The organism is Marinobacter salicampi (assembly GCF_011074795.1).
GTDB lineage: Bacteria > Pseudomonadota > Gammaproteobacteria > Pseudomonadales > Oleiphilaceae > Marinobacter > Marinobacter salicampi.
This window is the reverse complement of sequence record NZ_JAAMPF010000031.1, coordinates 1-112,631: the sequence shown is the minus strand read 5'-3', so window position 1 is coordinate 112,631 and position 112,631 is coordinate 1. Positions and strand designations below refer to the sequence as shown.

The following is a 112,631-nucleotide window of genomic DNA, read 5'->3' as shown; positions in this document are numbered from 1 at the left end:
GTAGCATGTCAGCCTTGGGCTCGCCAACAGACAGCCCGCCGATGGCATAGCCGTCAAAACCGATATTGGTGAGTTCTGCCAGGGACTCATCCCGAAGATGCGTATACATACCGCCCTGCACAATACCGAACAGCGCACTGGGGCTATCACCGTGGGCCAGCTTGCTTCTTGCGGCCCACCTCAGAGAGAGCTTCATCGACTCCCTGGCCTGGGTTTCTGTTGCCGGGTACGGGGTACACTCATCGAATATCATTACGATATCCGAGCCCAGATCCCGCTGCACTTGCATGGCGATTTCCGGTGACAGCTCAACCGGCGAACCATCAATCGGTGAACGGAAAGTCACCCCGGCTTCCGTTATTTTTCGCATCTCGCCCAGGCTGAACACCTGGAAGCCGCCCGAGTCCGTCAGGATCGGGCCCTGCCATTGGGTAAAATCATGGAGGTCGCCGTGAGCGCGGATTACTTGGGTGCCCGGGCGCAGCATGAGATGGAAGGTATTGCCCAAAATGATCTGAGCGCCGATGGCCTCGATGTCTCTGGGCAGCATGCCTTTGACCGTGCCGTAGGTTCCTACCGGCATGAATGCCGGGGTTTCCACCTGGCCCCGGGGAAAGGTCAGCCGCCCCCGCCGCGCAAGGCCATCCTCACCCAGTTTTTCAAACGTCATGAAAGAGCGGTTGCTCACTGTGAATCTCCCGGTTGGGTTCTGGCGTTCATCGCGCCCATGCTCTGCTCCCGGGCGCTGATGAACATGGCGTCGCCATAGCTGAAAAAGCGGTAGCGTTCGCTGATCGCAGCAGCGTAGGCAACCCGGACATTCTCGATACCGGCAAAGGCGCTGATTAACATCATTAGAGTCGAGCCAGGCAAATGGAAATTGGTGATCATCGCGTCAACGCAGCCGAACCTGTAACCGGGGTAGATGAAAATATCGGTCTCACCCTGAAACGGCCCTAGCTCCCCTTCCCTGCAGGCACTCTCCAGGGACCGGACTGACGTCGTGCCTACGGCAATTAACCGGCGGCCTGCTGAACGGGCCTTGCGTACAGCGTCAACCGTTGCCTGCGGCACATGGGCCACTTCACTGTGCATGACGTGGTCTTCGATTTTTTCGACGCGAACCGGCTGGAAGGTGCCCGCACCTACATGCAGGGTCACAAAGGCTGTTTCTATACCTTTGTCAGCCAACCTTGCTAGTAGGGCATCGTCGAAATGCAAACCGGCGGTTGGCGCGGCTACAGCTCCCGCCTCACGGGCATAAACGGTCTGGTAGCGTTCGCGGTCGGTGGACTCGTCCGGGCGATCAACATAGGGAGGTAGCGGCATGTGGCCGATCCGGTCCAGCAACTCAAGCACTGTTTCGCTGCCGCCCCGATGAAGCTCGAACAGAGCACCCTGGCGCGAGGCCATGAGCAGTTCGGAGTCGTCCTCAAGAATGATGGTCTGACCTGGTTTGGGCGACTTTGACGAGCGCACATGGGCCAGCAGGGTATGACTTCCGGTTACCCGCTCAACCAGTATCTCCACCTGCCCGCCGGAGGCCTTGCGCCCAAAAAGCCGGGCGGGAATAACACGGGTATCATTGAAGACCAGAAGGTCACCGGGTTCCAGTAGGTCAGGCAGATCAATGATTTTCCTGTGATGAACGTGCCCCGTCGGGCCATCAAGTGTAAGCATCCTGGAGGCGCTACGTTGAGGCAAAGGATAACGGGCGATCAGTTCATCGGGCAGATCAAAATGGAAGTCCGAGAGATTCATGGAGGAGGCTGTTCAGGGTGGCGCTGACACTGGCAGGCCATTGATTAATAGGCTTCTGTGGTAGCGGTGGGCGGACTTGAACCGCCACGCCCGTGAGGGCAACGGATTTTGAATCCGTCGTGTCTACCAATTTCACCACACCGCCATCGAAGAGAGACAGGATTATACTGAGGTTGCCCATGAAAGCAACCGCATCACCGCCCGCTCCGGGGCGACTCACGGCGGCTACAGCCGATCGAACAGCGAAATCTGGGAAACCCGGGCAAACGACTGCTGGGCCGCTTCCAGAACAAAGCTCTGGAAACTCAGGCGGCTGATGGCCTCAGCGTAATCCACGTCCTGCAACTGGGACCGGATATCTTTGGTATAGACCGCCGTGTCACCGAGAAACTCCCGGGTAGACTCAACGGCGTTCATCCGGCCGCCAATCTCTGTCTGTGTCTCCAGGATGGTTTCCTGGGCGTTGTCCAGGTTGCTCAGGGAGCTGGCAATCAGCTCGTCAAAGGCCTGCTGTCCGCCACTGACGGTTGCTGTTAAGGGTCCAGTGGGCAGCGTCAGATCCTCAAATTTTGCCCCACCAACCACAATAGTCCCCGTGCCACTTGCCTCGAAATTCAGGTCACCACCCTGGGACTGGATCTTCAGATCGCCATTGGCATCTATCTTGGCCGACACCTTCTCCAGGCCTGCCGCATCACTGCTATTGATTGCGTCACGAAGCGCAGTCAGAGGTGCCAAATCGGTGAAGTCTGAGAATGCTACGCCGTTAATAGTTAGCTCATCACCAATCATCGGTGAGTAACTGGTACCCCCCGGTATAGTCGCTACTGCGGGCATCTTGTCCTGGTTTTCCAGCCCGTAGATAAGCTTTTCAACACTGGCAAACAATGACTGTTTCTCCGAGGTTTTCACAACAAAACGGTCACCGTCACTTGCGCCGCTTATCTCGAACTGGATGCCGGCAACCCGGATGGGCTCCCCGCTGGTATAAGTATTATCGGGGGGCGTCACGTCCACCGGTGGACTGGTGCGGGTAGATGCGGTGAACGTGCCCGCGGTAGTGTCTACCTCGATTACCAGATCATCCGGGTAGAGCTCGGCAAACACGGCTTGGTCCAGCATCATCCCGGTGGTTATCTGTGCCGGAGGCTGAGCATTATTGGGGCTTGCCTCAGTGATGAAAGCTGGCTTATCGCTGGCCACGTCGGTGAAAATCTTCTTGCCGTTGTCACTGATCTTGACGCTCACACCCTTGTCAATCTCCAGGCTGCGCTGACCTTCATCGCCCTGATAGACCCAGCTCCCGGAAACATTCTGCTCAAAGGCCGGGGTGCCGCCCTTATGACCGCTGAAGATATACTCTCCTGACGCATCCCGTGTGTTTGCCAGGGAAGCCATCTGCTCAAGCCGCTGGCGAAGTTCAGCGGCCAGAGACTGGCGATCAAGGCTCGACAAGGAGCCATTACCGGCCTGCACAGTAAGCTCACGGACACGCTGGATAAGATCATTGGTAGCCGTCAGTGCGCTCTCTTCCTGCTCCAGGCGATTTTCTGCCAGATTCACGTTGCGCTGGAACTGATCAATCTGGGCGACCTCCTGGTCCAGCTTCAGAATACGGGCCGCCGCAACCGGGTCGTCTGAGGGCGTATTGACCCGCTTGCCAGTAGATATCTGCTCCTGGGTTTTCTGCAGGCCGCCGTTCAGATCCTGCAGGCGGTTAACGCCGCCCTGGAAAATCTGCTGTGATGAAATCCGGATCATGGTCGTTTCCTCAGCTTCTTATCGGAATGTGCTCAGCAGCGTGTTGAACAGATCCTGGGCCACACTCATCACCTTGGCGGAGGCGTTGTAAGCGGCCTGGTACTGGATCAGGCGTCCGGCTTCTTCGTCCAGATTGACACCGGAGATAGACTCCCGCTGGTTACTTGTCTGCTCAAGCAGAGCCTGACCTGCATCGAGATCAAGTTGGCTCTGACGGGTGGAAACACCGACGGTTTCAACAAGCCCGCCATAAGCCTCAGTGAAACTCTGGTTGCCGCCGTTCATGGTGTTGGCGGTCGCCAGGCCACCCAGCAGTCCCACATTGCGGTTATCAGAAATCCCGTCTGTGTTGTAGTCGATCAGGAAGCTGTCGTTGGCCTGGGGGTTACCATTCAGGGTGAACTGAAAGCCGCGATAGTTCTCATCCCGGGGGTCCTCTGAAAACAACTTGTTGGAAATGCCCGGCTGAAACGTCTGACCAGAAACGGCCGGATCTAGATCTTTTGGCTTGGTTGGATCGCTGGCATCCAGAATCTCGTACTCTGTTTCGTTTATAAACCGCACCATCAATGGCGGCGACAGGGCTCCGCGCTGGTTGAATTCTGACAGAGGCACGTTGGTCAACGGATTGCGCACGTCCAGCATGGTGCCTTGCGAAATGGCGCCATTTCCGGTGTTACCTTCGTCAGCCCCAGCACGAATCGGACTTGCGAAGGCCAGGTCTTCCTCCCGCTCTACCTGTAAGGCCATGTCCGTGGCCGCAGATCGGGTCGGTCGAACGAGAAAACTGTCACCGGGAGAAAAACTGCCCGACTCGATGCGGACATTGAATCCGGGCATGGACAGTTCAGCCGGTAGTGTCGCCGGCAGTGAACCCTGCCGAACAGTTTTGCCATTGGCCCGGTCAACCAGCTCGAAGTTCTGGTTGTCGCCGATTTTCAGGGTATAACTGCCCGCCGCCAGAACACTGCTGTCGGTGATTTCAACGGCGACCACGCCATCTTTCGGGCTGGCGTTGTTGGCATTGGGCGTCACCCGGTTGATCTGTGCGCTGCGAGTATTGACATCGGTGAAGAACAATCCGCCCAGATCGTTTTCCAGGTCCATGCCGATCTGGTGCTGATGATTGACCTGGTCTGACAGTGCCACGGCAATGCGGCCCAACTCATCGAATGCGGCATTCAAAGGCCCTGCTGCAAACTGGCGCAAGCCCCCGAGTTTGCCGCCCACCACCTGCTCGGTGATGACCCTGACCCTGCCACCGGTGTTGAGGGTGAACTCCATGGCATTGGGGTCTTCAGCGCTGCGGCGAGTGGCAAGAGTGGACGCCTCTCCGCCAACCACCAGCGACTGGCCATTGCCCATCTGGACGTTGACCTGGGCGCCATCAGCGGGCACCACCCGAATACTGATCAGTTCGGACAGTTCTCGGAGTTTTTCGTCTCGTTTGTCCAGCAACTCGTTCGGCATCTTGCCCTGGGCAATGCCCGGCGTTTCAGAGATGGCCATGTTCAGTTCGGCGATGCTCGACAGCAGCGCATTGACATCCGATGTGTTGGCGCCCATCTGGGAGTTGACGGATTCACGCTGTTGCACGAAGGCGGAGTTCAACGACTGGAAACGGTTCACAACCGCCTGGGCTTCACTGAGGACAAGCTGGCGCTGAGGCAGTGCAGCGGGGTCTTCCGCCGCGCTCTGCAGGCTTGCGAAGAAGTTGTTTAGCGCGTTGTTTAACCCCGTACTCTCGCCGCCCAGCAGGTTGTCAAGGCGACCCAATTCGCCATTCAGCACATCCTGCTCGTTGAACAGGGAGGTGTCGCTGCGCAATTGCTCTGTAACGAAGTCATTGGCAATGCGGCGAATATCGTTGATGTTAACGCCGCTGCCAATGGTTCCGGCGCCACTCTGGCGGCCCGGCTGGGTCTCGAACACCACTTCCTGTCGGCTGTAGCCCGGGGTGTTGGCATTGGTTATGTTATTGCCGGTGGTGTTGAGTGCAGATTGGTGTCCCAGCACGCCCGTAAGACCAATTCCGATCAATCCAGCCATGACCGATTACTCCTCAGACGCGCGGTAAGGTGAAACGGATGCGGATGCACTCGTTGGCTGCAGGAAATCGCGGTCCATTATCTGCCTGATCTTCTGGCCATAGGCCGGGTCAGTGGCATAACCTGCGGCCTGCAACTTGTCAGCAAACACATCCGGATCGTCCGCCGAAGCAAGCACATCCCGGTAACGGGGATTGGTTTTCAGGAAATCCACGTAATCCCTGAAACTGGCCTCGAAATCATCGTAGGAGCGGAAAGCAGCTCGCTCTTTCATGGGCACGCCCTCACGGTATTCCGTCGTGGCTATGCCCACTGACTCGCCCTGCCAGCGACTGTCCGCCTTGATCCCAAACAGGTTAAAGCTTGGCTCACCCTGCTTTCCTTCGATCATATGCTTGCCCCACCCGGTCTCCAGTGCCGCCTGCGCGACCATCAGCTGGGCGCTGATGCCACTCTCTTCAGCCACGGCCTCGGCCATGGGCATCATGTGGCTGACGAAAGCCTGTGGAGAATCAAAACGTACCGGCGCTTTTCCTGCCACTTCGTCAGTCTGCACGGCATCGGACGTTGACCGGATGACCTCTTTCACCCTGTCGAGTTCTTTCGGTAACGCCGGAGACAGGGACGGCAAACTGCGATCGTAATCGGAAATACTGCGGCGGTGGCCGGACAGCGGCTCCCCCTTCTCGCTCATACCCGGAATCTGCTGACTGAGCTGGCGTACCAGCGTGTCAGCCAGCCCCAGCCCCTGGTCTTTTGACATACTAAGGCTGAGCTGGCTGTCGAACATGTCCTGGTAGAACTCAGAATCGCTGCTGTTCAGGTAGCTGCCCTCGGACAAAACCTTGTTGGCGGCCCGCATCGACTTCAGCATTTCCGCCAGAAACAGGCTCTCGAACTGCTTGGCCACTTGCTCAAGTGCGCCTTTGCCGTCAGAGCGGGCCTGGGTTTTCAAGGCATTCAAGCCGTTGAATTCGGTGTAGATCTGGGCCTGGTCGAGTCGCGAGTTCTGCATCACATCACCTAGATGACAATTAGCTCGGCGCGCAAGGCACCGGCTTGCTTGAGGGCTTCCAGCACGGCCATAACATCACCTGGCGCTGCACCCACCTGATTCACTGCCTGGACGATGTCGTTGAGGGTGACGGCCGGCCCGAAGTTGAACATGCGGGCAGGCTCTTCGGTAATCGCAATCTGGCTGTTCGGCGTCACCACGGTCTCACCGTCAGTAAAAGGATTGGGCTGGTTGACCTGGGGGTTTTCAGCGATGGTGACCGTCAGGTTGCCGTGGGTGACCGCGGCAGGACTGACTTTCACATTCTGACCTACCACAATGGTGCCGGTGCGGCTGTTGATAACCACCTTGGCGGCCTCCTCGGCCGGGTCGACTTCCAGGTTTTCAAGGATGGACAGGAAGCTCACCCGCTGGGAAGGGTCACGGGGCGCCTTTACTGAAACTGACGTGGCGTCATGGGCATAGGCCATGTCACTGCCAAGGGTATCGTTGATGACTTCAACCATACGTCGGGCAGTGGTGAAATCCGCACGCAGCAGATTGAAGGTGATGGTGTCGCCCTTAGCGAACGGCGAAGTCACTTCCCGCTCTATGGAGGCGCCGTTCGGAATACGTCCCACGCTGGGTACGTTTACCGATATACGGGAGCCGTCTGCGCCAGAAGCGCCAAAACCTCCCACCACCAGACTGCCCTGGGCCATGGCGTATACCTGGCCATCCGCGCCTTTTAGCGGTGACATAAGAAGACTGCCCCCACGCAGGCTATCGGCGTTGCCAATGGATGAGACCGTAATGTCGATTTCCTGGCCGGGCTTGGCAAAGGCGGGCAACTCGGCATGGATAGTTACCGCTGCCACATTGGACAGGTTCGGGTTCACTCCTTCGGGAATGGTGACCCCGAACTGGGTCATCATGTTCCGGAAAGTCTGGTTGGTGAATGGTGCCTTATCGCCGGTGCCGTCCAGCCCCACCACCAGGCCGTAACCCAGCAACTGGTTGGAACGTACGCCCTTGACCCGGGCCATGTCCTTGATGCGGTCCGCCATCACCGGTGCGGAAACCACCATGAACATCAGGGCAACCAGGGAAAATTTGCGGATCATAACGGCCACCACTCACTGTTGAAGAAGCGACCGAGCCAGCCCATCTGATTGGCCTGGTCGAAGTCACCGGTGCCGCCATAGGCAATGCGGGCATCCGCAATACGATTGGAAGCGATCACGTTGTTCGGGTTGATATCCTGGGGGCGCACCAGACCAGTAAGGCGGATATATTCATCGCCATTGGTCAGGGACAGCCACTTCTCGCCCCGAATACGCAGGACGCCATTCGGCAAGACTTCGATAACCGTCACTGTAATGCTACCGGCCAGTCGATTACTTTGGTCAGCTTCGGCCTGGCCCTGGAAGTCCCGCTCCATATTCAGGTCGGTGGCCATCTTCAACCCCGAGCGGCCCAGGATGCTGCCTTCATTGAGACTGATGTCGTTTTCTTTGCTGATGCTGCTTTCAGCCGACTTGCTGGCCTGGGTGGATTCCTGCAGATTGACCAGCAGTACATCGCCAACGTTGATCGCTACAGTGTCGCCGTAAAGGTTGTAGTTGCGGCTGGTCTGGTAGATAGAGCCTGAGTGAGCGTCCCGCTGCATCATGGCTTCTGCCCGAACCGGCGCGAAGGCGGGATCATCGGGCATGGCCCTGGGCCGGCTCATGGCCGTGCAGCCCTGCAGCGCGGCAACGAAGAGCACCGTAAGCAAGATCCAGCTACGTGTCTTGTTGAAATGGCTCATTTTGATCCCCTTGTTCCCGGCCATGGTGACCCTTTTAACGCTCACCTGTGTGCTCACTCATCAACCGATGTTATTGGTGATGAACTGCAGCATCTGATCCGTCGCTGACACGACCTTGGAGTTCATTTCATAGGCCCGCTGGGTGGTAATCATGTTCACCAGCTCTTCGACCACTTCCACATTTGAAGCTTCGGTCATGCCTTGCTCTACGGTACCCAGGCCGCCTATGCCAGCCTCACCCTCGGCCGGATCACCGCTGGCGTTGGTTTCCCTGAACAGGTTATTACCGATGGCCTGAAGCCCCTGGGGATTGACGAAGTTCACCAGGGGTATCTGGCCCAGGTTTACCGGATCGGCCTGGTTGTTTACCACCGCCGAAACCGTGCCATCCTTGCCTATCGTGACGGTGGTGGCATCTTCCGGAACGTTGATATTGGGTTCCAGCAGGTAACCGTCCGGGTTCACGATGTCACCGTTGGCATTAAGCTGGAACTGGCCATCGCGGGTATAGGCGATCTCGCCATCCGGCAGTTGGATCTGGAAGAAGCCCCGGCCATTGACGGCCAAATCCAGCGGCTGTTCGGTTACCTGCAGGTTGCCCTGGGAAAACTGCTTCGCGGTGCCTACCACCCTGACACCGGTACCGAGCTGAAGGCCTGAGGGCAATTCGCTGTTTTCGGTGTTCATACCGCCGGGCTGACGATTGATCTGGTACAGCAGGTCCTGAAACACCGCCCGGTCACGTTTGAAACCCGTGGTGTTCACGTTCGCCAGGTTGTTGGAAATGGTGGACATGTTGGTGTCCTGAGCGCTCAAACCGGTTTTACTGACCCATAACGCTGGATGCATGACTCTACTCCTGTGTGGAACCGGCCGGTGTCGGCAAACATTTGCCGCTTTACGCCTGGTGCCGGGTTCTCAGAATGCTTTTGATGCGTCTATCAAAGGTTTTGCAACAGCCGTGCCGTAACTTCAGAATTCTCGTCCGCTGTCTGCATGATCTTCACCTGCATTTCGAACTGACGGGACAGTTGCAGGTTCGAAATCATTTCTTCCACGGCGTTTACATTCGACGACTCCAGGAACCCGGAGGTAAGCCTCAGGTTGCCATCTGGGGGCTCCGGTCCATCCAGGGCCGCATCCGGCTTGCGACGCATGAAGCCGTCTTCGCCTTTTTGCAACGCATCGGCCGGAGGATTAACCAGCTTGATCCGATCCACTTCTACCAACTGGCTGGGAGGTCCGCCCACCGGCACTATGGAAATGGTGCCGTCAGCGCCGATCTGGACATTATCGAAGGGAGGCAGTGCCACGGGACCGCCATTGCCCATCACCATTTCGCCATTGGAAGTACGCAGCAGCCCATTGACGTCCAACTGCAGGCTTCCCGCCCGGGTGAACACCTCTTCGCCATTCTGGTTCTGGATGGCAAGCCAACCGTCACCATTAACCGCAACATCCAGGTCCCGACCCGTTTCAATAAGTGCTCCGGCGCCGGTCTCGGTGCCCGGGCGTTCGGTCATGGCATAGGCACGGGTAGGAAAATGCTCGCCAAATACCGGCATACTCCTGGCCTGGGCATAGTCGCGCTTGAAGCCGGTGGTACTGACGTTCGCCAGGTTGTTGGCATGGGCCTGCTGGGCAAGCATGGTCTGCTTGGCCCCTGACATACCGATGAAAATGGACTTGTCCATGGAAAACTCCTGCCGGAATTTTGACTGTTATAGCCTGTAATGCAGGAGTTGTGCCAAATGCTCTGATTGAGCTGGAATGAAAGCAGGAAGCCCTGAGCCGGGATTGGAGGCCCGGCTCAGCGTGTTACTGGAAAAGAGGACTAGCGCAGGTTAATGATGGTCTGGGTTACCGAGTTTGAGGTCTCGATGGTCTTGGCGTTGGCCTGATAATTACGCTGGGCAATGATCAGGTTCACAAGCTCGGCGGACAGGTCCACGTTGGACTCCTCCAGTGAGCTGGCCTTGATGGAGCCCAGAGTGCCCGTATCCGGCTTGCCTACCACTGGCTGCCCGGACTCGAACGTTTCAACCCAGGTGGTTTCGCCCACCGGCGCCAGGCCGTCGCTGTTGTTGAAGGTTGCCAGGGCCACCTGCCCCAGAGTTTGGGACTGACCGTTGGTATAGCGGGCAAACACTATCCCGGTATCCGACACGTCCAGTCCGGACAGACGGCCGGTGGTGAACCCGTTCTGACGCTGGTCATTGACGCCAAACGCACTGCCAAACTGGGTAGTCTCGCCCAGGTTGATGACAAAGTTGGAGCTGTTGGGCGGATCCGGGATGGGCGTGGTAGCACCCTCGGAAAGCAGACGGGGACCCGCTGCTCCGTTGGGATCACCATTCTGATCCAGCGGTGCCCAGTTGGAAATCAGAACCGATCCTCTGGGATCACCATCGATGCTTTCCAGTACGCCGTCCGGAGTAAACTGGAGTTCATACCGCGCCTGAGAGGGCTCACCACCGGGCCCCGGGGGGTCACCAACGTCCTGGCCGTCTATCTGAACATACATTGCCCAGGCGCTCTCGCCTCCTGACACCGGCTCCTTGACGAAGTATTGAGTGATTTCGTGCGAGTTACCCAGACTGTCATAGATGGTGGATGAGGTCGCATGGTTATAGGTGCGCTGGTCGTTGGGATCAAAAACATTGCTGCGGAACGGCGTTTCCGACGCCCCAGCCAGAAGCCCGTAATCGGGATCGGAGGCCGTTACAGGATCAGCCGGGTCCCGGGAGCCCAGGGTGAGGTCCCGGTCAAGGGTCACATTGATGCTGCCGGTCTGAACGATTGTTCCGACCGAGCCATTGTAGGCAAGCGCAAGGTTACTGCCCCGGCTTTCCGTCAGAACCAGACCGCCGGCACCGTTGGAGGTGGCGCTCACGCTGTTCAGGGGCGAATCATTAACCGCCCTCTGTAGCCATTCGGCAGGACTCTCACCGGCAGGTATGGGGTCGGGAATGTCAAAATTGGTGCCCTGGACAGTGACCGTGCCGCCCGCGACAATGCCAGCTTGGGGGATCTCGGATACGGTCCTCGCCGAAGCACTGACGCCTTCTTCCTGGTTCAGCAGTTCCGCGACCTGACTGGCTTCGGTGCCGGCAGCAATACTGACGTCGCGGTTAGAGCCGTCGGGATAGGCGATAGCCAGGATCTGCGCATCAATCGGATCATCTGCGGCTGGCTGGACTCCCTGAACTTTGGTACCACTGACTTCCAGCACCCCTTGCCTGGAATCAAGGTTCAGCTCAGATTCCAGGTTCGTGGTACGCCTGGGCGCGAGATTGTCAGTGTCGATCTGCAGGTCACCACGGACACCTGAAAGATTGCCGTCGCCATCGGCCTGGAATCCCTGCACGCGCATGCTCTGGTTGTTGGTGATAAACCCGTCCTGGTCGACACCAAACTGCCCGGCCCGGGAGTAGCGCGTTTCGCCGCCGTTATTCAGCACGAAGAAACCGTCACCGTTGATCGCCATATCAAGGCCGTTGTCAGTAAAACTGATATTACCCTGGCCGAAATTCTGCTTGACGTCCTGAACCCGTACGCCATCGCCGATCGGGTTGGTGCCCGAGCTGAGGAAACCGTTGGCGTAAAGATCCCCGAACTGAACCTTGCTGCCCTTGAAGCCCACTGTGCTGGCGTTGGCGATGTTATTGCCGGTAACGTCCAGGTCCACCGATGATGCGCGTAAGCCGCTAAGCCCTGTATTAAAAGCCATACTACACCCCGTCTATTGTTCTTTGCCTGGTTAGTTGATTTGCTGGACGTCAGACAGGGCGATTGAGCCCATGCCGGCAAGATTAAGAGTCACGTTGCCCTTTCCCCCCAGAGAGACGCTGTCCACGTTGGCGCTCATTAACGTTCCCAGTTGTTCCGTGCCCTGCGGGTAAGACCCCTCCGCTACGATGGCGTAGGTACCAGGCGCCATAGCCTCCCCTGCAGAATTTTTACCGTCCCAGTTGAAGGCCACCTGACCGGCCTGGGCCGCGCCCACGTCCAGTTGTCGAATTCGTTCACCCGCCTGGTTCACAACCGATATGCGCAGATTCGACGTGGACGCCGGCACGCCGACGACGCCCTTAAGCTCACCGGATGCGCCCAGCACACCTACCTGTGAAGGCACCAGCACAGAGCGCCCTACCATGGCCGAGGCCTGAAGCGCCTGGGTCGAGCGGAACTCGCCCACCACATCGTTAACGCTGCCAGAAAGATTCTGCATTTCTTCCAGAGAGCTGAACTGGGCAAGCTGGGCGATAAAGTCGCCGTTATCCTGCGGCTCAAGGGGATTCTGGTTTTTGAGCTGGGCGATCATCAGCTCCATGAATTCATTCTTGCCAAGTTCCTGGGACGGGTTGGCGGCATCGTTCTTGAAACGGTACTGACTCAGGACATCCGAAGCGGCAGTATTGTTAACCGTGGTCATGGTTCATTCCTTATTGAGGCTTACTGCTGCCCAAGGGTAAGGATGCGCTGCATCATGGATTTAGCGGTGTTCATTACGTCGACGTTGAGCTGGAAGCTTCTTGAAGAGGACATCATATCTGCCATTTCCTCTACCACGTTCACGTTGGGGTAGAACACATAACCGTCTTCATTCGCCGCCGGATGACCAGGCTGATAACGCATCTGTAGCTCCGCATCGCTCTCAACAATGCCCTCAACGCGGACACCGGCTCCGGAACCATTGTCATCGCCGAAAGCTAAACCCTGACTGTCGGGATTGATCATGCTTTGCTGGATGGCAGCAAATACCGGCTTTCTGGCCCGGTAGGCCATCTCTGTGCTGGAACTGGCCGTCTCAGCGTTGGCAATATTGGAGGCGGTTGTATTCATCCGCAGTGACTGTGCGGTCATTCCAGAGCCGGCGATATCAAAAATGCTTCCGAGGGACATGGTGAATCTCCTGTTTATTCAATCGCGGCGGAGTTACTCGCCCTTGATAGCTTTGGTCAGCCCACTGAACTTGCTGCTCAGGAACTGGAAACTGGCCTGGTAGTCCATGGCGTTGCGCATGAAGCGACTTTGCTCTTGCTGGGCATCTACCGTGTTTCCGTCAAGTGAAGGCTGGTGGGGAGTGCGATACATGAGCTGGCCATCGCCGTCACCCTGGCCAATGCCGATATGTCCGGCGTGGGACCGGGCCATCTCAACCCCTTGGCTGGCTTGGGCCTGGCTAAGCATGCTCTGAAAATCCACGTCACGGGCCTTAAAGCCCGGGGTATCAGCGTTGACCAGGTTATTGGCCAGGACTTCAGCACGCTTTACCCGGGCATTCAGGGCATGCTCATGGATACCCAGGGCCTTATCGAATGTAATTGCCATACCGCCTCCCAAACATGTCTAGCGCTGACATCCGGTTGAATTGCCACGGACGTCCTCTTAAACAGGTAGAAGCAACAGCAATGCCAGTTTTTCGGAATGCGCGTTATTAAAGGCCTGGAAAGGTCGTTTAAAAAAATTGAAGAGGCAGGCATAGCAGAAAAGACGGCAAGGGGAAGAAAAGCGGCAAGCCCTTTCCCCCTTAGGGCAAGTCATTGATTGTTACGGCCACCGGCTGACAAAAGTGCTGGTGTCCGGCCTGGGTACCGCAGATTTTTCAGACACTACCGAGCCGACATAAAGGAAGCCGCTGATCTGCTCGCCTTCTCCAAGCCCCAGCCCTCTGTGAACCACGGGGTGATAGGCCAGCGCGCCAGTGCGCCAGACAGCGCCGAAGCCGGCAGACTCCAGAGCCAGCAGTACATAGCCGAGCCCAACCGCGGAAGACATGACCTGTTCTACAAAAGGCACTTTCGAATGTTGTTTCGGACTGCATATACCGACAATGATCATGGGTGCCCGTGAAGCGGTTTTGAGCAGCTTTTCCCGGCTTCCCTCCAGGGGATCGTCTGGATCGTCAGCCGCCTCTACGAACAGCTCGCCAAGCGCCTCCAGACCCGCACCCTCTATGACCAGATAACGCCAGGGCCGGAGTAACGCATGATCTGGAGCCCGGGCGGCGCAGGCCAGGATGTCCTCGAGTTGCGACGAATCCGGCGCAGGACTGGACAGGCGGGGTTCGGACGAACGGTTCAGAATGGCTTCTAACACGGGGTTCATATGGGCTACCAGTTGGTTCTATGGGAAGAGCGTACTACTGCGCATCTCTGCTATAAAATTGTGACTAGCGGTTAATACTGTTAACCTTTAGTCGTAGTCGAATTCACTTTAAAACAACAAATGGGCCGGTAGAAATACCATGAGTGAAGATCCCAAGTTTATGAGTTTTTCAGAGTTCTACCCCTACTACCTTGATGAGCACCGGGATCCGACCTGTCGGCGGCTGCACTACGCAGGCAGTCTCCTGGTCGTAGCAGTGGCTCTGTACGCACTGATTACAGCGAAATTCGCGTTTCTGCTACTGCTCCCCGTTATCGGTTACGGCTTCGCCTGGCTTGGCCACTTTCTGTTTGAAAAGAACCGCCCCGCTACGTTTCAGCACCCACTGTACAGCCTGGCGGGCGACTGGGTCATGTTGAAAGACATGCTGACAGGACGTATCCGGTTCTGAACTCATGAACGCACCACTCTCAGTGAGCAAATCACTGGTCCTGGATGCCCAGAATAATCCCATCGCGATTCCGCCGATGCCAGATTATAACGGACGCATTCTCGCCTATACCGCCACCGGGGCAGTAATAGTTGCAGGCCTGGTGGAAAACGCCTTTCCGTCGTGGATGGTTTGGCTCTTGGTTGGCGCGATTATCTGGCCCCATGTGGTCTACTACCTCACCAGGCGAACCTTCCTTCGCCATTCCATCCGTATCCGCCAGAAGATGCTTCTGTTTGACTGTGTGGTTGGTGGCGCGTTCGTCGGCTTGATCGGACTGATCGCGACGCCGTCAATTGCTGTCGTCCTGATGCTGATGTTCAGCTGTCTGATCGTGGGCGGCATCCGTCAGTGGTTCTATGGTTTCGTACTCATGGCCACTGCGGCGGCTTTAGGCGTGAGCATCAGCGGTGTCGCTGATAGCCTTGAATCATCACTGCTGCTGGGCAGCGCCGCCATGCTCGCGACCGGCCTTTATATATGCGTAACGGCCTTTTATGCGCATCAGCAGGCCCGCGCCCTGATGATGGCCAAGACGCAGATACAGAACCAGCGTGAACAGTCGATCGCTCTGTCCCATAAGTTGTCCAAGTACCTCTCACCCCAAGTCTGGCAGTCCATATTTACCGGTGAACGGGATGTGAGGCTTGAAACCCAGCGCAAGAAACTGGTCATCTTCTTTTCCGACATCAAGGGCTTTACCGAGCTTTCCGAAGAAATGGAGCCGGAAGCACTGACCGAGCTTCTGAATCACTATTTCAACGAGATGTCGGAAGTCGCACTGAAGTACGGTGGCACGATCGACAAGTTTGTCGGCGACTCAATCATGATTTTCTTCGGCGACCCGACCAGCCGGGGCCAGAGGGAAGATGCGTCTGCGTGCGTGTCGATGGCGATCGATATGCGCAAGCACATGAAAATCATGCGCCAAAAATGGCGCAGCCAGGGCATCAAGACCCCTCTCGAAATACGCATGGGTATCAGCACCGGCTACACCACCGTTGGCAATTTTGGCGCAGAGAATCGCATGGACTACACCATAATCGGCAAGGAAGTTAACCTCGCCAGCCGGCTGGAATCCCTTGCGGAGCCGGGAGAAATACTGGTTTCCTATGAGACATTCTCGTTGATCAAGGACAGGATCATGTGTCGGGACAAAGGCGAAATTACAGTAAAGGGGTTCGGTCGCCCTGTGCCTATCTACGAAGTGGTGGACTTCCGACGGGACCTCGGGCCGAACCGAAGCTTTCTCGAACACGAGCACAACGGCTTTGCGATGTACATGGACTCCGACAAAATCAACGAAGCCGAACGCAAAAGCATTCTTTCAGCTCTTGAGGATGCAGCGGATAGGTTGCGACAGGAAGACCAGTAGCTCTGCCGTTTTAGCCAAGTTGCACTTATCCGCTATTGTCTCACCAGGCGTGAGGTTGGAGCCTCTCCGGCCGCTGTACTGCGCCACGGATTGATGTCGAGACCACCACGTCGTGTATATCGGGCGCTGACCGCAAGTTCCATCGGACGGCACCTTCGTAGAATGTCTGAAAATATTGTCTCAACACAATGCTCGTGAAAATCCTGCTGTTGCCGGAAACCCACCACGTACTTCAGGAGCCCCTGGCGGGAAATGGCCGGGCCTATGTACTCAATCAGCAATGAACCCCAATCAGGCTGCCCCGTCACCGGACAGTTGGTTTTAAGCAGGTGCGAGCAAAGCTTTTCCGAGACCACCTCAACCGAGGTTTTGAGCTCTTCGGGGCAGTAGTCATACCCCACTTCACTAACAGATTCATCATCCACCAGCACGAATCCCGGAGGCCGACCCACGGCACTGACGGTCACATCCACATCATGGAATCTGACTCGAACGGCGGCACCACAGGCACTGGACAGATCCTGCTCTATGGTCTGGCGAACCTGGCCCGGGGAAGAGAAAACCGTCTGGTTAAGTGAGTTCAGGTACAGCTTGAGGGATTTCGATTCGATGATCGCGGTAGACGCAGCCGGAATCCTGATATCCGCCCAGACAACCGCCGGCACCCCATTACCTCGCAACCAGGAGACTTCCCAGGCTTGCCAGATGTCTTCACCAAACCAGGGCCAGCGCCCGTCATCAAAGCCTATGCGGCGACGATTATCATCCCGCGGAACAGGAAACAGAAGCTCCGGACTGTATTGGTCCGGATAGGCGCTGGCTTTGCCAAGCGGGGCATCAATCAGTGACATGCAAGTTGCTCTCCCAGCTCAGTGCCTGATGCCCTTGCCGCGCTGCAGCATTCGCAAGCAGACCACGACAAGAACGGTTATAAAGAACAGGACCATTCCCAGGGCGATCCAGACGTTGACGTCCGAAACCCCGAGAATGCCATAACGGAATGCATTGACCATGTACAGAATGGGGTTAATCATCGAAACCCCCTGCCAGAATTCCGGCAGTAGCTGAATCGAATAGAACACGCCACCGAGATAGGTCAGAGGCGTGAGTATAAAGGTCGGCACGATGGAGATGTCGTCAAACTTGGTCGCCAGCATGGCGTTAATGAAACCACCAAGCGAAAACAGCGCCGACGTAAGGCACACCGTCAGGATCACTACGGGCAGATTGTGGATCTGCAGTTGAGTAAAAGCCAGGGATAGCAGAGTCACGATAAAACCCACACCCAGACCGCGGGCCATGCCGCCAGCGACATAGCCGGCAAGAATGACCCAGTTGGGCACCGGCGAAACCAGCAGCTCCTCAATACTGCGCTGGAATTTCATACTGAAGAAAGACGACACCACATTGGCATAGGAGCTGGTGATCACTGACATCATGATCAGGCCAGGCACAATGAATGACATATAATCAAAGCCATCCATCTGCCCGATACGGGACCCGATCAGGTTGCCAAAAATGATGAAGTAGAGCGTCATGGTAACCGCGGGGGGCAGCAGCGTCTGCGGCCATATACGGGTAAAACGCCGGATCTCGCGGACTACGATGGTCTGGAATGCAGTAAAGATAGCGTAAGGGGTCATTGCAGCACCGCTCCGCTGTCCGCGTTTTCCTCGACCAGACGAAGGAACAGCTCCTCAAGGCGGTTGGCTTTGGTTCGCATGCTCATCACCTTGATACCGTGACGATTCAGCTCGGCAAAGACTTCATTGAGCCCCTGGCCTTTCTCAACCTCAACCTCCAGTGCGCCTTCGTCAGTCAGGTGTGTGGTGAAACCATTAAGTACCGGAGGCGCTGTCAGAGCCTGGTCAGTATCGAGCACAAAAGTTTCTACATGCAGCTGCTGCAGAAGCTCCTTTTTGCTGGTGTGCTTGAGAATAAGTCCCTGGTCGATAATGGCAATGTTGCGGCAGAGTGCCTCTGCCTCTTCCAGATAATGGGTGGTCAGGATGATGGTTGTGCCCTGCCTGTTCATTTCTTCCAGGAAGGACCACATGGAACGTCGGAGTTCAATATCGACCCCTGCGGTTGGCTCATCCAGTATCAGTAGCCTGGGTTCGTGGACCAGGGCACGGGCGATCATCAGACGGCGTTTCATACCACCGGATAGCATTCGTGCCGGACTGTCCCTTTTGGCCCACAGGCCCAGTTTGCGTAGGTAGTGCTCTGCTGAAGCCCTGGCACGCTTAATCGGTATGCCATAGTACCCCGCCTGGGTAGTTACGATATCGAACACTTTCTCGAACTGATTGAAATTGAATTCCTGGGGCACAACGCCCAGATTCAGCTTGGCCGCCGACAGGTCGGTATCGATATCATGCCCAAACACCCGGACGATGCCAGAAGTCTTGTTCACCAGTGAGCAAACAATTCCAAGAGTGGTGGATTTTCCTGCCCCGTTCGGCCCAAGCAGGGCAAAGAAATCCCCCTGGGCCACGGTAAGGTCAATGCCCTTGAGGGCATGCATGCCATCGCCGTAGGTTTTAACCAGCCCTTCAATATGCAATGCGTTGGTCATAAGCTCCTTTTCGACCTCGATAAACGGTCTCTCGTCATTGCGCGGGAGTTTGACCCGATTTCAGTCATAAGCCCTTCAATATGTGGGAAGAGATATAGAATTCAAGGTTCGGGGCAGTAAAACCGAAACGGGCAAAACTGCCAAACTGCGACAGGCTTCCCGATAAGGGGTCTGGCCCATCCCTATAATGCCGTTACAACAATTTACAATACGAGCCAAGCAGGCTGTTAACCAGGGAACCCTACGAATCACCATGAAATCGGTTCACACGACTCTGCACGCCTTCACCCTGACCAGTGTTTTCGCCCTGAGCGGCTGTTTCGACGGCGATGGTTCTTCCGGCAATGGTGCCTCTACCGGTCAGCTCACGCCGACTGGGATTAAAGGGGTGGACTACCAGACCAACAGTCAGAGTGGTACTACCGATACGGAGGGCCGGTTTCGATACTACCCGGGTGAATCCCTGACCCTGAGCGTGGGCGATCTCGTACTTTTTTCTGAAGTACCCGCCCAGGACTTCGTGACACCCCTTGAGTTCGTTCCCGAGGTACGCGATCAGCTGGACCAGGCCTCATTGACCGAGGAAGGCCTGTTGAGCCACAAGCCGACTGAAGACCGGTTGATGGAAAACGATGCCGTCATGAATGCCACCCGGTTCCTGCTCTCCCTGACCTGGCAGGGCTCGACGAACGACGGCAGCGAGGTGGAGATCCGTGAACGCGTCGTTGACCAGCTTAATGCAGCACTTCCGACGCTTACTGCACCCGTTGATTTCTCCGTAAGCCAGACCCGATTTAGTGAAGAGGGAGATGCGCTCTCCCCTGCCAATCAGCTTCTGGAAAATATCTGTTTCTATCCGGCGGACGACGAACTTTGCGAGAAGCCGCCTACGCTCGAAGAAATTGCCAATGCTCCGGAAGCGCCAGACGACCCCCAGGATCGTGAGCCGGGCGTCGAGTACAGGCAGGACCTGGAAAACAAGCGCGAGCGGATATTGAACGCTGTGCGGACGATAAACGAAGTCACCCGGGACGATGCACGCCAGTACCTGCGGCGTGAGCTTGACATCATATCCAACAATCGGGCGAACCATTACTACCTGGACTCATCCACTGCGCGCCACCCAGCCTCCGATGACGGCATCAAGTCAATCCAGGTTCGCAAGGTCGGAGGCCAACCCTCCCTTGCCCAGATTGAGGCAAAAAGCACCAATCCAATGAATGTAGTAATACATTCATTCAGCCGGGAAACTGCTGAAGTGGAGTATTTTATAGATGGCGAAGCAGGGAGAGAGGGCGAGGTACTGGTGAACTTCCGCCCCGCGGGGGACTATCGGTGGGTCAAGAAACAGATCCGTGTTATTATCGAGTAGCCCAGACAGGGGCTAAGCTGTTTACCAGCTCGCCCTGATGTGGATGCCTAGGCACCCACCAGCTTTTTCAGACTCCAGCGGGACTCTGCCCCGGTTACGTCAAAGTGATTCGGATTCAGATTATCCGTGCCGAACGGTAGGCAGCCTTCGACCTGTAGCATTTCCTCCGGCACCTTGCCTTCGTTGTAGGTGGACAGGTTCATGATCTTCGCGGTCTTGACCGGCTTGTGCTGTTCGTCCGTCATGACCATGACCTTTGGCCACAACCGCCTTGCAGGCGTATGGGAAACCACCACCCCACGCTGGCCATTGTTCAGCTCGACCAGAGTACCCGTCGGGTAAATACCAACGGACTGAATGAACTGCTCGACCAGATCTTCCTGAAACTCTATATTGCGCAGCTCAAATAGCTGGTTTACCGCCTGGGCCGGAGAGAGGGGCGTATACCCGACTCTCGGTGCAATCAGCGTTTCGTAGAAATCCACCAGACCTGCGATTTTCGCCAGCAGCGGGATACGATCGCCTTTGACTCCAGCGGGGAAACCCGAGCCGTTGTGCCGCTCCCGATGACCTCTAACCGTGCTTACCACAGCCCGGGAGAGGCCGGCTTCTTCAAGTTTGCTGGCACCTCGTTCTACATAGGTCTGGAACAGGGCAAAAGATTCAGCGTCCAGTCGGCTCTCGTTTTCTATAAGCTCCACAGGCAGCTCTGCCTTGCCCACGTGAGCAAGCAGGCACCCCAGGGCGAGATGGTTCAGTAAACCGGCCTGCAACCCCAGATGGCGTCCGCAAACCAGCGCCCAGATCGCAGTATTCAAGGAGTGCTGGTAGGTATAGTCATCGTGCTCCCGAACTCGGGCCAGCCAGAGAAGCGCGTCGGGATTGCGAACGATGCTGGCAGTCATTTCGCGCGTAACGTGGACCAGCGGCTGGATATCGGGAAACTGCTGGCTCCGCACCGACCGGATAACGCTTGCCAATGCATCTTCAGCATCACTCAAAAGGCTAATACTGTTTTTAAGCTCTTTCTTCAGGGTCGTTGTCTGCTCGTAGCGAACCGGCTCCTTGATGTTCAGCGGTGGCAACTGCAGCACATCTTTGCGCTTCTGCTTTACTGCCCGCCGGGCGAAGACCGGTGCCCGGGCATCTTCATAGTCGCCACTGTCACGACTTTCCGCCACATCGACCATTACCCACTGACAATGGGTGGCAAGAGCCCGGATCTCTTCGTCGGAGCGAATATAAAAGCCCTGAATCGGGAAAGGAGTCCTATGCCACGGCCTGTCCAGATCGGAAACGAACATCCCGACCTGAAGATCTCTTACCGCTACTTTGTTCTGACTGACGCCCACAGGACACCTCGGTTCACAATGACTCAACGATTCCTATTGTGACTCAGCGAGAACAAGAGTCCATTACAGTTTGGTATGCAGTAGTAACCACTAAACCACAAAGTGTTACGTTTTATGGCCCTGGGAAACAAAAAGTAATACCGAGACACTCATCACAAACATCGCGGGACTGGACCACATTAATCGGCGTCACAAACCGATTCGTCAAGCCTGGGCGCTCGTGCAGCCAGGCTGCCCCGGGGGGCCTTTCGCACCTGTACGTCATAGGGAACAGCCGAGGCCCGAAGATAGTCCTGATTCGTGGTTTCACCATCCATATGCTGTTCAGGCTCAGCAGGCCTGCACTGGACCTGAATCTGCACCTGATTGCCGAGCTCCGTTATCTGTCGGGCACCTGTTTTATCTGTAATGTAGACACAAAGGTCATTCCGCCCCGCCGGTGTACCGGTCGCAACCAAAATGTCCATCTCTGGCTCTCCACAGGCGTGTATTCCATCCGCACAGCTTGAACCTGACCCCTTCCGTAGGGAGTCATCAAAGAAACGCCAGACCCGGGAGCTGCATTGGGTTTCAAGGGTTACCGCGGTCGCTTTGTCCTCGGACGGCCACCAGTCGGGGTACTCTGCTGTTTGCCAGCTCACTTTTACCTTACGGGGCTCACCGGCAGAATTGGTGGCAGGGAAAACAGAATAGTGGCTGTAATAGGAAGCACATCCAGGCGCACCAAGGAGCGCCAGCAGCGCCAGGATACCAGTGAAGATTTTCGAAACAGCGTAAGGCATAGCACGAGATCCAGAATGGCGGCTTTCAGGGTTCATGAACGTGTTATTATCACGGCCGCCGCTTTAATTACTGCCTATCAGTCCGCAATTGAGGCCTCGGCGAACTGCAGACCATAGCCATCAACCGTTTTTCTTACCACGACCATTTCCAGGACCGGTGCGGGAATAGGCAATCCCTGAACCTGAACTTGAACACGGTCTCCTATCTCGGAAGAGAACTCATTTTCCACAACGATAAAGATGCCGCCATCTGAGATATCACGAGTTGCGAAGACCTGAGGCTCATGGGCCGGATGGGTAACGCTGACCCTGGCATTCAGCGCTGTTCTTATATGTTCTCGTCGTTCCGCATCTGACATGGAAGTACCGCCTGCCCCGCCGTTTCTTACTGTTTTAGTTGAATATGCCAGGCTGAGCATAACATTCTTTAATGAAAATTGACTTGCAGATCAGGCAGGAATTGACACCAACCGAAATATTAATGAGAATGGTTTTTGTTTCATCTTAACAGCCAAGGACGGGCTCAGCCCGCAGGCTTTTACACCACATTACTCAAGGAGTTCTGTATGTCCCTCAAGCGAGCCACTGGCGCACTGGTTGCCCTTTCCCTCCTGCCCATGAGCGTTAGCGCCGACGAAGCGGTCAACATCTATTCCTACCGTCAGGCCTTCCTCCTGGATCCGCTGCTGAACGCCTTCACTGAAGAAACTGGCATCGAGACAAATGTTGTCTTTGCCAAGAAAGGTCTTTCGGAGCGCCTCGAGCGTGAGGGACGCAATAGCCCGGCAGACCTCGTGATGACGGTGGATATCTCACGCCTTAACGAGCTGGTCGAGAAGGATCTGACCGCAGCGGTGGACAACGAGACGCTCGATTCCAATATTCCTGAGAACCTGCGCCACCCTGAGGGAAAATGGTTTGGCCTCACCACCCGTGGCCGGATGATCTTCACATCCAAGGAACGGGTAGAAGAAGGTGAAATAACCACGTATGAAGAACTTGCCGACGACAAATGGAATGACCGGATCTGCACCCGTAGCGGCAAACACCCCTATAACATTGCCCTGTTCTCTTCGATGATCGCCCACCACGGCGAAGAAGAGGCCCAGGAATGGCTGGAAGGGGTGAAAGACAACCTCGCCCGGAAACCCCAGGGCGGGGACCGTGACCAGATAAAGGCCATTTCCGAGGGGGTCTGTGACGTTGCGATTGGAAACAGTTATTACTACGGCAACATGCTTGAAGACGACAACCAGCGTGAAGCAGCCGAGGATGTGCGCATGGTATTTCCCAACGCCAATGGCCGGGGGACCCATATCAACATCAGCGGTGTTGCTCTGACTAAAAACGCGCCCAATCGCGAAAATGCCGTGAAACTGATGGAGTTTCTTTCCCAGCCAAAGGCTCAGCAGATCTACGCTGAAGCCAATAAAGAATATCCTGCAAACCCGGACGTTGAAGTGAAGGGTATGGTTGCTGAGTGGGGTGAGCTGAACCCTGACTCATTGTCACTACAGACCATCGCTGAAAACAGGGATGCGGCGGTCAAGATGGTTGACCGGGTCGACTACGATAACTAAGCCTGCCAGGCCGGTGGGGACTTCATGCCCTCACCGGCCCTGCTTCTTTTCAGGATTTTCCCGCAACGCTGCATGACAGCCCGTTGCAGTTGCCGACAGCGCTGTTTAAACTCCTTCGGCTTTCTTACCCGACAGGAAATTCATGAACCAGGCTGCCACCAGCGTCGACTATCAGGTTCACCAGCCCTTATTGGCCCGGCGCACCTCAGCGCGGTGGATGATATCGGCGTTTGTAACAACCTGCATTGTGGCCTTGCCTGTATTCGCAGTAATCGTGCTTGCGTTTTCGCCAGACGAAAACATCTGGCCCCATCTGATCGATACCACTCTGCCCCGTTATCTGGAAAATACCCTAGCGCTCATGCTCGGAGTGAGCGCCATTACCCTTATCCTGGGTTTATCCACTGCTTGGGCGGTAACCATGTGCGAATTTCCCGGTCGACGTCTGTTCGAGTGGGCGATGCTATTGCCGTTTGCCGTTCCGGCTTATGTGATCGCGTATGTCTATACCGATCTTCTCGACTACGCCGGACCCGTCCAGATCGCCCTTCGCGACTGGTTTGGCTGGACCAGTGCAAAACAGTACTGGTTCCCGGAGATCAGGACGCTCGGCGGCGCAATCCTGATGATCGGTCTGGTTCTTTACCCATACGTCTATTTATTGTCGCGTGCCGCGTTCCTCGAGCAGTCGCCCTCCCTGTTTTCGGTCAGCCGGAGCCTGGGGCATTCAGCGATCAGTACGTTTTTTAAAGTTGTACTTCCCATCGCCCGCCCCGCCATTGCTGTCGGGCTTTCGCTGGTGTTGATGGAAACACTCAATGACTTCGGGACCGTCGACTTTTTTGCGGTGCAGACACTGACAGCAGGGCTGTTCGACACCTGGATGAACCTGGGCAATCTGGGCGGCGCTGCCCAGATTGCCACCGTAATGCTGTCCTTCGTGCTGATACTGGTCACCCTGGAGCGCTATTCCCGTCGCCGGCAACAGCAATTTTCGGCCAGAGACAACCGCCAGCCGCTTCACCGCTTTCAATTGTCCCGGCCAAGGCAGTGGATATGCATAATTACCTGTGCGCTACCTGTGATCTTCGGTTTTGTGATCCCAGCCCTGGTGTTGAGTGCTTACGCAGTGGAGTATTTTGAGCAGAGCTGGAATACCACGTTCATAAGAAACACCCTGAACAGCCTGTTGCTCTCAGCCGCAGCAGCCTTCACCACGCTGATCCTGGGGCTGACTCTGGCCTACAGCCGCCGACTGCATGACACACCCGGCATGCGCGTTCTCATGCGACTCTCGAGTCTCGGGTATGCCATGCCCGGGGCCGTGCTCGCCGTCGGGGTAATCATACCGCTTGCAAGTTTCGATAATTGGGTCGATTACTGGATGGTGGAGTGGTTTGGCTGGAATTCCGGATTACTGCTCAGCGGGTCCATTTTTGCGCTTGTGTTTGCCTATACCGTGCGGTTTTTGGCCGTTTCAGCAGGCAGCGTTGAAAGCGCCTTGCAAAAAGTTACCCCGAGTATGGACATGGCGTCGCGCTCCCTGGGTCAGAGTCCCGGCGGAACCCTTGTCCACGTTCACCTGCCTATTTTGCGGGGAACTCTCCTGACAGCGGCGCTAGTCGTTTTCGTGGACTGTATGAAAGAACTTCCGGCCACACTGATACTCAGGCCGTTCAATTTCGATACCCTTGCAACCTATGTCTACCAGTTCGCTTCTGATGAGATGCTCAGCCGAACTGCGCTACCTGCGCTGGTTATCGTGCTTGCCGGTATACTGCCGATTATTCTAATGAGTCGTTCTATCGGTACGAGCAGGGACACGCCTCCCGCTTGACGGGCAACTTGGAGCCCTAGAACGGTGAGCGCACCTTGGTGCGCGCATCCTGGACCACGAAACGTCCGCTAAAAACCGCGAGCGCCGAACCGGTCGGCGTCAGTGAAACCGGCCCCGTGAAAATGCTGGCATGAAGGTTGAGTCGCGCTTTTCCGTACCGTGCAAGGCTCTTGTGGAAACGCACCATGGTGCCATCGTCCGGCAGGTCGCACACAGCGTAGAAATCGTCATTTACCGGCTCTAAGTATTCCATTTCGCCATGCTGAACCACCACGTTTCCGATCAGCCCAGCGTCCCGAAGAACCAGCTCCACCAGGCCCCAGGCTGAAACCACCGACGCAGCGTAGAGGCTGCCGCCAAAGGCGGTATTCTGATGGTTATGGTTGGGCTCCAGGGGAGCACTGATCGCCAGTCGTCGCCCGTTATAATCCTCCAGTCTCAGAGCCATGCTCTGAGTCAGCGGGATAACGTCGTTAATGTACCTTTGAAACCGGTTAAGCTGTGCCATTGGTCGCATGCCCTCCACTGGCTTCAGTCTAGTGCCTTGCCGGAGGCGTCCCAATTCGACCAAGGTAGCGCGGGAGCATGACCGTGGAGCAACAAAAACACCTCCAGGGCGCGCCGTGGAGGTGTTTACAGGCAAGGCTTGACCTGCGCTATTGCCAGATAACGGGTTCTTTCTTGGCGTACCAGCTCTCAAGGGCAGGTTTATAGGTGTCTTCCACCCTGTTTCGCTTGAGCTTCATGGTGGGCGTCAGGAAGTCATTCTCGATACTCCACTCGTCCTTGACCACCGCCATGAATTTGAGCTGCTCATGTGGGTCGACGGTTTTATTGACGTCATTGAGGAGGGAAGAGAAGCTTTTTTCCAGCTCGGCGCGATAAGAGGCATCCGCGAGCTTCGCCTGAGCATCTTCCGACAGCATAACCAGGCAATGAGGCTGAGGGTAGTTCTCTCCGGACACACAGACCATTTCAATGTCGGGATGACTCATAAGCTTGTTCTCTATTGGCGCGGGCGCCACATATTTGCCTTTGCTGGTTTTGAAGATCTCCTTGAGCCTGCCGGTCAGCTTCAGCCTGCCCTGCTCGTCCACTTCCCCCTTGTCGCCGGTTTTGAGATAGCCATCAGCAGTCATGGTTTCCCCGGTTTTTTCCTCGTCCTTGTAGTACCCCATCATGGTAGCCGGACTCTTGACCAGCACTTCACCATGCTCACCTATCCTGACGTCCACACCGGGCAGGGGCTCGCCTACATAGCCTGTCCGTGCCCGGCCGGGTTTGGTCATGTGGGAGTAGGCCACATTTTCGGACATGCCGTAGCCTTCGAGTAATTCCAGACCCAGGCCCCGATACCATTCCAGAATGTCATGGGCCAGCGGAGCCGAGCCGCTGCCCGCAAATTTGACGTGTTGCAGGCCAAGGTTGATGAGCACCTTTTTCTTGATCACACGATTCAGTAGCGGCACTTTGAGAAGCTTCTCAAGCTTCTTCTTTGGCAGTTTCTGGAAGACGCCGTGCTGAAACTTGATCCATATCCTGGGCACCGCCAGGAAGAGCGTAGGCTGTGCCCGCTTGAGATCGTCCACGAACGTGTCCAGCGACTCGGCGAAATACAGATGAAAGCCCTTGTTCATGGACCCAAGCTCTACCACGAAACGCTCAAACACATGGGACAGCGGTAGATAGGAAAGCATGCGTTCGTTGCTGGTTACATCCAGCTCTTCGGTACCACCGGCAGCGGCATACGCCAGATTATTGAAACTTAACATGACGCCCTTCGGGCGTCCGGTGCTACCGGAGGTGTATACGATGGTCGCCAGCTCATCACCACTGCGCTGCACGTTTTCTTCCAGTGGCGGAAACTTGGCGACAATATCGTCCCAGGACTTGAAATCGTTGGGAGGACTCAAGGGATATGAAATACAGTGAACCGAATCCGGCACCCCGGATTTCATTGAATCCCAGTCATCCAGCTTGCCGACAAAAAGTACTTCACAGCCGCTATGATCGAGAATGTAGCTGACAGTGCCGGCATTAAGCGTTGGATAAAGCGGCACGGAGATATGACCTGCCATCCAGATGGCCCAGTCCGACATGATCCAGTGAGCGCAATTTTTTGAAATAATCCCGATGCGGCTCTTTTCCGGCAGGTTCAGCGACTTCAGATACGCCGCCATGCGACGCGCCTCGCCAACGGCCCGACGCCAGGTGAATTCCACCACCTGGCCGCCACCCATGGGCTGGGTCATATAGACGGATTCCGCCTTGGCCGTTTCCCAGTGGTAGACCATATCGAGGGGAAGTTTGTTTTTGGTGTCCATGAACTTTCCTTGAGGCTGATTATTAGAGTTATGGGTTCCGGCGATATTTCATCATAACGGGCGCCTGTAGAATGTGACGCAACTACAACTGTTTCCACGCCAAGCCGGCGTAAGGCATTTTTTCAGGCAGCACAGCCTTGAACGCTATGATAAACTCGCGCGTTCAAAATTCCTCGCTTACTGGGAGACTGGCTCATGCTCCGCAATTCAGTCATTGCCCTGGCCCTGGCCCTGGCCCTGCTTGGCGCCGCAGGTGTACAGGCAGAAGAACAGAAGACCGTCGCAATCACACAAATTGTAGAACACCCTGCCCTCGATGCGGTACATCAGGGAGTCAGGGACGAGCTTGCGGATCAGGATTACCGCGAAGGCGACAACCTTGCCCTGCTTTTCGAAAGCGCCCAGGGCAACTCAGCCATAGCGTCCCAAATCGCCCGAAAATTTGTCGGCGAAGGTCCGGATGTGATTGTCGCCATTGCAACGCCATCGGCTCAAACCGTCGCGGCCGCAGCCCGCCAGATCCCGATAGTGTTTTCTGCAGTCACAGATCCAGTAGGTGCACGACTGATTAAGGATCTTGCCGCTCCAGGCGCCAATATTACCGGCGTTACCGATATGCTTCCCCTCGAGCAGCATATGGATATGCTTCTGAAAATCATGCCCGGCGCGAATCGCATTGGTACAGTCTATAACCCCGGTGAGGCCAATGCCGTAGCACTGGTTGAACAGTTGGAGAATGTGCTCGCGGGCCGTGACATCACCCTGGTCAAGGCGGCCGCCACTAAAACTTCCGAAGTACTGGGCGCTGCCCGCTCCCTTGTGGACAAGGTTGACGCCATTTACCTGACCACCGACAACACCGTCATCAGCGCTGCTGAAGCGGTCATTTCTGTCGGTGAGCGTGCCGACATACCGGTCTTTGCAGCGGATACCGCCACCGTAACCCGCGGCGCAATCGCGGCCCTGGGTTTCGATTACTATGACGTTGGACGGCAGACCGGCAAGATGGTCGTGCGGATTCTTGAAGGTTCCAAACCGGCCTCAATGCCCGTCGAGACAGTGGAAAAACTGTCGCTGTTCGTTAATCCCCAGGCTGGCGAACGTATGGGGCTCACCATACCCCAGGATGTAATCGACGACGCCGACACTGTAGTAGGCAGTCAACAATAAACCGATGCCCGCTTCGGCGGGATCAGCACCAAAAGCGAATACCATGCTCAGCGAAATTGCCCTGTATGGCGCCGTCGAAACCGGCTTGATCTATGGCCTGGTTGCTTTTGGCATCTACCTTTCATTCCGCGTTCTAGACTTTCCCGACCTGACCGTCGATGGCAGCTTTCCTCTTGGTGCCGCGGTTGCGGCCGTGCTCATTATCGAGGGATTCAACCCCTGGCTGGCCACCGGCGCTGCAATACTGGCCGGTATGGCTGCAGGGTCTGTGACAGCTTTGCTGAATGTGAAGCTCAAGATTCTGAACCTGCTCGCCTCGATCCTCACCATGATCGCTCTGTACTCGGTGAACCTGCGCATCATGGGGAAGCCCAACCTCGCCCTGCTTTCCGAGGAAACCGTGCTGACCCCCTGGTATGACCTTGACCTCGCCTATCACCAGGTGCCGGTTTTATTGTTCTGTATTGTCCTGCTGGTTAGCTTTGTGCTGCTCTGGCGGTTTATGAAATCTGAAACCGGCCTGGCTATGCGCGCAACCGGTGCCAATCCGCGAATGGCGAGGGCCCAGGGCATCGCGACCGGCGCCATGATTGTGCTTGGGGTGGCACTTTCAAACGGTCTGGTGGGCCTCGCTGGTGCGCTGTTTGCCCAAAGCCAGGGTGCAGCAGATGTCACCATGGGCGTAGGGGTCATTGTTATAGGACTGGCATCGTTAATCGGTGGCGAAGCAGTTATTACACCTTTAAACGTCGTGCGTGCCCTGCTTGCCTGTGTGGTCGGTGCCATCCTTTACCGGCTGGCTATAGCACTTGCACTCAACGCCGATTTCATTGGGCTGAAAACCCAGGACCTGAACCTGGTGACGGCCGTACTCGTGACGCTCGCTATCGTTCTGCCTGGCGCCCGGAACAGTCTCCGGGCGCGCTTCCTACGCAACAGCTCCAAGGTGTGAAATGATCAGTGCAAACGATCTGAAACTGACCTTTGGCCAGGGCACGCCCCTGGAAAATCCTGCTCTGCAGGGTATGAGCCTGACGGTGGCTGAAGGTGAATTTGTGACGGTTATAGGCAGCAACGGTGCCGGTAAGTCCACGTTTCTGAATGCCCTTGCCGGTGAAGTGCTTGTCGATAGCGGAACCATTGTGGTGGATGGAGAGGATGTCAGTCGGTTGCCAACCCATAAACGGGCAGGACGGGTGGCGCGGGTCTTCCAGGACCCACTGGCGGGCACCTGTGAAGGCTTGAGCATCGAGGAGAACCTTTCACTTGCCATAAAAAGGGGCCAGCGGCGAGGGCTTTCAAGTGCAGTCAAGAGCCGCTATAAAGACCGGTTTCGTGCCAGCCTGGCGTCGCTAAACCTCGGGCTTGAGAATCGCCTTGGGGACAAGATGGGCCTCCTTTCCGGTGGCCAGCGCCAGGCCGTCAGCCTGTTGATGGCAAGCCTCACCCCCTCGAGCATTCTGCTTCTGGATGAACATACCGCAGCTCTGGATCCGAAAACCGCACGTTTTGTCCTGGAACTGACTGAGTCAATTGTTAGGGAATCGGGCCTTACCACGCTCATGGTAACCCATAGTATGAAGCAGGCTCTGGAAGTGGGTAGCCGGACAGTGATGCTTCACCAGGGCAAGGTGGTGTTCGATATCGCCGGGAGTGAACGGGAAGGATTGGAAGTAAAAGATTTGCTGGAGCTGTTTGAAAAACAGCGCGGGCTTGAGATTACAGACGATAGCCTCCTGCTAGACTAGAAGAAGGCGGGAATACCCCGCCTTGCAGCTGTCCACGCGCCCTCTCAGTGACCGTATATACTCATCGCCGTATTGGTAATCGAAAGATCATCGACGAAAATCTGCCCGATGGACTGCTGGCCTACGATCACCTGTTCAATGCCAATGTCTGCTTCGAATACGGGCATATCAATAGCCAGTGATGACTCGGTACTGCCTAGTCGTTGCCCCGCATAGATGAAAAGCTCTACCTCAGCAAATACATCCATTGGGTTACGGAAGACAGGGTCATAGTTAGCCCCGGTGATGCTCATGCCCCGCACTCCTATCGCGAGGAAGGGCACGTCGAATTCCATGGTTTCTATCCCAAATGCCGTTGCAAACCGCATTACATCTGTGTTCGTGTCGATATGAATCTCGCCACGTCCCAGCACACCCTCTGCCATAAAATTATTAAGCACCTGCGTAGAGCTATTACTACCATCAGAACTTAGTAAATCCCAGGCTCCGGTCGTTACACGAAAATCGATAGCATTGAAGTAGGTGGGAACAATATTTATCGCCGCATCACCATCGGCCAAAATATCAATGTCGATTCGGATGTTGTCCAACCTTTCAGTCGCCTCGGGCCCCCCCATTCCATTGAATCCGAACATGTTTGTTCGGTTTGCACCGCCGATGCTGATATCGTTAATCGCCAACGTACCCTCATCGGTATAGGAAAACTGACCTATATCTACCTTTGTCTCCAACTCGATAGAGACACCAGCCTGACCGGTGATGTCTCCCAGTGCGCTATCATCTAGCATCGTTAGGTCTGCTGTCGCCACAACAGGCAACCCTACGATGCCCAGCGCAAGCAATGTTCGTTTCAGGCCTTTCATTGTTGTCGTCCTTATTTTGATTTTTTCTTTTTACTCCCTATGAGAAGTCCACAAACTCCCCACGCATCTACTTTAGCGACAGGTATAGTCAAGAGTCGTGCGGGCCATCACAGTTTCGTTGACATTTCTAACTAAACGGACAAGTTTTAAGCCAGAAAGTGGAAAACTCTTCAAGCTTTTAACCACTACATCTTGTGCCAGCCCTACCGATACTGATTTGCTTCTAAAAATTCTGCGGGATTCAATAATCCAGGATTTTGCAAGACAGAAGCCATAACTTTTTCTTAAAAGAAGTAGCAATTCGATAGTTCCTCCCACCTTCACAGACCACAATATCCTGTTATACTTCTTCGATCAGCAACAACATGTAGGGGTTAGGTCGCTTATCAGAGCCTTCTAAACGCAAGCCCCAGAACACCTGTTTGTGCAGGACACAGCGGAACCGGGTAAACGTTAAATCATGGTTCACCCCGTTTTTTCTAACGGTCGGCAGAGAATCAACAAGCACCAAATGTAGTAAATTACTGATAGTTAAGAGCTGGTAATAAAGGCAAGCACTGTCAGCCGCACCATCAGGTAGGCTGAGCCAGTCATAGCCCGGTTTAGCAACACGTAATTTCGGAATGGGGTATGGCGCAGTCGGTATAGCTCGCTTGACAGACCACGTTATTTTTCAGGCATTAACAGGATACTGAGGATGGCAATGAACGCTAAAGCACAGGCAGTCTCAACAACAACAATTCCTATGCAGGATGCGTCGCTTGATATCTGGAACAGCAAATATCAGCTCAAGACGAAAACCGGCGAACCTGTGGATTTCACGATTGTTGAGACGTATAAGCGTGTTGCAACTGCGCTGGCACAGGTGGAAGCCGAGGCCGATCGCGCCAAATACATGAAGGAATTCGTCTGGGCTCTGAAGCATGGAGCCATTCCTGCCGGGCGTATTATTTCAAACGCCGGGGCCGAGAACCACAAGCCTGCCACCTCGACCATCAACTGCACGGTTTCAGGCAGTGTTCACGATTCCATGAACGACATCCTCGAGAAAAACCACGAAGCCGGGCTCACGCTTAAGGCCGGCTGTGGCATCGGTTATGAATTCTCCACCCTCCGCCCCCGCGGTGCCTACGTTGCCGGCGCTGGTGCGACCACCTCCGGTCCATTGTCGTTCATGGATATTTTTGACCGCATGTGTTTCACCGTGTCTTCTGCAGGTGGCAGGCGCGGGGCTCAAATGGCGACCTTCGACATCCATCATCCGGACGTCATCGACTTTATCCAGGCCAAGCGCGAAGACGGTCGTCTGCGCCAGTTCAACCTGTCACTTCTTATCACTGAAGATTTTATTGAAGCGGTAAAGAATGATGGCGACTGGAAGCTCTCCTTCCCTGTTACCCGCAAAGAGGTGGAAGACGAAGGGCTTCAAATCGATGATCCCAACCAGTTTATCTACCGGGACTTTCCTATTCTGGATGGTTACGTGGTCAATGATGAGGGCAAGGTGGCGTGCCGCATTTACCGCACCTTGAAAGCCCAGTTCATCTGGGACAGCATCATGACGTCAACTTACGACTACGCTGAGCCCGGCTTCATTCTGATTGACAAGGTCAACCAGATGAACAACAACTGGTTCTGCGAGGACATACGAGCCACCAACCCATGCGGTGAACAGCCTCTTCCCCCTTACGGCAGCTGCCTGCTGGGCTCTGTCAACCTGACCATGTTCGTGGACTACCCTTTCACTGACAAGGCCAGCTTCAACTACGAAAAATACCGCAAGGTAGTGGCGATATTCACTCGCATGCTCGACAACGTGGTTGAAATCAATGGCCTGCCGTTGGCGGAGCAGCGTCACGAAATTACCTACAAGCGCCGTCACGGCATGGGTATCCTGGGCCTTGGCTCCACACTTGCCATGCTCCGTATGCCTTATGGCTCTCCTGAATCGGTTGAGTTTACCGAGGACGTGGTGCGGGAAATGGCCGTGGAAGGCTGGCGCCAGTCCCTGGCCTTGGCCGATGAAAAGGGCCCGGCCCCGATCATGAACGATGATTTCGTGATCACGCCAAAAATGCTTGCGAAGTGTCCCCAGCTGAAGGAAGACGGTCTTAAGGAAGGCGATACAGTTAAAGGCCGGATACTGCACGCAAAGTACAGCCGTTACATGCAACGCATCGCAGCAGTTGAGCCTGAACTGGTGGCTGCTCTGGCAGAAAAAGGTGGACGCTTTACCCACCACACATCCATTGCGCCTACGGGAACCATCAGTCTGTCGCTCGCCAATAATGCGAGCAACGGTATTGAGCCCAGTTTCTCCCACCACTACGCGCGGAACATTATTCGCGAAGGTCGCAAGACGAAAGAGAAAGTCGATGTTTTCTCCTTCGAGTTGCTGGCCTACCGCCATATGGTAAACAGCGGTGCCATGCCTTTTTCCCAGGACGAGGACAAGCGGCTTCCGCCCTACTTCACAACGTCCGATGACGTGTCTCCGGCTCAGCATGTTGATATCCAGGCGGCCGCTCAGTTGTGGGTAGACTCCTCCATTTCCAAGACTGCCAATGTGCCCACGGACTTTGCTTATCCGGAATTCAAGAACATTTATATGTATGCCTATGAAATGGGCCTGAAGGGTTGCACCACCTTCCGTTTCAATCCGGAAGCGTTCCAGGGCGTTTTGGTCAAGGAGACAGACCTTGAAAACACCCTATATGAGTTCACCCTGGATGACGGCAGCAAAGTCACTCTGAAAGGAAACGAACAGGTGGAATATGATGGTGAGATCCACAACGCTGCCAACCTGTTTGATGCGTTGAAAGAAGGCACCTACGGAAAGTATTAATCCGGCATACCGACACAGGACAAAAGACCATGACAGTTAAAATCAGCAACAAAATCGTCGGTTACCGGGTTACCAAGGCCGACAGTGCAGCCCAGCCGGCAGCAGAGCCGGAAACTAAGGTATTGCAGCCCGTACAGATGAACGAATACATCGAACGGCCGGATTTTCTGCTAGGCACCACCTATAAGATCAAGCCGCCCATTGCAGAGCATGCGATGTACATCACCATCAATGACATTCTGCTGAATGAAGATACCGATCATGAGAGCCGCCAGCCCTACGAGGTCTTCATCAACTCGAAGTCCATGGAGCATTTCCAGTGGGTGATTGCTCTCACTCGCGTTATCTCGGCTGTGTTCCGTAAAGGGGGCGATGTGACGTTTCTGGTGGAAGAATTACGCTCGGTCTATGACCCCAACGGCGGTTATTTCAAGAAAGGCGGGGTCTTTATGCCGTCTCTGGTTGCAGAAATCGGGGCAGTTATCGAAAAGCATCTCAAGGCCATCGGTCTGATTGAAACCGAGGAGATGAGCGAGGTTACCAAGCGCATTCTGGCGGAGAAAAGGGCCGAATTCGAGTCGAACCAGGCGGCACGAAATGACGAGTCGGTCGGCGACTACCCGGCCAATGCCACCATGTGCGGCAAATGCAGCACCAAGGCCGTTATTGTGATGGACGGCTGCGCAACCTGTCTTTCCTGTGGTGACAGCAAGTGCGGCTGAGGTAGTCACCACCCTCTAGCGCCAAGTAAAAGGCCCGGAAGTACAACTTCCGGGCCTTTTTGGTTAGCCTCCGACTGCTACTTCATCTTCATGCGTGCTCCGCTGAGGTTTTCTCGTGCGCTTCGACAGGACTGCCTTGACCCCACCCTTCATCCGGGCTGAAACGTTCACCGTAGCGCTTCGCCAGAGTCTCAAGGGATTGCCGGACCTCGTCAAAACCACGCTTGTGTGCGTAGGTCATCGGCCCGCCTCTGAAGGGCGCAAACCCGGTTCCGAAGATCATTGCGCCGTCTGCAAGTTCCTCATTCTCGATGACTTTCTCACGCACACAGGCCATGCAGGCGTTCAACATGGGCAGGAGCAGCCGGTCCAGCGCATCGTCCGGAGCCTTGGCCGTTTTATCTTTCTTGTCTGCCTTACCTTTCTTCCATTCATACAGGCCTTTACCGGTCTTTTTACCCAGATCGCCTTCTTCCACCTTGCGCTCCAGCCAGTCGGGAACAGGCGGCATGGGTGAGTCCAGCCGTTCCTTGAGCATGTTGGCCACACTCAGACAGATATCAAGACCAACCTGGTCCGCCAGCTCAATTGGGCCCATGGGCATGCCGAAGTCCTCTGCCACCCGGTCGATCGTCTCAGCCGGAATGCCTTCATCCAGCATAACCATCGCCTCCACAAGATAGGGGGTCAGGGCACGGTTCACCAGGAAGCCAGGGGCGGTATTGACCGGCGCAGGCAAACGGTCGATTTGACCGACAAAACGTCGTGCCCGCTCCTCCACTTCATCGGCGATCTTGTCGTGTTTGACGACCTCCACCAGTGGCATGCTCGCCACGGGGTTGAAGAAGTGCAGACCGACCAGGCGGGCCGGGTCTTCCAAAGCGTCCTGAAGAGATTCCAGGGGAATACTCGAGGTATTGGTGGCCAGAATGGCGCCTTTCTTGAGCTGGGGCTCCACTTCCTTGTAGACCTTGTGCTTGATCTCCACCTTTTCAGGCACCGCTTCAACCACCAGGTCTGCCCGAACCACTGCCCTATTGCCCATATCTGGCGTGAGCCGGTCCAGGATGTCGCGCCGTTCGGCTTCCGTGCGGTGTTTCTTTTCACACAGTTTTGAAAGTTTACCAACGGCCTCCGCGACTTTTTCGGGCTCCATGTCGAACAGGGTGACGCTCAGGCCCTGGTATGCACACCAGCCAGCAATATCGCCCCCCATCTCGCCAGCGCCAATAACATGGACGTGCTTGATGGGCTCCGCCTTGGTTTTGGTAAGGCCTTTCATTTTTTCACGCAGGAAGAAGACCTTCACCAGATTTCGGGAAGTCTCGGTCATCATCAGACGGGCAAAGGACTCAATTTCAGCCTTTCGCATGGCCTCTGAGTCCCCACCGTGGTGTTCCCAAAGCTCGATCAGCGCTTGCGGGGCCGGATAATGCTTGGGCGGGGCCTTGCTCGCGGTCTGGGAGCGCATCTGCCGAATCTCCAGCTGGCGGGCCGGCTTGGTGCTGAGGACCCGGCCTCTCATGCCGCTGTTGCTCTGCTCGATTTCTCCCCGTAAAGCTGCTTCTATGGCAGCTTTAACGTGACGCTCTTCCAGGACATGGTCGACGGCTCCGAGCTTTTTTGCCTTGCCGTGAGGTACGGTTTTACCAGTCAGCATCAGCGTCATCGCTTCAATGGGATCTACCAGGTGGGTGAACCGGGCAGTTCCTCCGAGTCCCGGGTGCAGCCCCAGCTGGACTTCCGGAAACCCCAGCTTGGCACCGGGTATCGCAAGGCGGTAATCACAACACAAAGCCAGCTCAAGGCCGCCGCCAAGGCAGGCGCCATGGATAATGGCAACGGTTTTGAAGGGCAAGGCTTCAAACCGGTCCACCACCTCGTGGGCCCGGCTCAGCTTCTCAATCACATCAGCTTCAGACTCTAACTGGGAGAACTCGGAAATGTCCGCTCCCATGCCAAAACCGGAGGGCTTGAGGGAACGAAGTGCCAGTCCGCGGGGTGGCTTTTTTTCAAGCTCGTCGACAATTTCCCCCAGCTCCTGTAACACTTCTGCTGAAAGCACATTGGCGCTCGCTTCCTGTTTGTCTAACACCAGCCAGGCAAGATCGCTCTGGTCCCGGGCAAGCTTCCAGTGCTTCCAGTTACCAACGGACGCCTGGGTATCTGAACTTTCAAAAGGGCCCCGCTCCATTTCGCGGGTGCTTAACGCTTTAAGAATATGACCAGTCATCACTCTCTCCTTGACGATCTAATCTCGCTTCCCTAGACAGTTTCAATCAACATGGCACCGGACTGCCCACCGCCAATGCATTCACTGGCAATGCCCCGCTTCAGGCCTTTGCGGTCAAGAGCATTCATCAGGTGCAGAACGATTCTGTTGCCGCTGGTGCCGACCGGGTGCCCGATCGCCACAGCACCACCGTCGATATTCAGCCGCTCGGGGTCCAGTTTCCCCATGGGTTGGTCCAGACCCAGAGCGACTTTGCAGAATTCCGGGTCCTGCCAGGCTTCAAGACAGGCCAGAACCTGGGCTGCAAATGCTTCGTTGATCTCCCAGAGATCAATATCGTTAAGGCCCGCTTTATGCCTCTGAAGAATGGCCGAAGAGCTCAGTACCGGCCCGAGGCCCATGATTTTGGGGTCGAGGGCTGACCATTCGCTGTCCAGGATGACGGCCTTGGGCGTGAGGCCGTGTTTCTTGACGGCCTCTTCCGAGGCCAGAATCATCCAGGAAGCACCGTCGGTTACCTGCGAGCTGTTACCCGGCGTTACCTGACCAAAAGGTGGTTCAAAGGCAGGCTTGAGCTTACTGAGCGAATCGGTGGAGGTATCGGGGCGGACCCCGTCGTCGCTTTTGAACAGCTTGCCCTCGGGTGAGACCGCAGGCTCTATCTCATCATCCAGCCAGCCCTCCTCCTGGGCCCTGGCGAGACGGTGATGGCTGGACACCGCATACTCGTCAGCGGCCTGGCGGCTGATCTTGAATTGTTGCGCCAGTACCTCGGCGGTCTGCCCCATACTCAGCCCTACAATCGGATCGGTAAGCCCCTTGACCAGGCTGATCTCAGGCTTGAAATCCGAGGGACTGAGCTGGGCCAAGTGGCGGGCATAGTCCTGGGGAGAAGAGGCAGCGCTCAGACCTGCCAGCCATTCAACCGCATCTCTTTGCATGACCATGGGCGCATGACTAAGCGCTTCGGTTCCGCCCGCCAGGATAAGGTCGCTGTCGCCATCGCGGATGTATTTATAGGCGGTATCAATGGACTGCATACCTGAGCCACAATTGATCTGGACAGTGAAAGCCGGCATGGCCTCCCCCATCCCCAGGCGAAGCGCCGCAATCCGTGCCGGGTTCATCTCTGTGGGTATTACATTGACGCAGCCGAGGATGACCTGATCGAACGCGTCCGGCTCCATCGGCTGGCGCATGAGAAGCGGGCGGCCGCACTGGACAGCCAGATCAACGGGTGAAAAAGGTCCGGGGCGGCCCTGAGCTTTCAGAAACGGGGTTCTTGAACCGTCTACGAGGTAAACGCGGCGCGACTTGGTACCGGCACCATTGCCATTGCTTCTGGCGGTTGACTTGGTCGGTTTATTTGCTGGTTTCTGCTCTTGACTCCGTGTCATCGACATCCCTCCGCAACCTGATCGTTTAGTTCTGCAAACAAGAGTGTTTACCGACTTGATCTGGAAAGAACTGCTCGGGAAGCTTTCCTGAAGACGCCTCAGGGGATCCGGCGCCTTTAAAATAGATGGCTACGGCCCGTTTAGTTTCAAGGCCGTTGCCAGACAATCAACCTATCATGGTCTAACAGCCACGGCTACAGCTACCGGCTTGATCGAATTCCATGGTCATGCCGCTAAGGGGAACATGGACCGGCATGTTGGCGGCACTAATAAACTTTTCGGTCCGGGTCCCGGGCAGCACCTCACCGTCGCGGGTAGCTTCCTCATTAGCATGGGAGGCAATCACGGATTTCGGCCTGATCAGTTCGTTCACTACATGGGCAGCTTCTTCCGGCCCGGTTGTGAAGGTATCGCCGATATTCATCACTGCCATTGAGGCGCCATAATAGTCGCGCACGACTACCTGTTGCTCGGCCGTGATCCCGGTATCCCCTGACAGGTAAGCCACCAGCCCATTGCTGAACTTCAGAACATAGCCCGTGGGCGGACCCACGTAGGCGGTAATACCGGAATTCGTCATGTAGTCCGCAAGAGGTCCTGTCAGAAAGCCGGGCGCCAGGCCATTACTGTGAGTCGCAGGTACAGTCGTGATACCCACGCCTCCGACTTCCGTCATCGCACCGAACCGGACCAGTACAGAGTCTTCGGATTTGCCGCCGGCTTTTTCCAGCTTGGCGGCAAAGAAACTCGGCATTTCGCTTCCCGTCACGATCTTGGCGCCCTTTTCCACCGCGATGGCAACACTACTGGAGTGCGGCATGGCGTCGACAGAAAAGTCCGGATTGGCGCAGGTACCGGCATTAGGTGACTTGGTGTGCCGATCGCCAATGTGGTCACCATGGACGTGGGAGACCAGCACGATGTCGATGTCAGCCAGTCGCGGGTCGTCTGGGCCTGCCACAGTACGACCGGCGTCATACAGTATCCGGGTGCCGTTGGGATCCTCGAAGACCAGCGCCCGGTCGAGGCGACAGAACTCGCCTTTCTGGCCGCCAAGGGGCGTCACTTTGACGGTTCCGGCCGTGTTGGCGGAGGCCGACCCGACTGCCAGACAGACCATGGCAATAACTGATGTTATAGGGCCTGCGCTGGCCAAGCCGGTTCCAGACCAGCAGCTACGTTCATTAGAGCTGATTCGTTTCGACCTCATGCTGTATCTCCAGTTCTTATTATGCTGATGGTTTTATTCTGCTCTCAAGGAATACGGGAAAGGAAGCAAAATGGGCCTCTTATGTATCTGCTTAAGTAGCTGTGCTCTTTCATTACGATGCGCTCATAAATCATGCTAAATCCCGTTTGATCCTTTATTGCTGTTGAAAACTCGATATTTAGCCTGCAACTTAAGCCTGTTGCACCAGAAAAAGGAGGAACTGGCATGACACGCGCGCAAGATCTTTTTCCCACCAGGCTGGAACGAAAACTGGGCATGTTCGAGCGGCTTGATCCCGTTGTACATACCCCGGAAGAGCAGCGGTCGGAGGGACCGCTTTCAGCGGAAAAGCTCAAGGAATTTGAAGACAAGGGGTTCCTGTCATTCGAATCCTTCTTCACCAAGGAAGAAATGGAGAAGTTCATACAGGAGCTTCGGGATTATGAATATGATGAAGACCTCAAGCTGTCAGAAGGTACTATTCTGGAACCGGGAAAAGAGGAAATCCGCTCTATTTTTGGGATACATGAGATTTCCGAACGCTTCGACCGATTGACCCGGGATCCCCGTTTGGTGGAGATGGTTCAGCAGATACTAGGGAGCGAGGCCTATATCCACCAGTCCCGGATCAACTACAAACCGGGTTTCAAGGGCAAGGGTTTCGACTGGCATTCAGACTTTGAAACATGGCACAGCGAGGATGGAATGCCTCGGATGCGCAGTGTCAGTTGCTCAATCGTCATGACGGACAATAACGAATTCAACGGGCCGCTCATGCTGATCCCGGGCTCCCAGAACTATTTTGTGCCCTGCACCGGGCGCACCCCAACGGATAACTACAAGGAATCACTCAAGAGTCAGACCGTGGGCGTACCCGACGCCGGCAGCCTGCGCGCACTGATGGACGAAAACGGCATTGAGGCACCGAAAGGGCCCGCAGGCTCGCTGATCATGTTCGAATGCAATACATTGCATGGCTCCAACATCAACATGTCCTGCTGGCCCCGAAGCAACCTCTTTTTCGTTTACAACAGCGTGCATAACACGCTTGAAGAGCCCTATTGCGGCAACAAACCGCGCCCTGAGTTCCTAGCCAACCGCAAAAATTGGGATCCGCTCAAGCCTCTGTAGCATCAGCAAAAGTCAGCGATCGGCACCAATGTAACTGGTGCCCGATCGTGTTCGTGGGGCATGTTTCATGTGACCTAAGGCAAAACGCTGCCACCACCGGCTGGGCCTTTCACGGCAGCCCGCTCCGCCGACTCCTGTTTCTGCTCCGGTGTGGGAATTTCCATCCCCTGCTCCACCGCCGGGCGCTCCCCCACTCTGCTTAGCCAGTCCAGCAAGGGCTTAAGGTTGGCAATGGCCTGCGCATCCTCCTTCGCCAATTCGTCACTGCCGGTCCGGGCCCAGGCGTAACTGGCGATGTCCGCAATGCTGTAGTCTTTTCCGCCCAGGTAGGGAGCCTCTGCCAGCCGTCCATTCATGACTTCAAGTAAACGAAGAGTTTCTTCCCGGTAGCGTTTGATACCGAGCTCACTTTTCTCCGGAGCGGCATTTTTAAACCAGTGCCACTGGCCAACCATGGGCCCAAGATGGGCCATCTGGAAGAACAGCCAACCCATGACCTCCGTACGCCCCTGGCCACCCGCTGGCAAAAACTTACCGGTCTTTTCCGCCAGATACATCAGAATGTTACCAGACTCGAAAATACGCCTGGGCTGGCCAGATCCATCGTCGGGCTCATGGTCGACAATAGCTGGGATCTTGCCGTTGGGACTCAGTTGGCGAAATTCTGAGTGGTGCTGCTCACCCTTGCCAATATCCACCGCCGTTACCCGGTAGGGCACCGCAAGTTCCTCCAGCATTATCGAAGCTTTGCGACCGTTGGGGGTACTCCAGGTATATAGGTCTATCATGGCTGATTCTCCTTGGGTTGCTTCAATGGGGTCCTTCTCACATTCAGCCTACACCCAGCTTAACGGGTCGTTAAACCCTCGAGGCGTGAAAGCAGCTTAATCACTCCGGCTTGAAGACCAGCCACCACGGCCTCACACTAGTCTAATGAGTGCTAGTATTCTGCCAGGTGCAGAAAAGCACGCGGGAGTTGTGACAGTCACGTCCACAAGGAGGGATTTCATGAGCAATCCACATTTCACCATGCCCAAGGTCCGGATTATGGTTGCGGATGCCAGTAAAGCTCGTTTCTTTAGTGTCGATAGCCCCACTGGCGAGCTTATCGAGTTGGAAACCGAGGCCAACCCCGAAGGTCGAATGCATACGGGGGACCTCGAGGCTGACGGCCCGGGTGAGAAGTATGCACCAGGAAGTGTTTCCAAAGGCATGGTTGATGAGCCAACCGACGCAAAAGACGTGGAGATTCAGCGTTTTGCTCGCGAGTTAGTGGAGAAGCTGGAAAAGGAACGCGCCCGTGGTGAAATAGAGAAACTGTATGTGGTAGCGCCGCCCTCCTTTCTGGGCGAACTTCGCCACGCCATGAAACCAAGTCTGAAGGCCATAGTGGCAGAGGAGATAAACAAGGACCTGTCACGGGTGGGAACCCGCGAGCTTCGCAAGCACTTGCCTGAGCGCCTCAAATAACGTTCAGTAACGAGCCCGGCGCGATTGGTTCGCTGTCACCGCGAACCAATCGCCTGGCATTGTCATTTCTGTGTCTGTGCTTGCGGTCACCCGGCCTTGTTCAGAGTCCACGATACCGCGTCGTCAGCCAGGCTCAGAGTGTTCGAATCGCCTTGATGTGCTTCTTGTTAAGCTCCGCTTTGGCTTCTTTTAGCTGAGCAGCTGTCGCTGCATGCACCGTCAGGACGTATTGACCCTTTTGCAGGGCTGAGTTGGCTTTGGCCATGTAGGGCATGTGATCTGGGCGACTGGTGACAAGTCCCCCAAACATCATACCGATGACTGCCAGGAACGCCACTGCCAGGGCCAGGGCGACCACGAAGTTCTGGGTGATGAAGGGTATGCCGAGAGCGCTCAGTACAAGTATCAGTACCACGCCAGCGCCAGCGCCAGCCAATCCCAGCCAGATATGGGACCGGATCATGGTTTTCCACATACCCGTCGGCTCCGGCTCAAGTTTGAGTTCCCTGTTCTCGTCATGGTCCTCTGGCCTGATTACGAAAACCTGATTGTCTTCAAGACTGGTGGCATCGAGAACTGCCCAAGCCGCTTTTTCGGCATCCGCTTCATTATCGAAGATGGCCGTTGCCTTATGGTCTATTTTTTCGCCGGATAAACTTTTCGCGGGTTTCATAGGCGTACCTCCCTTGCCTGATCGTGAACGTAGACTTCCGCTACTCCTTTCTACCCTACAAAAAAGCCCGTGGGTTGCCAAACAAAGTTGCTCAGGCTCACTTTCAGCCTCTGTGCCGTCTGATAGAGTGAAGGGAGTCAGTTTCAGGATTTTCAGGTAAGATGGCACTATACTCTGGCGTAAAGCCAAACATTCGCAAGGCATTGGCCGCCACCCGAAAAGGTTCTATGAAAATACCGAAGAGATTACAGCCCCTCGTTGATGATGGCATGGTGGACGAAGTTCTGTTCCAACTGATGAGTGGCAAGGAAGCACAGGTTTATGTCGTGCGGTGCGGTTCCTCAGTACGGTGCGCGAAAGTCTACAAGGAAGCCCAGAAGCGCAGCTTCAAACAGGCTGTTCAATATCAGGAAGGCCGGAAGGTTCGTAACAGCCGCCAGGCGAGAGCCATGGGCAAAAAAACCCGTTACGGCCAGAAAGAACAGGAAGACGCCTGGTTGAGCGCTGAAGTGGACGCCCTGTACCGGCTTGCTGGCGCAGGTGTCAGGGTGCCGGAGCCGCTCGGTTTTGTGGACGGCGTGCTGTTGATGGAAATGATTGCCGACGAAGATGGCAAGGCAGCTCCCCGGCTTGATGATGTAACGCTCACCCCGGAACAGGCCAGGGAATACTACGCAAAGGTTCTCTCCGATGTTGTGCGCATGCTCTGCGCCGGCCTCATTCACGGTGACCTTTCAGAATTCAATGTGCTGGTAGACCCGAGCGGGCCCGTTATTATTGACCTGCCCCAGGCTGTTAACGCATCAGGCAACAACAGTGCCGAGCAGATGCTCGAGCGGGACGTTGACAACATGCGGCGTTACTTTGGACGTTTCGCCCCGGAGCTGATGGCCACGGATTACGGTAAGGAAATCTGGGCGCTCTACGAGACCGGCGACCTGCATCCGGACAGCAAGCTGACAGGCCGCTTCGAGCACGACACCACCAGCGCCAATGTTGATGAGCTTATGGCGGTCATTGACGCTGCAAAAGAAGAAGAGCTCGAGCGTCTTGACCGAATGCGTGATGCCGAAGAGGATGACGACTAGGCGGCAGCCATTCAGTTCCTGTCCGACTTAGGCAAGAACCGGCTGAAGTAAAAGTTGGACAGGAAAAGAAACGCAAATACCGGATACGGCAAATAGTGCAGCATCAGCAGAAGCAGATCCGACTCATTAAAGCCTTCGCTCAGGAATACAAACCCCGCCCAGGCAAAAAACAGAGCCCCAAGTCCGCCCCCGTATATCCAGAGCAGCCTCGCTCGCTCTGCGCCCGAGGGGTAGCGTCTGAGTATGCGAGCTGTCGAGAAGCCCATAACCAGGCCTATCCCCAGGGCTATCACCAGTGTCAGCATTAAACCCGACAGCCCCAGGACGTACCGTGCCAGGTAGTTCCCGAGAAAGAACAGCGCAAGCGCACTAAAGGCCACCAAAGTGACCTGGGGCATCTTTGACTCGTCCGGTTTTGGCTTGACCATTCTGTAACTCCATGTTGGTCACGAACAGGGGCAGATGCCCACTACCATTGATAAGTTTTTGTAAGGTATGAGTTTAAGGATTCCCTGTCCATGAAAACATCATCTGGTGGGCGGTCCGCTCGGCCAGTGCCTGACTGTGTATCCGGCTCACCAAATGTAGGCTCATATCGATCCCGGCCGAAATACCAGCCGATGTCACTCTGTTGCCCTGATCCACCCATCGCACGCCGGCAATAACATCCAGACCGGGGTAGCGGGCTTTCAGGTTCGGAATGTCCTCCCAGTGGGTGGTCACCGGTTGGTCCCGGACCAGTCCCGCCTGGGCCAGCAGAAATACTCCTGTGCACACAGAGGCAACCAGTCCAGCGCTCCGGCCCTGGCTGGCGATCCAGTCGATAACCCTGGACTTTTCCATCTCAGCGGTATGAACACCACCTGGAACGATGAGAAGATCGAGTTCCGGATGATCATCAAAGCAATAATCTGGTAGCACTCGGAAGCCGGCCCGCGCAGAAACGGCGGCAGCCGTTTCTGCAATGAGAAATACGTCAAAAGGCGTCTCATCTTCTTCACAAAGGCGGGCTGCGGTGGAAAAAACTTCGAACGGGCCCGAGAAATCCAGCACCTCTGCCTGATCAAAGATAAAGATACCGATTTTCATAAGCCCACTCCGGCCAAACCAGGCACTTTGTGCTGACCTAAAGCACACCCTGGGCACGCATGGCATCCGCTACCTTCATGAATCCCGCAACGTTAGCACCCTTCACGTAATCCACAGAGTCACCTTTTTCCCCATGACGCTGACAGCAATGGTGAATCGAAATCATGATTTCATGGAGCTTGTTATCAACCTCACCCTCTGTCCAATGATGACGCATGGAATTTTGGGCCATCTCCAGACCACTGACAGCAACACCACCAGCGTTGGATGCTTTACCCGGGGCATAGAGAATTCCGGCATGCTGAAACACATCTACGGCATCGAGAGTGCTCGGCATGTTGGCGCCTTCAGCAACGCAGAAACAACCATTCTCTATAAGGGTCCTGGCGGCGAATGCATCCAGCTCATTCTGGGTTGCGCATGGCAAAGCCACATCGCAGGGATAGTTCCAGGGCACGCCGCCCTTCTCATACTCCAGACCATACTTTTCGGCGAGTTCTGATAGCCGGCCCCGTTTTTCGTTCTTAAGCACCATGAGGTACTGCCACTGCTCTAAGGTAAAGCCGTTGGGGTTGTAGACTGTTCCCCCCGAATCAGAGAAAGTGACTACCAGTGCGTCAAGCTCAATTGCCTTACCTGCCGCATGCTGGGCCACATTTCCTGAGCCGGAAATAGCGACTTTGAGACCGCTGAGTTTTTTGTGCCGGGTTTTGAGCATCTCCTCAACGAAATAGATTAGACCGTAGCCGGTCGCTTCAGGTCGGATAAGACTACCGCCAAAGCTGACACCCTTGCCGGTCAGAGCCCCGGTCACCTGGTTACTCAGTTTGCGATACATCCCGTAAAGGTAGCCCACCTCCCGACCACCCACGCCAATGTCACCCGCCGGAACATCGACATCCGCACCGATATGACGGTAAAGCTCGGTCATAAAAGCCTGACAGAACCGCATGACTTCGCCGTCGCTTTTCCCTTTCGGGTCAAAATCAGAGCCACCTTTCCCACCACCTAGCGGCAGCGTGGTCAAGGCATTTTTGAACACCTGCTCAAATGCGAGGAACTTGAGAATGCTCAAATTGACCGACGGATGAAACCGTAGCCCTCCTTTATAGGGCCCTATAGCGCTGGACATCTGCACGCGGTAGCCCCTGTTGACCTGTACCTTGCCATTGTCGTCTACCCATGAAACCCGGAACTGGATGACACGCTCAGGCTCCAGCATACGCTCAAGGAGATTCTGGTCCTGACACTCGGGGTGTTCCTTAAGAAAAGGCGCGAGGCTGTCCAGGACTTCCTCAACAGCCTGGTGGAATTCCGGTTGATCTGGATCCCGTGCTTTTACTTTATTCAAAATTTCCGTCAATGATGCGTCCATTGGAGCTCCTGGTTATAGAGACGTTTGAAATATAGGGTTTTTACAGTATAAAGAAACAGTCTCAACGCTGCATGCAAGTGATGTGCCGCTCTAAACGACCTGAAACATCAGTTCCGGTAGGTCTCGAGTCGCTTGAGCCAGCCGGGCAGCCAAATCTCTTTTTCGATGGCTTTATCTGCATTATTGGCCCGCCGGGTGAGCATTTGTCCGGCAGCATCGCGGAACGCCAGCAAGGCAGTTGCCGGATCTGTTCCGCCTTCACCCATGGCCTGCAAGACCTGAAGTAATCCCCAGCCCTGGTTATTGTAGCGCTCCTGATTCGAGAGTCCCTCGCCCTTGAAGTTCACGTAGTCGATCAATGCATATACCCCTCCCGGCGTCGATGTCAGGGCCTCCAGCCTACGGCGGATCAGTTCGCGGTCTTGGGGGATCACCGCTGCAATGACGCGCTCAATGGACCGCTGGGCACGACCAAACATAAACTCCGCCTGTAGGCCGCTGGTCTGGACAAGAAACTGGCGCAGGCTATCAACTTCGGCACTGTCGCTTACTTGCAGAAACTCATCGCGGTCTGGCCAGGGTGCGTCAAAGGGTTCAAGGCCCTGCAGCACCTGGGGCAATGCGACCGACCGATGCTGCATGAAAGCAATCAGGTCCGGAAAGCTTTCGACGAACCGCCCGCTGACATCGGTCGGGTACCAGATAAAATGCCCTATACCGAGAGACGGAAAAGCCTCGCCCTTGTTCCAGTGCACCAGACACGAGGTCTTGCCCGCACACTCGTTCTGGAAGACTTTCTGTCCGACAACCGTCAGCTCCGCATCACTCAAACGCAACTCAATGGCAGCAACGCTCATGGAGCTTGTGATCAGAACAACAGCATGCGTCAGCTTAAGCGTGTACGCCTTGAGAAAACGGTATAAAAACACGATAGGTTTCTGCCACGAACGGGAAGGGTTCAGACATTCACACCTGAAACGACAGGTGAGGCGTGCTGTTTGTGCCTGAGTTTAGCTCGGCGGCATGGCGCTCCGAAAGCCTCGCTCAAAATTTTTTACCAACAGACCGGTACATACAGGCTGGAACCCTGGAACCTTTGCACGTTACTCTTTTTACGGCTCCCTCCCGTAACGTAACGGATCAGGCTGGCCACTGCGTTTTTACACGTGAAACAGGTGAATGTGAAAAGGAGATCCATATGCCTTATGACAAGAAATCCGAGCTACCCGATAACGTCAAAGACAACCTTCCCAGCCACGCCCAGGAAATCTATATGAAGGCCTTCAACTCCGCATGGGACGAATACGATGACCCGGAGGATCGCCGGGGCAATTCCGGTCGGGAAGAAACCGCCCATAAGGTTGCCTGGTCAGCGGTGAAGAACGAGTATAAAAAAGAAGGCGACCGTTGGGTAAAGAAAGATTCCTGACCCACCTTTCTTTTGAGAGCCTCCATATATCAGTTGCCCCGGATCTACCCCTGAACAGTTGTGCCTTTTAAGAAGGGCACCCCTGTTCAGGGGTTTTCTATCGTCATTTTTAGTTATAAAATACTGAGATGATATTCTCAAAATGAATATATAGATATTCTGGATTGATATATGAAGTTGCAATTCGAGCAGGTCACCAAGACCTTTGGCAGCCTTGAGGTAATCAGGCACTTTGACACCCGGGTCGAGACTGGTGAAATTGTTGCCCTGGTTGGCCCCTCTGGCTGTGGAAAATCGACTCTGCTGCATATGGTTGCAGGGCTCGAATCACCTTTCTCCGGCAGATTGCTGGTTGAGGGCAAACCTATTACCGAGCCCTCACCGCAGCGTACGCTTGTTTTTCAGGAGCATGCACTCTACCCCTGGATGACATTGCTTGAGAATGTTGCCCTGGCCCTTGAGTTTCAGGGCAGGCCCCGGAAAGAAGCTCTGGCCGAGGCTGGAAATTGGCTGGCCAAGGTAGAGCTGCCAGGGTTTGAGGACTATTACCCCCACCAGGTTTCAGGGGGTATGCGCCAGCGCACGGCCCTGGCCCGGGCCTTTATCGCGCGGCCGCAGGTTCTGCTTCTTGACGAACCTTTCGGGGCCCTGGATGCCCTGACCCGGATGACCCTGCAAAGTGTATTGAAAGATCTGATCGAGGAAGAGCGCCCTACGGTGCTGCTCGTTACCCACGACGTTGACGAGGCTCTTTATCTGGCAGACCGGGTGATGGTGTTCAGCCATCGCCCAGCCACCATTCTGAAAGAGATAACCCTCGGCCACATTCCCAAGACTCACGACCTTTCTGCCTTCGCGGCTGAGCGTCGGGAAGTGCTTGAGCTCCTTGGAATTGACGCAGGCTCCAATAAACAGGCTTCAAACCCAGAAGGAACACACCCATGAAACGTTGGTTACTTATACCCCTGCTCGCCATTTTGGCCAGTACAGCTTTTGCCGCTGACAACCTGAGAGTGGGCTACGTCCGCGTAATGGATGATGCCCAGGCCATGCTGGCTTATGAGGCTGGTCTTTACGAGAAGCACGGGCTTGACGCTGAACTTATCGAGTTCACTTCCGGTACCGACCTGATCAAGGCCATTGTCGGTGGCCAGTTGGATATTGGTGTCCTTGGTTTTTCCAACGCCTTCACCTGGGTTTCAAAAGGTGCGGATCTGAAAATCGTTGGCGGCGCCCAGCGGGGCTATCACTCGTTGCTGGTCCGCAAGGATTCAGGCATTGAGTCGGTTGAAGACCTCAAGGGCAAAAACCTCGCCTCGCAGAAACAGGGAAGCACTGCCGATATCGTGCTTAAAGGCGTGATGCTGTCAGAAGCAGGCCTTGAGCCTTCCGACCTGAACATCATGGGTGTGGCCCCGGCGGTTGCGGTCCAGTCTCTGGTCGGTGGGCGCGTTGATGCAGCCTTCCTGTTCGAGCCCTACGACCGGATCGCACAGCTGGTGGCCCCGGTTGAGCAGATCTATGAGATTGGTGAAGTCTGGCCTTTCCCGTGCATGGTGGTCATCACATCCGGCGAGACACTTGAGAAGCGCAAAGACGTCATCTGGGCAGCACTCGATGCCCAGCGCGAGGCCATCGAGATGCTGGAAAATGAGCCAGCCAAGGCAGCGCCCCTGATCACCGACTACTTCATTAAGGAGCCGACCCTTAAAACTCTGGAGCACGGTGAAATGGCCAGCGTTGATGTTATCGAGGCGGCCATCGAAACCCAGGACTTCAGTGCCAGGTTGACTGAAGATGACATCGCACGGATGAAAGAGCTGGCCGGCATCATGCAGGAGCAGAATATTCTGCAGGTCGCTGGCGAATTTGATGTAGACGCCCTGCTCGACCTGTCCTGGCAGCAGGACCGCAATCCCTGAATCTGTAGCCGGTGTACGTAAACCCGTGCACCGGCCCGACCATCCACCCAAAGGCCGTTCCACCCATGAGTTCTACCCAGTCGACGGGCGTTCAGAGTAAAACCGCCTACCTCATAGCAATCGCCATCATCCTGTTTTTCTGGCAGGTGGCAGCCTGGTTCCTGCCCGATTTTCTGATGCCCGATGTCTGGACCGCCATGCTCCGTTTGTGGCAGGAGCTGAACAGTGGTGAATTCTACGAGGGGCTTGCCAACAGTATGAGTCGGCTGGGGGCGGGGTATGGTACAGCGCTCTTTTTTGGAATTATTCTTGGTCTTCTGGGCGGCACACTCAATGCGGTTCGCAGCCCGCTAAAGGCCGCCATAATCATTCTTCAGTCGATCCCATCCATTGCCTGGGTGCCCTTGTTCCTCATCCTTATGGGGTTCGGCAACCTGCCCATTATTGTTGTGGTCGCCATTGGCGCCTTCTTCCCCACCGCGCTGAGTGTCATGAATGCCACTGAAAGTGTTGAGAAAGTGCATATTTCGGCAGCTCGGGTCATGGGTGCTTCGCGATTTCAGATGCTGCATCGGGTGTACTTTCCGGCCGTTACGCCAGAGCTGATCACCGGCGCCCAGCTGGCTTTTGGCAACGCCTGGCGCGCGTTGATTTCCGCGGAGATGATTGTCGGCTTCAGTTCCGGCCTGGGACGGTCCCTCGCCTATTCCGGTGAAGTGGCGGACATGACCGGCGTCATGACGAACATACTCGTTATTGCGATACTGGCGGCGATTATTGACCAGGTCCTGCTCGAGAACATCAAGCACCGGCTGCTGCGCTACCAGTATCTCTGAGGTCCGGATTCACCAGGCACCCTTCAGTAGCACTCAGGCATTCTCCGAATCACTTGGCCAACAGCTCCCCAACCGGACGCAGATTGGTCACGTGGTCGCACAGTGTCTTGATGATCATGAGTACCGGTGTGGCGATAATCAGGCCGATCGGACCCCATAGCCAGCCCCAGAAAATCAGGCCGACAAAAATCACCACTGCATTAAGGCTGGAAAGGTGACTGGTCAAAAAGGGTGTGATCAGATAGCCCTGGATACTGGTAATAACCAGTGAGGTGCCGGCAACGATCACCACCATATCGAATGAACCGAACTGAATAAAAGCTGCGGCACCGGTGCCGATGAGCACAAGGAAGGGTCCGAGATAGGGTATGGCACTGGCAACCCCCGCTACCGCTCCCCACAACCCGGCCTGCTCTACTCCCATAAGCCAGAAGGCAAGCCATGTAAAGATACCCACGAACAGCGCCCCCAGGAGCATGACGAACAGGAAACGCCGAACCTGCTGGTGAAACTCGTTCATGATCCGAGCGGCCTTGCGCATACGCCCGAAAGACGGACCGGAGATTCTCACCACTTTTCGCTTGTAGAGGCTCCCCACCGTCAGCAGGAAGAATACCAGCAACAGGGTAGACAGGGCTTGAGAAAGCATGACCAGGGCGGCAGAAGAGCCCTCCAGCAAGTACTCCTGCACATCAAAAGGTTTTTCCACGATCCGGACAGCAGTGGCATCGTCCATCGCCGCTTCAGCCGACTCGTCATCACCGGTCGATTCTTCAATTTTTTTGGCCGCGATCTGGGCCTTTTCCATGACGCCCTGTTCTTCCGGACCCTTGCGCGACTCGTTGCGCTGGAACTGATTGATCGCAACGGGGACCTTATCGAGCATCGCAATGGCTTCCCGCTGAAGGGGAACGCTGGCGCCGGCAATGGCCGCAATCACCGCCACCGTGACCAGGGCCGCAGCCAGGGCCCGTGGCACCCATAACTTTTCCAGGGCTGACACCAGGGGATCAAGGGCATAGCTGATCAGGACAGCGACCACCAGCGGTAACAGAACTGCCTGTGCCCAGTCGATAAAATAAAGGGTCGCCACGGTGGTGAGAATGACCAACGACATACTGCGGACATTCACGGCTTCTATGAGCGGGCCCTTGGTACGGTCGCTCCCCTGCTCGGAGGTAGCAAGCTCTTCACTCAGGGTTGATGACTGGGCAGATCCTTCGCGCTTGTCCTCTGGCATTGCTCCTACCTCTTCCTGAAGCTGGTTATTCCTGAAGCTGACTGTTTTGTACGTCGTGCAACGAACCTTAACTGAATATTCCTTCCATATACATTCGAGCATAAACCAAACGGGCGACGTCATGGAAAGATGTCCATTCTTTCATGCTCGGCCGCTAAGCGCCGCTATCAGTTATGGTTAGGGGGTATTTACACAATGACCTGTACAGGAGGTACGCGTTATGAACGAAGCACCACTCAACGGTAAAAAAGTCGCCTTTCTAGCCACCCACGGTGTCGAGCAGATCGAGCTCACTCGTCCCTGGGATGACCTGCAGGGTGCCGGTGCGGATCCTGAACTTATCTCCCTGGAAGAAGGTGAGATCGACGGTTATCACCACCTCGACAAGGGCAAGAGCTTTCCGGTTGGCAAGACGGTATCCCAGGCCTCAGTGGATGACTATGAAGCGCTGGTATTACCGGGCGGGGTGGCAAACCCCGATGCCTTGCGCCTGAACGAAGATGCAGTGAACCTGATCAAACAGTTCTTCAATAAGGGCAAGCCCGTGGCCGCTATCTGCCATGCGCCCTGGACACTGATTGAAGCAGATCAGGTCCGCGGTCGCACTCTGACATCCTTCCCCAGCCTCAAAACCGACATCATAAATGCCGGCGGAAAGTGGGTGGATGAAGAGATGCACTATGAAGATGGGTTGATCACAAGTCGTAAACCCGACGATCTGGATGCGTTCTGCGCCAAGCTGATTGAGGTTCTGGCAGCCGCCTGACGTTCAAAGGGGCCCTGACTCACCCAGGCCCCGACCTTTTACTGACCTCTTTCTCGCACCAGGCCGCAGCTCTCAGGCCAATCCCAAGCGAGCCGGCTTGGTGAGTATGGCTTACCGACCAGGGGTAAGTTTTTCCGGTCTGTTTCAAAGTGGTACCGTTTGACAGGGGCTGCCGATAGGGCACGAACTTTGCAGTACAATTTCTGGGACACAAGTGTGTCAGCGTGACTAACCCGGAAAACGCTCCGTGAGATCCCTGTATTCGATCCGTGCGAGTAGGAATCACGAATAATTGACAAGTTTCAGGAGGAATAATGTCAGTTAACCTACTAGATGCCCGTGGCACCCCCCTTGATCAACAGCGCTTCACCTGGAGGGACCTCGTTCAGGACCCTATCAGCAAGCTTGATGATGACGCCTTTACCCGCGTGAGAATCATTCTCGCAAACGGACTGGAGCAGCAGGCGAACCGCTTCCAACATATGTGCTCACAGATGAACAAGGAATTGCGCGAGCCCCTGGCCATGATCCGCCGTGTTGAACACCATCAGCAGACCATGATCAACTGGCTGCTGTCATCGGATCACTCACCCATCGAGACCACCATCGGTTATGAACAGGTTGCCATTGAGGTCACAGCAGCCATAGCACAGCAGGAACCAGACCCCTACCTTGCACAGGTGTACCGGTTCGGTCTGCTGGAGGACTTCGACCATATGTATCGCTACTCTGCCCTGCTGGACCGGGTCGAAGGCAAGGACGCCAACAACATACTGCAGAGCTACACCGACATAGTGCCCGGCCGCCCAACCGTGGATGAGCATCGTCATCCCACTGACGACCTGAGGGATCACTACGATCGCAAGACCGCAGCCCCCGTATCAAAAATGAATGCTCTGACCATCATGTCCGGGGAATACCAGACCCGTGACTACTACATGAACATAGGGCCGACTTTTTCAGATCCGGTAGCGCGGCAACTCTATGCCGAAATCGCATCGATCGAAGAGCAGCACGTAACCCAGTATGGCTCCATCATCGATCCCGACGAAACCATGCTTGAGAAATGGCTGCTTTACGAAGCGAACGAAGCCTACAACTACTACAGCCTTCTTGAGAGTGAAACCAACCCCCGCATCAAAGCCATCTGGGAACGATTCCTTGAGTACGAACTGGGGCATCTGGACGTGGTCAAAAACCTGTTCAAGAAATACGAGCGCAGGGACCCGGCGGAGATTCTTCCCGAGGCCCTTCCGACACCAATTCCGTTCGAGAGCCAGCGGGATTTCGTAAGGAAGACCCTGGAAGAGGAGATCAACCTGCGGGCAAACGGTACCCAGTTTGTAGACAAGAGTGAGGAAAGCAAAGCCTCTCTGGACTATCGCAACCACATCAACTCGGAAGGTTCGCCAAGCGAAGCCGTGTCAGCGGGCTATCAGTGGGCGCCAGGCACCGAACTGGCAAGGAAGTCGTCCTGATACCACGACCAATCAGTGATGACCGTTTTCAAGGAGCAAGATGATGGAAAAATCCACACAGTTAGGCATGAACAGGACCGGCGCCGATATGTCGCCCATTCACAGCAAGGCCATGCTCAAAGGCCAGAGTCTTTTCAAGGTTGGCCCGATCGACTCAACAGGCATGGCAGCCATTCGCAGTAGCTATGTCCAGTTAAAGGAGCCCGTCGGTTCCGTTCCCCTACCCGGAACATTCAAAGGGGTACTGACCTCCGGCAAGGAAAAAATGACCGGCCACAATCCTGAAGTGCTGATCAACAAACTGGGAGAACGTCTGGCGTTCGAGCGGTCCGGGGTGCGTCTGTACGATGCCCTGATCATGAAGATCGAGGCGGATAAGGCAGACGAGGGCAAGGATATTGTTTCGATCAACCTGCTCAAGCAGTTCCGGGAAGAGGAATACGAGCATTTCCTGATGGTCAAAGAGGTCATGGAATCGGTCGGGGCAGATCCCACCGCACAGACGCCGGACGCAGATGTGGCCGGTCTCGCCGCTCTTGGGATTCAAAAGGTGATGACCGAACCCCGAACCTCGCTCAGTCAGTGCCTGGAGGCACTCCTGACCGCGGAAATGACGGATAACGGCGCCTGGGAGCTGCTGGTAGAGCTCTGTGAGGAAATGGGTCTGGACGATACCTCAGCAGAGTTCCGCCGGGCCCTCGCTCAGGAAGAGAAGCACCTCGAGCAGATCAAGAGCTGGGTTCGCCAACTCACAATGGGTCAGGCCGAAAAGGCATTGTAACCGGAGGGCAAAGGTCCGACATGGGTTTACCAGGGCCTTTGCCCTTACCGTGCCAGGCATTGGCTCTGAGCAGGAAGGGATACCTCAACGATGCGGCTCTTATCTCTGAAAAGAGTGTCCTGGTCGCTGTTTGGACTTCTGGTTTTTCTTGTACTTCTGGCTCTGGTGGTAGAGCTGGTGTCATGGAATTTCCTCAAGCCCTACATAACTGAGCGGGTCGAAGCAGCAACCGGTCGCGAGATGAACATCGACGGCGACATTTCACTCAGCCTTTTGCCCCGGCCTGAAGCGACGGTTAACGGCATAACCCTGGCCAACCCCGAGCGGGCAACATCTGAAACCATGGTTGAGGTGGGCCAGGTCAGTATCACTCCATCCTTGACAGCCCTGCTTACCGGCGACCTGGTCTTGGCCGACATAGACATTCGCCAACCAACGGTTTCTCTTGAGCAGATTGCGGAGGCTGAACCGAACTGGGTATTTACAGAAGCAGGCCCTGACAAGCCGGCAAAAGAGGAAGGCATCGAGACCAGCCAGACGGCTGACGGCGAAGCAGGCCCACCGATTAACTTTCGCGACCTCTCGATCACCGATGGTGAGGTCAGCTATCGACCCGCGAATGCTGACGAACCCCTTGTAGTCGCCATTCCTGACCTGCAGGTCGAGAATCAGCCGTCCGCTCTAAATGTCGACGGAGAGCTGTCTTTTAATGACCGCACGTTCAACCTGGACGCCCGGACCTCTTCCCTTGACGTGATGCTCGCCAACCTCGACCGGCCGCCCGGGGAGCGTCAGGAGTTTGAGGGCGAAGCCCAACTGAGCTTTGAGGACAGTAAGGCGCAGTTTGCCTTCGCGCTTCCGGAAGCACCCGCTACAGAGGTCCTGGGTGCTCAGTGGCACCTTGAATTGGACAACATTGAAGCCTGGAGCCAATGGCTTGGCCTGCCTCCCATTAAGCTTGAGCAGATTCAGTTCGAGGGTGATCTCGCCAAAGAGGGCTCACTCTGGCGCGCCAGGAACATTCTGCTCACCGGCGCTCAAAGCGAACTCGGGGGCGAGCTGACTCTGGATCTGGGCAGCGAACCGCTTGAGCTCAGCGGTTCTCTTGTGGCTCCCGTGTTGGATATCGTCGCACTTCAGAACGCGCTGCCTGAGTCACCCGATACTGATGAACCGCCAGGCATCTCGATACCTGTGCTTCCTGCCTGGAAGAGTTCCGTCGACGTTGCTGTGGAGCAGCTGATACTGCCCACGCTTGAGCTGAGTAATGTGCAAACCACAGTGACCCTCAGCGACCATAAGCTCGGCCTGTCTCCCTTGCAGGCAGAGCTCGCGGGGGGAATGATCGAAGGAGACGCCCAATTGCTGAGCAGTCCCGAGCTGGTACAGGCAGACGCCAGCCTGAACATTGAGTCGCTCGCCACTGAGGATCTCAATCTGCCCTGGTCAGGGGGAAAGCTCGGAGCGGAATTTGATCTTGCTATGGCTGAACTTGAGCAAAGGCCAAATCATCAGCTCGGGACACTACTGGCTCACGTCAGGGTGAGCCAGGGCGACATTTCCTATGCTAATGAAAAGCACAAAAGCCAGCTTGACGGATCACTCAGAGTCTCCGGAGAGACTGTGCCCAGGTTTGAGATGGACGGGCAGTTCCAGTCCAAGCCCATCAGCCTTTCGCTCGAAGGCGAGCCCCTGCCGGAGCTTGCGGCAGACCTCGAAGAATATGCTCTGGAAGCCGACGCCCGTTCTGATGAATTTGACATGGCTGCCCAGACCACACTGGGCTCGCTGATAGAGCCGAACACCATGGACATCGAGCTGGCCCTCAGTGACGAAGGCAGCCAGGGCCTTGAAGACTGGCTGGGCGTGGCCATGCCGCCCTTGCCGGCTTATCGGCTCGCGGGCAACCTTGAACGCGAAGGCAATCGATGGAGTGCCACTGAACTGGACGGCGAACTGGGCGGCGGGGATATCGGCGGCCAGGTTCACTACACCCATGGCCAGCAGCCGCTGCTTGAAGCAGATGTTGAGGCAGGGCGTATCGACGTTGCGCGCTTTACCGAGGCCGCAGGAGAGTCCGCGGAAACTGATGGAACCGGCGTGTCGGGCCAGACGGAGCCAGATGATTCCGCCGGGTCTCAGGGTAATCCTCTATCGGCTCTGCATAAACTTGACGCCGAACTTGAGCTGGACGCTGAGACACTGGTTCTTCCCGGCGGGCAGCAGTTCAATGACCTCAAGGTATCAGGCAATCTGAAAGACGGCGTGGCCGAAGTGCAGTCCGTGAGCTTCGGCATCGCCGACGGGTCGGTATCGGCCCAGGCGACTCTGGATGCCAACGAGCAGCCCGCGGTCGGGTCACTTAAGAGCGAATTCCAGAACATCGAGCTGGGGCAACTGGGGGAGACCTTCTCGCTCGTTGAGCAGCGTCTGGGCACACTATCAGGTGACCTGGCACTCAACATGACACAGGCCCGGGCCGACGCCCTGGACGACGACGTCCTATTGCCCTTCATTGGCCGCCTCCAGGTCGAGCCTTCTCGACTGAGGTTTACCGATGCCCGGTTTGATACGGACCTGACCCTGGAGTTTCAGACCACAGACCTGAGCCAGGGCCAGCAGAAGTTCCAGATTAACGGTGATGGCCGTTATGACGGCGACCCCTTTTCCCTTGATCTGGTGAGCGATCCTCTGCTCGACGCACGAGACCCGGACTCGCCTTATGCCCTTGATATGCAGGCCCAGGTGGTAGAAACCGACATTGACCTTGGCGGCACCATTCTCCAGCCTCTGGCACTGAAAGGTCTGGACCTGACGCTCTCCATGGAGGGACCTAACCCTGATCAACTCAGCCGGCTGTTCGGTTTCCCGTTGCCTACGCTGCCCCCCTATTCCGTCTATGGGGAGCTTTCGCTCCAGGATGATCGCTGGCTGTTCAAGGATCTGGCCGGCGAGGTCGGAGACAGCGACCTCAGAGGCCACCTGGCCTTTGAAGTGATTGATGAGCTCCCTCATCTGAGTGGAGAGCTGGCGTCCCGTTCCCTCGACATCGCCGACCTTGGTGGATTGGTAGGTGGCAAACCGACGCAGGACGACAGTGCCAGTGAGGACGCAAAGCCAGCGGAGCCAGACGAATCATCCGACGTGTTGCCGGACCAGCCCATTATAGGCGAGCGCTGGCAGACCCTCGTTGCCGATGTCAGCTATCGCGGGGAGTCAGTAAGGGCCGGTGGGGTGCCGCTGTCCAATGTGGTGATCGATTTTCGTCTCGAGGATGGCGGCGCCTATTTTGAGCCGCTGGCTTTCGGCGTGGGTGATGGAAGTGTTGATTTTAACCTCAATATTGCCGCCGATGCTGCGATACCGAACGGCACCATGGAACTTGAGGTGAACAACGTGGACCTGCGTGAAGTTGTCGGACACTGGGGCATAGCCGGCGACAGCGTTGGCCGCATTGGCGCCCAGGGTAAATTCTGGATCAAAGGCCGTTCGGTTGCTGAATTGCTCTCCTCGGCAGACGGCGGCCTGGTCATGTTGATGGCAGATGGTCAGCTGGACACACTGCTGATTGAACTGGCTGGTCTTGATGCCACAGAGTCAGTGTTCACCTGGCTCGGCGGCAGTGGCACAGTACCTATTGATTGCGCCTACCTCGACCTGACCGCAAGAGATGGCCTTGCTAAACTGGATACCTTTGTTCTCGATACCGCCGATACGAGTTTTACGGCAGGCGGGGAAATTAATTTCAATACTGAAAGCCTCGACATTACCTTGCAGGCGCATCCGAAAGACCCAAGCGTATTGGTCGGGAGAACACCGTTCCACCTGGGAGGCACCTTTGGCAATGTTGAGCCCGGCATCCATGGCGGAACCTTCATGACACGGGCGGCCGCAAGCGTAGCGCTTACCGCTGCTGCTGGTCCGATTGCCTCTCTGTTACCCCTGCTTGACCTTGGTACCGGTGCGGACCTCAATTACTGTGATGGACTTGTCAGTCGCTCCCGGGAAGCTATTAATGAAAACAGTGGCGATGGAGACAGCGGATGAATAGAAGACGCAGGTTAGTACCGGTATTGCTGGCTGGTTCGGCCTCACTTTTGATTCTGGGGTGTGCCAGTCCGAGGGGCAACGAGTCCGCCCAGCTTGACTACCAGGACAGCCCGGTAGCCATTGAAATAAAAGCCATGCTTCTGGAAAGCCAGAGTCTGAGTGGATCGGCTATAGACGTAAGCGCTGACGATGGCGACGTGGTACTGACCGGTTTTGTTGAAACCCGGGAGCAGAAACGTGAAGCAGAAGCGGTCGCAAATCGGCACGACCAGGTGGGCCGTGTCAGCAACCAGATAGAGGTGAAGAAGTAGTCCGCTGAAATTCCCGCCGAGCGGTCTTGAAACTGACCGCCCTGGGTTATTTTTGATCAGGCTCTGCTTTTGCTTCGTTTGAGTGCCATGGCAGCCAGACCGAGCCCCATCAGTATCAGGGGCGCAGGCTCTGGAACCTCTACCGGATCCGTAGGGTCTGTCGGGTCAGAAGGATCTGTCGGAGGCGTCAGGCTTGCCGAGTCGACCCCTGTCAGCCACAGACTCCACTCTCCACCAATACCGGGTTCATCGGTCTGACTCGCTGGCTGATCCCAGTTCTCCAGCGCAATTGCCGGGCGCTCATCAAAGAAGAACCCTTCACTCAGGCTGAGGTTGTTGGTGCCGCCAAACCGGAAATTGGCTGGCAGGTTATCCCAGGCGGTAAGCGTCACCAGATAGCTTCCGGCACTCAACCCCAGAGTCATCCCGGAATCCGACAGCCTGCCCTCCTGGCCTGGCCTGCGGAATTCGGAATCGTCGTTCAGACGAACCAGCATGTCGTTTGAGTCCCACAGCGATAGCACCGGGTCAAAATTGGCTCCGTCCTGGTATGAGTCAGTCCACAGACTGACGGTGTTCGAATTCTCGAGCGAAAAATAGCTGAAGACAATGTCTTTCTGGAAGTCGATCTCACCGGAAAGGTTAAAAGTGGCAGAATAGACAGAGCTGCTAAACAGAATGCAGCTTGATGCAGCAAGGAGAGCTTTCCCCAACGTTTTCATCTTGGTAATCCTTTACAAGTGAATGGGTAGGTCTTATTAAGCAAAGCTCGTTCCATCTCGCTCAAACCCTTGTATTGGAGCGCATTATTTGACCTTGTTTAACAGTTCATTGACAACAGTGTAATTAATGTCGACGTATCTCCCCATAAGGGCCATCTTTCAGACCTGGAGTTAACATGGACCTGTTTCTCAATTCCACTTCCCCCTACGCCCGTGTCGTGCGCATCGTGGCCGTTGAAAAGGGCCTGATCGAGGGTATATCCGTCCGCTGGTGTGATCCCTGGGCCGATGATCAAAGCCTGCTCGAGGCGAATCCAGCTGGCCGGGTGCCTGCCCTGGTTACGAATGATGGTGTATCCCTGTCTGAATCCTTGCTTATTGCCCACTACCTTGACGCCCAGGGCCATGGTCCAAGCCTGCGTCCTGATGACCTGGCTGTGGAGGTTCTGCATCTCTGCGGCCTGGGCCAGGGACTGATCGACGCTTCGTTCAATACCATCATCGCCCGCAAGCACCAGGGGTCTGAGGCAGACATCAGCATTCTGGGACGACGACGCCTGGCGGCTATTGAACGGACGCTGCAGGCTCTTGAAACTGAGGCAGCCTCAGGCGCTGCGTTTAAAAACATGACACTGGGTAGCATTGTCATCGCCGTGGCACTGGACTACCTGGCCTTTCGTATGCCTGAATTAAGGTGGCAGATGCGTTTTCCCCGGTTGCAGACTTGGCACGCCAGGACTACTGACAGGGAGAGCTTTTTCTGCACGGGCTTTGAATAACCAAAAACGTCCAGGGATAGGGAGAGACAATGTCTGAAGACTCAAGGACCGAGTTCGTACGCCGGGTTTTTATCGTATTCGCCGTTGCCGCCGGAATAGCTCTGGTCTGGTTTCTCGGGCCTCTGCTCATGCTTATCTTCGGCGGCCTGGTGTTCGCCCTGGTGATCAGAGTTGCGGCCGCACCTTTTTCCAGAGGCCTAAAAATACCTGAGCGCTGGGCAGCATTGATGGTCGTAGGCTTCATAGGTGCCGGCCTGGGGCTGACGGGTTATTTCTTCGGGACAGATCTGGCAGACAACCTGCAGGACCTTCGAAGCGAAATGGACAAGGCCCTTACGGATGTCGACCAGTGGTTAGCCAATATAGGGCTGGCAGAGTCGCTGTCCGCCATGGGCGGCGCCGCCGGTGACAGCTTCTCCCTGGCCCGTGTGATCAGCGTGGCAAACGCTACCGTTGGCTTTGCCCTGGACCTGATACTGGTGATTCTTATAGCTATTTACGTGGCCTTTAACCCTTCGATTTACCTGAAGGGCATCCTGGCGCTTTTCCCCCCAGCAAGCCGTTCACGCCTCCACACCGGATTAAAGGCCACCGACTACGCACTTCAGGGCTGGCTTAAAGGTCAACTGATCGCAATGTGCGCCGTGGCCGTGCTGACCGGCTTTGGCCTGTGGCTTCTTGGGGTTCCCATGCCATTCACTCTCGGGCTGATCGCTGGCCTGCTTGAGTTCGTTCCTATACTCGGCCCCATATTGGCTGCGCTGCCGGGGGTTTTGCTTGCATTCACCCTGAGCCCGACCACCGCAGCCTACGCTGCGCTTGTTTACCTGGTGGTCCAGCAAATCGAAAGTAATGTCATCATGCCCATCGCCCAGCAGTGGGCGGTTGATTTACCCCCAGCCCTCTGTCTGGTCGCAATCGTCATCTTCAGTGTCCTGTTCGGCTTACCCGGACTCCTGTTTGCCGCGCCCCTTACGGTAGTGATCATGGCCCTGGTGAAAAGCCTCTACCTGCAACAGGATCCCAAAACGGCAACCGAATAATAATGCAGCATCTCAGGCGCCATTCACACGGGATGACCGCAGCGCCCTGACCGCGCCAATCTATGGTCCCAGAGAGCCGGCCCAGGGCTACCCGGCTAAACCAGATCCCGAGGAATGGTATAGGCCCAGTTCTGACTGTAGAAGCGTACGTCATCCTCATACCCGTCAAGGTACGCATGTACCCTGAAGTTATGTTGGTCAGACGTCAGCACGGTTCTGGTGATCACTTCAATGTTCCAGTCCTCCCGATTGAAACATCGCCGTGTAAAGGTTTCGCCCCGGGCCGAGGTGACATCGTCCTCTTCCAGTGTGTACCGTTCTTCCGTCAGTCGGGTTACTTCCGTGCCGGTCTCATTAATACGGAACTTACCCTGGTCATTAAGCACCTCGAGCGTGCAGGTATTTTCAGCCAGATCCTTTATCAGGCGCCAGTTGTGGTGGCTGGGCTCCAGAAGTTTAACTTCCAGTTCCGGCGCCTGCTCTGGCTCCTCAAAGGTTATTTCCCGCTCCTCGACATCAGTTTTGCGTACTGGAAGGTGCAATGCACTGACCCCGGTTTTTATGCTAATCATGGTTTCCTGGGGCGGAGTCCAGGCCAGTGGCCAATAGGATGACGAAATCGATACCCGTATACGATGACCTGCCGCAAAACGCTGAGCGATGCCATTGAGATAAACCCGTGCCCGGTAGGGTTTGCCCGGCTCCAGAGGCTCGGGGTCAGCATCACTGTCCCGATGGGTCAGGTTAAGCAGGCCATAGGTGACGCGGGTCGCCTTTCCGTCCGGCGCAACGTCCGAGACCCTGACAGCCACCATCCCCCGGTCCCTGTTAGCGGACACTTCCAGATCGAGCCAGCTGACGCCCAACACCTCGATGGGGTTTGCGAGGGGCTCGGTATCAAATGTGAGGGCGCCACCATCCTCCTCACGCTGGTCTCCCGGCAGGTCCGGCGTTGCCCCATAAGAGCACCATTTACCCGCCGCCATGCCGAGGGTTAAGGGTGATTGGACGTCAAGCCAGGTCTCGTTTTTCGCATTGGTGCCCGGGTCCCCGATGCGGTCAAGGGTATCAAGAGGAAACCGCTCCTCCGTCACCCTGCCTGATGGCCACTCGTACTCGGCCACCCAGCGTCCGGGTCTGGTCTGATGTTTGGTGTTGGGGGGTGCACTGTCCTGCATCCAGGCACGTAACATGGGCTCATCCATGATGCCATTGTCCTGGTCCTTCAGCCAGTAATCCCACCAGCGCAGGACCTCCTGCAGGAAACCGATGGCGGGACCCGGGCTACCATGGTGTGGGTACTTGTGGCCCCAGGGGCCGATCAGTCCCTGCCGCGGCACATCAAGATTTTTTAACAAACGGAACACGGTATTGGTAAAGCCGTCGGCCCAGCCGCCGACGGCCATGACGGGGCAACGGACAGCGCTGTAGTCTTCGCATACCGAGCTGCCCCGCCAGTAGTCACTGCGGCGTTGATGCTTAAGCCAGGGCTCAAGCCAGAGGCCACTGCCCTCCAGACGCTCCATCCACATGTCGCGCCAGCGGTCACCAACGATTTTGGGGTCCGGCGGCAGGGAATTGAACGCGAACATGACAGTCGCCTCGGAGAGATTGTCACCCAGCAGGCAACCGCCCATGTAGTGCATGTTGTCAGCATACAGATCGTCACTTGAGCAGGCGCTGATGATGGCCTTTAGGGCTGGGGGGTTAAGGGCAGCCAATTGCAGGCTGTTGAATCCGCCCCAGGAAATACCCATCATGCCGACCTTGCCATCGCACCAGTCCTGTTCAGCCATCCAGGCGATAACGTCCAGGGCGTCTTCATGCTCCTGGCGGGTATACTCGTCGGTGATAATGCCGTCAGAATCACCACTTCCCCGCATGTCGACCCGAACACAGACGTAACCGTGACCGGCCATATAGGCGTGGTTAGTGGCGTCGCGCCCACGGGTAAGGTCCCGCTTTCTATAAGGTATGTATTCAAGTATGCCCGGCAGGGGCCGGGTTTCAGTCCCTTCCGGCATCCAGATCCGGGCCGCAAGCCTGGCCCCGTCCCGCATGGGGATGAACAGGTTCTCGATTATCGTTACTTGGTAGGGAAACGAGTCGACCGTTCTCACGCAACCTCCTTCTTCCCGTTGACTAATCTCGTGCCTTCTGCCCCTAACCTACAGGCCGTATCTCCACCTGCAAGACATCCAGACACTCATCGTAGCGTTTCAGCAACTCTTCCTGCGAATCTGCCCCCAGGTAGACTTCACCTAAAACATATTGATAGGCATCCTGGTTTACTTTCTCACTGAGCCGCATGCCAGGCTTAACGTCAAGTTTCAAATGCATGCCGGGGAACATCTGCTCAAGCTCCTCAAGCTCTTTGTCCGATGGGGTCCGCTCAACGATGCCGTCGTCCGGATGCATGATGGTGAACTTGGCAGCGACGTTATAGGGGCCTTCACCCTTTGGCAGGCGCGTCTCCTCTCCCAATGCTACTTCGATTGCCGTTGCATGGTTGGACATGCCGTCAACAAGAATAAACATTTCAGAGTGGGACTGGGAGATCCGCGTATTGATCTCGATCAGCCACAGTTGCTGCTTTTTCTCATCCCACATGAACTCAACGTTGAAACAGCCATTATCAAAACCAATGTGCTTAATGATCTTCTCGCTGGTATCAATGACCTTCTGCTGAAGCTCTTCCGATGCCGAGCTGGGGTACTCGAAACGGTCGATCTTGGTTCCGGTTTCATCTTTATTCACATCGATGACACCATTGATATCGATTTTGCCGCGACGGACCGAACCCTCCGGCGCGATCTGGGTACCATCGATGATTTCCTCTGCCAGACAGGTCATGCCGCCGGCATTCCTCAACTCTTCGGGTAACTCAATGTGGGCCAATGCTTCATCAAAGGCACTGCCTATCCGCCCTATTCCCTCCCTTGTTTTTTCGATGGCGTGATCAAAGTCGGCCTCACTTTTGATCAGGAATCCCAGTTGAGAAGAAAACGATTTGACTGGTTTCACCCAAAACGGAAACTCCAGATCGATCTCGGCCCGGGGATCCTCCGCGAAGGGGTCAAAGTTGCAGAATTTCGGCACTACGTCCGGCACGGCCTTGGCCTGCTCCAGCCGACTCCAGTATTTATGTTCACATTTCAGCACACTCTCCAACGAAGGCGCTGGAACACCGAACTCCTTGCCTAGAATGGGTGCGAGTACGCTGCTGGGAAAGTCCCAATGAGCAATAATGGCGTCAACCGACACCCCTGCATCCTTGATCTCCGACCGTGACTGCTCGAGCAGTCTGTCGAATTCAATCTCTTCTGCCTCAACCAGGGTCGGTATATCCAGCACGTTGTGGAACTCGTAGTTTTCGGCGTTCCGAACAGTTTCGAGTTCTTTCCTTTGAAGGTCGTCCATGGCTAATACAAAGATGTGCTTCATGGGTCATGGTCTCCGGTCAGTGCACTGGAACCCGGTTGGGTGGGCCCATGCCAGTGTTTGAATTCAGGGCGTGCAGTTCTAGCCGCAGGCTCAGCCATAATCAAAGCAACCTGCGAGCCAACTTCTATAGCCCTTCAATAGCGGCATGTCGATTACCTCTAACTCTTCCGGATCGGTAAAATCTGGAAAACCAGTGCAAAAACGTCGGGTATACTCCGCCAAGCGAAACGCTTCACTACAATGAGGGCACACCCAAAAATGCTGAGGCATTGCGGGGTTCTACCAACCTATTCACGCATAGGTTGGCAAACTTCCTGGTGGATCAAGCAAATGCTTTTGCGAGGATGGTCGGCACACACTGTGGCAAATAATCTGTGGCAGGTTATGGAAGGGAGGCCACGGGGCAGGCTTTGACAGCTGCCCCGCTCACTTCAGGTCAACCCGGGCGTCAGGCAGCTCTGCTCTCTGCGGTCACGCCTTTGAGAATTCTACCGGCAACGTCGGCACTCAGATGCTGCGCCATGTCGCCAATACTGACCACGCCTACCAGGCGCTTGTTGTCGTCAACGACGGGCATGCGCCTTACCTGCTGCTCGGACATATTGCGGGCTACATCGTCGACGTCCTGGCTTTCCTGGCAATAAAGCACCTGGCCGGTCATGATATCGCCGACGCTCGTGCTGTTCACATCCTTGCCCTTGCAGACGCCACGCACAACGATGTCCCGATCTGTAACCGTGCCCTTCAGCTCATCATTTTCGCCTACCGGCAGGAAGCCCACGCCGTCGCGCTCCATCTTCTCGGCGGCTTCCTTGAGGGTGGTTGAGGGGCTGATCACATCAGCCTTTGGATTCATCACGTCCTTAATATTCATTCTGATCTCCTTTTCTTTAACGAATCGGTGAGCACTGTAGAGCTTTCATCTTGATGGACCGTAAGAGAGAAAGCTTTCCGAATGCATGCAAATGCTTTACCACTTCAGGAAAGTGAGGAGTCGGGCGCCTGCCTTGCCTGAGCCAGCTTGCAAATGCCCGGGATCGAGCTTTTTTGCGGGAAAAAATGCAATGCTCATGCAAGTTTTTCCGCATCCCACAGGTTAGAATGTTTTATCAGGGGCATCAGATGTACTTGTTGCAGCGGTGGTCATGCTGGAGAAATAGGATCGCTTGCCGGGAATGTCTCATCCAGTGCTTCGTCCACTTCATTCTCCAGCCCGCGTTCCAGATTGCTGCTTGCTGACGTCATCCGTGGGTTTATCTGACCCTGATGAAGGACACCGACGGGCCGGCCAGACTCGTCAACCACTACAAGCAACTCATGGCCTCTCTGGAGCAAAGACTCTGCGTATTCTATCGAGTCCGATGCCCTGACCATTTCAATGCCGCGCTCCATCACTTCCCTGACCTGCATCTGGCACCTCACTGGTGATCGTTTGAATCATGCTAGGAAACATCACACATAATCTTTCTAGCAGAATTCATGCCACGATATATTTTCGTAAAGCTGCAAACCTGGGCTTCAGATCGGCATTGTGCTTGCTTGGTTGGTACCCAAACGGATGAAAACCGAGTGTCAACAGAGGATGTGTTTCATGGTGGACTTTACAAAGTCGGTAAACAACCAACAGATGGTGGACGGGTTGAATAAGGTGCTGCGGCTCAACCGGGAACTGGCCTCCCAGTGCGAGAGCGCGAAAGGCGAGATATCAGACCCGGACACCAGCGACCGTATTGAGCGGCTCCGGCAGATGCACGAAGATCACATCGAAAAAATAGGGCAAAGCGTTCGGTTTCTTGGCGGTGCACCCCGGGATTCGGGCTTCCGATTGCCTAAAGTTGGCCTCCAGCTGGCCCATAAGGACGATCAGGCAGTACTCTCGTCTCTGGAGGCCGGTGAAGAAAAACTCCACCAGACCTATAAAGACACCATCCTTCGTCTGAGTGCCAGTGGAGAGGTTGTCCAGGTGCTTAACGAAGTTCTTGACGAAGCCCGGGAGCGAAAACTCTGACGGTGCTTTAAGTTCCAGACCGGGTTACTTGCGCTTCCACTGGCCATCAATTTCCACAAACTGGCCGGCAGGCGTTTTCTCTATGGCCTTCTGACCTGCAACTGTCTCCACCTGAGTAACCGGGATATCATGTTTTTGGGCGATGCGGGCATATTCCTTTCGCCGTGCTTCATTAATTACCTCCACAACGTCCTCGGCCTGGCCATTGGAGCCGACAACTTTTAGGTAACCGCTTTGGGTCTCACCCACCTGGCCCTCCGTTTTTACTGTTTCAAGCTGATTTTTTGCCTCTTCGAGGCTCATGGCCAGGACATTACCGCTGAGGCACAGTGCCAGAACAAGCCCTGACAAAAGCGTCGCTAATCGCATATTCAAGTTCATTTCATGCTTCCTTATCCACGCCCACAAGATCCGCACACAACGGTCCTGGGTAACTGATCAAAACAAGCCTTTTTTACTGAAAAGTTCATCCACGTCTTTGTCCACCTTGACGTAAATTTCATGCTGGATCTTCACGTTCAGGTTCACGGTTATGGGTTCCTTGGGCGCGGCCATCTGCACCGTTGGCGTACAGCCGGCGGTGAGAAAGGCCGAGACCAGTAGCCCGGTAAAGCATGCCCGGAAGTCCATCTCGGTTTCGGGCCTGGATAACATCATCTCAATCTCCTCGTCGACCGGTTGTGGCCCTGGTGAAGCATGACATTGTCAGTCGGCATCTGATTCCCGTTTCCGGATCAGTTCCCTGACCTTCTCGGTCACGGCTTCGTTAACCCGGCCACTGAGCTGCAGGCTGGTCAGCAGTGCTGGGATGTCTTCTTCTACATTTATGTTGAACACAAGCGGATGACCATCACGTACGTCCGGATTCTGGCCTTTCAGGTGGAGCCCCAGGGTGAGCTTGCCATCCTTTTTGTAGTCTATCGTGGTATTAAGCACTGAATAGTGGAAGTTTGCCAACGCATCCGCCACCAGGCCCATCGCCTGATTACCCCTGGCCATGGCCTGAAGCCGCTCGGCGGGTAGCTTCAGGACTCCGCCGGGAGCCGTTGCCATAACCTTACCGCCCTGCACCCGGATACCGTCCGGTCCCACCAGCAATGGCAAAAGACCGGTTAGCCTGCCGGTTCCTGACAGCCCTTCCGCAGGATAGACCGACAGCAGTTCGCCCAGATCTATGCGGTCCAGTTCAATATCGACCGCCAGAGGCCAGGATGCCAGATCAAACTTGCCGGGAATAGCGCTGGCCCTACCCCCCAGCAGGGCTGCGGTGGCCTGCTGCACCCGGAGCTGACCCGCTTCCCACTGGTCAGTCTCAGCCTGGTAGCTGGCAGATAACGTAACCGGGCCCAATGCTACCCCCGGGTTTACCTGTGCCAGGGTGAGGCCCTCCGTGCCTAAGGTAAGCCGGTCATCACCAAATTCAAGATCCAGTGTTCCGTCCAGTCCACTCCAGGCGGTGCGATCATAGAGTCCGGCCAGCCGGTGGAGCCCGAGCTGGCCATCAGCTTCTGGTTTGCCCTCTTCGACCAGCCGGAGCTGCAGGACGGCTTCCAGCCTGCCCTGGCTGAACACCAGTTCCTCTGGCCAGTTTGCCAGTGTCCTGCCCAGAGCTTCACTGCCGGCCTCCCCGCTAACCTCGACCCGCGAGCGCATGATCAGTTCTGAATCAGGGCCATAATTCAACTCGAGGCTGGCCGGTAGTCCGGCGTCTGAAGCCAGTGTGCCCTCGAGCAAGGCAGACTGACCGTTTCCTGCCATATTGCCGGAGAAAGACCAGGACTGGGTCGCGAAAGCCGGATGCCTGAACCGGCGGGCATCCAGAGTTAAAGGCCCTTTGAAAGACAGCCCAGAATCGGATTCAGCTGCGCCATAGACCAGCTGCAGCTCGAGTGAATCCAGCATGGCCTCAACACCATCCACCCACAGGGCATTGGCAGCATCCGGCCCGTCTATATGGGGAACCTTCAGCCTGGAACCCTGACCGAACCTCAGTTTCAACTTTTCGGAATCCGCTTCACCCTGGCCATTAAACCGGGCTTCCGGGTTCCGCAAAGTCCAACTGCCCACCTTGAGATCCGGCATCGACGCTTTCGCGGACAGGTTCCGGAACATCGCACGCCATGGTCGGCCGGTTTCAACGCCGAGGCCGGTAGTCAATTCCATCTGTGATCTGCCTCGACCGGTCAACTTCAGTTGTAAGGGCAAAAGTGAGGCTTTTGGGGGAAACAGAGCCGGGTCGCCGGGATTCAGTTCTATATTCAGGGCCTCGGGCCTCAGAGGCAGAGGTATCTCCGTGATCCACCCGGCCAGGTTGGTCAGCTTCAAGTTGGCCTCTGCAGTCTGAGGTGACCATCGTCCCTGATCTGCCAGTGCCTCCAGTTGAATACGCCCCTGAACATGTCCGATACCTGGTAAGGGCCAGGGTTGAGGCAGGGATGCATTCAATGACAGGCTGCCTGAAAGCTCAGCCAGCATAGGCTCATCCAGTGGCGCCACCAGGCTCCAATCAAGGTTGATACTGGCGTATTCCGGGGCCGGCGGCGGGTTCAACGGCGGCATTGGCAGCCATTGCCCAAGCCAGGTCAGCATCCAGTCCGTCTGCGGCAGCCTGGAAACTGTCAACTCTCCCTGCCAGTGCCCTTCTCCCGGAACCTCATGACCGGTGCTCGTGCGCCAGCTGGTCACAAGCCGGGCATGTTCGGAATCATTGATGGCAAGAGTTGCCTGCGCTGTATAACCCGTGTCGGAGCCGCGACCAGCCTCGGTCTCAAGACTGAGCATCTGACCTTCGTGGCGAAGCCTGATCTGGGCAGTTGCAGGCAACACGAGCGGACCAAAGAGCGCCGACGCCGAACCATGCAGACGGCAGCGGCCAGCCACACAGGGGAGCTCGGCGTCGAATTGGCGGATGGTTATCCGTCGTGGCAGCCAGCCTGGCTTGTCACCGGCGAGGTCGAGATCAGGCAGAGCTGATTCATGGGCGGGCTCTCCCTCAGTCGACTGATCCGTTTCGTCATCAGAGCCTTGGGATCGCTGGACTCCGTCGACCTCCAGCCGGCTGATGTCCAGCGTTTCAACCCCGGGGCCTGTCCACTGCCAGCCTATTGTCAGAGACAGTGTTTCGGCTGCAACCTTGGTCTGTGAGCGGGGCGCCCTGTGCACAAGACTAAAACGTTCAAACGCCAGGCTGGTCAAAGTCAGGTCCATACCAGACCATTCGAGCTGCTCGATCCCGTTTGCCTCAAGGCTCTCGGATACCGCAAGCCATACCCAGGCTGCCATCACGATCACCAGGAAAGGCACTAGAAGCACCAACACCATCAGGCCAACCCTGTGACGGCGACGCATTATATTACCTCGGATAAAACAGACAGAGTCTAGCGCAGCTGGCTGTCTTTACTGCCGCGCCGATTATAACCACTGAAACGGGTCTGGTTGCGGTCCTGTTCGTTCTGGCAGGCAACACAGAGCCGCACACCTTTCAGCGCTTCGCGTCTTGCCTGTGGGATGGCAGCGTCGCATTCTTCACAGTGGCTGAGGCTTTCTCCCCGGGGTAACTGATCCCTGGCGCGACGAAGGGCATCGTCCACAGTGCTGTCTATCTGCTCCTGCACCGCACCCTCTTTCGCCCATCCGTTGGCCATGGCTCCTCTCCTTCTGATTGCGCCCGACTGTTTGGCTTTATCCTAACGCCCAACGCCTGGTATGGCTATCCAGCGGCCCTTGATACGAATGTGCCGGTCGACGACACAGACAAGTTCAAAGCCAGGGGTTTTGCCCAGTCCACTTATGGCTTCTCACCAAGATGGTCAGCTACGTGAGCGCCTCGCTCTCCCATGGGGCGCTCTTCACCTACGGTGGTGTCCTGGGCGGTCTGATGCTCCATCTCGGCATCGAGCTGGGCCCCGAGCAGAAAAATGAAGGCCGTCAGGTAAAACCAGAACAACAGGATTACCACAGCCCCAACCGAACCGTACATTTCATTGAAGTTGCCGAAATTGGACACGTACCAGGAAAACAGGCCCGACATGGCAAGCCATGCTACCACCGCAAAAATGGCGCCAGGGGTCAGCCAGCGCCATTGTGCTGAATGACGGTCGGGACCAAACCGATAGATTCCGGTCAGCGCAACCATCGCAATAATGGCCAGAATCGGCCAGCGCAGGATATCCACCAGCAGGGCGGTAACCGTACCCAGGCCCAGGATACCCAGCAGAGCCGGGGCCGCAGCAATGACTGCCAGTGAAACAATAAAGAAGAGAATCAGGGACACGGTAAGGAGCAAACTCATCAGTACCTGTTTGATTAACGAGCGATCATCATGCTCGTTATAGACCACGCCCAGCGCGATTGTCATGGCAGCGGTGCCTCTCCGGGCGCTCCAAAGCGCAAGCGCCAGACTGAAAACAACCCCGAACCCCAATGCCGAACTTGAACTGCCGGTAAGCGTATTGGTCTGCTCCACCAGCAGCGCCCTGGACTCCTCTGGCAGAATATCCGTGTAGGCGTTTACCTGAGCCTGGGCCTGCTCAGGATCAAGAACAAGGCCATAAATAGACAGAAACGCGGTAATTGATGGGAAAACGGCCAGAAGAAAATAGAAGGCAACCCCGGCTGCAATAAGGCTCAGGTTATTGTCCCCTACCGCGTCCTTTATTCTCAGAAAAATATCCCGCCAGCCTTTGCGCGGAATTTCCCCGGGAACCGTCGCCGAACGGCCACGACTCTTATGTTCCGAATTCGACCTTGGAATCTTGCTCACCAGCTCCTCCTTAAGTCTGTGGGCAATACGATGCCAAGTTAACACTCCGGTGGCACGGGTTCCAGGCTCCCTTTCCTGCTTGACCAGCCACTGTTGAGGCAGTGCTCCGGAGGCCTTTTCCGGTGGTGTTGCGCCTTCTGCGTATAGTGTGCTAGCGATCTGGTCGCTAATATATAGGCAGCTAACTTAATTAAGCTCCACTGCCTGCCGAGGATTAGGGCCATGATCAAAGAGATAAGAGCGACCCAGCGCATCTGGCGGAACCGCATAACCACTCGTAATCAACTGAAACTTATGGATAAGCGGCTTCTCAGGGACATTGGCCTGAACTCCATCGAAGCGGTCAACGAGATAAGGAAGCCTTTCTGGAAAGGCTGAAAAACGGCGAAAATATCAGGACCTGTATACTGCGTTTTCGCACGAATATATGAGTTTTAACGTATTTATACTGCAAATATAAAGCTATACAGTGCAAGCCATCACATCAGCCACTACCACATGGAGGCGAAGAGCCATGACAGTAAAGCTTCACAGCAACACCCCCAACGTTCCCTCCAGCCTCCTGCACAGCAGTCAGGATGTCCGGGCAGAGTACACCCGGGTAGCGGCTCGCAAGGTCACTGCCAACGTCAGGAAAAACCTGAGCCAGATGATGCGGGGCATGCGCTCGAAACCCCTCGGCTCACATCAAAGCGCTGTCTGAGCACGCGGACAGGAATCGACTTTAAAGGGCCCCAAGAGGGCCCTTTTTTGTGGCTGCCGCACCGCTTTTTCCTGATCTGGCATTCAATGCCGGAGGCCCGCCCTATCTGTGAATTGACGCAGCTTTCCTCTAATCTTTGTAGGTACCACTTTTAACGGCTGGAGATAGCCAAGACCATGTCCGACAAAGAGCTGCGCAAAACCGCTGATAAGCAGGCTATTGATCGTTTCCTCCACCAGGTGCGTTCAACGCCCAAACCCTCAACCGAACAGGGGCGCCTTATATTTGCCCTGGACGCAACCGCAAGCCGGGAAGCAACCTGGGACCAGGCATGCCACCTTCAGAGTGAGCTGTTCCTGGCCACCAGGGACCTGGGGGGGCTGGCAATCCAGCTCTGCTACTACCGTGGTTTCGGTGAGTTCAAGGCGACCCGTTTCGTAACGCAAACACAGCAGCTACTGGAGCTGATGAACGACGTTTCGTGCCGGGGCGGCAGAACCCAGATCGGTCGCGTACTTGGCCATGCGCTGAAGGAAACCCGGAGCCAGCCGGTGAAAGCTGTTGTGTTTATCGGTGACTGCTGCGAAGAGCCGGTGGACGAGCTCTGCCACACAGCAGGTGAGCTGGGCATGCTCAAGACCCCGGTGTTCATGTTTCATGAGGGCCAGGAGCCGCACGCAAAGGCGGTTTTCCAACAGATCAGCAAGCTTTCAGGAGGTGCCTATGCACCCTTTGACCGGAGCAGCCCACAGTTGTTGAAGGATCTCATGGCGGCTGTTGCTGTCTATGCTTCAGGTGGTGCCAAAGCACTCCAGAACTTTGCCACTACAAGCTCGTCTGAGGTAAAACGCCTGACTCGGCAGATACGCTGAATCAGGCAACTCAACCCGGCGCTCACTCTGAAAATGGGGATAATCTTTGCCACTCACGTTACTGGTCATCGTGCTTGCAGTCGTTGCCTGGCTATGGATCCGCAACCAGCCTCCGGGTCTTCGCAAACCGGCAACTATCAAACTGCTGCTGATCGCCGCAATCATTGGCCTGGGCCTGCTCGCCCTTACGGGTCGGCTTTATGTCGTTGCGGGCTTGCTGGCCTTTCTGTACCCCCTGCTCCGGCGTTTTCTGCCCGGCCTTATCCTCGGCCAGATTGCCCGGGGCTCAGGGGGAGCTGGCAATGGAGGTAAAGCCAGTTCTGGCAATCAGTCCCGTGTCAGCACAGAACTACTCGACATGACTCTTGATCACGACTCCGGAGACATGACGGGGAAGGTCCTGAAAGGGCCCATGGCTGACAGGAGCCTGTCGGACCTTGGAGAGGCCGAGTTTATTGACCTACTGCAGTATTGCCGGGAACAGGACGTGGACTCGGCACGCCTGCTGGAAAGCTACCTGGACCGTCGATTTGGAGACTCCTGGCGAGCCGACGATCCCGGTGATCAGACAGACCAGGAGGGAGGCACGGCGTCACGCAACCAGAGCGGTGAACTTACCGAAGCCGAGGCCCGGGACATCCTTGGTGTCGATGCCGGAGCCAGCCGCGATGACATCATCCGCGCCCATCGCAGGATGATGCAGAAAATGCACCCGGACCGGGGTGGCAGTACTTACTTTGCCGCGCGCATCAATGAAGCCAAGGCCAAATTGCTGGGTTAGGCGCCAACTGGTGTTGGGCCGGGTGACGAGCGTCTCCTCGCCTGCCGGACTTTGAAAGCTGTCCGCATCTCGTCGGCAAGATACGCCCGAAAAGCGCCTAGCACACCCAGCTTAAGGTCCACAGGCTCACCATCGGCGAGGTGGAAAATCTGCTGGTAGTACCAGGCCTGTCCGCCTATGACATTGATGACTTTCAGGGGCATCAACGGGCTGGCAGGCGAGAACAGACCCTTGCTTGCCAGATGCAGGTGGTTTTCATGGCTGGCAGCGGCCTCGATCCGGCCCTCCATCAGATCCCGAGGCGTGTCGGGATCAGTGCAGAGGGGACGCCCCAGCCCGATCACATCCGTGGTACCTGACGCCAGCGCATCTTCCATGATGGCTCGGGTGCGGAAGCCCCCAGTCACCATCACCGGGAACTGACACACTTTGCGGATGGCTTCGGCGTAGTCGAGAAAGTAGGCCTCCCGTTTGCGGGTGGTTTCCCGCTTCGGGCATCTCTTCCCTGACTGTGGCCCTGTCTCCGGTATGACCCAAAAGTCTGGGCTGCTCATAGGTACCGCCAGAGATCTCAAGCAGGTCGACAGATTCTTCATTAAGCCACTCCACCAGCTGCAGACAGTCTTCGTGGCTGAAACCGCCCTTGCGAAAATCATCGGAATTGAGCTTCAGGCCCACAGGAAAACCGGAACCAACCGCAGCCCGGACGGCCCGCAGGGTCTCCAGCAGGAAGCGGGTGCGGTTTTCAAGGGATCCTCCCCATTGGTCTGTCCGTCTGTTTGTAACCGTGGAAAGAAAAGACGACAGCAGGTACCCATGTGCAGCGTGAACTTGAACACCGGTAAAGCCCGCATCTTTGGCCACGCGGGCTACCTTCGCAAAACGGGCGATGTAGTCTCTTATCTCAGCTTCCGCGAGGGCCCTGGGGCGGGCGTAGTTGCCCAGTAACTTAAGCTGCACGGCCGAAGGACCTACAGGCTCACCGGTAACATAACGGGGCGACTGGCGACCGGCATGGGAGATCTGCATCCAGAGGTGATTGCCATGCCGGGTGCCGGCGTCCGCCCACGCTTTCAACTGCGCCATCCCCCCGGGCTCGCCCGCATCAGGCACCGGGTCAATGGCAACGTTACCGGGACGTTCCAGAACGTTGCGATCGATCATGACATTACCGGTTATGAGGAGACCCGCGCCACCTTGGCTCCAAAGTCCGTAAAGCCGCTGGTGACGCACCGTAGGTTGTAGATTTGTGTCCGCAATGCCTTCTGTCATGGCGGCCTTGGCAATCCGGTTGGGCAGGATAGCACCGCAGGGTAAATGAAGGGGGTCCGAAAGACGTACAGCAGGCATAAGGGCTCTCCGCAGGCAGGTGATCCAATAGTACCGGAGCCCGGCCGGGGCACCCAGAGGAAATACCGTCTCAAGAGGCCAAACCGAAGGGTGGAATAACGATCACGGGATTGAACGGCGGGGGCGTGTGCGCATGAGAACAATTTCGGCCCCTGGTCCGGATCGACCTGCCAGGAGCCTGCCTTTGTTATGAGGAATCAGTCGGGTCGGAGTTCTGCTTCAGATCCTCAGGCTTTCCGAGGCTCACCCTGCGCGTTGGCGAACCAGCCAAAGTATGCACCACCTGCGGCCAGTATCAGATGCAGCCAGATGTTGTGACCGTACAATGGCACGAGCCCGAAGGTGGTTTGCAATACCGGTATAAAGCCCATAACCACAAAGACGGCGTATACAACCGCGACAGCACGGGCATAGGTTACGGCGGGTTTCAGTGCCTTATAGGCCACCAGCCCCCAGATACCGAAAATGATGTGCACAAGGTTGTGAAGAACGTTAACCGGGAACAGACCCAGTAACAGGCCGGAACCGGCTGTTATCGCTAGTTCCGGATCTGCCAGTCCGTGGGCTGAGAGAAAGGCCGGCACGAAGCCCAGAATGCCGACCGCAAGAAATACAATTCCGTAAACCAACGCAAAATAGCGAATAGCCATAACTATCTCCCTGTATTGTCAATTCGTTCGCGTGTTCCGACCCGAAAGACGTCTCCCTCGCCACTTACACTAGTCGCTTTGATACCTCTTGTAATGTGTCATTGAATCATACGGTTATGATCAGTGGTCCAAGCCCTTCCATAAGCCTCCCTGAATAGGTCAATCATTGTCTCGGCAGCGCTTTTAGCAAATGCGTAATTCACGCCGGCACCGAAAACGCCGCCCACAACAGGCACCAACCGTGTCGCCCGCTTGGACGTCAGCTTGATGCTCAGTTTGCGCGCGATGGTCAGCATGATTTTAGCCACAGGCCCGGCCGACGCCCCGGCACTGCGCTTACCTGACAGACTGGTGGCCCAGAGAATCTGCTGCTTGAGGGTAGCCTGGGCGGCCGCATCGAGACCCAGAGACCTGAGGTAGATTTCCTGTGCCTGCTCCACTTGATGGGGGGCGTCCAGGTCGAACCCGTTAACAATAGCCAAACGCTGGTTAAGCCAATAGAGCTGTGCTGCAAGGTTTGCCAGATCCATGCCGCCCAGGGTAAAGGCGGTAACCGGGCCGCCAAAACCGGCGGCGGCTCCGCTGGTGGCGCAATACCGTGCCGCCTTTCGGGCATACTGCGCCATCAGCTCCTCAACTCGGTCGTATTGATTGCCCAGGCCCCTGAAGTCCTCAACGCCGGCAACATTGAGCCCGGCATCCCGGGCGTCCTGGTAGATCTCAGCCGGATCCACATCGAGAATGATCGATTTGACTTTCTCGACCCAACGATTCTCTTTTTGCTCTTTCCCTGATTTGGTCATTGCTCTCTCCTTGCCTAGAGACCGGTGACGCCGAGTGTACGTGCTCCGCCACAAGAGGCCCAAAGCATCGTTGAACTCAAATGGGGCGGACAGGCGAACCGGCGGCTCTTCTGTGTACGATGCTGGTGCGCGATACATTTTGCACCCATACCTCTACCTAGAACGATTCTCTATAGACGCTCTACGCTTTTGTTTTTAATTACCTTTCAAAATCACCAAAAACATAGGCACGACTGTTGCCTAGTTAAACCCAACATTAATCAACTGGGCAGCACTGACCCGACAATTTGAGCACATCTGGACAACGGCGTCCTCACCTTCCTGAAAGACAGGCCAGGTGCGGCGCCGTTTTTTTGTGGCTTGCGAAAGGCACAGTAGCGTCAATCACTGACCACGGCTGAACAGATATTGTGCAGTCCGAACATAAAATGAAAGAGGAAAACGAAACATGTCTTATTTGGTTCCGTCGGAATTCGTAACGAAGATGGTCGACGCTGGCGAATCCAAGATTCATATGTCCACCCGGGATACTTTGATCCGCTCCTTCATGGCAGGGGCCATTCTCGCTCTGGCTGCTGTCTTCGCCATTACCGTTGCCGTCGAGACAGGCAGCTTTCTGCTGGGTTCGGTGCTGTTCCCTGTGGGCTTCTGCATGCTGTACCTGATGGGCTTTGATCTGCTGACGGGAGTCTTCATGTTGACGCCCCTGGCCTGGCTCGACAAACGCCCCGGGGTGACGACCAACGGCATCCTCAGAAACTGGGGACTGGTATTCGTCGGTAATTTCGCTGGCGCCCTGACTGTCGCCTTCATGATGGCCTTTGTGTTGACCTATGGCTTCAATATTGATCCGGGCGCCGTTGGGGAGAAAATCGCCGGCGTTGGCGAGTCACGTACCCTGGGTTATGCAGAATATGGTGCTGCAGGCTGGTTCACCATTTTCCTGCGGGGCATGCTGTGCAACTGGATGGTCTCCATGGGCGTGGTCGGCGCCATGATTTCCACATCCGTAAGCGGCAAGGTTATCGCCATGTGGATGCCCATCATGCTGTTCTTCTTCATGGGCTTCGAGCACTCAGTGGTCAATATGTTCCTCTTCCCCTCCGGCATTATTCTTGGCGGGAGCTTCTCGGTCATGGATTACCTGATTTGGAATGAGATCCCGACGGTGCTGGGCAATCTTGTCGGCGGCCTGGCGTTTACCGGCCTGACCCTATACACCACCCATATCCGTACCGGCGCAAAGCGGGCTTCCGCTACCACCCGCGTTCCGGCCTGAGCACAGGAGCTTACCCAGGGCCCGGGCTGATGCCGGGGCTCTGGTCATTGCCATGAGCCGTTACCTCAAAGTCTCTGTCGGCCAGCATTCTGACAAAGGGCGCAAACCGGCCAACCAGGATTTCCTCGGCTGTTATCTGCCCAAGCCTTCCCAAGTCGGGCTCAAAGGCCTGGCTTTTGCCATGGCAGACGGGATCAGCAGCAGCGAGGTCAGCCACATCGCCAGCGAAACGGCGGTAAAGAGCTTTCTTGACGACTACTTCTGCACGTCTGAGGCCTGGTCTGTCAGGCATTCAGTGGAACGGGTAGTCACCGCTACCAACTCGTGGCTATATTCCCAGAGCCGCAATAGTCCGTACCGGTATGACAGGGATAAAGGTTATGTCTGCACCTTGAGCGCCCTGGTACTCAAGGCCCGCACAGGCTACGTCTTTCACGTCGGCGACACCCGCGTCTACCGGCTTCGGGGCAAAGCTCTGGAACAGTTGACCAACGACCACCGGCTATGGATCTCTCAGACGGAAAGTTACCTGAGCCGCGCGCTCGGGGTTGAGCCGCTGTTGGAGCTGGACCATCAGGCCTTGCCCTTGAGCGAGGGTGATATTTTCCTGCTGGCGACTGATGGCGTTTATGAACATACCGATACTGATTTACTTATCAGTAACATACAGGACAATTGTGATGATCTGGATGAAGCCGCCAGACGAATTGTCACGCAGGCATTCGAGCACGGCAGTGAAGACAATCTGAGCGTGCAGATTGTCCGTGTCGAAACCCTGCCACAGCCCCAGGCCAATGACCTCAACAGCCAGGTGGACCGACTGCCTTTTCCGCCCCTGCTGGAGCCACGCGTCCGGTTTGACGGTTATACGGTACTGCGGGAGCTCCACTCGTCCTGTCGCAGCCACGTGTACCTTGGGCTGGATCAGGAAACCGATACCCAGGTGGTGCTGAAAATTCCGTCCATCGACCTGAGGGACGATCCGGCCTACCTCGAGCAGTTCCTGATGGAGGAATGGATCGCTCGACGCGTCAACAGCGCCCATGTGTTGAAGGCGGGTGTTCAGACCCGCCAGCGCAATTTCCTGTATACCGTGACTGAATTCATAGATGGCCAGACCCTGGGCCAGTGGCTGACGGATAACCCTTCTCCGGATCTGGAAACAGTGCGGGGCATCGTGGAACAGATCGCCCGTGGCCTGTATGCGCTTCACCGGATGGAGATATTGCATCAGGATCTCAGGCTCGCCAATGTGATGATCGACACCACCGGAACCGTAAAGCTGATTGACTTTGGTTCAGCCCGGGTTGCCGGTGTTGTGGAGGCTTATCAAGTCGAAGAGGGCGCCATACCGGGTACAGCCTTGTATATGGCACCCGAGTACTTTCTGGGCGAAGTGGGTACGACCCGGTCTGACCTGTATTCCCTGGGGGTGCTCGCGTATCACATGCTGTCCGGGCGTTTCCCCTATGGCACCCAGGTCGCCAAGACCCGCACCGCTGCCTCCCAGCGCAGGCTGACCTACAGGTCAGTACTTGACGATGAACGGGAAATACCCTCATGGATCGATGAAACCCTGCGAAAAGCAGTACACCCTAACCCCGAAAAGCGCTACCAGGAACTGTCCGAACTGACGTTTGACCTGCGACATCCCAACAAGACCTTTCTGAACAGATCACGACCCCCCTTGCTGGAACGCAACCCCGTGCTGTTCTGGCAGGGAGTTTCAGCCATTCTGACGGCGGTCATTGCGGTTTTGTTGAGCCAGTAAGGCGTCGACGCATCAGGCGCCTGAAAGCTGCTCAAGTTGCTTCAGCCACTTCTGGCCCCGGGCTGATGCCACGCCATCGGCCCAACGGGTGGTCTCGGGAAGCCTGTAGCGGGTCGTACACGCCATCACATAATGCACCGCAGTCTGAAGGCTGATGCGATGCCCGGGGGAGACGATCAGGGGCTTAACGCCGGTACGGGTGCGTAATATGGCACCGATTTGCTCATCCCGGTCCATTAACGGCGTCCATTCACCCCTACCCTCGGGCACGGTCCCGTGGGTACCGGTCAGGCGGCTTTTGCCTACGCCGATGGCAGGCAGCCCCGTAAGCAATCCAGTGTGTGCCGCTACGCCCAGACGTCGGGGGTGCGCAATGCCATGGCCGTCGCACAGCAGGAGGTCAGGCTTATGGACCAGCTTCGCCAGGGCTTCGAGGATAACCGGGCACTCACGGAACGAGAGCAGTCCGGGAATATAGGGCATGGGCACCGGGAGTTTGGCTATTGCATAGTCAACCGGCACCAGGTCATCCAGACGAAGGACTACGATCGCCGCGCGAGCCGTGGCTTTGTTTTCGAAACCCACATCTACCCCCGCGACCGTCTTGATTTCGGGTAGATCATCTTCAAGAATAACGCGGGACGCCGCTTTTTTCTGTAAGGCGATGGCCTGGCGCGGCGTCAACCCGGCCCACTCTTCAGTGAGGTTATGCATCACGTGATCTGCTTCCGTCCGGTAATTCCTGATGTATAGCCGTAAACCAATTTCCCAAACAAAAAAGGAGCACTCAGCCATTTAGACTGAGGGCTCCTTCTTTATCGGAACAACTCTTCATCGGCACAACTGTGCAACTGAAAACCCGTTTGGCGTAAGTATCAACGCTGGCCAGACTTGACCGTATCCTTGACCTTGCCTTTGGTTTCCTTTGCATGACCCTTGGTGTTCTCGGCCTTACCTTCGGCCTCGGTCTGCTCATCATCAGTTGCCCGACCGGTCAATTCCTTCAATTTGCCCTTGATCTTATCAAGGGTGCCCTCTGCTTTATCCTGCTTGGGATCTTTCATACGTCCTCCTTGGATGTAGCCAATCTATAACTACAATTTGAGGCTATCAGTTAGCAGCAGGAGCACCAATTAACGATGCTTAATGGATAGCACGGATGGAGGGCACCTCCACCATCGAGGCGGTTTTCTGGCGCAGCAGGTTATGGATACGCGATATCAGGCCGACTCTCATCAATATTCCTCAAAAGCACATACCCGAGCTCTTCTGAACAACCGGATTGCAGCCGGGTGGCACGGGCAGGTAGCCTGATCGTGATACCGAACAGGGGCCAGGACCCGGGTACCTTGTGCGTTGAAAACCAACCCAGGCAGGATGCATCCATGCAGAATGTATGGCGCAACGGAAATTGCTTTGCACTCTTCCCCGAAAGCGACCGCTATTTACCGGAGCTGCTCACCAGCATCGATAATGCCTCCGAATCGGTACTTGTCGAACAATACCTGGTCGAGTCCGGAGAATTTACTGACCGCATTCTGGATGCCCTCATCCGGGCAGCAGGCCGTGGCGTTCATGTTCAGGTTCTTCTTGACCATGTTGGCAGCCAGGGATTCAGCCAGGCCGACCAGCGTCGGTTGACCTCTGCAGGTATAGCGCTCGCCTTTTTCAATCCCCTGTCCCGGATTCGCTGGTGCCATAACCTGAGACGGGACCATCGAAAACTGATGCTTATCGACAGGCGGGTAGCCTACACAGGGGGCGTCTGCTTTACCGACGAGTTCCTTGGCAGCTGGTATGATCTTCTGGTCCGTATAGAGGGGCCCGTAGTCAACGACTGGCTCCTCCTGTTCAGACGGCTGTGGAATTCTCCAGGTGTGAGGGGCCCGCACAAAGAGGTGTCGGCCTATAAAGCGACTGCGATCAGCGCCGCGCGCCCCCAGCACGAGAACATGCGTGGGCGGGTTATCTGGGGCCGGGGTCGCCTGCACCAGGCCATCAGATTTTCGCTCCAGGCCCAGATCAACCGGGCCAGGCGACGGGTGTGGCTATACACGCCCTATTTCATACCCACATTCAGCCTGCGCCAAAGTTTACAACAGGCAGCGCAACGGGGCGTCGATGTCCGTTTGCTGGTTGCGGGTAGAAATCATGATCACCCTACAGTACGTCATGCTGGCAGGAGCTATTACGGAAGACTGCTCAAAGCAGGCGTACGCATCTATGAATACCAGGCATCTTTTACCCACGCCAAGCTGTGCCTGGTCGATGACTGGTGCACCCTGGGCTCCTGTAATTTTGACCACTGGAGCCTGCGTTGGAACCTGGAAGCCAATCAGGAAGTGGACGACCGGCAGTTTGCCAGTGAGGTGGCAGCCACCTTCGAAAGTAATCTCTCCCGAAGTCAGGAAATCAGCTTTGCGTCCTGGCGAGAAAGATCAGTCACGCAGAAACTTCTGAGGCGGGTGCTGGGTACCCTGAGCGCCTGGATGACATTTATCCGATGAGCGTATTGCTCGTTCAGGGAGCAGGCCATAGCCCGAGAGCACAACCGCTCTGTATCCATTACCTGTAAACCGTAAATTTTGCCGACCTCCAGCCTAACGGACGGCCATCTATGGCCTGGCTGCGGGCCTGGCCTTCCGGCGCATATCTTGCATTTTTCATGACCAGGAACTCTACGCGACGGCCCGGCCTGTTCTTCAGGCAGGGTACGGCCCAGGAAAGTCACATCGTCGGAAAAGGAGAAGGCCCATGGCAAAGGGGATTTCGAACAAGGTGGTGGTAATAACAGGCGCTTCATCAGGTATCGGTTACGGCACCGCACTCAAGTGTGCCTCGGCAGGCGCCGCCCTGGTCTTGACGGCGAGACGCTCGGACGCACTGGAAGAAGTTTCACGGGAGTGCGCTGAAAAAGGTGCTGAGGTGCTGGTTGTGGCGGGCGACGTTGCAGACCTGCACCATGTTGAAGAGGTTGGCCGTAAAGCGATTGAAGAATTCGGGCGAATTGATGTCTGGGTCAACAACGCCGGGGTGGCTGCTTTCGGGCGACTGGAAGAGGTACCGTATCGGGATTACCGCAGGGTGATAGAAACCAATCTGTTTGGTTATATCCACGGCGCCCGGGTCGCCATTCCAGCATTTCGGGAGCAGGGACAGGGTATATTGATTAATGTCTCATCGGTGGTGGGCCATATTGGCGCCCCCTTCGCCAGCGCCTATTCCATCAGTAAGTGGGGCGTTGAAGGACTGACCGAGTCCCTGCGCATGGAATTGCAGGACGCTCCCGAGATCAAGATCTGTTCGGTACTACCCCCCTCCACCGATACGCCCTTTTTCAGCCACGCCGCGAACTTCAGTGGTCAGGCCATCAAACCCCTGGATCCGGTACACAGCACCGACCTGATTGTCGAAGCCATTGTTGATCTCATGAAAAACCCCAAACGCGAGGTGCTGCCCGGATCAGCAGCAAAGCAGCTCAATTTCCTGCGCAGCTTTGCGCCGTCCCTGGCCGAACGGCTATTCGGACCTATGGCAGAGCACAGGCATTTCCAGGACCGGCCGGCCCTCGACACTCACGGCAATGTCCATGAGCCGATCGACAGCCGGGTCAGTGTCGATGACGGCTGGCTTGAGTCATCGGCCACCTACACCAACCCCGGATACAGTCGCGAAAGAAGTGCTTTCATCGGAGCGGCCCTGCTTGGCCTTGGCATCAGTCTCGCGACTATAACAAGTATCCGCAACCACCAATCGGCCTGACAGGCCTCTGGCGTGCAGCGGGGTCGGGAGTGACTGCACGCCCGTGCAGTCACATCGGCACCCTCTCCCCAGGTGTTCATAGCTGCCTCCCACGCACCGATCCCAACAGAACTCGACATCAAGCCAAGGTAGCGCTAGGGTAAAGATAAGGATGAGTTAACTTTCAGGGAAGGAAAGTCTATGAAACAGCCATCATTCGAAGAGCTCGAGACACTAGCCTCGCAGGACCCCGCAGCTTTTGAAGCCCTCAGGGCCGAACTTATCGAAGATTGCATCCGCAGCGCGGGCCCGGCCAGCGAACGCCGCCTCAGGGGGCTACAATTCGTCATCGACTCCAGACGTCAGCTTGCACGCACCCCCCTGAAAGCCCTCATTGAGATCCAGGCCATGATGCATGACTCCCTGCAGCGTCTGAATCTTGCCCTACAGTCAGGATCAACCTCTGAGAGAGCTTCCGGCCGTGTCGTTCACCCGAAGTGGAGCTGGTCCCTTGTCCGGTCCGGGGATAAGCGCTCACGACCGTCTTCAGTCGCCCACCGTGAAGGAGAGAATGCGTGAGAGGTGGCTGTACGGCAGACCTGTCTCCTGGTGCCAGGTGTTGAAAGCCTGTTGCGCCTGCCTGAGTGCCTTCCTGGTGCCAGGCGTGGCGTCCAGGAGCTGCTCTCGCTGCAAGCCGGCTATCACATCAGACGACAGGATGAAGCCGTCCCATCCGACCCGACGAAGAAAATACTGAGCGGTGTTTCCCCCCAGCCGCGCGCCGTTCCACTTGAGCCAGAGCAGCAAACCCGCCTGGTCATCGGACGGCCATGAGTCGAGAAACTCCCCGAAACTTCCGTGCTCTCGGCCAGCCCCGACAATCATCCTCGCGTTGCCGGGCACCGTCCGGATCTTCTGCATGTTCCGCACAATACGCTCATCCTGCAGCAGGTTCTCAAGCACCTCCGGCGACACCTGTTGCCAGTACAGGGGAATAAAGCCTTCAAAAGCGGCCTCAAAGCCGGGCCATTTGTTATCGATCACGCGCCAGACAAAACCAGCCTTGAAGACACAGCGAGTCACTTCCGAGAGGTAACGATCGTCTCCTGTGGATGTCAGCTGCTCTGCCTGGGCTACCGGAGGCAAAAGGTCTTTCATGGCAGCCTCTCCACCCTTGCGGACGATGGCCTGTTGATAAATGCTGGCAAAAGACATGAGCGGGTTCCGAAGTTACTTGAACGGCTGAGGCGCTGTGATCCACTATAAAGGAAACCCAACTCTGCGTGGAGTCCACTTATGCCGGCTATCGGATGGCTCTTTCTACTTTTCGCCCTGGCACTGATACTTGGAAGTCTTTTTATGCTTCGGGATTCCAGCAACAGCATGCCCATCTCCAAGAAAAAGATGGATAAGATCCGCAAGCGCAAAGCAGAAGTTGAAGCCGACGAGAAAAAGGAAAACGAAGACAAGTGGTAAAGATATGTAAGAGAAAGAAGTTACCGCTACAACTTAAGCCCCACCCATAGCATCAATAAAGCTGCCGGTGACAAACGAACTGTCGTCACCCGCCAGCCAGTATATAGTTCGTGCAATCTCCTCCGGCTGTCCGCCTCTTTGCATGGGTATCTTCGGCTTCAGCCCGTCCACCCTGCGCAACCTTGCCCATGACGGTTCCTTAGTTAACAAGAATGTCTGAAAAACTAGCCGGTAGGCGCCTGCGTCATGTTCCATTGGGCCGCAAAATCGGAGATTAGGTCCAGCACGCGATCGGGCTGCTCCCTATGCGGCACATGCCCGCAGTTTTTCATGACTTCCAGACGGGACGGCCCAGCTGCATGGTCGACAATCCGCCTCGGAATGGCCAGGGACGAGAACTCATCCTGGTCGCCGTGTATCACCAGTGCCGGGCATGAAATATTGCCCAGATAAGAATCGAGTTGCCATGCAGCAAAGGCCGGTGATCGCCAGACCCCGTTCCAGGCGTCCAGTACCCACTGAGCCTTAGTTCCATGGTAGCGAACCAGCTTGCCCAACTGTGCCGGGTCTTCAAATGCTCTGGTCGCTACAACTATGCCATCCAGCGTACGTTGCTCAACAAAAGACTGGGCCGCTTCCGTTATCACCATTTCACAGTCTGGCCCATGGGTTGCCGCGATCATGAGCGCCATGGCACCGCCAACACTGTGCCCGAGTACCGAAAACTGCCTGATTCCCAGGGCGTCCCTCAAGGCAGGAAAGTACAAGTCCCCTTCCTCAGCTATGAAATCCAGCGATGGCAAGCCTTGCCGTGCAGAGGACCGGCCGAAACCCAGCCGGTCATAGGCGATGACTTCCCGTCCGAGCTTACGGGCCAGTGCCTCAGGAAAATCGCGCCAGAGGTCAACGCAGCCCAGGGAGTCATGCAGGAGAATCAGCGGCGACAGGGTCTCTGGCCCTTCCGGCTGCCAACGGCGGACAAAAGCACTGCCGGCGGGCATTTCCACAAATTGTTCTTCTACTCTCATGGGTATTCCGGATCGGATGGGTATTCGGTCATGCAGGGTCATTGTGAATCTGAGAATGCGGTAATGCCAGCCATCAGCCATAAAAAAACCGGGAAGGGTCCCGGTTAAAGATCGAACAGCACAACAAACATATCGTCTCAATTGCACATGCTATGGGTATTGCGTGACAGAAGAGTGACAGATGCAGCTTTTCCCCCTGAAGATGAACCGGATCAACTGCGCCTGACATAGCCGTAGGCGCGGTTGCTGCGTTCACCGCCGTTTCGCCTGTATTCAGCTTTCAACCGGGCGAGTTTATCCGATGCGGGAGCCATGACCTTTTGATGGTCAAGACCATAAAGCCGGGCACTGTTGGTGCCGAAGATCCTGGTCTTGACTGGTCCGTCAGCCGGGCCCAGCTCAGCGAAGCCGTGTTTTCTTCGCATGTCTTCAGGAATCTCCAGGCGGCGAAACGCCTCAATCTGCCACTGGGGAGAGCCGTACCATATCGAATCCGTACCCCATACAACCCGCTCCGGACCCATATCACGGATCAGTATGCCGACAATGGCGGCCGCCAGCCTCGGATGGGTCACAGCCGCGTGGGCAAAGGTAGCGCCAAGGTCGGCGTAGACATTGTCCAGACCGTGCTTGCCCGGCATTTCGGCCAGATCGCTCACCCAGTCGATACGCCCGGTCCGTTCGAAATGGCTCAGGGCAGCATCAGGCGAGCCTCCCACATGGCGATAGCCAGAGTGGTAGATGAGAAAATTCAGGCCGGGCCAGTCCCTGGCCGCCTTGGGAACGTCGTTGACCTTTGCGTATTCCAGCAGATGAGGCCACTTTTCCTCGGCGCTGGGTGGAAACAGCCCCTTGTGGACACAAACATTGCGGATGCCGGCCCTGTCCATTTTCTCGTAACCCCGATAGGTCACTTTTTCGTCGTCGAGCCGCCAGGGCCAGGAAGACTCGTCCTTGTGGGTATTGTCGCCAATGGTGTAGCCCTTCCAGGAATCGGGCTGATGCTCTTCTATGGCCCGATCCATATCCTCTAGCCAGCCCGGCTGACCTGGCGTGAAAATGGCGTGGCTGAAAAGGCGCTTCGAACCGGCAAACTCGTTAACCCGGTCCCGAGCCGCGGCGATCTGGCCATTGGTGAGAAACCAGTCTTCGGGAATGTCTGAGGGGGCGCCGCTTAACAGGGCAATCTTGGTATCACTGTCGAGGTACATTTCCTTGATGTAGTTCTCGAACTTGAGGTACTCAAGGGTCTGGTCCTTCTCGGCCAGTTCCGGGTTCTTGCTAATACCGGTATTCTCGCGGATCCGGACGAAACTCACCAGATTCGTGTCATCACGTAGAAAGTGAGAGTGATCATCAAAGATAAACTGACCGGCCAGGCCCTCCTCCCGCTCATCGGCAAAAGCCTGATCCATGATTTCACGATCATCTACCTCGAACGTCTGGCCGTACACCTTGTTCATGACCGCAAAGGCGGCCGCCATTCCCGAGGCGCTGCGCAGGAAACTACGGCGGCTCATATGGCGCAGGGGAGCAACCTTGTCCACAAGGGCGGTCAGGCGACGCTCATAGTTTTTCTGCTGCTCGCTCTGGCGGGCAGGAAAAAACTCACCATTGGAAATGTTATTGCTGGGTAGTGGAGAGTCAAAGCCCTGCCTTTCGGCACCTTCGAGCCTGTGACGCTCCTTGTCGTCAATGAACTCTCCCATGGTTTGTCCTCCCTGTGGGCTTTACTTTTGCTCTTCCGGTGCAATCCGTTTTTCAAGGGGATGGTATGCCGGCCCCTCAATCACCGCGCCATCAGTGCTGAACCGGCTGCCATGGCAGGGGCAGTCCCAGGTGGTGTCGGCGGCATTCCAATGCACATGACATTTCATATGAGGACAGATACCGGAGACTACCGAGCAGTCTCCGTCGCTGTTCCGGTATACCGCGAGTCGCTCCCCATCCAGGGAGACCACCTTGCCCTGGCCCGGTTCCACATCGCTCAGCGCCTCGATCTTCTCAGGATTCAGGAAGTCCTTGACCATGTGCTTGGACACTTTCACGTTTTCTTCCGTCCAGCCTTTCATGGACTTGACCGGCGTAAAGCGACGGGCATCGAATCGTTTGCTCCAGCGGTTGTCCCTGACCTGGACAAGGTCGCTGATGATCATGCCCGCCAGCGTGCCCCAGACCAGGCCATCGGCTCCGAAGCCGGTTGCCACATAGGCTTCGTCAAGGCCATGCATCCGGCCGATGTAGGGCAAGCCATCCGCAGAACTGAACTGCTGGGCTGACCACTCATGCTCAAAACTCTTAACGTCGAAGTGCTTGCTGAGATAGTCGCGAAGATTATCGTAATAGCCCCGCCCCAGCTTGCCTTCACCAACCCCGTGTTTCTCGCCAATGGCCATCACATAGTGATCCTCGCCATAACGGTAGCTTCTTACCGAATGGAAGGATCCCAGCGCCCAGAAGATCCCTTCAGGAGCACCCGTGGCGTCGACTTTAGCGCTGACGCCGTATTCCCGGGAGGGCACCATGCCCGTCTGCAGCAGGCTGATCCCTTTCGGCGTATGGGTCGCATGAACGATTGACCTCGCCTTGACGGACGCGAGGTCCGTTTTGACTTCGTTGCCGTCATAATCAATGTCCCTGACCGGACTGTGCTCATAGATCGCAACCCCAACAGAGCTGGCTGCGCGGGCAAGACCCTGAACATAGAGCAGAGGATTGAACTGGGCCTGGTCATCCAGTTTCAGCCCTTTACTGACCCTGAAACCGGGCAGGTCCTCTTTGATTTCGTTAACCTCAAGCCCTGCGCTTTTTAGCGCATCCATTTCTTCATCCAGGGATTTGGCCAGTTTGCGGTTGCTTTCAGTGAGGAACCGGTAGAGCGGACGGCGGCTGAACTGGCAGTCAATGCCAAAGCGTTCGGTGAGATTTTCAATCAGGTCCACGGCCTCACTGCGGGACTGGACAACGTCGGTCGTTACTTTGTCGCCCCATTTATCGCGAACGGTGGCAATGCCCTTGGCAAGGGTGCTGTAGAGATTACCGGTGGAGTAACCACTGTTGCCTTCCCCAACACGGCCCGCCTCAAGCAGAACCACGTGCTTGCCCGCTTCAGCCAGTTGCAGCGCCACCGTCAGGCCAGTGATACCGCCTCCGATAACCGCAACGTCGGTTACAAGGGAATTGGTCAGCTGTGGGTATTTCGGGTTCTCGCTGACAGCCAGTTTCCATACCGCGTCCATAACCCCTCCTTAGGTTCGAATCGTCTTGTGAATACCATAAAAGATCGGCAGCGCAGATCACCGCTGCTGCTACTGTTGTAACCAATTGAGGCGCCCGCGGACTAATTACGAAGCAGTAATGTTGAGGTGGCTGGAGGACGTGTTGCGGAACTTCTTGGGAAATGGCGAGTGTGGGCTGCAAGGCATCGCTAAACCGGGCATCGACCGAACAGAAATGGCCGATGCCCTAAAGCTCTGGCTTAAAGTTCCTGGGCGGTGGGCCGCAGGATGATTTCATTGATATCCACGTCGTGGGGCTGCTCGATCGCATAGACAATGGCACGGGCTACCGCGTCTGCATCGATGGCCACTTTGTAGAGATCTTCCGCGGCCTTGGCGGCGTCCGGGTTGGTGATCGTAGTGGTCAGTTCGGTCGCAACCGCCCCTGGTGAGATATTGGTACTGCGGATCTCCTCACCGGCCTCCATACGCAAGCCTTCAGACAGGGCTTTCACCGCGTACTTGGTTGCGCAGTACACAGCCGCGCCCGGAAACAGCTTGTGGCCGGCTACAGAGGAAAGATTGATCACGTGGCCGCTGTGCTGCTCCCGCATGGTGGGCAGAACGGCTGCAATGCCATACATTACACCCTTGATATTGACGTCGACCATCTGCTCCCATTCGTCCACTTTCAGGGCATCAAGGGGCGCCAGGGGCATGAGCCCGGCATTATTGATCAATACATCGATGCGGCCGAATTTGTCCTTCGCCGCTTTCGCCAGGGATTCCACCTGCTTGCGGTCGGTGACATCCGTTACCTGATAGATGGCCTCCCCATCTTTGGCAGTCAGCTCTTCGGCCAGCGATTTCAGACGATCTTCCCTGCGTGCACCCAGCACCAGTTTTGCACCGCGGTCCGCAAGACGGCGGGCGGTGGCTTCGCCGAGGCCACTGCTTGCCCCTGTGATAATGACGACCTTGCCGTTTACCGGATCATTGCTGTTGCTCATAATAAATCTCCTTTAATATTTTAAATCAGGCTGTTGTGCGGGTTTCTTCAAGTGCCGGGTAATCCGTATACCCATGCTCATCGCCGCCATAAAATGTGCTGTCATCCCATTCATTCAGAGGCGCGCTCTTACGGAAGCGGGTCGGAAGATCCGGGTTGGCAATAAACGGACGACCAAAGGTGACCAGGTCACAACGACCTTCCCCGATACGCTTGCGGGCCTCTTCTGCGGTATAGGCGCCATTGGCGATATAGGCGCCCTTGAAGCCCGCCTGGATGGCGTCAATGACTTTTTCCGGGCGGCCATCGGCGTGATTGCCCTGGAAGGAATCCTCTACTACCTCCATGTAGGCAATACCCAGATCATTCAACCGGCTCGCGAAGGCCCCGAAGGTTTCTACCGGGTCTTCGTCATACATATCGTTAAAGCTGCCTGTCGGACTGATCCGGATACCCACCTTGTCCTTGCCCCAGACCCCGATTACGGCTTCCATAACCATCAGGGGCAGGCGCATCCGGTTTTCTACTGAGCCACCGTACTGATCGGCCCGATGGTTGCTTCCGCTCTTGAGAAACTGGTCCAGCAAGTAGCCGTTGGCGGCGTGTACTTCCACACCGTCGAAGCCGGCGTCTTTGGCATTCTGCGCGCCCTGGCGAAATTGCTCGACAATGTCCGGTATTTCCGATGCCTCGAGCGCCCGTGGTTCGGGAATCTCGACCATGCCGGAGTCGGCACTGATAAAGGTTTTCGCGCCCTCCGGCTTGATGGCCGAAGGCGCCACCGGTTTATTGCCCCCGGGCTGCAGTTCAGTATGGGAAATACGACCCACATGCCATAGCTGCAGGTGTATACGTCCACCGGCCATATGGACTGCGCCCGTCACCTTGCGCCAACCCTCGATCTGTTCGGCGGAATGAATACCGGGTGTGAAGGCATAGCCCTTGCCCTGTGGCGAAACCTGGGTGGCTTCACTGATGATGAGGCCGGCACTGGCGCGCTGCTGGTAATACTCAGCATTCATGTCATTGGGAATATCCCCTGGCTGGCTGGCTCGCGACCGTGTCAATGGTGCCATGAGCACACGGTTAGGCAGAGTCATGGACCCCAGTTCGCATGGTTTGAACAGCACATCGTTGGCGTTGCTCATTCGTTGCTCTCCTTGCTGTATTAAACAAAATTTATTAGACCAGTCTACTAGTATCCAGTGAAAAAAGTCAGCCGACGCCAAGGCATTGCCGGAAGAATACCCGGACAAATCGCTCCATGGGCTCTGTAGACTTCAGCACCTTGGCTCTCAGAATTGCACCTTCCCAACCCGACAACAGAAAGCTGGCAACGTCGGACGAGTTGACTGAATCATCGATATCCCCGGACTGGCGCGCTTCCTCGATACATCGCTCAAAGCGTTTCTCCCAGCTCTGAAAAACCGTATCCAGCCGCTTCCGGAAGTCCTCGTTCTGCCCTGCCAGTTCCTGGCCCAGGTTTCCGATCAGGCACCCACGGGTGTACTCACAACCGGTCATGGTCTCCAGACCTGTGTCGAAATAAGCTCTCAAGCGATCAACGCCCGAGCGGCTGGTATCATTCAGGATCTGATCAAGTTTGACGTCATATTCCTCGGCAAAGGTTTCTATGACTGCCAAACCAAAATCGTGCTTGCTATTGAAATAGTGGTAGAACGACCCTTTGGGTACACCAGCTTCCGTCAACACGGCATTGATGCCCGTGGCACCAAAGCCTTTTTGCCCGATCAGATCTGCACCGATCTGAATGATGTGATTGCGAGTGTCGTTGGATGCCATGACAGCTATATTAGACCGGTCGGCTAGTGACGTCAACGAGCCGCCCCTTACACACTGGTAACAGGCCTTACTTACAGCTTCAATCCAGCCTCACCCCAACATCTGCGGATTGAGCTGCCATACCGAATAATTGAGAGTGCCAGCGAACGTGACCCAGAGCAGGTACGGAACCAGCGCCAGACCGGCCAAAGGACTGATTCGCCAAAACGCCACCACGGTAGCGACGATCAGTAACCAGAGCAGGACAAGGTCTGCCATGGCAAGGGCGCCGAGGTGCCAGCCAAAAAATAACCAGCTCCACAGGGCGTTGAGCACAAGTTGAATAAGGAAAAGCGTAAGCGCGCTCCTGGCAGAAGGGAATCCGCTGGAACGCCACACCTGCCAGGCTGCGAGCCCCATCAGCAGATAAAGTGAGGTCCAGACCGGACCGAAGACCGAGGCCGGCGGTGCCCATTCCGGCTGCCTGAGCTGGGCATAGAACTGATCTGCCTGAATCGAAGCTATTGCCCCGGTCCCGGCCGCGACAAAAACAACAACAAGCCAGCCTACAAGGCCAAGAAACTGCTTTGGTTTGGTATAGGGCGACATGAGATGCTCCGAGTGGGGTGACCTCAGCTAGGCCATTAAACGGTCCGGGCTTGGCGCATCGACTGCCAACCGATGCAATAACCTTTTACACTGGGTCTGCAGACCCGCTTTCAAACGCCGGGTTGCCGACGTAACGAAAACCAGAGTTCAAACCAGAAATCCAACACGGAGGTTATCATGAGTGCAAACCAGGCCTACAGCGCTGACGCTCCAAGCCGCTCTGAGCTCGACCAGACCCCAGGCCCCCTGGTGGTTGAATTTGGTACTGACTGGTGCGGCCACTGCCGGGGAGCACAGCCGTTGATCGAAGAGGCACTCGCCGGCCATCAGAGCGTAAAACATTTGAAAATCGAGGATGGCAAGGGCCGGAAGCTTGGCCGGAGCTTCAAGGTCAAACTCTGGCCAACGCTTGTTTTCATGCGTGACGGAGAAGAGCTGGCCCGCGTGGTCCGCCCGGGCAGTGCCCGGGACATTTCGGATGCCCTGGACCGGATTGTTACTCCGGCCTGAAGCCTTTATTCAGCACCCTGCCGGGCGGCCCCAATTTTAAATTCGTGGGCCAGCTCCTGCAGTTGCCTGGCGAGTCTCGCCTGCTCATCGGTCACCAAGCTTATCTCCTGAGATCCTGTCAGGGCCATGTTGGCTGATTCATTCACGGCCTCCATGTTCCGGGACAGGTCCTTGGTGACTGAGACCTGCTGATCAGATGCGGTGGCAATATGGCCAGCCATCTGTGAAATGGAACCCACATCATTGAGGGTCTCGGCAAAGGTCCGCTCCAGCTCAGACGCACGCTCGCTGGTATCGTTCGCCAATGCGTAGCTTGCCTTCATGGCGCGGCCAGCATTGCCTGTCATTTCCTGGAAGCCTACGATGATGGCTTCTATATCAGTGGTGGACTTGTGGGTTTGCTGGGCCAGCGTGCGTACTTCGTCGGCCACCACCGCGAACCCCCTGCCCTGATCCCCAGCGCGGGCCGCTTCGATGGCAGCGTTCAGAGCCAGCAAGTTGGTCTGCTCTGCGACCTGGCGGATCACATGTATGACGTCGCTAATGGAGCCACTGCGCACTTCCAGCTCTGCAATCACCGAATTCACATCCTTAACGGACTCAGCCAGATCATGAATGCTCTGAAGGCTGTTCTTCAAAACCCTTTCGCCTGCCTGGCTTCGCTCCATGGCGCTATTGGCGGCGTCGGCTACCTGCTGGGTATTGCGGGAGATTTCCTCTGAGGTGGCTGACATCTGCAAGGTTGCGCTGGCCACTTGGGTAATCTGCTGCTGCTGAAACTGAATATGTCCGCTGTTTTGATCGGCCGTGGCGCTTGTCTGTGTGGTAGCCCTGGCTAACTGGACACTGGCTTGGTCTATCTGCAGCAGAGCGTCGCCGAAATGCCGGTAGAGCTCATTGATAGCGGCGCTGATCGTGCCGATTTCATCTTTCGATGATACCTCGATGGGGTGTGTGAGGTCTTTATTCTCCATAGCCTGGCGCACCCCCGTCAGTAACTGGCGAACCTGATGATTAATCGAACGGATAATCAGCAACATCAATACCAGGGCCACTGAAATCGATACCAAAGCGATAACGGCATGAGTGATCAAACGCTGCCGGGTTGCAGCAAGCGCTTGTTGGGCCAGACCGGAGATCTGCATCAGCATGGACGCGCGCACCTTGTTCAACGCCTCGATGCGATCACTGGCCACAGCAAACCAGGTATCTGCCTCCAGCCCGTAGAGCCCGGACGGGCTTTTGAAAAGCGTGTCCCGCTGGGCCTGAAGGGCCAAGTTGGCCTCACCGGCGAGAAGATCTTCAATACTTTGGCGCATGAACGAGTCTTGCGGAAGCATAGCCTGCGCCGAGGCAAAAAACGCCTGCTGATGACCGTAAAGAGTGGCAAGCTCCTGGGCCGCCGGCACATCGAAACTACCGCGACGAATCAGGCTGGAGCCAGCAGCCCGTTCCAGCCCCGCCTTCTCGGCAGCCTCAGCCAGCACATAGTAGGCGTTCACCTGACGGGTCAGTTCAGCATCAGTGGAGCGCCGGATAATCAGCGGAATACGACTGATCAGCTCCCGGATCAGGCCGGTGTAACTGCCAGTTGCCTCCACGGCATCCACCTGACGCGCAACCGTGTTTTCGCGAAGGCTTTGCAGCTGATCCATTTTGCTGTCAAAAGCCACCACGTTATCCCGTATTTCCGCATCAAGCCGGTCGTCCCTCAGCAGGCTCTCGATCCGGTGCCGGTAGGCTGACAAACGGGCATCGGTATCCTCGTGTTGGGCAATTAGCTCACGGGTCGCCTTCTCCGGATCGAAGCGACTGGCGAAGAAAACCACTGAGCGGTCACGCTCTTTCTGCAGGGCTTCCACAAGCGGGTCACCGATGTCCGCCAGGGCAACCATCTTCTGCAGTTCGTGCATATGGCTGAGATCCTGGGCATTGCGGGCATAGCTCTCAAGAGCAAAATAACTCACGACAACCAACGCGGGTATTACCAGGGCAAGCAATTTGCCGCGCATGGAAAGATTGTTTATCAAGCTCATAGGCCAGGCTCACTCCTTTCATTGTTTTTATAGTCGCGCTCCGGCTCCCGTGGGACGGCTGCCCTATCGTTTTTGGGCACGACAGATATGAAACCCAGCAAACAATGGGCCTGTTTTTGATTATGTATTTAATTCATACAGATGGAATAAGGGATTGACTGGGAGCACCGGCAGTAATGTCCGAGTTTCCACACAGAAAAAGAGGAAAAAGAGCCTGACCGGGCTGCAAAGCATGCGGAGCACGGTCGTAACGGGGCTGTCCGACCGATCGGACAATGTCCAGAATTACAGACAGGGGGGAAGCGCTCCCAAAGCTTTAGACGCTGACAGATTATCAGGCCGCTTCTCGCTTCGCACCGACCTCGACCAGGCACTTGAACAGGGTCTCAGCATCGCGGAGTTTCCGCGCCTGTGGCCAGACAGCCTCGGCTTCGGCAAATCCCCTGCGAAGGTAGTTCAGCCATTGCTTCACCCGGCCGCAGACGTATTTATCATCCAGGTGACCCTGAAGTACGTGACCATAACCTTTTACCAGTGCCACGGCTTCCAGCCACGTCATGGGGGTGTGACTTTCACCCTTCTGGCTGGCTTTTATGCAGGCGGCAAGGTCCGGGCGTGAGATGAGTCCACGGCCGATCATGACGTCTTCGCAGCCGGTCACTTTCCGGCAGCGCCAATAATCCTCAACAGTCCAGATATCGCCGTTGGCGATAACCCGCGCGGATACCGCCTCGCGAACCAGGGCGACCTCTTCCCAGTATGCGGGAGGTTTATAGCCATCGGCCTTGCTGCGGGCGTGGATGACAATCTCGGCAGCACCGGCGGCTTCCAGAGCATGGCCACAGGCAATGCCCATGGAACGATCGAGGTAACCAAGCCGCATCTTGGCGGTAACGGGAACGTGAGCCGGGACCGCCTGACGGACAGCACGGGTAATCTGGTAGACCAGCTCGGGTTCGTCCAAAAGCACCGCCCCACCCTTGTGTTTATTGACGGTCTTGGCAGGGCAGCCAAAGTTGATGTCCACCCGGGGTGCGCCCAGCTCTGCCGCCCTCGCACCGTGGAGGCCCATCTGAACCGGGTCTGACCCCAGTAACTGCACAGCCACAGGTATGCCGGTACTGGTGTGGCACCTGTTGTGCAGTTCCGGCGCGAACTTGTAGAAGATACGGGGCGGCAACATGCCGTGGGTCACCCTTATGAATTCCGTTACGCACCGATCGATGCCCCCGACCTGGGTCAGGGACTCACGAATGGGTGAATCCACCAGACCCTCCATGGGGGCCAGAATAATGCGCATCGGATCGTCTCGTTCAGTTAAAGGGCGCGGCTCGGTGGCGTAGCTGTACGGTTACGGGCCAACTGGAAGCGTGGCTGCATTCTAGCGTTTTTATCGGTAAAAAAAAGTCGGACCGCAGTGGTAGCCCCGACTGGCTTTAGATTGTAAGGCAGGCTCTGGAAGAGAGCGATGGATAATCAGTGAGTCAGCTCAGGCGCTGAACACTATGGAATTTGCCGGCGTCGTCAAAAAATATGCGGAAGCTTCCGCGCACGCCATCACGAAGATAAAACCGGGAGAGGATACGGGCCGGGAAACGGACACTGCGTCCGTCCCGGCTCGTGGCATGGACGTCACGGGCGATTCCCTGATAAAGCTTCAGCCACTCGTCAGGCGAAATCGCGAGATCGACGTCCAGGTGCTGCATGGGCGTTTAGTTGCTCAGGTCAAGCAACAGCCGGTTAAGCCGTGACACATAGGCACCCGGGTCTTCCAGCTGTTCACCACTGGCAAGGGTAGCCTGGTCGAACAACACCGCCGACAACTCCTTGAAGCGCTCATCGCCCTTTTCATTCTCGAGACGCTGCACCAGCGGATGCTCAACATTGATCTCGAAGATCGGCTTGCTCTCGGGCATTTTCTGACCCGCAGCTTCCATGATCTTGCGCATCTGCAGGCCCATGTCGTGCTCGGCTACAACAAGACACGCGGGCGAGTCGGTGAGACGGTTGGTTACCCGGACATCCTGTACGCGATTATCAAGGGCTGTCTTGATGCGCTCCAGCAAATCCTTGTGGGCTTCGGTGGCCTCTTCCTGGTGTTTCTTGTCTTCTTCGGTTTCCACATCGCCCAGATCAAGCTCGCCCCGGGCCACATCCTGGAACTGCTTACCGTCGTACTCATTCAGGTAACCCATCATCCATTCATCAATGCGGTCCGTGAGGATCAGAACTTCCACGCCTTTCTTGCGGAAGACTTCCAGATGCGGGCTGCTCTTGGCAGCAGTAAAGCTGTCAGAGGTGATGTAGTAGATCTTGTTCTGACCTTCCTTCATGCGGCTGATGTAGTCATCCAGGGAGACGTTCTGGGTGCGCTCACCGGTCTGGGTAGAGGCAAAACGCAGCAACTTGGCGATCTTCTGCTGGTTCGCCACGTCTTCCGCCGGGCCTTCCTTCAGCACGGTGCCGAACTCATCCCAAAAGGTCTGATACTTTTCGGCATCCTTGTTGGCCAGCTTGGAGAGTGTGTCCAGTACCCGCTTGGTCAGCGCCGTGCGAATGCTCTCCACGGTACTGTCGTTCTGCAGGATCTCCCGGGACACGTTCAGCGAAAGATCATTGGAATCGATAACGCCCTTGGTAAAGCGCAGGTACAGGGGCAGGAACTGCTCAGCATCGTCCATGATAAAGACGCGCTGGACATAGAGTTTCAGACCACGGGGGGCTTCACGCTGGTAAAGATCAAACGGCGCACGGGCCGGAATGTAAAGCAGACTGGTGTAATCCAGCTTGCCTTCGACCTTGTTGTGGGACCAAGTCAGCGGATCTTCGAAGTCGTGGGCAATGTGCTTGTAAAATTCCTTGTATTCCTCGTCCTTTATCTCAGTGCGGGGCAGAGTCCAGAGGGCAGTCGCATCGTTGACTGTCTCTTCCTTGGGCTCGGCATCTTTCTCGTCAGACTCGGCCTTCATGACCACGGGGAAAGAGATGTGGTCAGAATATTTCTTGACCAGATTGCGCAGGCGATAGCCGTTGGCGAACTCCTTCTCTTCCTTCTTGAGATGGAGCACGATTTTGGTACCGCGATCTTCCAGGGTCATCGGTTCAATCGAGAACTCCCCTTCCGCAGCGGATTCCCAGTGCACGCCCTCTTCCGGCGGACGCCCGGCCTTGCGGGTGAACACCTCAACTCGCTCAGAGACAATAAACGACGAGTAGAAACCAACGCCGAACTGACCGATCAGCTTGCTGTCCTTCTTTTCATCCCCGGTCAACTGGCCCAGAAACTCAGCCGTGCCGGAACGAGCGATGGTACCCAGATTCTGGATGACTTCATCCCGGGTCATGCCGATGCCGTTATCGCTGAGCGTTACGGTGTTGGCTTCCTCATCGTAGTCCAGACGGATCTTGAGGTCGGGGTCTTCTTCGAACAGGCTGTCGTCTTTCAGGGCGGCGAAGCGCAGTTTGTCTTCAGCATCAGACGCGTTTGAGATCAGCTCGCGAAGAAATATTTCCTTGTTGGAATACAGCGAGTGAATCATGAGGTGCAGCAGCTGCTTTACCTCGGTCTGAAAGCCCAGGGTTTCTTTCTGTGTATCGACCGTCATGTGTTCATTACTCCTGACTGGGGTCTTGGATCGGGTGACTCGACCCCACCCGGGAAGATCACTGACGCCCATGCCATCATCCAGAGGCACGACTCGGTCAGTTGCCATGCCCGGGAGGGGTCAATGGCCTTGGCTGACTGAGAAATGGGGGTCGCCTGAGGGTTTTCAAGTGTTTGTCGCAAACTTGCCGGGATTAATCCTCCAGCAGAAAATGGGCTCTGGCAGTGGCAATGGGTTTGCTTCGGGACTTCTGCCAGGCGGTTATCATGACATTGGCAACCCGGTTGCCCTGCCGGGTCAGATGGCATTCGGCAAAGGTTTCCCGGTCAAGGCCCGCCCGCAGGTAGTCCAGGGAAAAGTCGACAATCTTAGGCATGCGGAAAGTGTCCTGGGACATCATCAGGTAAATGGCGGCCGAGACTTCCATGAAACCGCCAATTACTCCGCCGTGGATAGCCGGCAGTATCGGGTTACCCAGGTTCTGGTCTTTTGGCGGAAGGCGAAAGATCAAGTCGTCACCGAAGCGGTCGCAGTGCAGCCCGATAAACCTGGCGTAGGGCACGCTTTCCAGCATACGGGTAAAATCGCCGGTTGCTTGTGTATGTCTCAGAATCTCCGGACTTGTCATTCCGCACCCCCGGTGATCAGGTCGCGGTACGCCTTGGGCGTACTTTCCTTGCCGATACGCATAAACGTGCCGACACATTGCGCTACGGTTTCACCTTCCTCCTGGTAGGCTTCGCATCGGGTAAAGATAATGTGCCGAGTCATGCGATAAACCTCGGCGCGGGCGTACACAGGCTTGTCCGGCTCCGCAGGGCGCATGTAATCCACCCGCAGGTCCAGGGTCGGGCAGAGTTCGAATTCTGGCAATGCACAGATCATTACCGAACCCGAGGTCGTGTCCATCAACGTGGTAATGGCGCCCCCATGGATCACCCGGGTGTCCGGGTTACCGATGATCTTTTCGCTGTAGGGCAGGCAGAGGACCAGGTGCTCCTCACTTGCGTCCGATACGGTCAGGCCCAGCTCCCGGGCCTGGTTGAGGGTATTAATAAACCGGCTTACCCGGTCCATTCGAAGGCGGTCAGTCATGGTTCAGCCTGGCTTTAGTCTGGTGTGCTGTGGTGTTGATCGGAGCCTGCGCGGGCAGGCCCTGGCAAAATTTTTTCAGGACTGGCTTTAATGAGCTTTCATGTTCTTGTCGGGTCCGGGTCTATCGCGGTCTTCTTTTGCTTCCGTTTTCGGTTTCTTCTCACCTTTGGGCACAGGCTCTTCAAAGGTCTTGCCCACCCGCAACGCACTCAGTGCGTCAGAACAGAACTCCCTGCGGTAAAGCACCATAACCACCAGAGTCGACGCACCTATGCACAGCAGAGGGTGAATAAACCAAGTGACCACGGCCAGAGCATAGTAATAGGAACGCAGGCCCAGGTTGAACGCATCGCCGGCCAGGTTGCAGACCGTTGCGGCGCTCTTGGCGAACGCCTCCCGCGCCGCAGGTGTGGTCTTGGGGTCATCAGGCATGGCAGCACCTCCGATCAGCACCGCCACGAAATTGTACATGCGCATTGACCAGGTGAACTTGAAGAAGGCATAGACGAACACCAGCAGCAGAACCACCAGTCGCAGTTCCCATATCTCGCGGCTGGCATGGCTGCCAAAAGGCAAGGGTTCAAACACGTTCATGACTTCTTCGGTATATCCCAACGCCGTGATGATACCGGCCAGGATCAGCAGGCAGCTGGAGGCAAAAAAGGCGCCGTTGCGCTCCAGGTTGCCTACCACGGTGGCGTCCGGAATGCGATTGTCCCGACGCAGCATCATGCGCATCCAGTCTTCCCGGTACATGTCCAGCGTATTCGATAGACAGGGCCGGTTATGGGCCATGCGACGGGAATATTCGGTATAGCCGAGCCAGCAGACGAGGAACCAGCCGAGGGCTATGAAATCGAGAAAGGCCGACATCGGGTAATCCGGTTAGAAGAGAAAAGGTGCGTGGATAATACGCCATCAGGCCCACAGGCTCCACTGGCAGGACCTTGCCCAGAGGGTCCGCGGTGGAAAGATCGTAAGCCCGAAAACTGTGTTATAACATCTGCAGAACCAAACCATTGCAAGGAGCTCATTGTGATCAGCAGGCCTGGAATCCGCGGTCTTTCGTTCATTGTTCTGTTCAGCATACTTATCGGCTGCACCACCAACCCTGTCACCGGTGAAAAGCAGCTCTCGCTCATACCCGAAAGCCAGGAAATATCCATTGGCGAAGAACAGTACTTACCTACCCAGCAGATACAGGGCGGCAAATACTACCTGGACCCGGAGCTGACCAACTACGTCAGCGAGATTGGCCAGAAACTCGCTGCCGTCAGCGATCGGCCCGACCTGCCCTACGAGTTCACCGTAATAAATAGCAGCGTGCCGAATGCCTGGGCCCTGCCCTCGGGAAAAATTGCGATCAATCGCGGGTTGTTGACCGAATTCGAAAACGAAGCTCAGCTGGCCGCAGTGCTTGGCCATGAAATTGTCCACGCCGCGGCCCGGCACAGTGTTCAGCGCATGCAGCGGGGAATGCTGATCAATGCCGGCGTTGCCGGACTCGGGATTGGTCTTGCCATGACTGACAATGAATTCGCCGGTCTGCTGATGGGAGGAGCCGCCGTGGGAAGCCAGGTTGCCATGGCCCAATACAGCCAGAGTCATGAGCTCGAGTCCGACCACTACGGTATCCGGTATATGAAGGAGGCCGGCTACGATCCCCAGGCTGCAGTCGAGCTCCAGGAAATCTTTGTCAGATTGTCTGAAGGAAATAACCCCGGCTTCCTCCAGGGCCTGTTCGCTACTCACCCGCCATCCCAGAAGCGGGTTGAGGAAAACCAGGAACTGGTAAACAAAATCGGCAGCGGCGGTCGAATAGGTCGCGAGACCTATCAGGAAAAGCTGGCCTACCTGGAGAAAAAGCAGCCGGCCTACAAGGCCCAGGACGAAGCCATGGATTTTGCCAAGGCGGACAACCTCGACGCTGCCATGAGCAAAATCAATGAGGCGATCCGGATCGAGCCTGACGAAGCGGCCTTCTATGCGTTCCGTGGACAGATCCAGGAAGAGCTGAACAATCCACAGAAGGCTCAGTCAGATTACGACAAAGCGGTCTCACTCTACCCGGAGATGTTCAGCTACCGGTTGCAGCGTGGATTGCATGAGCTGGATCTGAACAATCTGGATCAGGCCCAGGAAGATCTCAAAGCCGCCAATGACGTTGTCCCTACGTCAATCGCGTTCCTGAGGCTGGGGGATATCGCCGTCAAGCAGGGTCGCAAGGAAGAAGCAGCTCAGTACTACAGTACCGCGGCCAAGGCCGAGGGTGAAATTGCGGCAGAGGCCCAGCGCAAGCTTGAGGCCCTGACCCAAGGCTGACCTATCCACAACGTCACCCTTGGCCAGAACACTCTTGTCGGAATCAGCCTCCTACAGAGCAAGCCTGTTCAGCACCCGCTCGGCGGTTTGCTCGGGATACTCCAGCATAAAACAGTGGCCACCGGGGCTCTCGTCGACCGTGAGCGCCGGGTCCATCGCCTGCCACCGGGCTACGGATTTGCCAACGAAGGGATAGGTCCGCTGCCCATAGATCAGGTGAGTCGGGGTACGGACCTTTTTCACTGCCCGCCAGAGGCCCCTCGGGTAAGTGGCAAACAGTTCAGATTCCCGCTCAGGCTCACATCGGAGCGTCAGACCGCCCTCCTTCACCGGTTTCAGGCCGTGATTGACATAACTCTGCAGACACCGGTCATCCCAGCCTTTGAATATCCCCCGCTGATGGAAGTACTCAAACGCCTGCCTGGCATCTGACCAGTGAGCCCGGCGCTTACGGGCTCTGCTCGCCATGGCATTTCGTTTCCACAGACCAACAGAACTGGACACGGCCATGAGCCGGAGCATCGGCGGAGTGAACAATACCGGGTCCAGTAAAACTGACTGACGAAACAACGTCGGTGCGTTGGCCATCATCAGGGTCGTCATGACAGCTCCGAAGCTGTGCCCGAGTCCATGGACCGGCATCGGTTCCCCCTTGGCATCCAGGTAGCTTTTGCGGACCTCCCGAAGCGCTTCCTCACACAGCAGCGCGGTTGCGTTCCAGCCTTTGAACGAGCCGCCGTGGTCGCTCTCCCCGTGACCTTGAATATCACTGATGACCAGGTCTGCGTGTTCAAGTAACGGCTGTAACAGGTGCTCATACACCAGCCCTGAGTAGCCGTTGCCGTGAATAAAATGGATAACCGGTTTACCGGTGGCAGGACTTCTGAGCCCCCTTACTGTAAAGCCGGCCGTCGTCTGATGGGCCCAAGGCTGCAGTTGGTGCTTCAATGCGGGTTCGGCGGCTGGGCTCAGCAGTAAATCGGGACTCATCAGGGCGCTGCTCTTATTACAGGTTGGGGTGAAGGTACAGCCGCTCTATCGTTAAACACCCCCCTTGCCAAAACAATTGTTTTTGCAAACTTATAGCCTGGCACCCTCTCTGAGGGCCGTGAACGGGGCGGCCCGTGGTGCGAGGGTTTGCCAATCTGACACAGATCCGGCGTCACGGTTCGCATTGACTTTTAGAGCAATAACTCTAAAAATCAGACTATACCAACCAAGCAGGTGAATCCATGCTAGCCAGACATATCAAACCGATGGCCTTCCAGGCGCGCCGCCTGTATGTCGAGGCAATGTTCCAGGTAATGGGACAGGCCCTTCAGGCCGTGAGTGAAATAGACAGCGATGTGCAGGGGGAAGCCCGTTCGTTACCGGAGGGCTTCCTGTTCGAGATGATGGTCATGCCCGACGGCCCAAGGCTCATCATCGAGCATCTTGGCAACGGTGCATTACGGTTTCATGGCAGCACAGCCCCACGGGATCCGGACCTCTCGATACAGTTCAAGCATATCGCCCACGCGTTTCTGGTGCTGTCGTTCCAGGAAAAAACCTCGGTCGCTTTTGCCAATGACCGGATGCTGGTGGACGGCGACCTGGGCTATGCCATACGGATCACCCGCATTCTGAACCGGCTCGAAGCCTTTATCCTGCCCAGACTGGTGGCGTCCAGGGCTGTGAAGGAGTACCCGAGAGACCTCAATCTTCCTAAAAAGGTTATAGGTGCCGCTCGTATTTACCTGAAAGTGGCAAATCAATTTGTGGACACGGTGAGAGCATAATGAGCAACAAATACTATGAGTTTTTCTGTCCGGTCAAGGTGATCGCAGGCAAAGCGGCCCTGGAACACATACCCTACGAACTGACCGGCTTGGCCGCCAGGCGCCCGATGATCATCACAGACAAGGGGGTACGAGCCGCTGGGCTGCTGGACCCGGTCATTTCCGCCTGTGAAGAAAGTGGCCTTGAGATTGTTTCCATCTATGATGATGTCCCGCCTGACTCTTCGACAGGCGTTGTCAGGGCCATTGCCGAGGTCTACCGCTCGGAGAAGTGTGACTCGATCATCGCAGTTGGCGGAGGATCGGCCATAGATACTGCCAAAGCAGTCAACATCCTGGTGTCTGAGGGCGGCGATGATATCAGCAAGTATGTCGGCGCTGGTGTTCTCAAACGACCTCTGAAGCCATTTTTCGTTGTCCCCACCACAGCCGGCACCGGCTCTGAGGTGACCGCCGTGGCGGTTATCGCGGATCTTGAGAAGTCGGTGAAACTGCCCTTCTCTTCATCTTTCCTGCTGCCCAATGCGGCGATCATTGATCCGCGCATGACCCTGACCTTGCCGCCGCACATAACCGCAGCAACCGCCATGGACGCCATGACCCATGCCACCGAAGCCTTCACCTGCATGGCCAAGAATCCATTGAGTGATGCTTATGCAACCTCCGCAATCAAGAAGATCAGTACCTTTCTTTTGCCGGTGATGGAGAATCCGAAAGACGCCGACGCCCGGCTGGAACTGGCCCAGGCTTCAACCATGGCCGGCATCGCATTCTCCAATTCCATGGTTGGTCTTGTTCATGCGCTGGGACACGCCACCGGTGCCATCTGCCATCTGCCCCATGGTATGTGCATGAGTCTGTTTCTGCCGTACGTGCTGGAGTACAACCTGGAGACCATCCGTGAGCCCCTGGGAGAACTGCTGTTGTATCTGGACGGTCCCGAGGTCTACGCCACTACGCCGGCCAGTCGTCGTGCAGAGGCCTCAATTTCAGCCATCCGCCGCCTGCGCGACGCGCTCTATAAACACTGCAAGCTGCCCCGCACCCTGAAGGAAACCGGGAAGGTGGAAGCCGACCAGCTTGACCGCATTGCGGCGCTAGCCCTGGATGATGGCTCCATTATGTTCAACCCCAAGGAAGTGACCCTGGAAGATGCACGCGCCGTACTTCAGCGCGCTTGGGCCTGACGTCAGAGGGCCGGCCCCTCGGGTCCGGCCCTCTCGAAACCTTAATTTTTTGCAATGATAGGATTGAAAACCGTTTCAAAACAGGCAACAATTCGTTTGTATTCTGTTCTGCGAAACACCTGATCCAGGATCTGGTGTGCCAGTCATGCGGAGGGAAGAGTCCGTAGTGATTTGATCAGAATTTGTGCAAGCATGGATGCCGACACGCTACGGGCGCGCATCACCTCGTTTTTTGCCTGCCTCGTGTAACGCCCAAGCTCAACTGGCTATCGGTTCCATTTACTCATGCTCAAGCACAACCGTTCTATGCGACATACTCTAAGCCTGGCGGTTAGCGCCATCCTGCTGTCCACATCAGCCTGGGCAAGCCACGGGGCTGAGAGCCACGCAAAAGAGACCTCCGAGGCCGGTACAAACGCGCACCGCGACTTTGTCTTCAACGTTTCTCCGACCGGTTATCCGCCCTATGTCATCATTTCTGAAAATGATGAGTATTCAGGTATCATCTGGGACGTCGTTGAGCGGATATCAACACAACTGGGTTATCAGGTGATCCCCAGGAAGATCCCCCGAAAGCGGGTCAACCAGATGTTAGTGGATGGCTATATTGACGCCACCTATCGTGCCATTGAATGGACAGAAGAGCCCGAGCGTTTTGTATTTACCCTGCCTATTACCCGGGTTCGGGAGAATTTCTTCAAGACCGTGGATTCGGAGTTTGAATTCGAAGAGCCTGAGGACATTGCCGGGCATACCATAGTGACCCACCTGGGCTTCCACTACCCTGCCCTGGAACCGATTTTCGCTGCCGAACGGGCGCAACGCTTTGATGTCACCAAACACAAGGACATGCTTCAGTTCCTGCTGCACGGTGAACAGTTTCACGCCGCTGTTATGGACCAGGCAGTGGGCCAATGGATTATGAGCCAGAACGGCTGGAGCGACCAATTAGAAGTCGTCGGCGATCCCATCTCCGACTTCGGTTTTCGGCTAATGTTGCGTCAGGACTGGTCGGAGTTCGCCACTGCTTTCAACGAGGAGCTTACCCGTATGAAAGACAGCGGCGAAATCTCAAAGATCGAGCGACGTTACCGATAACCTGGGTCAGGCGTTACTCAAGACGCCTGAGCAGCAACATGGGCGATACGTTCAATACCGGCTTCAGTTGGCTGCGTCCCAGCAGTGCCAGCACCATTGCACTTATCAGGGGAACCGGAATGACGAGATTCCAGTGCCAGCGGAACTCACCCTCGAACATACGATACTGAAGAGCCCAGACAGCAGCTTCTGCTGCCACCACACCAAGTATGCCTGCAAAGAGCCCGAGCAGTGCAAATTCCAGCATGGTACTGCGCACCAGCAGGGACCGGCGCCCACCCAAGGTCCGCAGCAGGGCGCCTTCCCTCTGGCGATCCTGCAGGGTGGCGCTGACCACCGCAGCCATGACCACCAGGGCAGCCGCCAGAATCAGGGCCAGTATGGCTTCAATGGCCTGGGCCACCTGTTTTACTATGCTCTGTATGCGCTCAATGATGTGGTCCAGCTCCAGAACCGAGATGGTCGGAAACTGGCGGGCAAAGCTGTTGAGATCCGACTTCTCATCCCCCTCCAGATAGAAACTGGTGATCCAGGTCGCCGGCATCCCTTCCAGACCGCCGCCCGGGGGGAAAGCCATATAGAAGTTGGGCTTCATGCTGTCCCACTGCACCGTCCGGATGCTGGTTATGGGTTCAGAGACCTGGTCTGAGCCTATGGTAAAGGTCAGGGTATCCCCCACTTTCACGCCCAGCTTGTCCGCCAGCTCGGATTCTATCGACACCCCCTGGGTCTGATCCTCCTCAAACCACTGCCCATCCACAATCCGGTTATCAGCAGGCAGGTCATCCATCCAGGTAAGATTTAATTCCCGGTTGAGTGCATTGACCTTGGCGTCTTTGCTTACTGCTTGTCGCACCGGCTGATCATTGATTTCAGTCAGGCGGCCCCGAACCATGGGATAGAGAGTATCCAGGGGCAGGTCCCTCGCTTCCAGAAATGCCCTCACATCGTCCACGGCTTCGGGCGCGATATTGATCAGAAAATGGTTCGGCGTGCTCTCCGGCAGTTGGGCCTGCCAGTCCGCCAGCAAAGACGAGCGCACCAGGATGAGCGTGGTCGCCAGCATCAGCGTCATGGCAAACACAGCGATCTGGGACATACTGGCGCGCCGGTGGCGGTAAAGGCCGATCAGTGCCAGACGCCAGGCGTTGCCACCACCGGACATATGCTTCAGGCTACTGACCAGACCCCAGCCCAGCAGTGCCAGCGTGCCCATCAGGGCGGCCAGCCCCCCCAGCAACGCCAGTACCAGGGAAACCTCCCGGGCGTAAAGATAGACCAGCCCAAACACCGCAATCACCGCAATGAGTACGTCAAGCCATGCTCTGGTGCCGGCCTCGCCAGGCTGGCTGCGTAACACCCGCATCGCCGGCACATCGCGCAGCCGGCGGATAGGCGGGTAGGCAAAGGCGAACAGTGAAACAACGGCAGTGAGCACCGCCGGGGTGAGCGCAGACACGTCGAAATGAATGTCCACCGCACGGTCCAGCGCTTCACTGACCAGATTGGCAAGCATCCAGAATAGGGGCAGCGCCACCACAAGGCCGCCAATAATGCCGACAAGGCCCCATAGAGCCAGGCGACTGAGGTAAAGCTTGCCAATGGCCCGGCTACTCACTCCGAGAGTCTTAAGAAGCGCTACTGTATCCCGCTGCCCGATGGCGTACTGCCTGCTGGCCACCGCTACTGCAACCGCCGCCAGCAGAACTGCCAGGCTCCCGCCCAGAAGCAGAAACCGCTCTGCCCGCGCCAGCGATTCTGACAAGGCCTCACCGTCCCGGATGCTCTCCCATTCATGGCCCGGTTCCAGCCGTGGTTCCAGCCAGCTGTAAAATCGTTCAAGGGCCGGCTCGTCACCGGCAAAGAGATTGACGTACTCCACGCGGCTACCGTCCTGTATCACCCCGGTGGCGGCAACGTCCTCATGGTGCATCATGATGCGCGGCGCCAGGGCCGTCATGTTGAAGCCACCGTCCGGCTCCCGAATCAGAAGACCGCTAACCTCAAGGGTTCTTTCGCCAACATCGATGGTGTCGCCAACCTCAACCTCCAGAAGCTTCAAAAGGCGCGGATTTAGCCACACTTCACCCGGGGCCGGGCCTCCGCTGGTCATGGTGCGCGGCGCGCCAAGTGCGGGCTGGAATTCGATTTCCCCGCGCAAAGGATAATCATCATCCACAGCTTTTACCGACACAAGCTGGAACTGTTCTCCACCGAAGACCATGGTTGAAAACTGGACCATCCTAGCGGTCTGAAGGCCCCGGCTTCGGGCCTCGGCACGCCATTCCGTAGGGACGGGCCGACCATTCTCAGCTTCCAGCTGACGGTCAGCAGCGAGAAACGAGCTGGCGGAGGAAACAAGTGTATGCTGAAGCTGGTTGGCAAACAGGGCAATGGTCGCCACGGTAGCCACCGCGATTATCAGTGCGGCCAGGACCACCCGGACATCCCGCTCCCGCCAGTCCCTGCGGACCGAAGAGAGCTTCTGGCTAGCACCATTCATTGCACTGGCTCCTCTTGAGCCCTTTGCAGGGAAGCTGGCTCTGTCAGTACGCCCGCTTCGATATGAAACTGGCGCTCACACCGGGCCGCCAGCAGTTCATCATGGGTCACCATGACGAGCGTCGTGCCCTGCTCACGGTTCAGGGTCATAAGCAGATCCGATATTGCCTGGCCTGTGTGGTTATCAAGGTTGCCCGTGGGCTCGTCTGCGAAAAGGACGATGGGGTCGGCAGCGAAAGCCCGCGCAATGGCCACTCTTTGCTGCTCGCCTCCGGACAACTGCCGCGGTGTGTGGGTCAGGCGTTCGCCCAGGCCGACTCGCGAAAGCAATTCCCGAGCCCTTGCCGCCGGTTCTTTGTGTCCGCCCAACTCCAGGGGCAGCATGACATTTTCCAGTGCGGTCAGGGCAGGCAAAAGCTGGAATGACTGAAACACAAACCCGACCCGCTGCGCCCGAAGCTGTGCCCGTTTGTCTTCACTAAGCTCACTGATACGTGCGCCGTCCAGATGCACCACGCCTTCAGTAGGTGTATCCAGACCTGCCAGCAGCCCTAACAAGGTGGTTTTACCTGAGCCGGAACGGCCCACAATGGCCACAGACTCGGAACGCTTGATTTCAAGATTGACCCCCTGCAGGATCGTAAGCGTATCATTGCCAAGGTCAACCCGATGACTGAGGTTTTCGACCCTGAGCATGGCCGTTGTGGCCCCCTGGGCTAAGTTCGTTTTTTCGATCACATGCGCTCCTGCACAAACTGTATAGAGGAAGATGGTTATCAATACGGTATTTCTATCCCTGAGATCAATTCTGTTCCTGGCACTGGTGTTATTGAGCGCCCCGACCCTCGCAAGTTCCGCCAACCAGTTGCTGATCATGGGTGACAGCCTGAGCGCAGCTTACGGCGTCCAGACTGAGCGTGCCTGGGTGGCCCGGCTCAAGGAAAAGCTGGAGCAACAGGGCTATGACAACTGGGAGGTGCTCAACGCCAGCATCAGCGGTGAAACCACCGACGGCGGTCTTCGCCGGCTGCCCGAGCTTCTGTCCCGCCATGATCCCGAGGTCGTTATCATAGAGCTTGGCGGCAATGACGGCCTGCGCGGATTCAGTCCGGGCGTCATCGAACGCAACCTGGAGGAAATGATTACCCGCTCCCAGGAGGCCGGAGCCCGGGTCCTGCTGGTCGGGATGCAGTTGCCACCCAACTATGGCCGCCGCTATACCGAGGCTTTCGCGGACATCTATCCCGACCTGGCCCGGGAGCATTCGGTTTCCCTGGTGCCCTTCTTCCTGGAAGGCATCTACGACCAGCAAGGCATGATGCAGGACGATGGCATACACCCAACCGATGAAGCCCAGGAACACCTGCTGAACAACCTCTGGCCCGAGCTGAAACCTATTCTGGAATCCGACTAAACTCCTCACCTTCTCTGGAACGGCTAGATGGGCCTTACTTGTCGGTAAGGCCCCGGAAAAACCGGATCGCCCGACGTTCTGACCAGTAATAGCCATCTTTCGCAGTCTCGACAAACCCCACATGGCCGCCCCAGCGAGGCGTTTCAAGCATCACTTTGTGACCCAGCAGGGGTCTGTCATCGGGAAAACACCCGGGCGACAGAAAGGGATCATCCCGGGCGTTCACCATCAATGCAGGCACCTGGATATCCTTGAGCCTTGTGAGGGCCGAGCACTGTGCCCAGTAATCCTCGGCGTCTCGAAAACCATGGAGAGGCGCTGTGTACCGGTCGTCAAACTGCCTGAAGTTCCGGATGGATTCAAAGTCGGCAACGTCGATCAGCTCCGGAAACAGTCTGGCCTTATCGGCCATTTTGGCATGGAGGTCCCTCAGAAACCGTTGCATGTATATTCGTCGGCTTGGGCGCGCCAGCATCCCGGCGCTGCCGGCCAGATCACAGGGCACAGAAAATGTCACGGCTCCGGCGATTCGTGAATCAATCTGACTGCCCTGCTGCCCCAGGTAGAGCAAAGTCAAGTTGCCGCCCATGCTGAATCCGGCCAGCCCCACGGTGCGATAGACGCCGCCCGGATTACCTTCGCCCAACCCGTACTCAACCACACGCGCCAGGTCGTCAGTGGAGCCGCTGTGATAGAACCTGGGCTGCCGGTTCATGATGCCGCCGCAAGAGCGGAAGTTCCAGGCCAGTACATCCCAGCCGTCGGCCAACAATGCCCGGGTCAGCCCGAGAATATACGGGCGCCTGCTGTGCCCTTCCAGACCGTGGGAAATTATCGCGAGCCGGTCACTGCCCTGGCGGTGCCAGTCCAGGCGCAATTCATCGTTATCGCTGGTGGCTATGACTTCCACAGCAGGCTCTGCCAGGCTGACGCTCCTGAACAGGGTTGACCACACCGATTGCAGGTGTCCGTTGCGCAGCCATCGTTGTGGAACATAGTCTGCTACGGGCGCGCAAGCTGGAATCAAGTTCAGACGTGATGCTGAAGTCATGCCTTCCATGACCTTGCTCTTCCTTTGTTGGCGCCCTTCGGGGTTTACAGGGATCATTGAAGCTCCAGACCTTTAATCATTCAATTCATGGGCTTGACCGGCGCACCCAAAGTCCTTAATATGCCGGCCTCAACGACGCTGTTCCCCGATAGCTCAGTTGGTAGAGCAACGGACTGTTAATCCGTTTGTCGCTGGTTCGAG

At 56.2% G+C, this 112,631-nt stretch carries 109 protein-coding genes, 1 tRNA gene and 1 pseudogene (1 of these 111 running past the window's edge); 41 read left to right on the top strand and 70 right to left on the bottom strand.

What is annotated here, in order from left to right; all coding sequences use genetic code 11:
- From tgt to G7W63_RS17570, 15 genes are all read right to left on the bottom strand, one after another.
- Positions 1–670: the 5' portion of a tRNA guanosine(34) transglycosylase Tgt gene (gene tgt, locus G7W63_RS17640; protein WP_166261550.1), read on the bottom strand. It extends 473 nt beyond the left edge of the window; only the first 670 of its 1,143 coding nucleotides appear in the window; it begins with the start codon at positions 668–670; its stop codon lies off the left edge, out of view.
- A 14-nt stretch (positions 671–684) separates the two neighbouring features.
- Positions 685–1,761, bottom strand: a complete 1,077-nt coding sequence (queA, locus tag G7W63_RS17635) for a tRNA preQ1(34) S-adenosylmethionine ribosyltransferase-isomerase QueA (protein ID WP_166261469.1) — start codon at positions 1,759–1,761, stop codon at positions 685–687.
- 58 nt (positions 1,762–1,819) lie between these two features.
- Positions 1,820–1,906: transfer RNA gene (locus G7W63_RS17630), tRNA-Leu, on the bottom strand.
- 80 nt (positions 1,907–1,986) lie between these two features.
- Positions 1,987–3,522, bottom strand: coding sequence for a flagellar hook-associated protein FlgL (flgL, locus tag G7W63_RS17625; RefSeq protein WP_166261466.1), 1,536 nt, complete (start codon positions 3,520–3,522; stop codon positions 1,987–1,989).
- 18 nt (positions 3,523–3,540) lie between these two features.
- The gene (gene flgK, locus G7W63_RS17620) at positions 3,541–5,571 is read right to left on the bottom strand and encodes a flagellar hook-associated protein FlgK (RefSeq protein WP_166261463.1); all 2,031 of its coding nucleotides are present in this window, start codon (positions 5,569–5,571) and stop codon (positions 3,541–3,543) included.
- A 6-nt stretch (positions 5,572–5,577) separates the two neighbouring features.
- A complete protein-coding gene (gene flgJ / locus G7W63_RS17615; RefSeq protein WP_166261460.1) occupies positions 5,578–6,585 on the bottom strand; it encodes a flagellar assembly peptidoglycan hydrolase FlgJ in 1,008 nt (335 codons plus the stop codon).
- Between the two features lie 8 nt (positions 6,586–6,593).
- Positions 6,594–7,688: a flagellar basal body P-ring protein FlgI gene (locus G7W63_RS17610; protein ID WP_166261457.1), complete on the bottom strand. Its 1,095-nt coding sequence runs from the start codon at positions 7,686–7,688 to the stop codon at positions 6,594–6,596.
- Complete coding sequence (flgH, locus tag G7W63_RS17605) at positions 7,685–8,374, bottom strand: flagellar basal body L-ring protein FlgH (RefSeq protein WP_166261454.1); 690 nt, start codon at positions 8,372–8,374, stop codon at positions 7,685–7,687. Before flgH ends, G7W63_RS17610 begins: the two co-directional genes overlap by 4 nt.
- 60 nt (positions 8,375–8,434) lie before the next feature.
- Positions 8,435–9,223: a flagellar basal-body rod protein FlgG gene (gene flgG, locus G7W63_RS17600; protein ID WP_166261451.1), complete on the bottom strand. Its 789-nt coding sequence runs from the start codon at positions 9,221–9,223 to the stop codon at positions 8,435–8,437.
- 92 nt (positions 9,224–9,315) lie between these two features.
- Positions 9,316–10,068: a flagellar basal body rod protein FlgF gene (locus G7W63_RS17595; RefSeq protein WP_166261448.1), complete on the bottom strand. Its 753-nt coding sequence runs from the start codon at positions 10,066–10,068 to the stop codon at positions 9,316–9,318.
- 140 nt (positions 10,069–10,208) lie between these two features.
- A complete protein-coding gene (locus tag G7W63_RS17590) occupies positions 10,209–12,104 on the bottom strand; it encodes a flagellar hook protein FlgE (RefSeq protein WP_166261445.1) in 1,896 nt (631 codons plus the stop codon).
- 30 nt (positions 12,105–12,134) lie between these two features.
- Positions 12,135–12,809 carry a flagellar hook assembly protein FlgD gene (locus G7W63_RS17585; protein ID WP_166261442.1) on the bottom strand — a complete coding sequence of 225 codons (675 nt, stop codon included), beginning with the start codon at positions 12,807–12,809 and terminating at the stop codon, positions 12,135–12,137.
- Positions 12,810–12,829: 20 nt separating this feature from the next.
- The gene (flgC, locus tag G7W63_RS17580; protein ID WP_166261440.1) at positions 12,830–13,279 is read right to left on the bottom strand and encodes a flagellar basal body rod protein FlgC; all 450 of its coding nucleotides are present in this window, start codon (positions 13,277–13,279) and stop codon (positions 12,830–12,832) included.
- A 33-nt stretch (positions 13,280–13,312) separates the two neighbouring features.
- Positions 13,313–13,708: a flagellar basal body rod protein FlgB gene (flgB, locus tag G7W63_RS17575; RefSeq protein WP_166261437.1), complete on the bottom strand. Its 396-nt coding sequence runs from the start codon at positions 13,706–13,708 to the stop codon at positions 13,313–13,315.
- Positions 13,709–13,927: 219 nt separating this feature from the next.
- A complete protein-coding gene (locus G7W63_RS17570) occupies positions 13,928–14,485 on the bottom strand; it encodes a nitroreductase family protein (protein ID WP_166261434.1) in 558 nt (185 codons plus the stop codon).
- A 139-nt stretch (positions 14,486–14,624) separates the two neighbouring features.
- Between G7W63_RS17570 and G7W63_RS17565 the strand changes: the two genes are divergently transcribed.
- Both G7W63_RS17565 and G7W63_RS17560 read left to right on the top strand, forming a co-directional pair.
- Positions 14,625–14,936 carry an Mpo1-like protein gene (locus G7W63_RS17565; RefSeq protein ID WP_166261431.1) on the top strand — a complete coding sequence of 104 codons (312 nt, stop codon included), beginning with the start codon at positions 14,625–14,627 and terminating at the stop codon, positions 14,934–14,936.
- Positions 14,937–14,940: 4 nt separating this feature from the next.
- A complete protein-coding gene (locus G7W63_RS17560) occupies positions 14,941–16,350 on the top strand; it encodes an adenylate/guanylate cyclase domain-containing protein (protein WP_166261429.1) in 1,410 nt (469 codons plus the stop codon).
- A gap of 32 nt (positions 16,351–16,382) precedes the next feature.
- On the opposite strand, the gene queF is transcribed toward G7W63_RS17560, so the two are convergent.
- From queF to G7W63_RS17545, 3 genes are read right to left on the bottom strand one after another with little or no spacing between them, the layout of a single operon-like run.
- The gene (gene queF / locus G7W63_RS17555) at positions 16,383–17,201 is read right to left on the bottom strand and encodes an NADPH-dependent 7-cyano-7-deazaguanine reductase QueF (protein ID WP_166261426.1); all 819 of its coding nucleotides are present in this window, start codon (positions 17,199–17,201) and stop codon (positions 16,383–16,385) included.
- A gap of 18 nt (positions 17,202–17,219) precedes the next feature.
- Entirely contained in the window at positions 17,220–17,993 is a 774-nt protein-coding gene (locus G7W63_RS17550; RefSeq protein ID WP_166261423.1) for an ABC transporter permease, read from the bottom strand.
- Positions 17,990–18,928, bottom strand: a complete 939-nt coding sequence (locus G7W63_RS17545; protein ID WP_166261420.1) for an ABC transporter ATP-binding protein — start codon at positions 18,926–18,928, stop codon at positions 17,990–17,992. Before G7W63_RS17545 ends, G7W63_RS17550 begins: the two co-directional genes overlap by 4 nt.
- 253 nt (positions 18,929–19,181) lie before the next feature.
- On the opposite strand from G7W63_RS17545, the gene G7W63_RS17540 reads away from it, so the two are divergent.
- Positions 19,182–20,300 carry an organic solvent ABC transporter permease gene (locus tag G7W63_RS17540; RefSeq protein WP_166261417.1) on the top strand — a complete coding sequence of 373 codons (1,119 nt, stop codon included), beginning with the start codon at positions 19,182–19,184 and terminating at the stop codon, positions 20,298–20,300.
- 47 nt (positions 20,301–20,347) lie between these two features.
- On the opposite strand, the gene G7W63_RS17535 is transcribed toward G7W63_RS17540, so the two are convergent.
- From G7W63_RS17535 to G7W63_RS17525, 3 genes are all read right to left on the bottom strand, one after another.
- Entirely contained in the window at positions 20,348–21,652 is a 1,305-nt protein-coding gene (locus G7W63_RS17535) for an HD-GYP domain-containing protein (protein ID WP_166261414.1), read from the bottom strand.
- A 179-nt stretch (positions 21,653–21,831) separates the two neighbouring features.
- Complete coding sequence (locus tag G7W63_RS17530; protein WP_166261411.1) at positions 21,832–22,434, bottom strand: hypothetical protein; 603 nt, start codon at positions 22,432–22,434, stop codon at positions 21,832–21,834.
- 77 nt (positions 22,435–22,511) lie between these two features.
- Complete coding sequence (locus tag G7W63_RS17525; RefSeq protein WP_166261408.1) at positions 22,512–22,793, bottom strand: PilZ domain-containing protein; 282 nt, start codon at positions 22,791–22,793, stop codon at positions 22,512–22,514.
- 207 nt (positions 22,794–23,000) lie between these two features.
- Between G7W63_RS17525 and G7W63_RS17520 the strand changes: the two genes are divergently transcribed.
- Both G7W63_RS17520 and G7W63_RS17515 read left to right on the top strand, forming a co-directional pair.
- The gene (locus tag G7W63_RS17520; protein ID WP_166261405.1) at positions 23,001–24,014 is read left to right on the top strand and encodes a Fe(3+) ABC transporter substrate-binding protein; all 1,014 of its coding nucleotides are present in this window, start codon (positions 23,001–23,003) and stop codon (positions 24,012–24,014) included.
- A 142-nt stretch (positions 24,015–24,156) separates the two neighbouring features.
- Positions 24,157–25,851, top strand: a complete 1,695-nt coding sequence (locus tag G7W63_RS17515) for an ABC transporter permease (RefSeq protein WP_166261402.1) — start codon at positions 24,157–24,159, stop codon at positions 25,849–25,851.
- Positions 25,852–25,867: 16 nt separating this feature from the next.
- Here the strand turns inward: G7W63_RS17515 and G7W63_RS17510 are convergent, their stop codons facing one another.
- Positions 25,868–26,359 carry a YiiD C-terminal domain-containing protein gene (locus G7W63_RS17510; RefSeq protein ID WP_166261399.1) on the bottom strand — a complete coding sequence of 164 codons (492 nt, stop codon included), beginning with the start codon at positions 26,357–26,359 and terminating at the stop codon, positions 25,868–25,870.
- A gap of 148 nt (positions 26,360–26,507) precedes the next feature.
- On the bottom strand, positions 26,508–28,175 hold the full coding sequence (locus tag G7W63_RS17505) for an AMP-binding protein (RefSeq protein ID WP_166261396.1): 1,668 nt from the start codon (positions 28,173–28,175) through the stop codon (positions 26,508–26,510).
- 195 nt (positions 28,176–28,370) lie between these two features.
- On the opposite strand from G7W63_RS17505, the gene G7W63_RS17500 reads away from it, so the two are divergent.
- From G7W63_RS17500 to G7W63_RS17490, 3 genes are read left to right on the top strand one after another with little or no spacing between them, the layout of a single operon-like run.
- Positions 28,371–29,345: an ABC transporter substrate-binding protein gene (locus G7W63_RS17500; protein WP_166261393.1), complete on the top strand. Its 975-nt coding sequence runs from the start codon at positions 28,371–28,373 to the stop codon at positions 29,343–29,345.
- Between the two features lie 43 nt (positions 29,346–29,388).
- Positions 29,389–30,297: an ABC transporter permease gene (locus G7W63_RS17495; protein ID WP_166261390.1), complete on the top strand. Its 909-nt coding sequence runs from the start codon at positions 29,389–29,391 to the stop codon at positions 30,295–30,297.
- A gap of 1 nt (position 30,298) precedes the next feature.
- Positions 30,299–31,093 (top strand): ABC transporter ATP-binding protein, encoded by a 795-nt coding sequence (locus tag G7W63_RS17490; RefSeq protein WP_166261387.1) that lies wholly within the window; start codon positions 30,299–30,301, stop codon positions 31,091–31,093.
- Between the two features lie 44 nt (positions 31,094–31,137).
- Here G7W63_RS17490 and G7W63_RS17485 read toward each other — a convergent pair whose 3' ends face one another.
- Positions 31,138–31,956, bottom strand: a complete 819-nt coding sequence (locus tag G7W63_RS17485; protein ID WP_166261384.1) for a DUF6160 family protein — start codon at positions 31,954–31,956, stop codon at positions 31,138–31,140.
- Between the two features lie 703 nt (positions 31,957–32,659).
- On the opposite strand from G7W63_RS17485, the gene G7W63_RS17480 reads away from it, so the two are divergent.
- Together G7W63_RS17480 and G7W63_RS17475 are read left to right on the top strand one after the other, a co-directional pair.
- Positions 32,660–34,801 (top strand): adenosylcobalamin-dependent ribonucleoside-diphosphate reductase, encoded by a 2,142-nt coding sequence (locus G7W63_RS17480; protein ID WP_166261547.1) that lies wholly within the window; start codon positions 32,660–32,662, stop codon positions 34,799–34,801.
- Between the two features lie 29 nt (positions 34,802–34,830).
- Positions 34,831–35,523 (top strand): TSCPD domain-containing protein, encoded by a 693-nt coding sequence (locus tag G7W63_RS17475; RefSeq protein ID WP_166261381.1) that lies wholly within the window; start codon positions 34,831–34,833, stop codon positions 35,521–35,523.
- Between the two features lie 88 nt (positions 35,524–35,611).
- On the opposite strand, the gene G7W63_RS17470 is transcribed toward G7W63_RS17475, so the two are convergent.
- From G7W63_RS17470 to G7W63_RS17460, 3 genes are all read right to left on the bottom strand, one after another.
- A complete protein-coding gene (locus G7W63_RS17470; RefSeq protein ID WP_166261378.1) occupies positions 35,612–37,756 on the bottom strand; it encodes a 3-hydroxyacyl-CoA dehydrogenase NAD-binding domain-containing protein in 2,145 nt (714 codons plus the stop codon).
- A 32-nt stretch (positions 37,757–37,788) separates the two neighbouring features.
- Positions 37,789–39,153 carry an acetyl-CoA C-acetyltransferase gene (locus tag G7W63_RS17465; RefSeq protein WP_166261375.1) on the bottom strand — a complete coding sequence of 455 codons (1,365 nt, stop codon included), beginning with the start codon at positions 39,151–39,153 and terminating at the stop codon, positions 37,789–37,791.
- A gap of 181 nt (positions 39,154–39,334) precedes the next feature.
- Positions 39,335–40,363 (bottom strand): MBL fold metallo-hydrolase, encoded by a 1,029-nt coding sequence (locus G7W63_RS17460; RefSeq protein WP_341273693.1) that lies wholly within the window; start codon positions 40,361–40,363, stop codon positions 39,335–39,337.
- Between the two features lie 225 nt (positions 40,364–40,588).
- On the opposite strand from G7W63_RS17460, the gene thpD reads away from it, so the two are divergent.
- Positions 40,589–41,494: an ectoine hydroxylase gene (thpD, locus tag G7W63_RS17455; RefSeq protein ID WP_166261372.1), complete on the top strand. Its 906-nt coding sequence runs from the start codon at positions 40,589–40,591 to the stop codon at positions 41,492–41,494.
- Positions 41,495–41,568: 74 nt separating this feature from the next.
- Here the strand turns inward: thpD and G7W63_RS17450 are convergent, their stop codons facing one another.
- Positions 41,569–42,282: a glutathione S-transferase N-terminal domain-containing protein gene (locus G7W63_RS17450; RefSeq protein ID WP_166261369.1), complete on the bottom strand. Its 714-nt coding sequence runs from the start codon at positions 42,280–42,282 to the stop codon at positions 41,569–41,571.
- 220 nt (positions 42,283–42,502) lie between these two features.
- Between G7W63_RS17450 and G7W63_RS17445 the strand changes: the two genes are divergently transcribed.
- Positions 42,503–42,964, top strand: coding sequence for a host attachment protein (locus G7W63_RS17445; RefSeq protein ID WP_166261366.1), 462 nt, complete (start codon positions 42,503–42,505; stop codon positions 42,962–42,964).
- A gap of 133 nt (positions 42,965–43,097) precedes the next feature.
- On the opposite strand, the gene G7W63_RS17440 is transcribed toward G7W63_RS17445, so the two are convergent.
- Entirely contained in the window at positions 43,098–43,637 is a 540-nt protein-coding gene (locus G7W63_RS17440) for a hypothetical protein (protein WP_166261362.1), read from the bottom strand.
- Between the two features lie 227 nt (positions 43,638–43,864).
- On the opposite strand from G7W63_RS17440, the gene G7W63_RS17435 reads away from it, so the two are divergent.
- The gene (locus G7W63_RS17435) at positions 43,865–44,725 is read left to right on the top strand and encodes a PA4780 family RIO1-like protein kinase (RefSeq protein WP_166261359.1); all 861 of its coding nucleotides are present in this window, start codon (positions 43,865–43,867) and stop codon (positions 44,723–44,725) included.
- An 11-nt stretch (positions 44,726–44,736) separates the two neighbouring features.
- Here the strand turns inward: G7W63_RS17435 and G7W63_RS17430 are convergent, their stop codons facing one another.
- From G7W63_RS17430 to G7W63_RS17415, 4 genes are all read right to left on the bottom strand, one after another.
- The gene (locus tag G7W63_RS17430) at positions 44,737–45,153 is read right to left on the bottom strand and encodes a hypothetical protein (protein ID WP_166261356.1); all 417 of its coding nucleotides are present in this window, start codon (positions 45,151–45,153) and stop codon (positions 44,737–44,739) included.
- Positions 45,154–45,226: 73 nt separating this feature from the next.
- The gene (locus G7W63_RS17425) at positions 45,227–45,814 is read right to left on the bottom strand and encodes a DJ-1/PfpI family protein (protein ID WP_166261352.1); all 588 of its coding nucleotides are present in this window, start codon (positions 45,812–45,814) and stop codon (positions 45,227–45,229) included.
- 37 nt (positions 45,815–45,851) lie between these two features.
- Positions 45,852–47,189: an NADP-specific glutamate dehydrogenase gene (gene gdhA, locus G7W63_RS17420; RefSeq protein WP_166261347.1), complete on the bottom strand. Its 1,338-nt coding sequence runs from the start codon at positions 47,187–47,189 to the stop codon at positions 45,852–45,854.
- 107 nt (positions 47,190–47,296) lie between these two features.
- Positions 47,297–48,046, bottom strand: a complete 750-nt coding sequence (locus G7W63_RS17415) for a hypothetical protein (RefSeq protein WP_207308986.1) — start codon at positions 48,044–48,046, stop codon at positions 47,297–47,299.
- A gap of 341 nt (positions 48,047–48,387) precedes the next feature.
- Here G7W63_RS17415 and chaB point away from each other — a divergent pair, with 341 nt between their 5' ends.
- The 4 genes from chaB to G7W63_RS17395 all read left to right on the top strand — a co-directional run bounded on the left by chaB (position 48,388) and on the right by G7W63_RS17395 (position 51,376).
- Positions 48,388–48,618 carry a putative cation transport regulator ChaB gene (gene chaB, locus G7W63_RS17410; protein WP_166261344.1) on the top strand — a complete coding sequence of 77 codons (231 nt, stop codon included), beginning with the start codon at positions 48,388–48,390 and terminating at the stop codon, positions 48,616–48,618.
- 171 nt (positions 48,619–48,789) lie between these two features.
- Positions 48,790–49,563: an ABC transporter ATP-binding protein gene (locus G7W63_RS17405; RefSeq protein ID WP_166261341.1), complete on the top strand. Its 774-nt coding sequence runs from the start codon at positions 48,790–48,792 to the stop codon at positions 49,561–49,563.
- Positions 49,560–50,540 carry an ABC transporter substrate-binding protein gene (locus G7W63_RS17400; protein ID WP_166261338.1) on the top strand — a complete coding sequence of 327 codons (981 nt, stop codon included), beginning with the start codon at positions 49,560–49,562 and terminating at the stop codon, positions 50,538–50,540. Before G7W63_RS17405 ends, G7W63_RS17400 begins: the two co-directional genes overlap by 4 nt.
- 65 nt (positions 50,541–50,605) lie before the next feature.
- Positions 50,606–51,376: an ABC transporter permease gene (locus tag G7W63_RS17395; protein WP_166261335.1), complete on the top strand. Its 771-nt coding sequence runs from the start codon at positions 50,606–50,608 to the stop codon at positions 51,374–51,376.
- Between the two features lie 49 nt (positions 51,377–51,425).
- Here the strand turns inward: G7W63_RS17395 and G7W63_RS17390 are convergent, their stop codons facing one another.
- Positions 51,426–52,616, bottom strand: coding sequence for an AI-2E family transporter (locus G7W63_RS17390; protein WP_166261332.1), 1,191 nt, complete (start codon positions 52,614–52,616; stop codon positions 51,426–51,428).
- Positions 52,617–52,836: 220 nt separating this feature from the next.
- On the opposite strand from G7W63_RS17390, the gene G7W63_RS17385 reads away from it, so the two are divergent.
- The 5 genes from G7W63_RS17385 (at position 52,837) to G7W63_RS17365 (ending at position 60,002) form a co-directional block, all read left to right on the top strand.
- The gene (locus G7W63_RS17385) at positions 52,837–53,382 is read left to right on the top strand and encodes a type 1 glutamine amidotransferase domain-containing protein (RefSeq protein WP_166261329.1); all 546 of its coding nucleotides are present in this window, start codon (positions 52,837–52,839) and stop codon (positions 53,380–53,382) included.
- Between the two features lie 314 nt (positions 53,383–53,696).
- The gene (locus G7W63_RS17380; protein WP_166261326.1) at positions 53,697–54,860 is read left to right on the top strand and encodes a hypothetical protein; all 1,164 of its coding nucleotides are present in this window, start codon (positions 53,697–53,699) and stop codon (positions 54,858–54,860) included.
- A gap of 43 nt (positions 54,861–54,903) precedes the next feature.
- Positions 54,904–55,641 carry a ferritin-like domain-containing protein gene (locus G7W63_RS17375; protein WP_166261322.1) on the top strand — a complete coding sequence of 246 codons (738 nt, stop codon included), beginning with the start codon at positions 54,904–54,906 and terminating at the stop codon, positions 55,639–55,641.
- A gap of 90 nt (positions 55,642–55,731) precedes the next feature.
- A complete protein-coding gene (locus tag G7W63_RS17370; protein ID WP_166261319.1) occupies positions 55,732–59,688 on the top strand; it encodes an AsmA family protein in 3,957 nt (1,318 codons plus the stop codon).
- On the top strand, positions 59,685–60,002 hold the full coding sequence (locus G7W63_RS17365; protein WP_166261313.1) for a BON domain-containing protein: 318 nt from the start codon (positions 59,685–59,687) through the stop codon (positions 60,000–60,002). Before G7W63_RS17370 ends, G7W63_RS17365 begins: the two co-directional genes overlap by 4 nt.
- Before the next feature lie 56 nt (positions 60,003–60,058).
- Here the strand turns inward: G7W63_RS17365 and G7W63_RS17360 are convergent, their stop codons facing one another.
- On the bottom strand, positions 60,059–60,724 hold the full coding sequence (locus G7W63_RS17360) for a DVUA0089 family protein (RefSeq protein ID WP_166261310.1): 666 nt from the start codon (positions 60,722–60,724) through the stop codon (positions 60,059–60,061).
- 176 nt (positions 60,725–60,900) lie between these two features.
- Between G7W63_RS17360 and G7W63_RS17355 the strand changes: the two genes are divergently transcribed.
- Together G7W63_RS17355 and G7W63_RS17350 are read left to right on the top strand one after the other, a co-directional pair.
- The gene (locus G7W63_RS17355; protein WP_166261307.1) at positions 60,901–61,503 is read left to right on the top strand and encodes a glutathione S-transferase family protein; all 603 of its coding nucleotides are present in this window, start codon (positions 60,901–60,903) and stop codon (positions 61,501–61,503) included.
- A 29-nt stretch (positions 61,504–61,532) separates the two neighbouring features.
- Positions 61,533–62,546 carry an AI-2E family transporter gene (locus tag G7W63_RS17350; protein WP_166261304.1) on the top strand — a complete coding sequence of 338 codons (1,014 nt, stop codon included), beginning with the start codon at positions 61,533–61,535 and terminating at the stop codon, positions 62,544–62,546.
- Positions 62,547–62,641: 95 nt separating this feature from the next.
- Here G7W63_RS17350 and G7W63_RS17345 read toward each other — a convergent pair whose 3' ends face one another.
- From G7W63_RS17345 to G7W63_RS17330, 4 genes are all read right to left on the bottom strand, one after another.
- Complete coding sequence (locus tag G7W63_RS17345; protein ID WP_166261301.1) at positions 62,642–64,666, bottom strand: CocE/NonD family hydrolase; 2,025 nt, start codon at positions 64,664–64,666, stop codon at positions 62,642–62,644.
- A gap of 43 nt (positions 64,667–64,709) precedes the next feature.
- Positions 64,710–65,990 carry an ATP-grasp domain-containing protein gene (locus G7W63_RS17340; protein ID WP_166261299.1) on the bottom strand — a complete coding sequence of 427 codons (1,281 nt, stop codon included), beginning with the start codon at positions 65,988–65,990 and terminating at the stop codon, positions 64,710–64,712.
- Positions 65,991–66,438: 448 nt separating this feature from the next.
- Positions 66,439–66,864: a CBS domain-containing protein gene (locus tag G7W63_RS17335; protein WP_166261296.1), complete on the bottom strand. Its 426-nt coding sequence runs from the start codon at positions 66,862–66,864 to the stop codon at positions 66,439–66,441.
- A 269-nt stretch (positions 66,865–67,133) separates the two neighbouring features.
- Positions 67,134–67,400, bottom strand: a complete 267-nt coding sequence (locus G7W63_RS17330) for a CBS domain-containing protein (RefSeq protein WP_166261293.1) — start codon at positions 67,398–67,400, stop codon at positions 67,134–67,136.
- Positions 67,401–67,581: 181 nt separating this feature from the next.
- Here G7W63_RS17330 and G7W63_RS17325 point away from each other — a divergent pair, with 181 nt between their 5' ends.
- Positions 67,582–67,998 carry a ferritin family protein gene (locus tag G7W63_RS17325; RefSeq protein ID WP_166261271.1) on the top strand — a complete coding sequence of 139 codons (417 nt, stop codon included), beginning with the start codon at positions 67,582–67,584 and terminating at the stop codon, positions 67,996–67,998.
- 24 nt (positions 67,999–68,022) lie between these two features.
- Here the strand turns inward: G7W63_RS17325 and G7W63_RS17320 are convergent, their stop codons facing one another.
- From G7W63_RS17320 to G7W63_RS17300, 5 genes are all read right to left on the bottom strand, one after another.
- Positions 68,023–68,379 carry a YdbL family probable chaperone protein gene (locus G7W63_RS17320; RefSeq protein WP_166261268.1) on the bottom strand — a complete coding sequence of 119 codons (357 nt, stop codon included), beginning with the start codon at positions 68,377–68,379 and terminating at the stop codon, positions 68,023–68,025.
- A gap of 57 nt (positions 68,380–68,436) precedes the next feature.
- Complete coding sequence (locus tag G7W63_RS17315; RefSeq protein ID WP_166261538.1) at positions 68,437–68,628, bottom strand: YnbE family lipoprotein; 192 nt, start codon at positions 68,626–68,628, stop codon at positions 68,437–68,439.
- A 75-nt stretch (positions 68,629–68,703) separates the two neighbouring features.
- Positions 68,704–71,346 (bottom strand): intermembrane phospholipid transport YdbH family protein, encoded by a 2,643-nt coding sequence (locus G7W63_RS17310; protein ID WP_166261265.1) that lies wholly within the window; start codon positions 71,344–71,346, stop codon positions 68,704–68,706.
- Between the two features lie 29 nt (positions 71,347–71,375).
- Entirely contained in the window at positions 71,376–71,642 is a 267-nt protein-coding gene (locus G7W63_RS17305; RefSeq protein WP_166261262.1) for a DksA/TraR family C4-type zinc finger protein, read from the bottom strand.
- Between the two features lie 143 nt (positions 71,643–71,785).
- A complete protein-coding gene (locus G7W63_RS17300; RefSeq protein ID WP_207308984.1) occupies positions 71,786–72,760 on the bottom strand; it encodes a YihY/virulence factor BrkB family protein in 975 nt (324 codons plus the stop codon).
- A 222-nt stretch (positions 72,761–72,982) separates the two neighbouring features.
- Here G7W63_RS17300 and G7W63_RS17295 point away from each other — a divergent pair, with 222 nt between their 5' ends.
- From G7W63_RS17295 to G7W63_RS17280, 4 genes are all read left to right on the top strand, one after another.
- Positions 72,983–73,138 carry a DUF1127 domain-containing protein gene (locus G7W63_RS17295; RefSeq protein ID WP_166261259.1) on the top strand — a complete coding sequence of 52 codons (156 nt, stop codon included), beginning with the start codon at positions 72,983–72,985 and terminating at the stop codon, positions 73,136–73,138.
- Positions 73,139–73,274: 136 nt separating this feature from the next.
- Complete coding sequence (locus tag G7W63_RS17290) at positions 73,275–73,463, top strand: hypothetical protein (RefSeq protein ID WP_166261256.1); 189 nt, start codon at positions 73,275–73,277, stop codon at positions 73,461–73,463.
- A gap of 176 nt (positions 73,464–73,639) precedes the next feature.
- A complete protein-coding gene (locus tag G7W63_RS17285) occupies positions 73,640–74,335 on the top strand; it encodes a VWA domain-containing protein (RefSeq protein ID WP_166261253.1) in 696 nt (231 codons plus the stop codon).
- Positions 74,336–74,381: 46 nt separating this feature from the next.
- Entirely contained in the window at positions 74,382–75,116 is a 735-nt protein-coding gene (locus G7W63_RS17280) for a J domain-containing protein (RefSeq protein ID WP_166261250.1), read from the top strand.
- Here the strand turns inward: G7W63_RS17280 and G7W63_RS20135 are convergent.
- From G7W63_RS20135 to G7W63_RS17265, 4 genes are all read right to left on the bottom strand, one after another.
- On the bottom strand, positions 75,113–75,493 hold the full coding sequence (locus G7W63_RS20135; protein ID WP_341273692.1) for a hypothetical protein: 381 nt from the start codon (positions 75,491–75,493) through the stop codon (positions 75,113–75,115). The two genes, G7W63_RS17280 and G7W63_RS20135, sit on opposite strands and share 4 nt — an antisense overlap.
- On the bottom strand, positions 75,429–76,466 hold the full coding sequence (locus tag G7W63_RS17275; protein ID WP_278185431.1) for an oxidoreductase: 1,038 nt from the start codon (positions 76,464–76,466) through the stop codon (positions 75,429–75,431). The genes G7W63_RS20135 and G7W63_RS17275 overlap by 65 nt, the downstream gene beginning before the upstream one ends.
- A 227-nt stretch (positions 76,467–76,693) precedes the next feature.
- Positions 76,694–77,116 (bottom strand): DUF4383 domain-containing protein, encoded by a 423-nt coding sequence (locus G7W63_RS17270; protein WP_166261247.1) that lies wholly within the window; start codon positions 77,114–77,116, stop codon positions 76,694–76,696.
- 98 nt (positions 77,117–77,214) lie between these two features.
- Positions 77,215–77,919: an EcsC family protein gene (locus G7W63_RS17265; RefSeq protein ID WP_166261244.1), complete on the bottom strand. Its 705-nt coding sequence runs from the start codon at positions 77,917–77,919 to the stop codon at positions 77,215–77,217.
- Positions 77,920–78,367: 448 nt separating this feature from the next.
- Here G7W63_RS17265 and G7W63_RS17260 point away from each other — a divergent pair, with 448 nt between their 5' ends.
- Together G7W63_RS17260 and G7W63_RS17255 are read left to right on the top strand one after the other, a co-directional pair.
- Entirely contained in the window at positions 78,368–79,198 is an 831-nt protein-coding gene (locus G7W63_RS17260; protein ID WP_166261241.1) for a formate/nitrite transporter family protein, read from the top strand.
- 52 nt (positions 79,199–79,250) lie between these two features.
- A complete protein-coding gene (locus tag G7W63_RS17255; RefSeq protein WP_166261238.1) occupies positions 79,251–80,969 on the top strand; it encodes a bifunctional protein-serine/threonine kinase/phosphatase in 1,719 nt (572 codons plus the stop codon).
- A 12-nt stretch (positions 80,970–80,981) separates the two neighbouring features.
- Here the strand turns inward: G7W63_RS17255 and nfi are convergent, their stop codons facing one another.
- Both nfi and G7W63_RS17245 read right to left on the bottom strand, forming a co-directional pair.
- The gene (nfi, locus tag G7W63_RS17250) at positions 80,982–81,683 is read right to left on the bottom strand and encodes a deoxyribonuclease V (protein WP_166261236.1); all 702 of its coding nucleotides are present in this window, start codon (positions 81,681–81,683) and stop codon (positions 80,982–80,984) included.
- A 161-nt stretch (positions 81,684–81,844) separates the two neighbouring features.
- A complete protein-coding gene (locus tag G7W63_RS17245) occupies positions 81,845–82,033 on the bottom strand; it encodes a CsbD family protein (RefSeq protein ID WP_166261234.1) in 189 nt (62 codons plus the stop codon).
- A gap of 321 nt (positions 82,034–82,354) precedes the next feature.
- Here G7W63_RS17245 and G7W63_RS17240 point away from each other — a divergent pair, with 321 nt between their 5' ends.
- The 3 genes from G7W63_RS17240 (at position 82,355) to G7W63_RS17230 (ending at position 85,289) form a co-directional block, all read left to right on the top strand.
- Positions 82,355–83,476: a phospholipase D-like domain-containing protein gene (locus tag G7W63_RS17240; RefSeq protein WP_166261232.1), complete on the top strand. Its 1,122-nt coding sequence runs from the start codon at positions 82,355–82,357 to the stop codon at positions 83,474–83,476.
- Positions 83,477–83,723: 247 nt separating this feature from the next.
- The gene (locus G7W63_RS17235; RefSeq protein ID WP_166261230.1) at positions 83,724–84,731 is read left to right on the top strand and encodes an SDR family oxidoreductase; all 1,008 of its coding nucleotides are present in this window, start codon (positions 83,724–83,726) and stop codon (positions 84,729–84,731) included.
- Positions 84,732–84,911: 180 nt separating this feature from the next.
- The gene (locus G7W63_RS17230) at positions 84,912–85,289 is read left to right on the top strand and encodes a DUF3135 domain-containing protein (protein WP_166261228.1); all 378 of its coding nucleotides are present in this window, start codon (positions 84,912–84,914) and stop codon (positions 85,287–85,289) included.
- On the opposite strand, the gene G7W63_RS17225 is transcribed toward G7W63_RS17230, so the two are convergent.
- A complete protein-coding gene (locus G7W63_RS17225) occupies positions 85,257–85,925 on the bottom strand; it encodes a DNA-3-methyladenine glycosylase I (protein WP_166261226.1) in 669 nt (222 codons plus the stop codon). The two genes, G7W63_RS17230 and G7W63_RS17225, sit on opposite strands and share 33 nt — an antisense overlap.
- 81 nt (positions 85,926–86,006) lie before the next feature.
- Here G7W63_RS17225 and G7W63_RS17220 point away from each other — a divergent pair, with 81 nt between their 5' ends.
- Positions 86,007–86,186 (top strand): DUF2897 family protein, encoded by a 180-nt coding sequence (locus G7W63_RS17220; protein WP_166261224.1) that lies wholly within the window; start codon positions 86,007–86,009, stop codon positions 86,184–86,186.
- Positions 86,187–86,219: 33 nt separating this feature from the next.
- On the opposite strand, the pseudogene G7W63_RS20050 reads toward G7W63_RS17220, so the two are convergent.
- The 8 genes and pseudogenes from G7W63_RS20050 to G7W63_RS17180 form a co-directional block, all read right to left on the bottom strand.
- A pseudogene (locus tag G7W63_RS20050) lies at positions 86,220–86,360 on the bottom strand (SDR family oxidoreductase); the annotation flags it as partial.
- A gap of 50 nt (positions 86,361–86,410) precedes the next feature.
- Positions 86,411–87,214: an alpha/beta fold hydrolase gene (locus tag G7W63_RS17210; RefSeq protein ID WP_166261220.1), complete on the bottom strand. Its 804-nt coding sequence runs from the start codon at positions 87,212–87,214 to the stop codon at positions 86,411–86,413.
- A 212-nt stretch (positions 87,215–87,426) separates the two neighbouring features.
- Positions 87,427–88,923, bottom strand: coding sequence for an amidohydrolase family protein (locus G7W63_RS17205; protein ID WP_166261218.1), 1,497 nt, complete (start codon positions 88,921–88,923; stop codon positions 87,427–87,429).
- 21 nt (positions 88,924–88,944) lie between these two features.
- Positions 88,945–90,453 (bottom strand): FAD-dependent oxidoreductase, encoded by a 1,509-nt coding sequence (locus G7W63_RS17200; RefSeq protein WP_166261216.1) that lies wholly within the window; start codon positions 90,451–90,453, stop codon positions 88,945–88,947.
- A gap of 239 nt (positions 90,454–90,692) precedes the next feature.
- A complete protein-coding gene (locus G7W63_RS17195; protein ID WP_166261214.1) occupies positions 90,693–91,442 on the bottom strand; it encodes an SDR family oxidoreductase in 750 nt (249 codons plus the stop codon).
- A 25-nt stretch (positions 91,443–91,467) separates the two neighbouring features.
- Positions 91,468–92,589, bottom strand: a complete 1,122-nt coding sequence (locus tag G7W63_RS17190; RefSeq protein WP_166261212.1) for an alkene reductase — start codon at positions 92,587–92,589, stop codon at positions 91,468–91,470.
- Positions 92,590–92,656: 67 nt separating this feature from the next.
- Positions 92,657–93,244, bottom strand: coding sequence for a TetR/AcrR family transcriptional regulator (locus G7W63_RS17185; RefSeq protein ID WP_166261210.1), 588 nt, complete (start codon positions 93,242–93,244; stop codon positions 92,657–92,659).
- 90 nt (positions 93,245–93,334) lie between these two features.
- Positions 93,335–93,832: a TspO/MBR family protein gene (locus tag G7W63_RS17180; protein ID WP_166261208.1), complete on the bottom strand. Its 498-nt coding sequence runs from the start codon at positions 93,830–93,832 to the stop codon at positions 93,335–93,337.
- Between the two features lie 177 nt (positions 93,833–94,009).
- Here G7W63_RS17180 and G7W63_RS17175 point away from each other — a divergent pair, with 177 nt between their 5' ends.
- Complete coding sequence (locus G7W63_RS17175; RefSeq protein ID WP_166261206.1) at positions 94,010–94,342, top strand: thioredoxin family protein; 333 nt, start codon at positions 94,010–94,012, stop codon at positions 94,340–94,342.
- Positions 94,343–94,347: 5 nt separating this feature from the next.
- Here the strand turns inward: G7W63_RS17175 and G7W63_RS17170 are convergent, their stop codons facing one another.
- From G7W63_RS17170 to G7W63_RS17140, 7 genes are all read right to left on the bottom strand, one after another.
- Entirely contained in the window at positions 94,348–96,378 is a 2,031-nt protein-coding gene (locus G7W63_RS17170; protein ID WP_166261204.1) for a methyl-accepting chemotaxis protein, read from the bottom strand.
- A gap of 334 nt (positions 96,379–96,712) precedes the next feature.
- Positions 96,713–97,678 carry a tRNA dihydrouridine synthase gene (locus G7W63_RS17165; RefSeq protein WP_166261202.1) on the bottom strand — a complete coding sequence of 322 codons (966 nt, stop codon included), beginning with the start codon at positions 97,676–97,678 and terminating at the stop codon, positions 96,713–96,715.
- 184 nt (positions 97,679–97,862) lie between these two features.
- Positions 97,863–98,084, bottom strand: coding sequence for a DUF2835 domain-containing protein (locus G7W63_RS17160; RefSeq protein ID WP_166261200.1), 222 nt, complete (start codon positions 98,082–98,084; stop codon positions 97,863–97,865).
- A 6-nt stretch (positions 98,085–98,090) separates the two neighbouring features.
- Positions 98,091–99,983, bottom strand: coding sequence for a molecular chaperone HtpG (htpG, locus tag G7W63_RS17155; RefSeq protein WP_166261198.1), 1,893 nt, complete (start codon positions 99,981–99,983; stop codon positions 98,091–98,093).
- A 193-nt stretch (positions 99,984–100,176) separates the two neighbouring features.
- Entirely contained in the window at positions 100,177–100,611 is a 435-nt protein-coding gene (locus tag G7W63_RS17150; RefSeq protein WP_166261196.1) for a PaaI family thioesterase, read from the bottom strand.
- The gene (locus G7W63_RS17145; RefSeq protein ID WP_166261194.1) at positions 100,608–101,078 is read right to left on the bottom strand and encodes a PaaI family thioesterase; all 471 of its coding nucleotides are present in this window, start codon (positions 101,076–101,078) and stop codon (positions 100,608–100,610) included. Before G7W63_RS17145 ends, G7W63_RS17150 begins: the two co-directional genes overlap by 4 nt.
- A gap of 87 nt (positions 101,079–101,165) precedes the next feature.
- On the bottom strand, positions 101,166–101,951 hold the full coding sequence (locus G7W63_RS17140; RefSeq protein ID WP_166261192.1) for a DUF599 domain-containing protein: 786 nt from the start codon (positions 101,949–101,951) through the stop codon (positions 101,166–101,168).
- Between the two features lie 165 nt (positions 101,952–102,116).
- Between G7W63_RS17140 and G7W63_RS17135 the strand changes: the two genes are divergently transcribed.
- Complete coding sequence (locus tag G7W63_RS17135; RefSeq protein ID WP_423202300.1) at positions 102,117–103,400, top strand: M48 family metalloprotease; 1,284 nt, start codon at positions 102,117–102,119, stop codon at positions 103,398–103,400.
- A gap of 51 nt (positions 103,401–103,451) precedes the next feature.
- Here the strand turns inward: G7W63_RS17135 and G7W63_RS17130 are convergent, their stop codons facing one another.
- A complete protein-coding gene (locus tag G7W63_RS17130) occupies positions 103,452–104,390 on the bottom strand; it encodes an alpha/beta fold hydrolase (RefSeq protein ID WP_166261188.1) in 939 nt (312 codons plus the stop codon).
- A 242-nt stretch (positions 104,391–104,632) separates the two neighbouring features.
- On the opposite strand from G7W63_RS17130, the gene G7W63_RS17125 reads away from it, so the two are divergent.
- The 3 genes from G7W63_RS17125 to G7W63_RS17115 all read left to right on the top strand — a co-directional run bounded on the left by G7W63_RS17125 (position 104,633) and on the right by G7W63_RS17115 (position 107,463).
- Positions 104,633–105,178, top strand: coding sequence for a hypothetical protein (locus tag G7W63_RS17125; protein WP_166261186.1), 546 nt, complete (start codon positions 104,633–104,635; stop codon positions 105,176–105,178).
- A complete protein-coding gene (locus tag G7W63_RS17120; protein WP_166261184.1) occupies positions 105,178–106,365 on the top strand; it encodes an iron-containing alcohol dehydrogenase in 1,188 nt (395 codons plus the stop codon). Before G7W63_RS17125 ends, G7W63_RS17120 begins: the two co-directional genes overlap by 1 nt.
- Positions 106,366–106,671: 306 nt before the next feature.
- Positions 106,672–107,463 carry a substrate-binding periplasmic protein gene (locus G7W63_RS17115; RefSeq protein ID WP_166261182.1) on the top strand — a complete coding sequence of 264 codons (792 nt, stop codon included), beginning with the start codon at positions 106,672–106,674 and terminating at the stop codon, positions 107,461–107,463.
- A gap of 13 nt (positions 107,464–107,476) precedes the next feature.
- On the opposite strand, the gene G7W63_RS17110 is transcribed toward G7W63_RS17115, so the two are convergent.
- Both G7W63_RS17110 and G7W63_RS17105 read right to left on the bottom strand, forming a co-directional pair.
- Complete coding sequence (locus G7W63_RS17110; protein WP_166261180.1) at positions 107,477–109,966, bottom strand: ABC transporter permease; 2,490 nt, start codon at positions 109,964–109,966, stop codon at positions 107,477–107,479.
- Positions 109,963–110,661, bottom strand: coding sequence for an ABC transporter ATP-binding protein (locus G7W63_RS17105; RefSeq protein ID WP_166261532.1), 699 nt, complete (start codon positions 110,659–110,661; stop codon positions 109,963–109,965). Before G7W63_RS17105 ends, G7W63_RS17110 begins: the two co-directional genes overlap by 4 nt.
- A 73-nt stretch (positions 110,662–110,734) precedes the next feature.
- Between G7W63_RS17105 and G7W63_RS17100 the strand changes: the two genes are divergently transcribed.
- Positions 110,735–111,379: an arylesterase gene (locus G7W63_RS17100; RefSeq protein ID WP_166261178.1), complete on the top strand. Its 645-nt coding sequence runs from the start codon at positions 110,735–110,737 to the stop codon at positions 111,377–111,379.
- A gap of 34 nt (positions 111,380–111,413) precedes the next feature.
- Here G7W63_RS17100 and G7W63_RS17095 read toward each other — a convergent pair whose 3' ends face one another.
- Complete coding sequence (locus tag G7W63_RS17095; protein ID WP_242634472.1) at positions 111,414–112,487, bottom strand: YheT family hydrolase; 1,074 nt, start codon at positions 112,485–112,487, stop codon at positions 111,414–111,416.
- Positions 112,488–112,631 lie beyond the last annotated feature (144 nt).

What these genes read in the sequence shown, in the direction of transcription:
- queA (WP_166261469.1), bottom strand. Translation starts at nt 1,761, where the DNA reads ATGAATCTCTCGGACTTCCATTTTGATCTGCCCGATGAACTGATCGCC.
- flgL (WP_166261466.1), bottom strand. Translation starts at nt 3,522, where the DNA reads ATGATCCGGATTTCATCACAGCAGATTTTCCAGGGCGGCGTTAACCGC.
- flgK (WP_166261463.1), bottom strand. Translation starts at nt 5,571, where the DNA reads ATGGCTGGATTGATCGGAATTGGTCTTACGGGCGTGCTGGGACACCAA.
- flgJ (WP_166261460.1), bottom strand. Translation starts at nt 6,585, where the DNA reads ATGCAGAACTCGCGACTCGACCAGGCCCAGATCTACACCGAATTCAAC.
- G7W63_RS17610 (WP_166261457.1), bottom strand. Translation starts at nt 7,688, where the DNA reads ATGATCCGCAAATTTTCCCTGGTTGCCCTGATGTTCATGGTGGTTTCC.
- flgH (WP_166261454.1), bottom strand. Translation starts at nt 8,374, where the DNA reads ATGAGCCATTTCAACAAGACACGTAGCTGGATCTTGCTTACGGTGCTC.
- flgG (WP_166261451.1), bottom strand. Translation starts at nt 9,223, where the DNA reads ATGCATCCAGCGTTATGGGTCAGTAAAACCGGTTTGAGCGCTCAGGAC.
- G7W63_RS17595 (WP_166261448.1), bottom strand. Translation starts at nt 10,068, where the DNA reads ATGGACAAGTCCATTTTCATCGGTATGTCAGGGGCCAAGCAGACCATG.
- G7W63_RS17590 (WP_166261445.1), bottom strand. Translation starts at nt 12,104, where the DNA reads ATGGCTTTTAATACAGGGCTTAGCGGCTTACGCGCATCATCGGTGGAC.
- G7W63_RS17585 (WP_166261442.1), bottom strand. Translation starts at nt 12,809, where the DNA reads ATGACCACGGTTAACAATACTGCCGCTTCGGATGTCCTGAGTCAGTAC.
- flgC (WP_166261440.1), bottom strand. Translation starts at nt 13,279, where the DNA reads ATGTCCCTCGGAAGCATTTTTGATATCGCCGGCTCTGGAATGACCGCA.
- flgB (WP_166261437.1), bottom strand. Translation starts at nt 13,708, where the DNA reads ATGGCAATTACATTCGATAAGGCCCTGGGTATCCATGAGCATGCCCTG.
- G7W63_RS17570 (WP_166261434.1), bottom strand. Translation starts at nt 14,485, where the DNA reads ATGAACCCCGTGTTAGAAGCCATTCTGAACCGTTCGTCCGAACCCCGC.
- G7W63_RS17565 (WP_166261431.1), top strand. Translation starts at nt 14,625, where the DNA reads ATGAGTGAAGATCCCAAGTTTATGAGTTTTTCAGAGTTCTACCCCTAC.
- G7W63_RS17560 (WP_166261429.1), top strand. Translation starts at nt 14,941, where the DNA reads ATGAACGCACCACTCTCAGTGAGCAAATCACTGGTCCTGGATGCCCAG.
- queF (WP_166261426.1), bottom strand. Translation starts at nt 17,201, where the DNA reads ATGTCACTGATTGATGCCCCGCTTGGCAAAGCCAGCGCCTATCCGGAC.
- G7W63_RS17550 (WP_166261423.1), bottom strand. Translation starts at nt 17,993, where the DNA reads ATGACCCCTTACGCTATCTTTACTGCATTCCAGACCATCGTAGTCCGC.
- G7W63_RS17545 (WP_166261420.1), bottom strand. Translation starts at nt 18,928, where the DNA reads ATGACCAACGCATTGCATATTGAAGGGCTGGTTAAAACCTACGGCGAT.
- G7W63_RS17540 (WP_166261417.1), top strand. Translation starts at nt 19,182, where the DNA reads ATGAAATCGGTTCACACGACTCTGCACGCCTTCACCCTGACCAGTGTT.
- G7W63_RS17530 (WP_166261411.1), bottom strand. Translation starts at nt 22,434, where the DNA reads ATGCCTTACGCTGTTTCGAAAATCTTCACTGGTATCCTGGCGCTGCTG.
- G7W63_RS17525 (WP_166261408.1), bottom strand. Translation starts at nt 22,793, where the DNA reads ATGTCAGATGCGGAACGACGAGAACATATAAGAACAGCGCTGAATGCC.
- G7W63_RS17520 (WP_166261405.1), top strand. Translation starts at nt 23,001, where the DNA reads ATGTCCCTCAAGCGAGCCACTGGCGCACTGGTTGCCCTTTCCCTCCTG.
- G7W63_RS17515 (WP_166261402.1), top strand. Translation starts at nt 24,157, where the DNA reads ATGAACCAGGCTGCCACCAGCGTCGACTATCAGGTTCACCAGCCCTTA.
- G7W63_RS17510 (WP_166261399.1), bottom strand. Translation starts at nt 26,359, where the DNA reads ATGGCACAGCTTAACCGGTTTCAAAGGTACATTAACGACGTTATCCCG.
- G7W63_RS17505 (WP_166261396.1), bottom strand. Translation starts at nt 28,175, where the DNA reads ATGGACACCAAAAACAAACTTCCCCTCGATATGGTCTACCACTGGGAA.
- G7W63_RS17500 (WP_166261393.1), top strand. Translation starts at nt 28,371, where the DNA reads ATGCTCCGCAATTCAGTCATTGCCCTGGCCCTGGCCCTGGCCCTGCTT.
- G7W63_RS17495 (WP_166261390.1), top strand. Translation starts at nt 29,389, where the DNA reads ATGCTCAGCGAAATTGCCCTGTATGGCGCCGTCGAAACCGGCTTGATC.
- G7W63_RS17490 (WP_166261387.1), top strand. Translation starts at nt 30,299, where the DNA reads ATGATCAGTGCAAACGATCTGAAACTGACCTTTGGCCAGGGCACGCCC.
- G7W63_RS17485 (WP_166261384.1), bottom strand. Translation starts at nt 31,956, where the DNA reads ATGAAAGGCCTGAAACGAACATTGCTTGCGCTGGGCATCGTAGGGTTG.
- G7W63_RS17480 (WP_166261547.1), top strand. Translation starts at nt 32,660, where the DNA reads ATGAACGCTAAAGCACAGGCAGTCTCAACAACAACAATTCCTATGCAG.
- G7W63_RS17475 (WP_166261381.1), top strand. Translation starts at nt 34,831, where the DNA reads ATGACAGTTAAAATCAGCAACAAAATCGTCGGTTACCGGGTTACCAAG.
- G7W63_RS17470 (WP_166261378.1), bottom strand. Translation starts at nt 37,756, where the DNA reads ATGACTGGTCATATTCTTAAAGCGTTAAGCACCCGCGAAATGGAGCGG.
- G7W63_RS17465 (WP_166261375.1), bottom strand. Translation starts at nt 39,153, where the DNA reads ATGACACGGAGTCAAGAGCAGAAACCAGCAAATAAACCGACCAAGTCA.
- G7W63_RS17460 (WP_341273693.1), bottom strand. Translation starts at nt 40,363, where the DNA reads ATGAGGTCGAAACGAATCAGCTCTAATGAACGTAGCTGCTGGTCTGGA.
- thpD (WP_166261372.1), top strand. Translation starts at nt 40,589, where the DNA reads ATGACACGCGCGCAAGATCTTTTTCCCACCAGGCTGGAACGAAAACTG.
- G7W63_RS17450 (WP_166261369.1), bottom strand. Translation starts at nt 42,282, where the DNA reads ATGATAGACCTATATACCTGGAGTACCCCCAACGGTCGCAAAGCTTCG.
- G7W63_RS17445 (WP_166261366.1), top strand. Translation starts at nt 42,503, where the DNA reads ATGAGCAATCCACATTTCACCATGCCCAAGGTCCGGATTATGGTTGCG.
- G7W63_RS17440 (WP_166261362.1), bottom strand. Translation starts at nt 43,637, where the DNA reads ATGAAACCCGCGAAAAGTTTATCCGGCGAAAAAATAGACCATAAGGCA.
- G7W63_RS17435 (WP_166261359.1), top strand. Translation starts at nt 43,865, where the DNA reads ATGAAAATACCGAAGAGATTACAGCCCCTCGTTGATGATGGCATGGTG.
- G7W63_RS17430 (WP_166261356.1), bottom strand. Translation starts at nt 45,153, where the DNA reads ATGGTCAAGCCAAAACCGGACGAGTCAAAGATGCCCCAGGTCACTTTG.
- G7W63_RS17425 (WP_166261352.1), bottom strand. Translation starts at nt 45,814, where the DNA reads ATGAAAATCGGTATCTTTATCTTTGATCAGGCAGAGGTGCTGGATTTC.
- gdhA (WP_166261347.1), bottom strand. Translation starts at nt 47,189, where the DNA reads ATGGACGCATCATTGACGGAAATTTTGAATAAAGTAAAAGCACGGGAT.
- G7W63_RS17415 (WP_207308986.1), bottom strand. Translation starts at nt 48,046, where the DNA reads ATGAGCGTTGCTGCCATTGAGTTGCGTTTGAGTGATGCGGAGCTGACG.
- chaB (WP_166261344.1), top strand. Translation starts at nt 48,388, where the DNA reads ATGCCTTATGACAAGAAATCCGAGCTACCCGATAACGTCAAAGACAAC.
- G7W63_RS17405 (WP_166261341.1), top strand. Translation starts at nt 48,790, where the DNA reads ATGAAGTTGCAATTCGAGCAGGTCACCAAGACCTTTGGCAGCCTTGAG.
- G7W63_RS17400 (WP_166261338.1), top strand. Translation starts at nt 49,560, where the DNA reads ATGAAACGTTGGTTACTTATACCCCTGCTCGCCATTTTGGCCAGTACA.
- G7W63_RS17395 (WP_166261335.1), top strand. Translation starts at nt 50,606, where the DNA reads ATGAGTTCTACCCAGTCGACGGGCGTTCAGAGTAAAACCGCCTACCTC.
- G7W63_RS17390 (WP_166261332.1), bottom strand. Translation starts at nt 52,616, where the DNA reads ATGCCAGAGGACAAGCGCGAAGGATCTGCCCAGTCATCAACCCTGAGT.
- G7W63_RS17385 (WP_166261329.1), top strand. Translation starts at nt 52,837, where the DNA reads ATGAACGAAGCACCACTCAACGGTAAAAAAGTCGCCTTTCTAGCCACC.
- G7W63_RS17380 (WP_166261326.1), top strand. Translation starts at nt 53,697, where the DNA reads ATGTCAGTTAACCTACTAGATGCCCGTGGCACCCCCCTTGATCAACAG.
- G7W63_RS17375 (WP_166261322.1), top strand. Translation starts at nt 54,904, where the DNA reads ATGGAAAAATCCACACAGTTAGGCATGAACAGGACCGGCGCCGATATG.
- G7W63_RS17370 (WP_166261319.1), top strand. Translation starts at nt 55,732, where the DNA reads ATGCGGCTCTTATCTCTGAAAAGAGTGTCCTGGTCGCTGTTTGGACTT.
- G7W63_RS17365 (WP_166261313.1), top strand. Translation starts at nt 59,685, where the DNA reads ATGAATAGAAGACGCAGGTTAGTACCGGTATTGCTGGCTGGTTCGGCC.
- G7W63_RS17360 (WP_166261310.1), bottom strand. Translation starts at nt 60,724, where the DNA reads ATGAAAACGTTGGGGAAAGCTCTCCTTGCTGCATCAAGCTGCATTCTG.
- G7W63_RS17355 (WP_166261307.1), top strand. Translation starts at nt 60,901, where the DNA reads ATGGACCTGTTTCTCAATTCCACTTCCCCCTACGCCCGTGTCGTGCGC.
- G7W63_RS17350 (WP_166261304.1), top strand. Translation starts at nt 61,533, where the DNA reads ATGTCTGAAGACTCAAGGACCGAGTTCGTACGCCGGGTTTTTATCGTA.
- G7W63_RS17340 (WP_166261299.1), bottom strand. Translation starts at nt 65,990, where the DNA reads ATGAAGCACATCTTTGTATTAGCCATGGACGACCTTCAAAGGAAAGAA.
- G7W63_RS17335 (WP_166261296.1), bottom strand. Translation starts at nt 66,864, where the DNA reads ATGAATATTAAGGACGTGATGAATCCAAAGGCTGATGTGATCAGCCCC.
- G7W63_RS17330 (WP_166261293.1), bottom strand. Translation starts at nt 67,400, where the DNA reads ATGCAGGTCAGGGAAGTGATGGAGCGCGGCATTGAAATGGTCAGGGCA.
- G7W63_RS17325 (WP_166261271.1), top strand. Translation starts at nt 67,582, where the DNA reads ATGGTGGACTTTACAAAGTCGGTAAACAACCAACAGATGGTGGACGGG.
- G7W63_RS17320 (WP_166261268.1), bottom strand. Translation starts at nt 68,379, where the DNA reads ATGAACTTGAATATGCGATTAGCGACGCTTTTGTCAGGGCTTGTTCTG.
- G7W63_RS17315 (WP_166261538.1), bottom strand. Translation starts at nt 68,628, where the DNA reads ATGGACTTCCGGGCATGCTTTACCGGGCTACTGGTCTCGGCCTTTCTC.
- G7W63_RS17310 (WP_166261265.1), bottom strand. Translation starts at nt 71,346, where the DNA reads ATGCGTCGCCGTCACAGGGTTGGCCTGATGGTGTTGGTGCTTCTAGTG.
- G7W63_RS17305 (WP_166261262.1), bottom strand. Translation starts at nt 71,642, where the DNA reads ATGGCCAACGGATGGGCGAAAGAGGGTGCGGTGCAGGAGCAGATAGAC.
- G7W63_RS17295 (WP_166261259.1), top strand. Translation starts at nt 72,983, where the DNA reads ATGATCAAAGAGATAAGAGCGACCCAGCGCATCTGGCGGAACCGCATA.
- G7W63_RS17290 (WP_166261256.1), top strand. Translation starts at nt 73,275, where the DNA reads ATGACAGTAAAGCTTCACAGCAACACCCCCAACGTTCCCTCCAGCCTC.
- G7W63_RS17285 (WP_166261253.1), top strand. Translation starts at nt 73,640, where the DNA reads ATGTCCGACAAAGAGCTGCGCAAAACCGCTGATAAGCAGGCTATTGAT.
- G7W63_RS20135 (WP_341273692.1), bottom strand. Translation starts at nt 75,493, where the DNA reads ATGGAAGATGCGCTGGCGTCAGGTACCACGGATGTGATCGGGCTGGGG.
- G7W63_RS17275 (WP_278185431.1), bottom strand. Translation starts at nt 76,466, where the DNA reads ATGCCTGCTGTACGTCTTTCGGACCCCCTTCATTTACCCTGCGGTGCT.
- G7W63_RS17270 (WP_166261247.1), bottom strand. Translation starts at nt 77,116, where the DNA reads ATGGCTATTCGCTATTTTGCGTTGGTTTACGGAATTGTATTTCTTGCG.
- G7W63_RS17265 (WP_166261244.1), bottom strand. Translation starts at nt 77,919, where the DNA reads ATGACCAAATCAGGGAAAGAGCAAAAAGAGAATCGTTGGGTCGAGAAA.
- G7W63_RS17260 (WP_166261241.1), top strand. Translation starts at nt 78,368, where the DNA reads ATGTCTTATTTGGTTCCGTCGGAATTCGTAACGAAGATGGTCGACGCT.
- G7W63_RS17255 (WP_166261238.1), top strand. Translation starts at nt 79,251, where the DNA reads ATGAGCCGTTACCTCAAAGTCTCTGTCGGCCAGCATTCTGACAAAGGG.
- nfi (WP_166261236.1), bottom strand. Translation starts at nt 81,683, where the DNA reads ATGCATAACCTCACTGAAGAGTGGGCCGGGTTGACGCCGCGCCAGGCC.
- G7W63_RS17245 (WP_166261234.1), bottom strand. Translation starts at nt 82,033, where the DNA reads ATGAAAGATCCCAAGCAGGATAAAGCAGAGGGCACCCTTGATAAGATC.
- G7W63_RS17240 (WP_166261232.1), top strand. Translation starts at nt 82,355, where the DNA reads ATGCAGAATGTATGGCGCAACGGAAATTGCTTTGCACTCTTCCCCGAA.
- G7W63_RS17235 (WP_166261230.1), top strand. Translation starts at nt 83,724, where the DNA reads ATGGCAAAGGGGATTTCGAACAAGGTGGTGGTAATAACAGGCGCTTCA.
- G7W63_RS17230 (WP_166261228.1), top strand. Translation starts at nt 84,912, where the DNA reads ATGAAACAGCCATCATTCGAAGAGCTCGAGACACTAGCCTCGCAGGAC.
- G7W63_RS17225 (WP_166261226.1), bottom strand. Translation starts at nt 85,925, where the DNA reads ATGTCTTTTGCCAGCATTTATCAACAGGCCATCGTCCGCAAGGGTGGA.
- G7W63_RS17220 (WP_166261224.1), top strand. Translation starts at nt 86,007, where the DNA reads ATGCCGGCTATCGGATGGCTCTTTCTACTTTTCGCCCTGGCACTGATA.
- G7W63_RS17210 (WP_166261220.1), bottom strand. Translation starts at nt 87,214, where the DNA reads ATGAGAGTAGAAGAACAATTTGTGGAAATGCCCGCCGGCAGTGCTTTT.
- G7W63_RS17205 (WP_166261218.1), bottom strand. Translation starts at nt 88,923, where the DNA reads ATGGGAGAGTTCATTGACGACAAGGAGCGTCACAGGCTCGAAGGTGCC.
- G7W63_RS17200 (WP_166261216.1), bottom strand. Translation starts at nt 90,453, where the DNA reads ATGGACGCGGTATGGAAACTGGCTGTCAGCGAGAACCCGAAATACCCA.
- G7W63_RS17195 (WP_166261214.1), bottom strand. Translation starts at nt 91,442, where the DNA reads ATGAGCAACAGCAATGATCCGGTAAACGGCAAGGTCGTCATTATCACA.
- G7W63_RS17190 (WP_166261212.1), bottom strand. Translation starts at nt 92,589, where the DNA reads ATGAGCAACGCCAACGATGTGCTGTTCAAACCATGCGAACTGGGGTCC.
- G7W63_RS17185 (WP_166261210.1), bottom strand. Translation starts at nt 93,244, where the DNA reads ATGGCATCCAACGACACTCGCAATCACATCATTCAGATCGGTGCAGAT.
- G7W63_RS17180 (WP_166261208.1), bottom strand. Translation starts at nt 93,832, where the DNA reads ATGTCGCCCTATACCAAACCAAAGCAGTTTCTTGGCCTTGTAGGCTGG.
- G7W63_RS17175 (WP_166261206.1), top strand. Translation starts at nt 94,010, where the DNA reads ATGAGTGCAAACCAGGCCTACAGCGCTGACGCTCCAAGCCGCTCTGAG.
- G7W63_RS17170 (WP_166261204.1), bottom strand. Translation starts at nt 96,378, where the DNA reads ATGAGCTTGATAAACAATCTTTCCATGCGCGGCAAATTGCTTGCCCTG.
- G7W63_RS17165 (WP_166261202.1), bottom strand. Translation starts at nt 97,678, where the DNA reads ATGCGCATTATTCTGGCCCCCATGGAGGGTCTGGTGGATTCACCCATT.
- G7W63_RS17160 (WP_166261200.1), bottom strand. Translation starts at nt 98,084, where the DNA reads ATGCAGCACCTGGACGTCGATCTCGCGATTTCGCCTGACGAGTGGCTG.
- htpG (WP_166261198.1), bottom strand. Translation starts at nt 99,983, where the DNA reads ATGACGGTCGATACACAGAAAGAAACCCTGGGCTTTCAGACCGAGGTA.
- G7W63_RS17150 (WP_166261196.1), bottom strand. Translation starts at nt 100,611, where the DNA reads ATGACAAGTCCGGAGATTCTGAGACATACACAAGCAACCGGCGATTTT.
- G7W63_RS17145 (WP_166261194.1), bottom strand. Translation starts at nt 101,078, where the DNA reads ATGACTGACCGCCTTCGAATGGACCGGGTAAGCCGGTTTATTAATACC.
- G7W63_RS17140 (WP_166261192.1), bottom strand. Translation starts at nt 101,951, where the DNA reads ATGTCGGCCTTTCTCGATTTCATAGCCCTCGGCTGGTTCCTCGTCTGC.
- G7W63_RS17130 (WP_166261188.1), bottom strand. Translation starts at nt 104,390, where the DNA reads ATGAGTCCCGATTTACTGCTGAGCCCAGCCGCCGAACCCGCATTGAAG.
- G7W63_RS17125 (WP_166261186.1), top strand. Translation starts at nt 104,633, where the DNA reads ATGCTAGCCAGACATATCAAACCGATGGCCTTCCAGGCGCGCCGCCTG.
- G7W63_RS17120 (WP_166261184.1), top strand. Translation starts at nt 105,178, where the DNA reads ATGAGCAACAAATACTATGAGTTTTTCTGTCCGGTCAAGGTGATCGCA.
- G7W63_RS17115 (WP_166261182.1), top strand. Translation starts at nt 106,672, where the DNA reads ATGCGACATACTCTAAGCCTGGCGGTTAGCGCCATCCTGCTGTCCACA.
- G7W63_RS17110 (WP_166261180.1), bottom strand. Translation starts at nt 109,966, where the DNA reads ATGAATGGTGCTAGCCAGAAGCTCTCTTCGGTCCGCAGGGACTGGCGG.
- G7W63_RS17105 (WP_166261532.1), bottom strand. Translation starts at nt 110,661, where the DNA reads ATGCTCAGGGTCGAAAACCTCAGTCATCGGGTTGACCTTGGCAATGAT.
- G7W63_RS17100 (WP_166261178.1), top strand. Translation starts at nt 110,735, where the DNA reads ATGGTTATCAATACGGTATTTCTATCCCTGAGATCAATTCTGTTCCTG.
- G7W63_RS17095 (WP_242634472.1), bottom strand. Translation starts at nt 112,487, where the DNA reads ATGATCCCTGTAAACCCCGAAGGGCGCCAACAAAGGAAGAGCAAGGTC.